The sequence below is a fragment of the Bacillus sp. LBG-1-113 genome (assembly GCF_020708615.1).
GTDB lineage: Bacteria > Bacillota > Bacilli > Bacillales > Bacillaceae > Bacillus > Bacillus mojavensis.
The window spans coordinates 455,455-570,797 of the sequence record NZ_JAJFDG010000002.1 but is presented as its reverse complement, the minus strand read 5'-3'; the positions used below and the strand labels follow the sequence as shown (position 1 = coordinate 570,797).

Here is a 115,343-nt window from a genome sequence, read left to right as displayed (position 1 = left end):
CCAAGACAATTTTGTGTTGGGTTTTTCTCTTTGCACTCCTTTCTTTTCTTTATTGGAGATTATTTGATATGATGAGAAAAAAGCACGAGGAGGAAAGATTGATGGATACATTTTCAGAGAAATTAAATACATATGCCCAGCTGGCGGTTGAGGTCGGCGTTAATGTCCAAAAAGGCCAGTATGTGGTTGTAAATGCTTCGACGGAGGTACGTGACTTCGTCCGTCTGATTGTGAAACATGCATATGAAAAAGGCGCAAAAAATGTAACAGTGAATTGGCAGGATGATGAAGTAGCCAGATTAAAATATGAACTGGCGCCATTTGAAGCCTTTGAAGAGTATCCTGAATGGGAAGCAAAAGGCAGAGAAGAGCTAGCCAAAAAAGGAGCTGCTTTTATTTCAGTCGTATCCTCAAACCCAGACTTACTGCAAGGTGTAGATTCCAAACGGATTGCCGCCTTCCAAAAAGCAGCAGGAAAAGCGTTACATACATACAGACAATACATTCAATCAGATAAAGTGAGCTGGACTGTCGTCGGTGCTGCATCAGCAGGTTGGGCTCAGAAAGTGTTCCCTGACAAATCAGAAGAGGAAGCGACACAGCTTCTGTGGGAAGAAATTTTTAAAGCAACACGCGTAAACGAAGAAAATCCGGTCCAAGCGTGGATCAATCATGATCAAAACCTTCATGAAAAAGTTGATCATTTGAACCAAAAACATTACGCCGCTTTACATTATCAAGCAGAAGGAACTGATTTAACAATCAAGCTTCCGAAAAAACACGTTTGGGCAGGAGCCGGAAGCGTAAATGAAAGCGGACATGAATTTATGGCTAATATGCCGACAGAAGAAGTATTCACGCTGCCGCAAAAAGACGGGGTTGACGGGTTTGTATCGAGCACAAAACCGCTCAGCTACGGCGGGAATATTATCGAAAACTTCACGCTCACATTCAAAAACGGCCGTATTGTTGATATCAAAGCTGAAAAAGGAGAAGACATATTAAAAGAATTGGTCGAAACAGATGAAGGCTCTCACTACCTTGGTGAGGTAGCTCTTGTTCCTTACGATTCAGCTATCTCACAATCAAATATTCTTTTTTATAACACTTTATTTGATGAAAATGCATCAAATCACCTGGCAATCGGCAGTGCCTATGCTTTTAACATTGAGGGCGGAAAACAGATGTCTCGTGAAGAGCTTGTCAAAGAAGGCTTAAACGAAAGCATTACCCACGTAGATTTTATGGTTGGTTCTAAGGATATGAACATTGATGGAATTACTGAAGACGGAAAAAGAGAACCGATCTTTAGAAATGGAAATTGGGCTTTTTAAAATAAGAAGGAGGCTTTCGCCTCCTTCTTATTTTTCTGCTTCATACATTTGCAGATTGGCATAAACTGTTTCTAATACTGGTGTTGAAAGAGATAAACGCTTTGCTTTATCAAGCAAAAAACCATGCAGATGATCACCTTCAGTCGTTTGACCATTTTCCATATCACGGAGCATGGAGGATTTCATATAATAAGACATTTTTGTCATCGTGCGGAAGCTATCTTCTTCAAGCTCTGGATCAGCGGGCACCCCCTCCTTGCGCAAGATCAGGCCGATTTCCCCAATGAGTGTTTGCGCAGTGTGCCGTCCGCTTTCTGTTTCAAGAATTGGTCCAAGCGGTCTTTGAAATAAGGTTGTCATTCCTGCTTGCGCTGCAATAAACAGATATTTTTTCCAGATGTCTTTCTCGATATGCTCGCTAATGATGACCTCCGCCTTCACTCCTGCGAATGCTTTCTCAAGCTCTTTTATCCGTTTCGTACGCTCACCGTTCCATTCACCAAACACAAAACGATGCGACGCACTTGTATGGTTGATTTCTCCCTGCTTGTTTAAAGCACTTTCTATGAAACACAGTCCGCCCAGCACCTGATCTTTCGAAAATGCCGTAAACAGCTGCTCATAGTGGCGATAACCGTTTAAGAAAGGAATAATGACTGATGCGCTGTGGACAAAAGGTTTGACATCGTCAATCACCTGACCGAGTGAATATGCTTTAGAAGCGATGATGATCACATCAAACTGTCCTCTTTCTTCTGCAGTGATTACTGCTGGGTCGAAGGACACGTCACCCTTTTCACTATGAATAACGAGTCCCGTTTGTTTTAACTGTTCAGCTCTTTTTTGGCGGACAAGAAACGTCACCGCATTCCCTTTCTCTGCAAGCCGTCCGCCAATATAACCGCCTACTCCACCTGCTCCGACTATTAAAAATTTCAAGTGAATGTCCCCTTTCTTTTCTATGTACAAAAAAAAGCAGAGAATTCTCTGCTTTTTTTATTACGCGTATAGTTCAGCCAGTTTTTTCTGCACATCTGCATTTTCAAGGAACTCGTCATAGCTCATTTGCTTGTCAACGATGCCATTAGGCGTAATTTCTATGATTCTGTTGGCAATCGTCTGTACAAACTGGTGGTCATGTGATGTAAACAGCATAGCGCCTTTAAAGCTGATTAAGCCGTTATTGAGCGCTGTAATGGATTCTAGGTCTAAATGGTTGGTCGGTTCATCCAAAATTAAAATATTGGCGCCAGAAAGCATTGCTTTCGAAAGCATGCAGCGAACCTTTTCTCCCCCAGATAATACATTTGCTTTTTTGTGTACTTCTTCACCGGAAAACAGCATGCGACCTAAGAAGCCACGTAAAAAGCTCTCACTTTGATCATGAGGAGAATATTGGCGAAGCCAGTCTACAAGGTTTAAATCACTGCCTTCAAAATATTCGCTGTTGTCTTTAGGGAAGTACGCTTGAGATGTCGTCACGCCCCATTTAAACGTTCCGCTGTCAGCTTCCATTTCCCCGGAAATGATTTTGAACAGAGTAGTAACAGCCAATTCGTTACGTCCTGTAAAAGCAATTTTATCTTCTCTATTCATAATAAAGCTGACATTGTCGAGAACTTTTACACCATCAATTGTTTTCGTTAATCCTTCTACCCGGAGAACGTCATTACCGATTTCTCGTTCCGGTGTGAAGTTGACGTAAGGATAACGGCGTGAAGACGGTTTAATGTCATCAAGAGAAATTTTATCAAGAAGTTTCTTTCTTGAAGTCGCCTGTTTTGATTTAGACGCATTCGCGCTGAATCTGGCCACAAACTCTTGCAGCTGTTTAATTTGCTCTTCTTTTTTCTTGTTCGCTTCTTGTGAAAGCTTCAAAGCAAGCTGGCTTGATTCATACCAGAAATCATAGTTTCCAACGTAGATTTGGATTTTGTTAAAATCAAGGTCAGCAATATGTGTACACACTTTGTTTAAAAAGTGACGGTCATGGGATACAACAATCACAGTATTGTCAAAGTTAATCAGAAACTCTTCCAGCCACTGAATTGCCTGAAGATCCAAGTGGTTCGTCGGCTCATCAAGAAGCAGGACATCGGGTTTGCCGAATAATGCCTGGGCCAGGAGAACCTTTACTTTTTCGGAACCTCCAATATCTTCCATCTTTTTCGTGTGAAGATCTTCTGAGATGCCGAGACCTTTTAAGAGGATCGCAGCTTCACTTTCTGCTTCCCATCCGTTCAGCTCTGCAAATTCACCTTCGAGCTCTGCCGCACGAATTCCGTCTTCATCCGAGAAATCAGGCTTCATGTAAATTGCGTCCTTCTCCTGCATGACCTCGTATAAACGCTTATGTCCCATAATTACAACTTTTAGCACTTCATACTCTTCATATTCAAAGTGGTTCTGTTTCAGGATGGCAAGACGCTCGCCAGGGCTCATATGAACATCGCCTGTCTGAGGCTCAATTTCTCCTGATAACACTTTCAGAAACGTTGATTTACCAGCACCATTGGCACCAATTAACCCGTAACAGTTGCCTGGGGTAAATTTAATATTTACATCTTCAAATAACTTGCGATCAGCAAACCGCAAGCTCACATTATTTACAGCAATCATTTAATATCCTCCATCATGTCTATCATCATTAAAAGTATACCATGAATGGAAGACAAGAGAAATGCTTCCCTGATAAAAGCAGGCAGAAACACTTCTACACTAAAAGGGAGAAGCTGTGGTACAATTGAAGGCAAAGAGGATGCATCCAGATGGAAAATCATACATTCTTACTCGGAGGAACACATTGAGGCTTTTAACACTGACTGAATATTGCTTATTGATCTTTTTTACAGGCTTTTATCTTGCCGTAACTGGCTTTACCGCCAAAGATATCGGCTTATATATCGGGATCGCCCTGATTTATATCTTCTCACATATCTTCTCTAAACGGTTATTAGAAAAACGCGGCAAAGAGAACAAGCAAGTGCACCTTTTCTTCAGTGTGCTGGCTATTATCGGTTCAGTATTTGTCACTGTATTATGCATTGCATTGGTCGCTTCTTTTTCCAATTAAAAAACGCCTGCTGTCCAAAGGCCAGCAAGGCGTTTTTATTTGGTTTGGCGCATTTCATTAAACGGGAAAAATACAAACTTCGACGTACCCACAATCCGATCTTCCGCAATCAGTCCGAGGCCATTTCTGCTGTCCATGGAGTTTAGCCGGTTATCCCCCATGACGAAATATTTGCCTTTCGGTACTTTCACCGGGCCAAAGTCGCCTGTAAGACTGACACCAAGCTTTTCTGCCTCTTTTTTGTTTTTAGACAAATAAGGCTCGTCAACTTTTTTTCCGTTTATATAAAGCGTGTCATCCTTCATTTCCACGGTTTCTCCAGGCTTACCGACCAATCGTTTGACGTAATGGATTTTTGAAGTCTCACCATTGATAATGACGATATCTCCCCGCTTCAGCTCACCGATATAGTGTACCGTTTTATTGACAAACAGCCTTTCGCCGTCATGTAAAGTGGGATACATAGATGAACCTTCGACTAAATACGGTTCAAATAGGAAGTGGCGGATAATGAGTGCCAGCAGGACAGCAATGACAATCGCTTTTCCCCATTCCCAATACGTATTGGTTTTTTTCTTCCCCGCTTTTTCAGTTTTTATTTGATTTTCTTCGGTCAAAGTGTTTCCTCCTAGACGATTGCTATATCAGTTGTTTCCCTTCTTTTACTTTATCATAATTTATTATAAAATACATAACTTAACCGCGCTGCTGCAAGAAGATAGAGAAAAAGCGTCCTTTAGTAACAGGACGCTTTTTTCCTTATTTTTCAGTTACAGGTTTTTTCACGATACCTAGGATAATCGCCATAACCACAGCACCAATTACAATACTTAATAAGTAAAGGAGCGGATGGTTTGTAATAAAGGCTACGAATATGCCTCCGTGAGGTGCAGGAAGGGTTACACGGAAGAATTCAGTTAATCCGCCGGCAACCGCTGCACCGACCACAGCAGCTGGAATGACACGAAGCGGATCAGCCGCAGCAAACGGGATTGCGCCTTCTGTTACGAAAGCCGCACCCATGAAGTAGCACGTAATACCTGCTTCACGGTCACGCTGAGAGAACTTGTTTCTGAAAATTGTTGTTGCAAGTGCGATACCTAATGGAGGAACCATACCGCCGGCCATGATCGCTGCATGAGGCGCATAGTTGCCTGCATCAATCATCGCGATACCGAACGTGAAGGCTGCTTTATTAAGCGGACCGCCCATGTCGATCGCCATCATACCGCCTAAAATAATACCCATTAACACCAGGTTTCCTGTACCAAGGCTTTGAAGCCAGTCTGTTAAGAAATTCATAAATGCTGCCACAGGTGTATTGATTACAAATTGCATTAATACGCCAGTGATAAAAATACCAAACAGCGGATAAATCAATACAGGCTTCAATCCATCAAGTGACTGAGGGATAAACACAAATACTTTTTTCAATAAAATTACGACATAACCAGCAAGGAATCCGGCAATCAGGCCGCCTAAGAATCCCGCATTCGCTTGAGTGGCCATAAACCCGCCGACCATACCAGGAGCAAATCCCGGACGATCTGCAATACTCATCGCGATAAAACCGGCCAGAACTGCAACAATCAGTTTTAATGCGTTGTCGCCGCCGATAAAGTTCAATGCTGCAGCAAACGTATTGTAGCTAGGATCATTTGGATCTGAAGAATGGATCCCCCAGAAGAATGAAATTGCAACGAGTATACCGCCGCCCACTACGAATGGAAGCATGTTGCTGACACCGCTCATAAGGTGCTTATAAAACGCGTTTCCAATACCGCCGGAGCTGCCTTTTGCTTCATTCTCATCACTCTGAGCAGAAGAACCGCCGCCGCTGCCTTGATAAATCGGTGCGTCTTGGTTCACCGCTTTTTCGATAAGCTCTTGCGGGCGTCTGATGCCTGCCGTTACCGGAACTTGAAGCACGCGTTTGCCTTTGAAGCGCTCCATTTCAACCTGCTTGTCCGCTGCGACAATGATTGCAGGTGCATCTTCAATTTCTTGGGCAGTTAGCTTGTGCTTAATACCGCTTGATCCATTTGTTTCAACCTTAATCTCAACACCAAGCTCTTTTGCTTTTTCTTTAAGGGCATCCGCTGCCATGAAAGTATGGGCGATACCTGTCGGACAAGCTGTGACCGCTAGAATTTTGCCTTTTCCGGCTGGTGCTGGTGCCGTTTCTTCTTCTTCTTCTTCTTCCTCTTCATCATCATCTTTATCATGCTGATTGATAATGTCAATAATTGCGTCTTCTGATTCAGCTTCAAGCAACTGTTTGCGAATTTCTTCACGCATTAACAGTGTAGACAGTCTTGACAGTGCTTCAAGGTGGGTGTTGTTTGCGCCTTCAGTCGCTGCAATCATGAAGACCAAGTGAGCTGGCTGGCCGTCTAGTGATTCATAATCGACACCGTCTTTTGAACGCCCAAAGGCAATCGCCGGGTTGATAACGCTTGCCGTTTTCGCATGCGGAATAGCGATTCCTTCACCGATACCCGTTGAGCTCTGGCTTTCACGATTTAAAATGGCTTCTTTGTAGGCTTGTCTGTCATTTAATTTACCAGCCTTATCAAGAACTGTGACCATCTCGTCAATAACGTTTTCTTTTTCTTTGCTTTCAATATTAAGCTTTATCGTATGCTTCGTTAAAAGCTCAGTTATTTTCACTTTTGTTTCCTCCTCTATAGACGTGTGACCTTAACTTCAGGAAGAAGCTGCTGGACAAATTCTTCTGTACCAAGTTCCTCAGAAAACGCGGTAGCGCTGCCTGATGTAACTCCTAAGCGGAATGCCTCTTCAAGCGGCAGCTGCTTGGAAACACCGGCAAGAAAACCTGCAACGACAGAATCTCCTGCTCCGACAGAGTTTACTAATTTCCCCTTTGGTACGTTTGCAAAGTAGACGGCATCCTTTGTAAACAGAAGCGCTCCGTCACCGGCCATGGATACGATTACATGCTCAGCGCCTTGTTCTACAAGCTTTTTCCCATAAGGAACAGCTTCTTGAACAGATGAAATTGTTGTTCCGAACATTTCACCAAGCTCGTGATGGTTCGGCTTCATCAAAAACGGTTTCATTTCTGTTGCTTTCATAAGCGCTTCGCCAGAGATATCTAATACAACACGCGCGTTCTGCCGTTTGCAAGCTTCTGCGATTTTTTCATAGGTATCTTGAGGCAGTGAAGAAGGAATGCTGCCAGCAAGAACGACAATATCCCCCTCTTGCAAAGAAGTAAACTGTTCTAAAAAGGCATTGAAATCTTCGTCTGAAATCGTTGGTCCCTGACCGTTAATTTCCGTTTCATCACCAGTTTTCAGTTTTACATTGATGCGGGTATCTTCTTTTACTTCAGAAAAAGCTGTTTCCAGATTTTCTTCCCGCAAAAATGTTTTGATATATTCTCCGGTAAATCCGCCGACAAATCCGAGCGCTTTTGACTGAACATGATGTCTTTTCAGCAGTCTCGATACGTTGATGCCTTTTCCCCCTGGATACTTTGTATCATATGCGGAACGGTTCAGGCCTCCTACAGTAAAATCTTCAACGTGAACAATATAATCGACAGATGGATTAAGTGTTACAGTATAAATCATGGTTTCACTACCTTTACGACAGTTTTTTCTTGGTAATTATCGAATGTAAGCTCTTCAGCGTCAGTCGTAATGATTGTTGCGTCGCCTATGCCGGCAAATGCCGAAAATGAAATTTCTCCAAATTTCGAAGGGTCCGCTAAGACGTAAGCGTGTTTTGCCTGTTTGACAGCCTTCGTTTTCAAAAGGGCTTCATCAGGGTCAGGCGTTGTGAAGCCAGCCTCTGTATGCACACCGTTTGCCCCCAGAAAACTCTTATCGAATCTGTACTGATCCATGGCAATCAGTGAAGTGCCTCCGATAACCGCGCCTGTTCTGTGCTTTACATATCCTCCAAGCAGATAAAAAGATATTTCTTTCCTTATCAATGCGTCGATGTGCATAACCCCATTCGTGACCACAACGATATCTTTGCTTTTATCCATAAAATCAATCATGTGCAAAGTCGTCGTGCCCGCATCGAGATAAATGCAATCCCCTTCTTCCAAAAGTGAAGCGGCTTTTTCAGCAATCTTCAATTTGTCTTGAAGGTTTTTGGATGATTTTTCAAGCATATCCGGTTCAAGTCTGATATCGGAAAGCTTGGCAGCTCCCCCGTGAACACGCTTTAAAAAACCGCGTTCTTCAAGCGTCGATAAATCTCTTCTGATTGTTGATTCAGAAGCATTTGTTAGATTTATGAGCTCTTGAATCTTTACCACATCATGCTTTTCTATTTGATCAATAATCAATTGATATCTTTCAGGAGTTAGCATGCTTCACCTCCTAATGAAAACGTATTCATTTTGAATACAATTTCATTGTAAACGCTTTTTTTACAATAGGCAACTGAAATCATTCAAATTCATTCAATAACTATCAAAATCTTTCACGTTTCTCCATATTAACGTATGTATATAGGGTTTGTAAACTGTAAATTCGACAAAAACAAGGACAATTGTATGACTTTTTCTCCTTATCTTAATGTAAAAAGTCTTTTATATTCATAGTAAAAAACTCCAAGCATTAAAAAACCTCATGCATATGCATGAGGTTACTCGTAACGCAGCGCTTCAATCGGATCGAGCTTAGCAGCTTTATTTGCAGGAAGCATTCCAAACACTACGCCAATAAGCATACTGAACAGCACGCCTACGCATACGACCTGCCAGGATACTAATGACGGCCAGCCGGCGATGGCAGAAACCAGCGCGGCCCCTCCATATCCGATCCCGATCCCAATTAGTCCGCCGATGAGCGTTAATACCACAGATTCAATTAAAAACTGGGTCAAAATTTGTCCTCTAGTCGCTCCGAGAGACTTCCGAATTCCGATTTCCCGCGTTCGTTCTGTCACTGACACAAGCATAATATTCATGACTCCGATTCCGCCGACTACAAGCGATATGCCTGCAATTGAGCCGATAATTGTGGTCATGATTGTTGTGATCTTTCCAATTCCTGCTGCAATCTCTTCCATGTTCATTACTTGATATGAATCCTCAGTGCCGTGATTGTCATTCATCAGCTGTGCCGCTTCTTTTCCGATAGATTTTATATCATCAGCCGATTCGACCTGCAATGACACATTACTGAAGTCACTTGTACCAAAAGACGATTTCATCATATTAAACGGCACATACATTTCACTTAGTCCGAAAGACAGCAAACCTGTTTCCTTCTTCAGTACACCGATAATTTCAACAGGCTGTCCGTTTACCCAGACAACTTCACCGAGAGGAGAGGATTTATCAAACAGCTCTTCGGCCATTTTTTGTGATATAATGCCCGCCCTTTTTCCCGCAAGAAAGTCATTATCAGTAAAGGTTCTCCCGCTTTCTATTTCTAAGGAATTCACTTTCATATATCCGTCGTTAATTCCGTTAGTGGTTACATCGGTTTCTTCCTCGTGATAACGCGCCTTCATGCTTTCAGAAGTGGATGCAACTACTTGTCTTATCCCATCTATCTCTTTTAATCCGCTAATATCGTTTTCTGTGAAAGTTGACTCCGTTACGGCGTTCGGATTGCTTGCAAGCTCTTCGTCACTCGGCATGTAGTATAGTTCAACCGTATTCCCCGGACCGCTGATGGACTGCTTAAGCATCTGCTCGCCGCCCTGCCCTACAGCAACGACAACAATAACAGAGCCAACACCAATGATGATCCCGAGCATCGTTAAAATGGAACGCATTTTATGTGCAAGGACAGAGCTCAAAGCCATTCTGATGTTTTCTAACAGACTCATTCTCCCACGCTCCTTTGTCCGGAGCCCGGAGGAACAATTTCTCCATCTCGCACCATGATGACCCGGTTCGTGCAATCTGCAACTTCAGGCTCGTGGGTAACAAGTACAATTGTTGTTCCCTCGTCGTTTAACGCTGTAAATTGGTCCATAATCGATGCACTTGTTTTTGTATCCAACGCGCCCGTCGGTTCATCCGCCAAAATTAATTTTGGTTCATTGACGATTGCCCTTGCAATGGCCACACGCTGCTTCTGGCCGCCGGATAACTCATTCGGCATATGAATCATTCGATCGGCTAATCCGACCTTTTCTAAGGCTCTTTCAGCTCTCTCTTGGCGTTCTTTTTTTCCAATGCCGGAATAAATCATTGGCAGCTCGACATTTTTTTTAGCGTTTAGCCGCGGGAGAAGCTGGAATTGCTGAAAGACAAAACCGATGGATTTGTTGCGGACCGCGGCCAATTCTTTGTCTTTATAAGAAGAGATGTCTTCGCCGTCCAGCTTATATATACCGGAAGTCGGACGATCCAGACAGCCGATAATATTCATAATCGTTGATTTTCCCGATCCTGACGGCCCCATGATCGAAACGTATTCCCCTTGATTGATGTTCAAATCAATCGAATGAAGAACATCAAACGTTTCTCTGCCGATCTGGTAGCTTTTTCGCACTTTAGAAAGCTGAATCATTTATGCTTTCACATCCGTTCCGTCAGCCAAATCATCAGCAGGATTTAAAATGACTTGGTCATCCTTAGAAATTCCTTCTTTGATTTCCGTTACGTCGTCTGTTACTTCACCGATTTTGACATCGACTCGCTTGGCTTTACCATCCTTTACTGTATACACGTAATATTGATCATCTTCTTTTTTAACTGCCTTAGAAGGAAGCGTATTGGTTTTCCGCTTATCCGTCTCAATATTCATAATGAATTTAAAACCCGGCTTTCCTTCTGGAAGATCGCCTTTTATTTTAACTTGAAGCGGGTATTGAACCGCCTGATCTGTGCCAGCTGCTGCCGCGGCGTTTTCCTGCTGATCCGGCACCAGCCCGACAGCGGAAACTGTCCCTCTCCATGTTTTATCCTGAATGACATCTGAAGTGAGTGTGACCTTATGGCCTTTTTTGACTTTAAGTGTATCGTATTCAGATAATTTCCCTGAAACAACAAGGTTTTTAGGATTACCAATATGTATGACAGGTTCTTGAATATCTGATTTTTTTGAAGCCGCTTCTTTGTTGACTGAAATTACAGTGCCATCGATCTCACTTTTCACTTGAAGATCTGACATTTTATTAGCAAGCGACTGCCGCTGAAGCTCAGTTTGCTTTAATTCAATTTGAGCCGTTTTTTCCTGCATTTCAAGCTCTGTGCGCTCAGATTCAATTTGTTTTTCTGCTTCTTTCTTTCCGAGCTGTTTTGTCAGTTCTTTTTCTTTATTGTCCAACGCTTGTAACTTTTCTAGAATCTGATCGATTTGCAGCCGGTTCGATTCAGCGGTTAATTCATTTTGTTCTTTTTCCAGACTGAGCTGCTCATTCGAATAAGTGACTAACGGCGTACCCTTTTTGACTTTGTCGCCTTCCTTCACTTTAATGTCATGCAGAGTACCTTTATCCGCTTCATAAAACACATATTGTTCATCTAAAAATTCAAGTGTGCCTGGAACCATAACTGTTGACGATATCTTTTTTTCTTCGAGGCTTCCCGTCTCCACCTTCTGGCCGGCGCTGCCGCTTGCAGGAGCGGCAGACCGGTAAATATTAATTCCAATAAAAAGAGCGACTAAAGCTGCAATCCCAATTCCGATCCAGACTTTTTTCATCTAATTATGCACCTGCCACAGAGCTTATTGATCCTGAAATAAACGAAAATGCGACCAAAAGGACGAAAAGAATAATAACGGATATCCACCCTGCTTTTTTTGAGATGCCTCCCGTTTTATGAAGACCGATCGCTAATAATACATAGCTCCAAATGCTGAAGATTTCAAATGTATTTAATACGCTTGCTAAAGGCATGTCTGAATGAATAATTCCAGCAAGTGATGTCATGCTGTAAAGTGAACTTGCATCAGTTGTAAAAGCTACAATTCCATTAACCAATAATCCTAAGCTGCTGATTAAGGAGACAAACAGACCGAGAGAAAGCATTTTCTTATACGTCGTTACGCCTCCTGATATTTTCACGCAGAGCCAATAAATGAGAGGCGCAATAAATAAAGCTGCAATTCCGCCAAGAATAGAACCTGCCATTGCTCCAAATTTGGTAATGGTTGCGACAGTTGAAATTTGCTCAGGCGATAAGCCTTCAGTATCGGTCGCTTTAAGAAGCTCGCTATAATCCGTTCCGAGACCCTGCAATACAGCACCAACTATGATGATTGCCGCAACAATTAAGAGCGGGCCCCATACAACCGGCCTTTCTCTTATTCTCTCAAATTGAATTCCAGGACTTGTGATCACGCCAAAAAGGGATGGCTTTTCAGTTGTTACTCCACCGTTTTTTTCTACATTTGCTTCCATATATAAATCCTCCTTTAACATATCTAGCTGATAATACGTAAGGACCTAAAAAAAGTTTCATATTTTTTAAAAAATATCCAAATCATTCAAAAGAACTTCCTGATGTTAAAACTGAAGGCTTTTATTCTGCAGCGATGCTGTACTGCGATTTCACCAGTCCTGCGTAAATACCTCTTTTCCCAAGCAGCTGTTCGTGATTCCCCTCTTCTATTTTCCTGCCGTGATCTAGAACGATGATATGGTCGGCGTCGCGGATCGTCGACAGTCTATGGGCAATCATGACGGCTGTACGATCTTTCAGCAATGTTTTTAAAGCCTGCTGGATTTTGACCTCTGTCTCTGTATCAATGCTTGCCGTGGCTTCGTCAAGAATGATAATAGCAGGATCTGCGAGCAGCGCTCTTGCGAAGGAAATGAGCTGGCGCTGGCCGGCGGATAATACGCTTCCCCTTTCTTCCACCTCTGTTTCGTATCCTTCTGCTAAACCAGAAATAAACTCATTCGCTCCGACTGCTTGAGCAGCTTTTATTACTTCTTCGTCTGAGGCATCCGGCCTTCCGAAGCGAATATTTTCCATAATCGTTCCGGAGAAAATAAACGTGTCTTGAAGCACAATGCTGATTTGAGAGCGCAAACTGGCAAGGGATAGGTCTGTTATCGGAATGCCGTCTATTTTAATGGTTCCTCCTGTTGCATCATAAAAACGGCTGATTAAATTGGCAATCGTTGTTTTCCCGCTCCCTGTGTGTCCGACAAGTGCAAGTGTAGAGCCTGCAGGAATGGAAAAGGAGACAGAATGAAGAGCCTTTCGTTTTTCATCATAAGAAAATTTAACCTCTTCGAAGCTGATATGGCCTTTTATATTTTTCTTATGAATGGCTTCCGGTTTTTCCTTGACGTTCGGCTGTTCATCTAAAAATTCAAAAATCCGCTCTGACGAGGCCATCCCCATTAACAATTGGTTATAAACCTGGCCTAATCTTGAAATAGGCTCCCAAAACATGCCTAAATAGAAGGCAAAAGATACGAAGACACCTATCGTAATGGTTTCGTTCATGATGAGTGTGGCGCCATACCATATTAATACGGCTGTCCCTATCGCATTTGTCATTTCTACCAGCGGACGGAACACAGCATTTTTTCTTGTTGCTTCCTGCCATGATTGGTAGTTTTCTTGATTGACTCCGTCAAAATACGTCATGTTTTCTTGTTCCTGCGTGAAAGCCTGCGTTACGCGGATACCTTGGATGCTTTCGTTTAAGTGGGAGTTCAGCTTTGATTGCTTCAGGCGAACCGTTTGCCATGAACGGCGGATTTTTTTTCTGAGACTTGTTGAAATAAAAAACATAATCGGCAGAGTCACCATGATGGCTATGGTCAGTTCAGGACTTAGCGTGAATAAAATGATGACGACTCCCGCCAAAAGCAATAAATCTGTTAATAAGTTAATTACGCCGCTTGTGAAAAGCTCCTGAAGGGAGTTAATGTCATTCATAATTCTGACGAGAATAGACCCTGCCGATCTCTGATCGAAAAATCGATGGGACAAGCGCTGCACATGGGTAAATAAATGCTGGCGCAAATCGTAAATGACATGCTGGCCAAGCTGGTTCATCCATCTGATCCTTAGCATATTGGCTGCATAATTAACTGCGTATAAAACACTGATCAAAATCATCAGCTGCATCAGCAATTCCGAATTCTTTGCTGTAATGGCTTGATCGAGAACATAAACACCGATCAGAATGGGAATGACAAGCTTCACAGCAGTCCCAATCAAAACGGTGAGAAAAGAAAGCGGCAGAATTGTTTTTCGATACGGTTTGACATAGCTTAACAGCCGCCACATTTGAGCCCAGTTAAACGGTTTTTCAATGATTTCATCTGAAGAATAATAGAAACGTTCCAAAATCCCCTGTTTTTTTGCTTGTTTCATATGTTCCTCCCTATCCGACCTGATGCGGCTCATTTATCATATTGGCATCCCGGTATTGCAAATCGTATATCTTTTTGTAATAGCCGTTTTTGGCAAGAAGCTCGTGATGAGTGCCTCTTTCACGAATGCTGCCTTTATCGAAGACGAGAATTTCATCTGCGTGTTTCAGTGATGAAATTCGGTGAGCGATGATAAACGTTGTGCGGTTTTTCATGACATCTTTTAACGCAAGCTGTATGCTGTGCTCCGTTTGCATATCTACTGCACTTGTAGCGTCATCTAATATTAAAATGCTTGGGTTTAAGCAGATGGCTCTGGCAATAGCAATGCGCTGCTTCTGGCCGCCTGAAAGCCCCAGTCCCCTTTCTCCAAGCATGGTGTCATATCCGTCAGGCAGTTCCATAATAAACTCGTGAGCCTGAGCCCTTTTTGCCGCAGCTATAACATCCTCGATCGAAGCATCCGGCTTCCCGTATGAAATATTTGATCGAATAGTAGATGAAAATAGGAATGATTCTTGAGGTACGACTCCAATATTTGAGCGAAGGGTTTTTAATGAATAATCTGTGATAGGTTTATGATCAATCGTGATGATTCCGCCTGCCGGACTGTAAAATCTAGTGAGGAGCTGTGTGACTGAGCTTTTTCCAGATCCCGTAGGGCCCAAAAGTCCGATCATCTTTCCGCTGTTGGCTTCAAAGCTTACATTGGAAAGCGCGTTCGTTTGCTCATTTTTGTATGCGAGAGTCACATCTTTGAATGAGACATCTCCGGTTAACTTTGGCTGGTGTAAAGCATGAGCATGGTCTTTAATGTCTTCCTCTTCATCAAGAATATCTAACAGACGCTCTCCTGAGGCTTTTGCCTGAGAAAACATATTAATCACAAAACCTAAGTTCATGATCGGCCACATCATATAACTGACAAGACTGAAGAAAGCGACAAGCTCACCCGGATTCAGCTGATTTTGCATGACCAAATAGCCGCCGTATGAAAGAAGAGCCACAATACAAATATTGCCAATAAATTCCATCAGCGGAAAATACGCAGACCAGATGAATGACGTTTGTAAATATGTTGTTCTGTAGGCCGCATTTGCCTTATTAAAGGCGCTAATTTGAAAATCTTCTCTTGATAGTGACTTAACTGTGTTGATGCCGCTGATATTTTCCTGCACCTTTGTATTGAGCTTCGCAAACGATTTTCTGATACCTCGGAAGGCAGGGTGTACTCTTTTGTCAAATTGATATACTGTGATCGCCAGAAAAGGCAAAGCAGCGATTGTTACCAGCGTAAGAGGGACCGAATAGTAAAACATGACTGATAAGCTGATCGCAACCAGCAAGCCGAATCGAATAAACTCAGCAAGCCCATAGGATAAAAAAAACCTAAGCCCCTCAACATCGGCTGTCAGCCTGGACATCAAATCACCTGTTTTGGCATTGTCATAGTAAGAAAAAGAAAGCCTCTGCAGTTTTCCATACAGGCCATTTCTCAGCCGATAAACAGATTTGATTCCAAACATATCACCTAAATACTGATGAAAAAAAGTGGCGGTTCCTTTTACAGCCATTACCGCAATAAATCCCAGACTGACCCATACTGCAAGCTGATACTGTCTCCCCAGTACGATCTCATCAATCGTAATTTGAAGAATGATCGGATAAACGACCGTTATCGCTGTCATCATAAACATCGCCAGAAGCGACCACATAAACACCTTTCTGTACGGCCAATAAAATGATTTTAATCTTTTAAATGTCTCCATATCCAGCACCCTTCCAGTTTTTTCACCCTTACTATATCGATTCCCGAAATAAATTTCTATTAATTTTTCAAAATTCAATCTAATGATGGAGATGGTCTCTTACTTTATATGGTGGGACTATGTAAAATAAATGCTTACAGAAAATCATTGTATGCAGGATGAGGAGCAGGATATGCAAAAAACGAGAGATATGGCTTCTAACGCAAAAACCGGACGGCTTTATCGCCGTCCGGTTTTCATCCCCCGCTGACAGGAGGAATAACAGCCACCGTGTCACCGGAAGATATAGAAGTATTTTCTTTGACGTAGCTTTCATTTACGGCAATCATAGCCGTATCAATTGATTCGAGTCCGTATTGTTCCTTTAATACTGCTTTTACATCATCGGTTGTTGCTTGTTCCATATCAATTTCAAGCGTTGACGTGCCGGCCTTTTCAGCAAGTCCCGCAAACAAAAGAATTTTAATCATGCTGCTCTCCCTCACTTAGATCTGGTTTTCCATTCGGATAAGCTGTTGTCTCAAGCTGGTCACCAATCCATTGCTCTCCGTCTTCCCAAATTTCTTTTTTCCAAATAGGCACTATTTGTTTAATGCGTTCGATTGCATACTCATTGGCTTCATAAGCAGCTTTTCGATGGGGAGAAGATACAGCGATGACAACTGCCGCTTCGCCGATATCCAGTACACCGATCCGGTGTGTGATAGCAGCTGAGGTACCTTTCCATTTCTCTTCTATTTCAGCCCCGATTTGGGCCAGCATCTGCACAGCCATCGGTTCATAAGCCTCATATTCCAGCCTGATTGTTTTTTTTCCGTTTGTCCACTCCCGAACCGTCCCGATAAACGTGGTAATAGCTCCGGCTTCCCGTTTCTCTACCTTTTTTATGATATCTTCAGTAACGATGGGTGTTTTCGTGATCTCAAATCGACCCATTACACAGATTCCCCCTTCAGCTGTGAAAGCACATAATCAACTCCTGCTGGATCATCCGCGTGAAAAACGGGTAATCCTTGGTGCGAAGCCATTTGTTCTTTTTCTCTGTACATGATTGCGATTATATTTACTGCCTGCAGTTCGGCCAGATCATCCTTATCTCGTACTATAACGACTTTAGGGTAAGGAGCTTTTTTAAAGCCTTCTATGAGCAGGCAATCCATATCGAGAAAGCGATATAACTCGATCAGCTGCGGGAGATCCCATTTACGGCGGGCCGTAAGCTGTAAAACACCCGCTCCTTCTACTGCTGTTATATCAGCTCCTGCGGCTTGGTAACGGTCAGTGTCTTTTCCTTCAGTGAATGCTTCCGGTTCGCCTCCATGACCATGATGCTTCAAGCAGCCTGCATGCAGCCCCTGTTGTGCGGCTTTTTTAAGTATACGCTCTATCAACGTTGTTTTTCCGCTGTTTTGGAACCCTACAATTTGGACGATTGGGAAAGGACGGACCAAGGCCACTCACTTCCATTCTCTTCTCTGATCAGCAGCACGTGAACCGTTCTGCCCGATTCGTAACCTCTCGTACCGCCCGGCAGGATGATAAACGCATTCGCCTCTGCAAGTGAAGTGACAGAGCTTGACTTATCCAATCCAACGGGAGCCGCTAACAGCTTTCCTTCCTGATGGTGTACATAAGCACGTACAAATCGGGTAAAAGGATTTGGCTTAGGAAAGTCCTTAGTCAAAACAGCTTCTGCGCAAATGGGATGCGGTTTATCATGAAGCAGCCATGTCCGGATCATCGGTTTTACAAACAGTTCAAAACCGACATAGCATGCCGATGGATTACCTGACAGCCCAAACAGCAGCATATCATTTGCATGAGCCACAGTCGTTACACTTCCTGGACGCATAGCAACTTTATTAAAGAGCACTTCCGCCCCGAGTCTTTCATAGATTGCAGGCAAAAAGTCAAAGTCACCAACTGACACGCCGCCTGTTGTGATTAGAAAATCAACCTTTTCCATTGCTTCTTTGACCGCAGCAAAGCTTTGATCAAGATCATCGGAAATTTTCCCTAAGTAAAGAGGTGAAGCGCCAGCTTCAATGACTTGTGCATATACCATACTTGCGTTGCTGTTACGGATTTTCCCCGGCTCCAGTGGGTCACTGACATTCAGCAATTCTGTGCCGGTTGCGATGATCCCAACAACAGGCTTTCGCACGACAGGCACAGAAGCGTATCCAAAGGTTGCCAGAAGAGCTGTTACTCCCGGGGTAATTCGAGTGCCCTTTCTGACTAAAACGCTCCCTTTTCGAGCATCTTCGCCTGTTTTTGAAATATTGTCCCCTGGGTGGAAGCGGCGTTTTAAGGACATAAACGGCTGACCATTCTCTTCAAAGGTTTGAGTCAGCTCAATCATGACCACGGCATCCGCGCCTTTTGGAATTTGCGCACCTGTCATGATTCGCACTGCCTGAAACGCAGCAAGTTCTTTCTCAGATACAGCCCCTGCTCCGATATGGTCAATGACCTCAAAGCGGACAGGGTGCTCGCGTGAAGCTTCAGCCGTATCGCATGCTCTGACAGCAAAACCGTCATATGGCGAACGGTCAAATGCAGGCACATGGTGATCTGCCGTTACATCTTCAGCTAAAAATCGATGAAGGCTGTTTTCAAGCGCCACCCATTCTGTTTCCCCTCGTTTTTGAAATCGGCCAACACGCCGAACAGCTTCATCTACCGGTATCGGTGTTCTTTTCTCCAGCATTCTGAACCCTCCTGTTGTTACAATCCGATTACTCTTGCCAACACAGAATTGGCTTCTTTCACATCACTTGTTCCGTGAATCAGAGCCCGTCCGTCATTAAAAATAACGATTCTAAAATGTTCATAATAGATATGAAGCAAAAATGCATTGGCCTCTACCTTGCCGATTGTTTTCAGCCGACTGACGAGCTCCTGCTTCGGTATTCTTTTTAATGACTCTGATCTGACTTGAACCGTATCACGGCCGCACAGTACAGCGGCTTTTGGCGTGTTCCAGTCTTGAAGATAAGGATAAACTGCGTGTGCGCCGCATGACGGACAATCTTCGACTCGTACATCGCTAACGTTTATTTTCATATGTGAATTGTTCCAGACATCAAACGTGACAAAGCCGCGCTGTATCGCTTCTATGTTTCCCGTTAACAGTTTCAGCGCTTCTGCCTGCTGATAGGCTGAAACCATATGGACCGCAGGGGGAATAATTCCCGCTGTATCGCACGTCGCTCCGCCGACAGGAATTTGTTCAAACAAACAAGACAAACAAGGTGTCTCCCCCGGTATGATCGTCATGAACATCCCTTGACTGCTTACACATGCGCCATAAATCCACGGTGTCTTTGTTTTCTGAGCTAGATCGTTGATAAGCATACGTGTTTCAAAATTATCTGTCGCATCGATAACAATATCCGCTTTTTCAATCAGCGGTTCAAGTGTTTCAGCCGTCCCCTCTGTAACATATGCCTCAATATGTATGCCGCTGTTTATAGCGGATAAATGTTCTTTGGCAGCCATAGCTTTCGGCATGCGGAGTTCTGCATCGCTTTCTGTATAGAGCTGCTGCCTTTGCAGATTGCTCCATTCTACATAATCACGGTCAATGATGGTGATGGTTCCCACTCCCGCTCTCGAAAGCCCTTCAGCTCCGGCTGTTCCGAGCGCTCCTGCTCCTACGATCAGCACGCGGCTGTCTGCCAGTCTTTGCTGGCCCTCTTCTCCAATTTGCTTAAATCTGATTTGCCGTGAATAACGCTCCTCCATCAAACCTGATCTCCTTATCTTTTATGTCAATCATACCATGTTTTTCTCCCGTCAGTCCCAGCAGGAGAATGTCTTGAATTCTTCCAAACGCCTATAGTCATCGCGTGTATTAATATTCATAAACTCTTCCGGCACTGCCGCGATTTCCTCTGCCTGTACGTAACGAACTGAAATACGGTCTAACAAATCTGATATTCTTAATTTTTTCTCGGATAGCTGTTCATATAGAATAGGCATGATCCTTTTATGATACAGTGCTATCAATGGCTGCTCTCGTCCGCCTGATATCGGGATGACAGCGTCCGTATCGGCAGTCACCATGCGCCTGAGTTCCGCCATCGTCCTTCTACGTATTAACGGTGTGTCACAGGATAGAATCGTATAAAGGTCACCGTCTGTCTTTTCAAAAGCAGTATAGATACCAGCCAATGGGCCCATTCCCTGGAACGGCTCCGCGTCTTGATATACTTCGGTTTCGCCATTTTCTTGAAATCTATCGATAAACTCGGGACGGCTGATGATGACCGCTTGCTCACCAAGCGCCTTTTTAGCCCACTCGTAAAACATGTGGCCTTTCCATTTTACAAAAGCCTTTGGCTCCCCAAATCGGCGTGAGGCTCCTCCTGCTAAAAGTACATTTATATGCTTCATGCTCTCACCTCTAGTTACCAAAAGCATAGCAAAAGCAAGGCTCCAACGCCAATGCTTGTCTGTTTATTAAAGAGGAATAGCTGTTCAGTATTTGCATATTGTAATGTTAACATCATGAGGGAGATGGTTCGCTTGAAAAGATCAGGTCCTTTTTTCCATGACGTGTCACAGGAGAACCTTTATTTAAAATCAGAGCTGTCAAGGTGCCATAAACTTATTTCCGAGCTTGAGGCAAGCTACTTCCATCAGAAAAATAACAAACTGCTCAAAGAAAATACCAATATGAAAGAAAAACTTCAGCAGCTGTCTGCTGAGTTAAAGCAAATGTCAATGAAAGAAAAACACGCCTCCCATACGAGCCATACACTGCATCAAATGAGAGCCGAACTGCTCGATAAAATCGTCACCTTGCAGGAGCTTCTTTCCGCGGAAACCTACAAACGCAAAACTGAAATTGAAGAAAAACATAAGCTTCATATCGAAAAAATCAAAATTGAGGAAGAAAATAAAAATTTGCATAAACAAATCATTCATCTTAATACCTCTATCCAGCGAGAACAGCACGAATTGTTTCAAGCAAAGCAGCAAGCCGAAACGATAAAAGCCGAAAACGGACGCTTAAAAGAGCAAATGATAGAAAAAGAATACCAGCTAAAACATATCAAAATAGAAATAGATCATATGAAAGATCGAATCATAGAAACGAAAGAAAGGCTGCTTGAAATAGAAAAAACGAAAGAAAAACTATTTCAAGAAACTATTATTTCGTACAAACGGCAGCTTGATGAAAGTGATGCCTGGATTGCTTCTCATTTTGCCGATATTGATGGCGGCGCAAAACAGAAAGAAAAAACGGCAGAAGAAGCTCAAACCGTTTACGCACCGTCAAGTCATGTAGAGACCATCCTTGAAGATGTCACAAAACAAGTAAATGAGCTTCAAAAACAGCTGACCAGAGCCCAATCATCTGACCAGCTTATCAATCATAAAATTGAAGAGCTGAAGAGCCGCGCCGCCGAAGAAAAACCTTATCAAAAATGGGTGTATAAGCTTAATCTTGAAAAAGAAAATAAACCTTCCTCGAAAAAAACCCAATAATAAAAAAACTGCTTGAGCTCGCCAAGCAGTTTTTCTGTTTGCTTATTCTGTTGCTGATTCAGTTGATTCAACGGATTCGATTTCGCCCTCTAAAATGTACTGGCCGCGATACGGTTTTTTCACTTCAGGATACATTTTAATTAAGCTTTGCATAAACGTTGTCATATTAGGAATTTCCAGACCGCTTTCCTTTTCAATCTCTTTTTGAAGTTCGGAACTTTTAATTGCCGCGTTGTGGCGTTTTAATGTTTTAATAGCCGCTTCACGCAGTTTAGCTGCTTTTGACCCCGGTCTTGCCGTCCCTCTTCTTCTTCTTGTCGCTCCATCTGGTATACCGGCAGGAAGAGAGGAAATAGTTTGAAGCTGAGGCTGGGCGGACTGCTGCTGTGATGGCGGCTGATAGCTTCTGATTTCCTGAGCTGCAAGCTCGGCGAGAACTGGCAGAGAGTCGGTTTTTCTTTCAGAACGGAACTCCTTTTTCGTTTCGGAAGGGCTTCCATTTCTGTCCAGCTCTCTTAATTTTGCATATATTTTATCGCGTTCAATTTGATATTCACGAATGACTTTCACTTCAGCTTCATTTAATTGTTCTAATCGCAAGCGCAAAGCTTCTCTTTCATTAAACATTCCTCAATGTACCCCCTATCAGAATTAACATCTTTAATTAAGATATTAGATTACAAAAGTAATTTTATCAACTATTATTTTAGCATTTTACTATTATATTTACTCTATGAAAAATTCCTTATTTTCTGAAAATGTTTTATTTTTCAACAGACCTCTTTATCCACAAGGGTTTAAAGCTTATGCCAATCATTTGGAATAATGTTGAAATTCTATCTTTTAATTACTTCTTTAATGAAATTTAGTGTAATATCTACAATTTTCGCGTTCTGAGATATGAAAAATATCTAAATTTGCAGAAAAACATAAGAAATTAGGTCTCTTTTTTAGAAGATAAGTCATTAAAAAAGGTTTTTCTTATACCCAAATATGGAAAAATAAGCTTCTTACTCTTTTCCTTTTTTTGCACAAATAAAAAAACCTGAGGTTATCAGGTTTTTTTATTTGTGCAACATTATTCAGCAGCTTGTTCTGTTTCAGCCAGAACGCGGTTCACACGTTTTTCAAGCATTTTCATGCCGCTGCCGCCCGCTTGAAAATGACGAAGCTGGCCGGTTTTATCAAACACATAGTACGCAGGCACATACTCGTTTTCAAATGCGTCGGTTAAAGCGTGGTCGCTATCAACAAAAATAGGCTGAGTCATGTCATGTTCAGCAGCTACTTCCTTGATTTTGTCGAGATCCAGGTCGTCTTCGGAACGAGGCATATGAACAGCTACAACGTTCAGCTTGTCTTGATATTTGTCACGGAATTCATTCACCTGCGGCATTGCTTCTTTGCACAGGTGACAGCTGATAGACCAGAAATGAATCAGTGTCGGTTTTTCTCCAATCAGTTGTTGTTTTGTTACTTCACCGTTGAACCAAGCTTTTTCTCCTGTCAATTCAGGCATTGGCTGACGTAATTTCATCGCTTTTTCCTCCTAGTGAGCAGTAAGAGTCAAAAAGGCCTAACGAATGTTAGACCTTTTTCTTTCGTTCTAAAAAGAATTAAAGTGTTTTTTGACCTGGTTTCCAGTTAGCCGGGCATAGTCCGCCTGTTTGAAGTGCTTGCAGCACTCGAAGCGTTTCATCAACGTCACGGCCGATGTTGTTATGGAAAACCGTTTGATATTGTAGCTCGCCTTCAGGATTGATAATAAACAATCCGCGAAGTGCAACGCCTTCTTCTTCAATTAAAACGCCATATTCTCGGGATACTTCATGGTTAGTATCAGCAGCAAGCGGATATTTCAGCTGACCTAGACCATTTTCTTTGCGGTCTGTGTTGATCCACGCCAAGTGGGTATGGATTGTATCAGTTGAAACGCCGATCACTTCAGCATCAAGATCTTCGAATTCGTCATAACGGTCAGACATCGCTGTAATTTCTGTCGGACAGACAAAAGTAAAGTCCATTGGATAGAAGAAAAGAACCGTCCATTTGTCGTTTTTCATGTTTTCTTCAAGACTAACTTTGCCAAATTCCTTATTTGCAAGGACTGCTTCCATTTCAAAACGAGGAGCTTGTTTACCTACCATACGTTCTGCCATATGTATCCCTCCAATTGATAGTTTGGCTATAAAAGCCAGACGGATAAGAAATTAAAGGAAAATATCCCTTATTTCGTTAATAACATCACAATGACCATTATATCGAAGCGCATTTTCACAGTCAATTTTTAACAAAGAATACATGTCTTTGCCTTCGACATTTTACGTTAAAAAGTTTAACATGTTCATGTATAGGGAAACAAATTTTAACATGCTGCAACACATTCAGAAAGGAAGCTCCAACATGGATTTTATTACACACTATGATTGGGCAGGTCTTGTCACCAATGCGGGTGTTTTACTCATTAAGCTCGTCATTATGATTTGCCTCTATTTTATCGTTCGATCTGTAGGCATGAGAATTATTAAACATCTATTTGCAAAATTTGAAGCGCAAAACAACCTGACTATTGGACGGGCTCACACGCTCCGAAGCCTGACACTTAATGTATTTGCTTACATATTGATTTTTATTTTTTTCGTTATGGTTCTGGATTTGTTTCATTACGATCCGAGCGCTCTTTTAGCAGGTGCGGGAATTGTAGGTTTGGCGGTCGGTTTTGGCGCCCAAGGCCTTGTCAGCGACATCGTGACAGGTTTTTTTATTCTGCTTGAAAAACAATTGGATGTCGGAGATTATATAACCGTTGCAACCTTTAATGGAATTGTGGAGCAGGTCGGTTTAAGAACGACCCAAATCCGCAGCTTTGACGGCACACTGCATTATATCCCGAATCGGAACATCACAAATGTAAGCAACCATTCCCGCGGAACGATGCAGGCGCTGGTTGATATTAAAGTCCCTGCTGAAAGAAACCTCGATGAAACCATTCACATCTTACAACATGTATGTGACGAAACGGCAGCTGCTCTTCCGCAAATTAAAGAGGGCCCTAATGTTATCGGCATTCAAGAGCTGGGAACCTCTGAAATTGTGATCAGAGTCATTGCCAAAACAGAAAATATGGAACAGTGGCGGGTCGAACGCGTGCTGAGAAAAGAAATAAAAACAGCACTCGACCGCGCTTTTCCTAAAGAAACAGAATAACAAAAGAACCGAAGCTTTTGCTTCGGTTTTTACTTTATTGAATTCTGCTTTCAACTTCGCTGCAAATTTCTTCAGCAGTCATCCCGGAAGCTGTAATGACTGGTGCTTGTGTTACTGTATCGGCAATACCTTGCACATTGTTGTCTAGCCCTGTTACGACACAGCAGTCACAGCCTTTTGCATCTGCAGGACTTTTCATCATGACAACGTCATATCCTTTTTCTCTTAATGCAGCTTCTACATCTGATAACGACTGTTCAATTCCAATTTTTTTTGTCATAAAGAACACCTCCGTTAAATAGGGTGCTCATCATATGGCATTTTATTCTTTCCATTGTACTTAATTGGCATAAACAGAAAAATAACCTGTCATCACGTTAACCGCTGTTTCGATCGCATTTTCATCAGGATTCAGCTTCGCGTGATGGAGTCCGTGCGATGAATCAGCGCCGAGCCAGAACATGAAACCCGGATATTTTTTCAGCATGTAGCCAAAATCCTCTCCGGTCATCGCTTCTTTTGCTTCAATTACTTGTGCCAATTTGTGCTCAGCAACAAAAGACATAAATTCCTCTGTGAGCCCGCTTGTATTGTAAACTTGGTGATACACAGACGGATACGTCACTTTTCCTTTACAGCGAAAGCCGATTTCGATTCCTTTCACTAAATCTTCGATCCGTTCCTTTACCTGCTTCATGGATTCTTCAGAAAGCGTGCGGATTGTGCCTTCCAGGTGAGCTGTTTGCGCAATGATATTTTGCGCGGAGCCGCCCGTAATCGTACCGATAGTAATCACAGCGCTGTCCAGCGGGTCCGTATTTCTGGAGATGATTGTTTGCAGTTGAGTAACGAGTGTGCTTGCCGCTACAACCATATCCTCAGCTAAGTGCGGATAAGCTGCATGCCCCCCTTTGCCTTCCAGGTCAATGACAAGCTCTGATGTATTCGCAAAAAGCAAACCGCTTTTTGTCGCGATGGTTCCGACCGGCAGCTCTGGAGCAATATGAAGCGCAGTGATGAGATCAGGCTGCCACTTTTTCAAAACGTCGCTCTCTAGCATCGGTTCCGCTCCGCCTGGACCTTCCTCTGCCGGCTGGAATAAAAAGAGCAGATCCTGCTTAACAGGTTGATGAACAAAGTGGTCGATGATGCCCAGCGCAATCGTCATATGCAAATCGTGTCCGCAGGCGTGCATTTTGCCGTGATGCTCTGATGCGAATGGCAGCCCTGTCTGCTCTTCGATTGATAGCGCATCAATGTCCGCTCGGTATCCGAGCATTTTGTCCGGCGCTGTTCCGTTCACTTTCACAAAAAGCCCTGTTCTCCATTTCTCAATTTCAATTCTGTCTTTCGGATATTGCTCCAAGACGTTTAATAAATATTGCTGTGTTTTGAATTCCTGAAATCCAAGCTCGGGAATACGGTGCAGATCTCTGCGGATTGCAATGAGCTCCTCTTTCTTCATTTTCATGTCCTCCTGCCTATACGAATAAGGCGTGGATATATCATCCACGCCTTTTTGATCAAATCATTCCTTACAGCTGGCGTAATTCCTGCTTGATTTCAGTTTTGCCTTTTGTTTTCTCATCGATATCTTTAATTTTCTTAGCAGGTGTTCCTGCAACAACTGTGTATGGCTCAACATCGTTCACTACGATCGCACCCGCAGCTACAACAGCTCCTTTACCAACTGTTACACCTTCGAGCACGACAGCATTTGCGCCGATCACAACGTCGTCTTCAATGACAACCGGCTTAGCGGATGGCGGCTCAATAACGCCCGCAAGCACAGAACCCGCACCGATGTGACAGTTTTTACCGACAGTAGCTCGTCCGCCAAGGACAACGTTCATATCGATCATTGTACCTTCTCCGATAACTGATCCGATATTGATAGAAGCCCCCATCATGATGACTGCGTTATCGCCGATTTCAACTTGGTCGCGGATGATCGCACCCGGCTCGATGCGCGCTTTTACATCTTTAAGATCAAGCATAGGAATCGCAGAGTTGCGGCGGTCATTTTCAACCACGTAATCCTCGATTTTGCTTTGGTTTTCTTCAATTGCTGTTTTGATTTCGTTCCATTCACCGAAAACAACACCAGTGTTTCCGTTTAGAAAAGCTTTCGCAGATTCACCGAAATTGATTCCTTCCAGCTCACCTTTTACATAAACCTTTACAGGTGTAGATTTTGTACTATTTTGAATAAATGAAATAATTTCATTTGCGTCCATCATTTTCATATGTATAGTCCTCCTCCTGATTTTCTACCTCATTACTGTATCAAAGGAAAGATACAAAGACAAGAAAAAAAGGAAACAGGCGCTCGGCATTTCTTCTTGCATCTATCAGACAGCACAGCCGCTTTTTCTAGCAAATTGTCTGCCGAATTCCTTTAATGCTTCCTCTTCTTCCCCTTCAGGATTCATTTCAACTTTTACGGAAGGAAGCACGATTTCGCCGCCTCGATCTTTTATTTTCTCTTCAAGTGTATCTACAGCACCGCAGAAAAATTCATATGCTGTATCACCGGAACCGAAAACGGCGCATGTTTTACCGGTAAAGTCAAGTGCATCCATTTCTTCGGCAAGGTCGAGAAATTCGTCAGGCAAATCTCCGTCTCCCCATGTATAGGTTCCTAAGATGATATGTTCATAATCATTAAACAGCTCAGCATCATCAATGTCCATCGCTTCAAAACGGTCTACTTCCGCTTCCGCCTCCTGAAGTCCCTTTTCAATCAAATCAGCCATGGCTTCTGTGTTGCCTGACATCGTTGCGTAAACCAGCAAAATCTTCCCCAATTCCGTATTCCTCCTCTAATGAATCATTGCTGAAACTTCGTACGGCTGGACAAATTTACATTCATACAAACCTGCACAAAAGAAATTTTCTCTTTGATTGGCGACTCTCCAGCCATGACCTTTAATGGTATCAAACCATCTTAGCTCTCGGGCCTCAAGATCAGCCTGATAAATCCTCGAATAGCCATTTTCATCTTGAGCCGTAGTGACATAAATAATGCCATCATCCTCTGAAATATCAAGAAACGATTCTTCCTTTTTCATCATGCTGGAATGTATCGTGACTTCTTCAGCCGTTAAAATATGCTGTGCAATGACGGCTCCGCGCTTCCCTTTTACAGAGCCCATTGCAGCAACCAGCCATTTTTCATTGAACACAAGCATGGATGCCGTCATACGGTTGTCTTCTTTTTTTACCATTCGGACAGCGTCTTGTGTGAAATCGTAAGCCCAAATCCCTCCGAAGCATTCGTGTATTTGTGTACCAATATAAAGATTACCGCTGTGCAGACACAGTGAACGGATAACAGGCGGATGTTCAAATTCCGCAAAGGGTTTGGCAACCCGCCACGAAATACCGAAGTCTTCTGATACATAAACGCAATGCTTGCCATGGGCGCAAACAAATCCATCATTCCTGCCCGTAATCGCCCACACTGTCGCATTTGTCGGGAAGCTCGATATCGACCATGTTTTCCCCTCGTCAGATGAACGAATGATCGTTCCCTTTTCACCGACACCGAATAAATAAGGACCGATGTAACTGATGCAGTGTATTTTCGCTTTTAAACGAAAAAGCTTCTTCCAGCCTTGTTCCAAAGAATAATGAAAAATGCCCTCTCTTTTTACTGCCACAAAATAGCCAGAAAACGATGATGCCGCAACAGCTGTCGCACCTTTATGAAACATGGCTTTTTCCCTTGTTCACAAAATCTGCCCATGCAAGAAAACCTCTTGCAAATTCTCTGCAGCTTTCCACGTCATCATCCGTTTCAGGGGCAAGCTCAATTTTAAGTGTTTCTTGATAGACAGCAGCTCCCGCCTCTTGCAGCATGTCACTGAACAGATTGACAGCTTCACAAAATTTTGGATAAGAATAATCCCCCGAGCCGAAGCAAGCTGTTTTCAAGCCGTTCAGCTCGAGCTGCTGAACCTCTTCGAAAAAGTCCTCTGCTTCGTAAGGCAAATCGCCATCCCCCCATGTATAGGTGCCAATGAGCACATAATCATAAGAAGTCAGAGCCGATGCTTCTGCGTCATCCATATCGATGCAATCAATGTCTAAACCATATTCCTGCAGCGTATCTTTTATAATTCCAGCAATGTCTTCGGTATTTCCTGACATGCTTGCATATGTAATCAAGGCTTTTGCCATGTTATCACCTCATAATTGATAATGATTTTCAATATCATATGTACCACTTTAAATGATAATGATTTTCATTGTCAATATGTAAATAAAAAAAGACAGCCTTGTGCTGTCTTTTCTCTTAAAATGGGTGCTCTTGATCAAGCATCTCCTTTACAACTGAAACAAAAGCTTGAACTTGCTTCAGTTCAAAAGCAGGTTCATAGCCTAATAACCACGTATCCCGCCCGATAGGGTTTCCTTTACCGTCTAACAGAGGCATTTTATTGACTTTGTCTTCGTTCTGAAGGGTAACAGACGGCAAAATCGCATATCCGATCCCGTGCAGCGCCATCTGTTTGCACGTTTCAATCTGATCAACCAATATAGTTTGTTTTGGCGATGTTTTAAATTTTTGATGCCACCAATGCTGAATCTCCTGAAAATAAGTGCTGTCGCTTTTAAATTGGATAAACGGCCGTTCTGTATGAGCAATATCTTCTATACAGGATATTTCAGTATCGACTAAATACAGATGGTCTGTCATTAAATAGTCTTTGCGGCCTTTCCACTCGGGGTTTCCTCTAATAATGCCAATATGAACCTGATCCTCATAAAGGCTTTTCAGCATTTCGCTGCTCCAGCCGGTAATAAGCGAAACCTTTGCATTCGGATACTTTTCCACATACGTTTTCAGAACTTTAGGAAGCCAATGCTGGCCGATGATAGAGGCGACAGCGAGCTTCAGTGTGCCGTGAATTTCTCCTTCGAGCTCATCGATATTTTCTCTAATTCTGTCCTGCTCTGACGTAACGTCATTCGCAAACTGAATGATTTTCTCTCCGGCCGGCGTTACCGTCAATCCTTTTTGAGATCTTAAAAATATCTTTGTCCCCCACGCCTTTTCAATGGTTTGTAAACGCTGAGATAAAGCCGGCTGGGATACAAAAAGCCGTTCAGCCGCCTTTCTCATATTTAACTCCTCAGCTAAAACTACGAGCATATGAAGCTCTTGAAGCTGCATGTCGTCCTCCTTTTTATTATCAATAAGTTTTTCTTATCTCCCATTCTAATAAAAACTTAGTTTATGATTCAAGTCCTTTTCACCCCAATTTATGTATGCGCTTTCTTTATTGCTCTGCAAATATAATAAAAAATAGGCCGAGCAGCCTACTTGTTCAATGAGCGAATATGTTTATTCAATTCCTTCAAAACCACTCTTCTCGTGAAGATCCCCTCAAAGACCTGATCATCATTTTCAACGCAAACAAACCCGTTATCAATGACCATGCTGAATCCTTTGATAATCGGATCATTTATATGAAGACGCGGAATATCACTCAGCATGACTTCCTCTACGGTAATCTGGTCAAGCTTTTCGAATTCAATTCTTTCAAGACCAAAAATGCTGTTCATGATCATATTTGTCCCGATTAAGCCGTGTAAACGATAAGACGCATCCAGCACCGGGATGGCCGTGTATCCTGTTTTTGTCAGCACTAATAAAGCGTGCTCCAGGTTGTTCCCAACTTGAACGTGCGCTACTTTGTCCGCCTCAATCATAAATTGTCCGACTGTTGCCTCAAGAAGCTGATCTGATTGCAAGCTTATCATGTTTTCGACCCCTTTTCATTTTCATCAACACATACATTCCCTATACTACAATAATATAAACTTTATCAGTATTTGTCGAAAAGTTTCCTCAATAAAAAAGATACTCTTTTGAGGAGTATCAATTATAAAGTGTTCCATTAATTTTCAAATCGAAATCGGTCGTATAGCGTTACAAGTTTTTTGTAGGTGGTTCCGTCAACGTTTTTGGTTCCTGTCTCTATATCGTTGATCTCACTGCTTAAAAGCTCGATAGCATACTCATGATTGATCAGGATATTCAGCAGAAGTTTTTGTTCTTCTTCTGTAAATCGTTCACCGATAAGACTCATTCGTAATCAGGCCCCCTGTTTTATACTGAATACCTCTGAAAGCAAGAAATCTTACTTTCAGCTCTACCGCTAGAATAAGTAATCAGAAAACAATCGTCAACCGCATAATTCGACATTTCCCTCGGCTTGCGAGCCGGAATTATTTTGTGAAACGATTTGCATAGCTGAAGGCTGTGTATGAATCCGGTTTGATTTTAGCCTCAATCCCCATTGAAGTAATACGCCCTGTCATTTCTTGAATCAGTTCTTTTGTAAGCCCTTTTTTCCCAATATCCAAGTGAACCTCAAATGTAAGATCCGCCCCTTCACCTGTAAAAGGCAGGAGCAGATCGGTAATATCCATCAAGTGTCCATCCAGAATATAGGCGGCTGTTTCTTGACTGTACGCCGTTTCTAACGAAATCTTTTCACGAAGGCTATGTATGGGTCTGTCGACTGCGTGGTTTTTCAAGCAGCCCCAAGCTCCCTTGCCTGTACGATGCAAATGTAATGCAGTAATAAACTTTGTGTAATCACGATAAACCTGAGAATCGGTTCCGATCGATAACACATATGAAGAACGGGGGTCCTTTCGGATAAAGGCTTTAAGCCGCTCCATCACATCTTGAAAGGTCATCTGTGCTTCTGAAAGATTATAAAACAGAAAAGAATCGGCCATGACGACACTCCTTTTCAAGGATTTACAACCATGAAACAAGTATGCTCCTTACCGTTTATTTCGATTACATGCTGCAAAGCGAAAGCTTGTTTCCCCTATATCAAGAGTCTTACTGCAGAAGTTCAAAGATTTCGATTGAAACCATGTCGATATTATCAAACGGATATGTGTTCGGCTTTTCACCTTTTTGGAAAACCGTCAGTTCGAACGTTTGATTTTTTTCGAAATATTTAACACTGCATATTTTTTCACCATTTACTTCGAAGTAGCGCTGCATTGGCTCGCTAGCCGCTTCCGCCGTTTCTTGCAGACTTTGCAGCCGTGTGATGATACCCATTAATTGTGACATTCTAAAAAAAGACTCCTTTCAAAAAACAACTTCAAATCAACAAGTATTTATTATAATACAAGTTCTATTGAGCATCATACCATAAAGTCGGACAGGATGGCATTTTCCCTGCTGAATTTAAGAAAAGAAAAAAAGTGAAAAAACTATTTTTACGTAGTTTGAGGCTTTTTTTGGAATGTCATACACACAATTATAGTTTTTTTGATATTCCGGCAGAATCCAACAGCCTTTTTGCAATTTTGTCAAAATCTTCTTTTGAATAACGGGATTCGGGATTGGATGCATTTTGCCGATACTTCCGCCAGTCGCAACCTCAAGCGCTTTGGCATAAGCCCCGATGTGAACGCCGCCGCACATGAGCAAATCCAGCAGCATCAGGTTTCCGCTGTTAAACCCATTTTCACCAGTCCAGACTTCCCCATCGAATCAAACGGATACGTTTGAGCCGTTTCAATAAGATGCTGGGAATTGCGTCTATTTTTTGCATCTCTCATCGATGTAAAACATCGGGATCACCTTTAAATGACGAACCTGTCAGCATTAAAGACATAATCCTTCAGCCGTAATGCTTGATACGAGATCGTCGTAAAACGGTTTTAATTTTTTCTTGCAGCGAAAGTTACAGGATTGGAACATGTAATGATTGAGAGTGGACAACCAAATTTGCCGCCTAACAGCTTTTGAACCGCGGCTAGAGCATTTGGGTCAGGATGTTCTGGGGTTGGAAGGTCAATGCGCAGGCTGTTGCTCCTTTTGAACAAGTTTTATCCTCCTAGTGGCGTTGTTTACCACTAATAAGGTTTATTGTTTTATGGTTTGTCTTATTCGTTGACAAATAAAAAACTTGGCGGGGGTAGCGCCAAGCTTTTCGGATCTTGATCTGATAGAGGGGTTGGGGAACAGAGAGTAGCTTCTCTCTATAATTAAATGATAATGATTCTCAGTATCAATGTCAATCGTTTTTTTGATTTTTTTTTCAATTCATAAAAAAAACGGCTCTTCAGCCGTTTAAATCAAACCATCCTGCTCATATAAATAAGAATATGGCAGGTCTATAAATAAATACATATGATCATCCATCGGATACGAAAACGTTCTAATCATTTCACCTGTTTCCAAATCGCTGTACAAATCACTGAAAAATCCTTTTCTGAGGTTTCTCATTCTCATAATATTCTCTAAAAAATAAGGACGCCAGCTCCAGTTCTTCTCCGTATACTCCGGCTGGTAAATCCATTCTCCGTCTTGTTTGAAAACATTTCCAGTCAGCTGATCGCCTTCTTCATCACAAATATAAATTCTAAAACTGCAATCCGTCAGCTCTTCCGCCAGCTTTTTAATAAAGTCGTCATCATCCGGAGACTGGTTGTATTTTCGCAATGATGTAACAGCCTGATGCACCCGTTTGTAAAACTGTTCAGAGTGCTCATAGACGGTTTCTAGTTTCTTTTTCTCATGTGTGATAAATTGGTGAAATTCAGTCTTAAGTCTTCGCTTCAATACATCTCTCTCTAAAAACGTTTCTGACGGGGACACCAAATAAAAGCCCTGAAAATAGCGGCCTCCGTTTCTCCATGCATATTGAAGCTGAAAATTCGCCTCAATATCTTCGTAAAGCAGCGCCGCACCGATTTTTCTTGCTAATAATGAAATGCTGTACAGCACATGCTCATAAGACGGAGATGGCTGCGATATTTTCAGCGCCTGTAGATCAATTTTCAACAAATCTGGTGAAAGCAGCGCAATTCGGTCCAGATTGCTGCTTTCTTTTCCGATATTATCAACTGCAATTTTGATTCCGTATGTACGATAGTAGGCAAGCATATGGTAAAGCTGCTCAATATCCCCTTCAAAATTGTGCTCCGTAATTTCAAGCACGAAACGATGAAGTTCGATCCCTCTCGCTTCGTATTCTTTCAGAAGCTCAAGAAAGCTTTCGCCGTGATCAAGCATTAAAAGATTGGCATCCTGATTCATAAAAATCAGCAGATCAGAATCCGCTTCTAAAAAGCGGTCAAGAGCCTGGCGGATAATTCTGTTATCAACCTCTAATTTATATTCTTCGGGTATCCCCGCATCTAAAAAAAAGGGTCCGAGACTTTGAATTTCTGAATCTGCCAATATACGTCCCAGCACCTCATACCCGACGATTTTCTGCTCCTCGGCACTGAAAATCGCCTGGTAATATGGGTGGACATCATCAATGTTCGTTAAAATATCAAGTGGATCCAACATGTTATCACCTGCTTCTCTATCTTTGTCTGATTATACACACAATTATATCTACACCACAAATTTTTAAAAAAACATAGCGGAAAAGTGGGTTGTATGGGAGTGTCTTAAAAGAAGAGGATAAAATTTTTTTGGGATTATAAATCTACAGACTTAATTAAGGATTTTATTCATTTGTTTCCCAATAACGAAGACAAATACATAAATAAGAGCATTAATACTAGCAGCTGTCCAAAAGTAATGATTCCAATCAGTGCCTTTAAACATCCAATCATTATCATGTTTCAAATTAAAGAAAGTTCCTTTTTTATCGTATGTGCCAAATGTAAGAGTTGTTGAACCACCAACACTCTTTGAAACATCAACTCCATACATTGAACCGACATTGTCAGTATAGTTTATTTTCATATACGTGTAATCGGATAAAATTTTTTCTACCCGTTTGGTTGGCAGAGACACATATAATACAGCAGACGTATCGCCTCCGGGCCCAGCCAAATACTCTCTAGCTTTAATAAATTTCGTTTCATCAGGAAAATCTATATGGTAAAGTTTTTCAAATCTTATTTTTTCATCAGATGTAAGATTTGTATTTTGATAATACTCTGGAGTAAAAGCACATATAATAAAGTACCAAATATTAAAGATGATAACTAAACTGCTTAAAAATAATACAGCTAACATTTTTAACAATTTCTTCAATCGACCACCCCTTAATCTTTAAAAATTATATCATAAATTTGAATAGAAAATAAAACAAGCGAACGACCAGCATTAACGTTCGCTTGTTTTGCAGTTTATTCAGATCTCATTTTTTTCTTAATAACATCTCTAAATGCTTGTGCTGTTATTTTTCCAATCTCTTCACTATAATCCTCAACATCAAAAGCTTTTTTAAAGGCTAACCTAATCGGAACAACAACTGGATCAAGATTTGTATTTAAATAATACTCTGCCTCAGAGAAAATTTTGTCTAATGAACCATCAAATCTATTATTTACAAATTGAGTGAACCTATTCATAAACTCATTATTACTATAGTAATCTCTGATTACGATATTCAGAGGTTGAGCATTAGCACCAACTGATGTCTTATTCGCCAGATTAATTGCATCTACATCACTAAATAAATCATCTAAGCTAAATTGATACATATTACCTATTATCTTTGTAGCCGCATCATAAGGCGAATTAAATTCTTGAGCATGTAATTTCATGTCCTGTATTGTTGTTAATAGATCTCCAGTCCAACCAGCAAAATCTCGTAAAGTTTGAGAGTAACCACCACTATAAATAATGGCATTATAAGTTGCCATAAGATGCTGTGTTCCTATGACAGTTTTCGATTTAGGATCAACAATTCCATTTACTAAATCTTCCCCTAGCGCTTTATCAGCCCATTCGCGATAAATAGGATCAATCTGGCCTGCAGTAGGCACCCACTTCCACCCTTTATAGTTATCCTTTCTTAAATACTGGGCAACCAACTCATTAGCTAATTGTGTTTTTTCTACTCCGTTATTTAAATCACTTTGCATTTGGGCATATTTTTCAGCTGTTTCGTATAAAACATCAATTTGGTCAAAAAACTTTTTATTCTCTGAAGAGACTTCATTTATAGTATTAACTCCAATATCCAAACCTGAACAAATATCATTATCAATTTGTATCATTCCAGAACCACTTCCAACAGTAATTGTTGAAATTTGGTCAAACGCCCAATTGTAAGGCAGGGGATATCCTAAGTTTCCACTAAAACCGGTAGACATACCACTTACAAAACTTGCAAATGCTAAACCTTTTTTAGAAACTGAAGTACATACATTTCTAGGTGCATAAATGCCAATTTTGTAAGTCGAACCTAAAAAACCATTCATTATTTCATTAATACCTTCGAAGTGTGGAATAATATTGTTGTTTAAATCGTTACCATAAGCATCATAATCTACTGCAAAATATATTACAGTGTTATTTTTAAACCCATATTCTTTTGCTGCCTTATAAGCTGCAAGCGCATCTTTTTTTCCTTGTTCTTTATTAAAATAAATTGCTTCTCCCCCATAGGTTTGATAAATCGGAAAAACATTTAAACCTGATTTTAAGATTGTTTCTAATTCACCTGGTTGTATTTTTTTATTTAGAGTACTCCCCGGCGCATTTGTGAGATATCGCCCTACAATCTTATAACCTGCTCTCTTAAGGGACTCCGCTCTGTCCGATGTAATTTGAGTAATTGAGTCACAAGCAACTCCTTTTCGATTGGGGTCGCCAGTACTTACTAGAAGCGAAGACCATGTTTGAAAGTCAGCGATACCACTCTGTTGCAATTTTACAAAAGATTGAAAATCCATTACTTTTGATTTTACGGATTCAGAGTATACTCCATCAAAAGGAACATTGTACCCATTAAAAATTAGAGCAGCTTGAAATAAATGAACAAAACTATTTCTTTCATCCGTGGATCCAATTCCCAATACAGGAATCAATCTTTGTGTAGTTGGTCCAAAATTCCCATTAGCTATACTATCATCTAATCCTTCCTCGTACTGTATTGCATATACAAGAGACTTTTGAGTATCCCTTGAATACTGACCATCACAGGGCATTAAATAGAAATTCTCTCTATGGTTAAATTTATTATTTAGCCATTGCTGTATTGAACGAACTTTCTCTGATGCTCCACTTAAAAGGATATAAGAGTCCATGTTCAATAAAGCCTTAAACACTTTAGGCGTTACTACACCATCTGCTTTAGAAAGACCCATATTCATTTGCATTTCTGCTATCGCGCCTTTCGTTCCCTGTCCAAATGTACCCGTTAATCCACCTGGACCATAACCTTTACAATAAAGGGCACCTTGAATAATTTTCACAATATTTTTTTTTGAATTAGATGACATAGAAATTGGGCCTAATTCTTCAAGCTTTCTCAAAGTTGTAGGACCAAAACTGTCGGATGTCTGTATAATTCCCAATTCTAGTTGTAACGCTCTAGTTAATGCATACATTGTTTCCCAGCCAGTTTTCCCATTTTCCTCAATGGGATTATAGCCACTTTTCCCCTTGTACGTTTCATTGAGCCATTCCTGAGTTAACAATACCATTTCGTCCATTATTTAACCTTCTTTCCATAATAATATAACCCTGATCAATTCATTCCTATATTTCCTCTTTTTAGTTAACGAAGTAATTATATGAATGTTTTAATCTAAGTTCTTCATACTTCGCCTCCCCTTTTGAAATATAACTTTCATATATTAGGTGGCTTACGTATGACACCAAATCCTCTTAAACACTTAGAGTTTTTTATGTGTTATCTTAATAGGTTTAATGGGATAGGAAGAAGGTTAATTTTGGAAGTTAAACTTTTAAACATAAAAATTTCACTTAATAATTTCAATATTTACTGATAAATATTATTGTAAAATTAAAACGGATAGGGATTCAGCCATTGCCCCCCATCCAGAGTGATACATTCTCCATTCATATAGAAAGCTTCATCAGAAAGCATAAACGCTGCCAAAGCGGCGATTTCCTCGGGTGTGCCAAGCCGGCCGAGCGGCACACTGTTTATCGTTCGGGACATCGCTTTTTCTGATTCAAAAAGCTTCTCTGCACCGCCTGTTCGTTCAATTGGACCGGGTGCAATCGCATTGGAACGGATTCCGTATTGACTGCCCCACTCTACGGCAAGAGTTCTAGTGAGCGATAATACGCCAGCTTTTGCCGCAGCGGAATGAGCAACCCCCGCACCCGCTCCCCACGCATAAGTGGCGGCCATATTTAAAATAACACCCTTCTGCTGATGCTCAATCCAGTGCCTGGCTGCGGCCTGACTGCAAAAAAATGTACCATTTAATACAATTTCAATTACCGCTTTCCATCCATTGGGCGTGAGCTTTTCCGCCGGACAAATAAAATTGCCGGCTGCATTATTAATAAGTGCATCAAGACGCCCAAACCCATTTAGCGCTTCTGCAACCATTTGTGCTGCAGAAGAATCAGAACGGACATCCATTTGAAAGCAGACAACTTGGCCCTCAAAGGTTTCAATTTCTTTTTTTGTTTCTTCAAGCGCTTCCTGGTTCCGCCCTGTTATCATGACGTTCCAGCCCAATTCGGCCTGTTTCTTTGCCATTGCTTTTCCCATGCCGCTTGACCCGCCAGTAATAATAACAACCTTTTTATCCATTGTATGATCCCTCCTATTATGAATGATCATTCATTCAATATTATTCTATCATCATACACCATCTTCTGTCAGCACATGCTGAGATGAGATTTTTTAAAGGTACAGGTGATATAATAGAAAAACTCTATTAAAGGTTGGTTTGAAATGAAAAAGATGTCCAGAAGACAATTTTTAAAAGGAACGTTCGGCGTTTTTGCGGCCGGGGTTTTAACGGCTGGCGGCGGATATGGCTATGCCCGCTATCTGGAACCGCATATGATTGAGACTACTAAACACACGATTAAAAGCTCTCTCATTCCCCATGGATTTGACGGTTTTAAAATTGTGCAGTTCAGTGATACACATTTAAGCGATTATTTTACGCTGGATGACTTTAAAACTGTCATTCTGACAATCAATGAATCTAAACCTGATTTAATTGTTTTTACCGGTGATATTATCGATAACCCTGATACGTATCACAATTATCAGGCAGTGATTCCTTTCTTGAGAAAGCTGCAGGCACCCTTTGGCAAGTTTTGTGTTTACGGCAATCATGATCACGGCGGCTATGGAACCGATGCTTATAAAAGCCTGATGACTTCAGGAGGTTTTACGGTGTTCCGCAACGCCTATCAAAAATTGACGCTCACAGACGGCAGCGAAATTGAGATTGCTGCGCTCGATGATTTAATGCTCGGGAAACCCGATTATGAAGGCACCCTATCAAAACTAAGCGAGAAGCTTTTTTCCATTCTGCTCGTCCATGAGCCTGATGCCGCCTTGAATACAAAAACATATCCTGTCAATCTGCAGCTATCCGGACACACACACGGCGGGCAGATTCAGCTGCCCTTCTACGGACCGCTTATTACGCCTCCGTACGGAAAAGTCTATACCGAAGGAATGTATCAAACAGATGACACTCATATTTATGTGAACCGGGGCCTTGGGATGACGAGACTGCCTTTGCGATTTCTGGCTAAACCTGAGATCACAGTCTTTACATTAAAAAGCACAAATTAATGTAGCAGAATGGGTTCCTCATCAATACTTATAAGTAAAAAAGGGAGGATGAGGAAACTGCTCACGTACCAGATTAAACAAGGCGATACACTCACCAGCATCGCGGCCGATTTCAGAATCAGCACCGCTGCTTTAACTCAGGCCAACCCTTCGCTGCAATCAGGAGTTATCGCCGGACAGCGCATTGTCATCCCCGGTCTCCCGGACCCGAATACGATCCCCTATCATATTGCAGTCTCAATTGGGGCTAAAACCCTTACTTTGTACCAAAATAATCGGGTAATAAAAACATATCCGATCGCCGTCGGTAAAATCCTGACACAAACTCCGACTGGCGAGTTCTATATTATTAACCGCCAACGCAATCCCGGCGGCCCATTTGGCGCTTATTGGCTGAGCCTTTCAAGGCAGCACTATGGAATACACGGCACGAATAATCCCGCTTCGATTGGCAAGGCTGTGTCTAAAGGCTGTATCCGCATGCATAACAAAGATGTTCTAGAACTCGCTTCCATTGTGCCAAACGGAACAAGAGTCATGATTAACCGGTAATGTTTTCTTATTTGTTTCAAAAACAGGCGGTTTATAATATGATAAAGTGGGACCTTTAGGGTAAGGAGCGTTTTTATGGATATATTTAAAAATCGTAATTTTGTTCGTCTTTTTTTCGCAGCACTCGCTTCTCAAATGGGCACGACAGTAGGCAACATGGCATTTGCTTTTTTCTTGCTGGACCGCTTCAGCAGCCAGCCTTCGTACACAACCTTGGCTGAACTGATGTATTCGCTTCCTACAGTATTTGTGTTTTTACTTGTGGGAGTTGTGGCGGACCGGTTTGACAGAAAAAAAGTCGCGGAAAACTGTGATTGGATCAGAGCCGCCCTGACTGTCGTTCTTTTTTTCACTTTATTTACCGGCAATATTCCTCTTGTTTTCTGTATTTTGTTTATCAGAAGCGCTGTAACCAAGTTTTTCTTTCCTGCAGAAAACAGTTTAGTACAAGCCATCCTGCCGAAAGAGCATTATGCCAAAGCGGCCGGACTTAATCAGATGCTTTTTAGTATATTTATGGTATTTGGGGTTGGAATCGGTGCTTTTATGTATAACACAATCGGAATTCATGGAGCGATTATTCTTGATTTTATCAGCTTTATTATTTCCGGCCTGCTGATCCGTACCTGCCGGATTCCGAAAGAAGCCAGACAGCCGAACGGTTCATTTAACTGGAGACAAGCTTCCTTAAAGGATTCGATAAACGATTTTAAGGAAGGCATTGTCTACATTTTAAAAAACAAGCTGCTGGCCTCTCTGATTTTTGGTTTCTTTGTTTTTGGTTTTGTGAACGGAGGATTTGCTGTATTGCCGATGTTTACAATGAAGTATGGACTGGCCCCCGACCGTTATGAGTGGCATACATCCGTATTTACGATCGCGATCGGGTTTGGGCTTTTGGCAGGAAGTGTGATCGGCACGTTAATCTCTAAAAAAGTGAAGCCTCACTTTTTAATGTCGGTGCCGATTTTAATTGCAGGCTTGCTGATTTTTGTCCTTGGCTACACCAAAGTTTTATGGGTGTACTACGCGACTACTTTTGTACTGGGGATGTGCATCGGTCCGGTAAACATCGCCATCGGGGGGTGGATGCCTAAGATTGTCCATCCGAAGCTGATGGGACGTGTAAGCGGCTGGCAAGATCCTTTTATGATGTTTGCGCAGTCTTTGACACTTGGCTTAGTGGCGCTGTTATTCCCTAAGTTCGTATCAAACATTGATTATCTGTATTACGGCATGGGCGTTTTCATCCTGGCTGTTTTCATTTTCTATTTTGTGGCACTGCCAAAATACAGTGCGCAGGCTGTGGAAGTGAATGTACAGGAAACATTTCAGGCTCAGCCGAAAAAGAAAGCAAAATCTGTATAATATAAGTTGAAAATGCGCTTTTTTCCTCAGAAAAAGCGCATTTTTGCATTCAATATTTGCATTTCAACCTTAAAAAAGTATAATCTAATCATAAAGAATTTGATTAGAGCAAAGGAGAGAAATAATGGACGACCATGCATACTCGAAAGATCTGCAGCCAACCGTAGATAATCTTTCAAAAGCAGTTTACACTGTGAACCGCCATGCAAAAACCGCCCCCAACCCTAAATACCTATATCTGCTGAAAAAACGGGCTTTGCAAAAGCTTGTCAAAGAAGGTAAAGGAAAGAAAATAGGGCTTCATTTTTCAAAAAATCCAAGGTTCAGCCAGCAGCAATCGGACGTGCTTATCTCAATCGGAGACTACTATTTTCACATGCCTCCAACTAAAGAAGACTTCGAACATCTTCCGCATTTAGGTACACTTAATCAGTCGTACCGAAATCCTAAAGCTCAAATGTCTTTAACAAAAGCAAAACACCTATTGCAACAATACGTCGGCATGAAAGAAAAGCCGCTTGTGGCGAATCGCCAGCAGCCTGCATATCATAAGCCTGTCTTTAAGAAACTCGGCGAGAGTTATTTTTAATAAAAAAGCCGCTGCCACTGGGGGACTGACCCCCGTTTTTGAGACAGGGATCAAAACACATTTTATCCAGCCAATTGCCGATAGCTTATCGGTGATTGGCTGTTTAGTTTCGTTTGAATACGGCTTGTTCCCATACAAAAAACACCTCCAGTCTTATTTCGGACAACAACGATCCGTTTTCAAACTTGAAGGTGTTTTTTATTTGTCTCATCTTATGGAGTCAGTCCTACTTATGGCATCCGTCTTTTTATTAATCGATCACATACGTATCTACTTTTTTAATCAGATCGCCGATTTCCGGCTTGCTGATTTGCTCATCGGCACCGACCACTTCTCCCCGGTGACGCAAATCATCTGTAATTAATGATGAGAAAATCATAATCGGCACATCAGAACTCTTCGGATTGTCTTTAAGCAGCTTTGTCAGCCTGTGCCCGTCCATTTTCGGCATTTCAATGTCACTGATGATCATATCGATCTGTTCTGTTAAATCATTGCCGCTTTCAGCAAGGTTCATGATATAGTCATATGCGTCTTTTCCATTCTCAAACGCTGTAATATTGTTGTATCCGGCTTCTGTTAATTCATCCTTTAAGAGGCGCATCAGAAGCGGTGAATCCTCCACAATGATAAGTTTTTTATCAGCTCTTCTTTCATCGAAGCCCTCGGTATGCATATTATACGTATCAACACCTGAGTCTGATTCGATATCATAGATGATTTTTTCATAATCAGGCAAAAAGATCATCATGTCTTCCAGTTTAATAATCCCTGTGAGGTGGCGCTCCATTCCTTGATTTAAGGAAGTTGGCTTTTCAATCGCTTCCCAGGAAACCCTGTGAATTTGAGAAACAGATCCGACATGGAAAACAATTTTTCGCTGGTTAAATTCAGTTACGATATACTTCTCGTCTTTTGATCCCTCAGGCTCAACCCCAAAAAAGGAAAACAAGCTGATGACTGGGAGAATTTCTCCTCTTAGTTTAATCATTCCTTCTACATGCTGGTGGGAGTGAGGCACTGATGTGACCTCGACAGGCTGAATAATCTCTCTCACTTTCATGACGTTAATGCCGAAAGCATTGCCACCAACGCCAAACTTCACAATTTCTAATTCATTTGTACCAGAATCCAATAAAATTTCGTATTGTTGTAACGACAATTCAATCCCTCGCTATTCGCATTCAGTATTGTACTGTATATATCGGCGCAAATTATAAAAAATGAATGGTGAGGCTCTTCAAAATCCTATTCTGGCCGTAGTTATGCTGACAATCTCAAAAAAAGAAACTTTTTTCCTAATGTCCATTGACATTCCGACTGACAGTGATAAAATAGTCAAGGATTTTTCCAAAGAAGGGTGTAAATAATGGGTACTTTAGTAATATTTAAAGAAGATGAAATGACTGTTTTAGAGGATATCAGTGAAGAGACTTATCTTCATATGAAGAAAGAATCTGCTGATCTTCAACAAGAGCATCCCCCGTACATGATTTGGCACGAAGACCTTCATTTTGACTATGGTTATTGATGAAATTGGCACATATAAACAATAATAGAACATGATACAATAAAGACAATCAAATCGCTGGTTGTCTTCTTTTTTTCTGAGAAGGAAGGTATGTTTAGAAAATAGGCGCATACAATCGAAATGTATCGGTTAAAAAGGTGACAAATGGCCAGCTAGTGGTAAAATAGGATAAACTCATTATATATATTAAGGTGATGAATTATGGAACATTTGCTGAATCCGAAAGCCAGAGAGATTGAAATTTCAGGAATACGCAAATTCGCAAATCTTGTATCTCAACACGAAAATGTCATTTCACTTACGATCGGCCAGCCTGATTTTTTCACGCCGCATCACGTAAAAGCTGCCGCAAAAAAAGCCATTGATGACAACGTTACATCATACACTCCGAATGCCGGTTACCTGGAATTGAGACAAGCTGTTCAACTTTATATGAAGAAAAAAGCGGATTTCAACTATGAAGCTGAAAGTGAAATAATGATCACAACAGGAGCAAGCCAAGCCATTGATGCAGCATTCCGCACCATTTTGTCTCCCGGCGATGAAGTCATTATGCCCGGTCCGATATACCCGGGTTATGAACCTATTATCAATTTGTGCGGTGCTAAACCTGTCATTGTTGACACGACGTCCCACGGTTTTAAGCTCACAGCCCGGCTGATTGAAGAAGCTCTGACTCCCAATACCAAGTGTGTCGTGCTTCCTTATCCGTCAAACCCTACCGGTGTCACGTTATCTGAAGAAGAGCTGAAAAGCATTGCGGCTCTATTAAAAGGCAGAAATGTCTTCGTATTGTCAGACGAAATATACAGCGAATTAACATATGACAGACCGCACCATTCGATCGCAACACATTTGCGGGATCAAACCATTGTTATTAACGGCTTGTCAAAATCCCACAGCATGACGGGATGGAGAATCGGATTTTTATTCGCTCCTAAAGAAATAGCAAAACACATTTTAAAGGTTCATCAATACAATGTGTCATGTGCGTCCTCTATTTCTCAAAAGGCAGCGCTTGAAGCTGTGACTAACGGATTTGACGACGCCCTGATCATGAGAGAGCAGTACAAAAAACGGCTCGATTATGTGTATGACCGCCTCGTGTCTATGGGGCTTGATGTCGTAAAACCGTCTGGCGCATTTTATATTTTTCCTTCTATTAAATCCTTTGGAATGTCTTCGTTTGATTTTAGTATGGCTCTTTTGGAGGATGCTGGTGTGGCGCTTGTGCCCGGCAGCTCGTTCTCAGCGTTTGGTGAAGGATATGTACGGCTGTCTTTTGCATACTCGCTGGACACATTAAGAGAAGGATTAGATCGTTTAGAATTATTTGTACTAAAGAAAAGGGAATCGATGCAGACGATATAAACAACGGCGTTTAAGCCGTTGTTTTATTTTTTTGGAAATGAGATCTTAAACGCTGTGCCTTTATCCGGCTGACTGTCTACATGGATAACGCCTTGATGATTCTCAATGATATTGAATGTTACCATCAGCCCAAGTCCAGTTCCCTTTTCTTTTGTCGTTAAAAATGGTTCTCCAATACGGTTGAGCACCTTTTCAGGTATGCCCTCCCCTTCGTCCTTGACGGTAACATGAACAGAATGCTCATCCTCTGTTACGATAATGTCTACAGTGCCTCCGTCAGGCATGGATTCTACGGCATTTTTTATTAAATTAATGAATACCTGCTTTAGCTGATTTTGGTCCCCGTTTATATAAATGCTGTCTTTCTCATAACGGGTTCTGATGAAAATCCCGTTCAAATTCGCCTGAGTTTCCAGCAGCGCCGAGACTTCACCAATTAGTTTTTTCAAGTTCAAATGCTTTTTAACCGCATTCTGCTGGGGCTTCGCCAGCATCAGCAGTTCACTGAGTATTAATTCAATTCGGCTGAGCTCAGAGAATACAATGTCAAAATAATGTTCATTTCCTTCCATCGTCGGTTTCATCAGCTGTAAAAATCCTTTGATCGCTGTCAGCGGATTGCGGATCTCATGCGCGATTCCCGCTGCGAGCTGTCCTGCGATAGATAACTTTTCTGATTTAAGCATGAGTTCCTCTGTTTGTTTTCTCTCAGAAATATCACGCAGAATGACTTGGACAGCTGCTTCACCGAAAAAGGTCGTCGGAATGCAGACCATCTCCGTGTAGATGACCCTATTCTGAAAGGTAAACCATGATTGCTTAACAATTTCTGATTCTGTTTTTTGCTCGGCAATGTTTTGGATTCTCTCTTTCACATCCTCATGATCGCAAGGGTGAAGCTGATCGTATATATTTTTGCCGATTAAATCCTCATAGGTAGCCGCTTCAAACAGCGAAATTCCCGACTCATTCATAAACACCCATTTCCCATTATGAATCACAGCAATAGTATCGATTGAATTTTGAATCAGCAGCTGATATCGTTCACGGCTTTTTTGCAGGATGGTTTGGAATTTTTTCCTTGAAGAGATATCGATTAGCAGAAGCAGTTCAGCCTGCTGGTTTTTGTAGACGGTCGGGGACGCTTTCACTTCTAAATGAACAGGTGTGCCATCAAGCCTTTTCCACGTCTGTTCAATCATTCCGACTTCCATTCCTTTTTGCATTCGTATAATTCTGTTTTTGACGATATCATGATACTCTTCCTCAATAAATTCATAGGACCATTTACCAATAACAGCATCCTTGCTCTTTGCTCCCAGCATAGAAAGCATCGCGCTGTTCACATAGACGATTTTGCCGCTGACACTGATGCATAGCGGGCTTGGAAGATTTTCAACTAGCCGCTCATAATCATCCGTTATATATGTAGTTGATTCCGGGTTCGCAGGCTCAATTTCATGTTTTTCGCAGGTAAGAGGCTGATGCCCGGACTCTTCTTCGAGAATCTTCATTTTCAAAATGATTTCCCGTTCCGTCCGCTCAGCTCTCGTCGTCACAATTTCTACTGCAGCCTCCACCCATACAATCGTATGATCTTTTTTAATGAAACGAAAGGTACACGGCATCAGATGATGTTCATTATAAAAATAGCTTTCAACTAAAAATTGGTCTTCCTCATGCAGAAATGTCTTGAGGAATGATCCGATCATTTCTCCCTGGAGATAACCCAGATACAGTTTGGAGTTGGCTGATATATAAATGATGCGTCCATTAGAAGCCAAGACTGCATGAATATCGGTTTTCGTTTGAAATGGCTTAACATACTGCGTATCCTGTTCCACAGAATCCCTCCTTTGCATGATCATCATGTTCGACATTTACAGATTGACTTTTACCTAGTATGATTCGCTAGAAAATGAGTATTCTCCTTCTATTCTTATAGTGATCTCTAATTTTTGAGGAAAAGAAAGGGCACACAATCTTTTAGTTGTGCACCCTGTTTTTTATTTTTTACTGTGTTTTTTTTCGAGCTCTGCGTAGGCGTGTATGGCTCTTTTGGCGATTAACTTATTGATCGGATCGTGATCGTTTGCTACTGAAGGTACAACCACACTAAATGCAACTTTTGGATTTTTCGATGGGTAATAGCCGACAAATGTTAGATTGTATGTCCTTTTTCCCCACCAATTTTGATTTGTGCCGTAGTAAAATGTTTCAGCTGTTCCCGTTTTTCCAGACACGTCTTCTGTAAAAGTATTTTTAGCGGTCCCCGAAGTTGTAACTAATTTCATTCCAGTTTTTACTTGCTGAATATCACTTTCCGTATTATTGATTTTATTCAGGATGTTAGGCTTTCTTTGCTCAATTGTTTTTCCAAGCTCCTCTTTACTGCTGGGTTTATGGATACTTGTGACGATTCTAGGCTGTATGCGGTATCCGCCATTTGCGATTGCCGAAATGTACTGTGCCATCTGAAGCGGTGTATATGTATCATATTGACCGATAGCCAAGTCTAAAATTAGTCCCCCTACGGCATCAGGTGTCGTTTGCATTCCTGCAGATTCCTGCGGCAGGTCAACACCAGTCTTGACTCCAAGGCCAAACTGGCTGTAGTAATTTCTCATTTTGAGCAGATCCTTCTGATCAGCAGGAAGCGGTCCATGCGGCTTATACGTTACCCCAGCTATATGCATAGCAACATTAAACATATATACGTTTGAACTTTTTTGCAAAGCCGTTAATTCATTGATAGTTCCCATGTTCATATAGGATTTCTTAGGCCTATTATTTCCTGCAAAATACAGAGGTGTATCAAAGAAATATTTATAATGCGGGATACCATCTTGATAGCCGGCGAGAACGGTTGCACCCTTTACTGCTGATCCCATTTCATATTGGGTTGTAAAAGCACCGATCGCATAATCTTGAGTCTTATTTGTTTCTAAATCTATCTTTTTTCCTGCCATCGACAAAATATCGCCGTTATTCGGATCCATCATCACAACAAAGGCCCGGTCAAGCATATAGTTTCCGCGTGCGCGGCTATTTCTCACTTCTTCTTCCACAATCTTTTCTACCTTTGCCTGCAGCTCCATGTCAAATGAAAGACGAAGATCATAGCCCCGGCTGCCTTTGTCGATTGTTTTCTGGCTGACGACATTTCCTTTATTGTCTTCCACGTATTCCACTTTTTCTTTATGAGAATTTAAATAGTCCTCATATTGATACTCCAAATAACTTTTGCCGACTCTGTCATTGCTCGCATAGCCTCTCGTAACATAAAAGTCTTTCCGGTCGCTGAGCAGCCCTTGATCAGGTGTTGTGACACCTCCAAAAACGGAATAAAGTGTTTTGTCATAAGGGTATTTTCGTGTCCAATCGTTTACGACATCTATCCCCGGCAGCTCTTCTAAATGCTCAGACACAATAGAAATTTCATCATATGTTAAATCATTTTTCGGTCTTTGCGAGGAGTTTTTCTTTTCATCAAGCAATGATCCATTCTTGCCGTTGCCATTGCTGTTATTCGGGTCCATCGCTTTTACAATCTGAGGTTCATACGCATTCCCGCTTGAAAATCTTGTGTATATGGCCGCGGTTTGCATTTCTCCGTCATCCCGCTGGATGGCCTTCAATTCTTCAGCCGGGAGGCGTTCCACTTGAAGCTTGTAAGCCTGTGTCCCCTTCAGATTGCTTTCAGATTCCTTTAACAGGCGGGCGGCTTTTTTCGGATGAGAAGCGAGCCAGTAATCACGTAAATCTCTATCCTTTAAAAATTCGGTATCAATATCGATCAAAGCGGCAAGCCGTTTAGCTGTTTTGATTTTGTCCTTTGTTTTTGTGCTTGATGTTGAGACATACACAATTTCCGGAACGCTCTGGTTATCAACAGCCACTTTCTCGTTTCTGTCATACATCTTTCCCCGAGGCGCTGGATAATACGCTGTTTTCGCATTAGCTTTCTCAGCGTTTTCTTCATGCTGTTCGCCTTCGACAATTTGAACAACGCCAAGCTTAAAGATTAATGCAGTAAATAGAACAAAGACCGCTAAGAAATACAGATTCATTCTGATTGCTCTGCTTCCTTTTCGCTTTTTCTTTGGTTCACGTCCTATTTCAGTCACTTCTGGTTACCCCTCTCAAATCATTCAATATATTTACATATACTGTTTTTAATTGTAACACCTTTGTAATAGTTGTTACAGCGAAAAGGGATAAAAAAAGTTGTCAATAATGAAATACATTAAAATATAACTAACGATTCAAAAAATAGGAAGCTATGTAACTGTGAGATAAAGTCACTACATACACATGACTCGCTTGTCATCAGCAGTTCAGCGCGTTTTGATTACAAAAATGACAATCATCATTTGTCAAAGGAAAGTGATGGATTCTTTATGACAAAAAAGCTATGTTATGATTTTTTTGTAGAAAACAAACAACTCTAGGAGGTTACGAACTAATGAAAAAAGCATTTATTTTATCTGCTGCCGCTGCGGTTGGATTATTCACATTCGGAGGCGTACAGCAAGCATCAGCGAAAGAACTCTCCTGCCAGCCTGTGGTAACGGTCAAAACGGGGAACACAGTGCAAAACCTTACACTTAAGGATGTAGTGAAAAAGCTACATATTAAAACAAATATAAAAACACTAAACGCGGCGAATGAAAAAGAGCTTGAGCAGCTTCTTCAAAAGCATGCGAAACAATCCAACATGAAGATTCAGGATGTTCAAAAACCGGAAGCTGTAAAGCCAGCTCAAAAGGCTCCTGAAAAAGCCGCTGATCAAAGCACTGCTGCTAAAGCACCGGCTACTGCTGAAAAAACCAGCAATAATACAACAACAGCTGCACCTTCATCTGTAAGTGCATATGAGAAAAAAGTTGTTGAGCTGACAAATGCAGAAAGACAAAAACAAGGTTTAAAACCGCTCCAAATTGATGAAACATTAAGCAAATCTGCACGTGCAAAATCACAGGATATGAAAGACAAAAACTATTTTGATCACCAAAGCCCAACTTACGGCTCACCGTTTGATATGATGAAATCTTTCGGAATCAGCTACAAAACAGCTGGTGAAAACATTGCTAAAGGACAAAAAACACCTGAAGAAGTAGTAAAAGCTTGGATGAACAGTGAGGGCCACAGAAAAAACATTCTTAACCCTAACTTTACACACATCGGTGTGGGTTATGTTGAATCAGGCAGCTACTGGACACAGCAATTCATCGGAAAATAATAAAAAAGAGATTGCCTGTTTTGACAGGCAATCTCTTTTTATTTCACCCAAAGCTTATATATACTTTGAGTTCCGCTGTTTTCTTCTCCTTGTGCGGCAAGTTGGTCATATAATGATTTCGCTAGCGACAAGCCTGGCATTTCTTCCCCCATTAATTCCGCTTCCTCTAAAGCAATTCCCATATCTTTAATAAAATGCTTTACGTAAAAACCTGGTTCGAAATCACCTTTCAGCATACGCGGGGCGAGGTTTGACAATGACCAGCTTCCTGCCGCTCCAGTTGTAATGCTCTTCAGGACGTTTTCCGGCTGAAGACCTGATTTTTGGGCATAAGCCATCGCTTCGGCTACACCGATCATACCTGCTGCAATCGCGATTTGATTACACATTTTTGTGTGCTGCCCGCTTCCTGCCGGCCCTTGATATTGAATATTCTCTCCCATTAAAGAGAAGATGGGCAGGCAAGCTTCAAACGCTTCTTTTTCTCCTCCGACCATAATCGCCAGTGTTCCGTTTTGCGCGCCGATGTCACCTCCTGAAACAGGTGCGTCTAAGGCACATAATGATTTTTCTTTGGCTGCCTCCGCAATTTTTTTGGCTAACGACGGTTTAGAAGTCGTCATATCAATGAGATACGCGCCTTTTTTAGCATTTTCAATAATTCCGCTGCTGCCGAAATACACTTCTTCTACATCACTGGGATAGCCTACCATTGTAATAATGACATCAGCTTCTTTTGAAAGATCCTTTACGGTGCCTTTCCATGCCGCACCTTTTTCCAGTATGCTGTCCGCTTTTTCTTTTGTGCGGGTGTACACCAATACAGGATGTCCATCATTAAGGATATGTGAAGCCATACTGTTTCCCATTACTCCAAGACCGATAAAACCGACTGTTTTTTTCAAGGCGATTCCTCCCAGACGTATTGTTTTCATTTAGTTAAAATTTATCATTTTCTAGACTACCATATCTAGTAAACATATAGTAGAGTCTAGAAAATGAAAAAACCCAAAACTTGAAAAAGTTCTGGGTATCCAATATCTATAATGTGAATTTCTCAATAGCGTTCATAAGCTCTTGGCTTGCATGTTTTAATGTATTAGTTGAGTGTTTGACTTTCTCAAGCGTGATCAGCTGTTCATCGGTTGAGGCGTTGACTTCCTCCGCTGCAGCAGCCGATTCCTGTGATATAGCTGAGATGCTTTGAATCGCTTCAGATATGGCAAGCTGTTCTTCACTCATTCTTTGTATGTCTTCGTAAATTTGATCAATCCCTTGTACAAGTGACTGCATTTCCGACGTGATTGTGTTTAATACTTCGCCAGTCTCATGGATTGCGCTGTTTTGTTCATCATTCATTTTACTTGCTTCAACCATTGCATGGGAAGCCTCTTTTGTTTCAAGCTGTATCAACTTCACTGTCTCACTGATATGCTTGGTGGAAAGCGCTGATTGCTCGGCAAGCTTCCTCACCTCTTCAGCCACGACTGCAAATCCGCGTCCGCTTTCACCAGCTCTGGCTGCCTCAATACTGGCATTTAAAGCAAGTAAATTGGTTTGATCCGAGATATTTGAAATCGCAGTAACCACTTCTTCAATATTCTTGGTTTGATTTTCTAAATCCAGCAGCATCGTTTCGACTTTCTTTGTTTCCGTATTGGCTTCGTTTGATTTCATCAGCAGCTGGCCGAGAGCGTCAAGCCCTTTATAGCTAGCATCCTCTGAGGATTTTGAACGTGCTTTCATGCCGCCTGCCTGATCTGCAATTCGTCTGATTTTAGCAGACAGGTTTTCCGATTTTTCGTTAATGGTTTCAACCTCTGAAGCCTGTTCCGTTGCCCCTGCTGCCACTTCTTCGATCGCTTTTGCAATTTGTCCGCTCGTTTCATTGGTTTCAGCGGAGACAGCTGTTAGTTGTTCAGAGGTGTCAGACACTTTTCCTGAGGAATATCTGACTTGTTCCACCATTTCCTTCATGTTTTCAACCATCTGATTAAAGTCTCTTGTTAACATGCCGACTTCATCCTTAGTCTTTGACTTTGCGTGGACTGTCAAATCGCCTGCAGAGACAGCCTTTGTTTTCGCAATAAGCTGCTGGATCGGCCCGGTTATTGTTTTGGCGAGGAAGTAGCTGAGAATAATCGTCACCGCCAGCGCGATGAGTGAGATGAAAAGATTCGCCCGATTCATTTTATCTGAAATCCACATTAATTGATTTGTGTCAAATTGTGTTCCGACTTTCCATCCCGTTTCTCCAACCGTCTGATACACAATCATTTTTCCCTTTGCATTTTGTATCCCGTTTTTGTCAGATGCAATGGTATTTAATGTTTGGTCCTTGGAGATATTTTTTCCTTGGTTTGACGGATGTGCTAAAAGATTGCCGCTTGCATCAGCTAAAAAAGCAAAGCCATTGTATGGCACCTTTTGCTTATTTACCATAGCTTGGATGGAAGAAAGTTTCAGATCATAACTGGCAACCCCTATCACCTTCTGCCCGTCAAGAATTGCTTTTGAGGCTGTGACGACCATTTCTCCCGTCACGACATCTTGATAGGGTTCCGTCCAGACGACTTTATCCGGTGTTTCAGCCGCGCGCTTATACCATGTTCTAGAAGCCGGGTCATAATCTTCTGCAAATTCGGCTTTCGGATATGTAAACATTTCTTTTTTTGCGGTGCCAATATAGGCCATCGCTACATAATCATCGTTTTCTTTAATTTGTTTGATGTCATCATTAAACAGCCTGGCAGCTTCTTTACTTGAGTTTGTCACAAACGCACGGGTTAACTCTCCATTTGCCAATCTTAACAGCGAAATGTCATAACTCTTTAATTGCAGTTCAATATTTTGTTCAAGCGAGTTTGTTACGTTTTGTGTCGTGTTTTTCCCATCCTCTGTAATCATCGGTTTTAACGTCAGGTAAGAAGAAAGCATTAAAAGAACAACTGTAACGATTAACATGATAGAAACAAAAACAGCAATTTTCATGTGAAGTTTTTTAAACAAACCAATCCCCTCCTAATTTCTATATCGGCCTTTTCACCCAAAAAATGAATAATCATAAAATAAATGATATTGAAAACACAGAATATTCATTGAAAATTGTGTTTCAGCAGTTTGATTACGATATAATAAACAGCATGAGAGGGAGTGATTGTCATTTTTAAACAGATGTATGTCCATAATGGCATTAAATTTGAGCGGCTGACGATCAGAAATTATTCAAAAACAGACATTAAGGGATTGCTTTCTCTTCAGAAAGAGTGTTTTCCCCCTCCATTTCCGCAGGAATTGCTGTGGTCAGAAGAACAGCTTGACAGCCATATCAACACCTTTCCGGAAGGGGCTTTATGCGCGCTGGTTAATGGTGAAATCGTCGGTTCGATGACTGCCCTTATCGTGCATTTTGATCCCGATGCTCCCGAGCATACATGGGCGGAGACAACAGATAACGGCTATATTACATGTCATGATCCGCAGGCAAATACATTATATGTAGTTGATATTTCGGTTTCACCGCATTACCGGAAGCTTGGAATAGGAAAATGGCTGATGAATACGATGTATGAATTAGCCGTTGAAAAGCGAATGGAACGGTTACTCGGCGGCGGACGTATTCCTTTTTATCATAAGTACGCCCACGAAATCAGCGCTTCACAATATGTAGAGGATGTAATAGAAGGAAAAAAGAAAGATCCTGTACTGTCATTTCTCCTGCATTGCGGCCGTTCACCACTCTGTATCGTCAGCAATTATTTAGACGATGAAGAATCGCTGAATTACGGGGTTTTGATGGAGTGGAAAAATCCCTTTTATGAAAAAACGAGCTGTAAAACTGACAGCCCGTTTACGTGAAATATTCAATTTTCGCATTAGGAAAATACGTATCGATATAAGATTCGAGTGTTTCCCGAAGCACATGTTCTTCATCTTTCTGATAAATATATTTTCCGATTCCGTAACGTCCCCATTTATAGCGACGTTTTTCTTCATCTAATTCTAGCTTCGTCTTCGGATAATTCTTCTCTATCACTCGTTTGGCCGGTTTTGTAAAACGATGCTGAATTAATTCAAAGGTAACATCATGTCTGACGTCCTGCGGCAAAGCAGCATCCAGCTTTTCAAACAGATGTCTGTATCCTTCCTCCCAGCCTTCGTGAATGTATATCGGCGCAACAATAAAGCCTAGCGGGTAGCCTGCTTTCGCTACTTTTACAGCCGCTTCAATCCGTTTATCGAGAGGAGAGGTTCCCGGCTCAAAATTCTTAATCACATAGTCAGCATTTATGCTGAATCTGAATCTTGTTTTTCCGTTATGTTTAGCATCCAAAAGGTGGTCAACATGGTGAAACTTTGTGACAAACCTGAGCTTGCCAAGCTCACTCTGTCCGAAATGTTCAATGGCGTGCTTGAGCGTGTGTGTCAAATGGTCGATGCCCACAATATCAGAGGTACATGAAGCCTCAAACCTTGTAAACTCCGGTGCACGTTCTTTCATATACTGATCCGCCTGATCCAATATTTCTTCGACGTTTACATAGGTTCTGATATAGGGTTTTGTTCCCATTGTGGTTTGTAAATAGCAGTAATGGCAATGCCCCATACAGCCTGTCGCAAACGGAATCGCATATTCAGCTGACGGTTTTGAAGAATCAAACTTCAATGTTTTTCGGACACCAACTACTAACGTTGATTTTGCATTACGGTATTGCTGAAGATGGTTTTTACCAGGAATATTGCGCACTTGGTTATGGGACGTCGTTTCTCTGATTTCGATGCCCATTTTTTCAAATTTATCATGTAATTCCTGTGCCAATGGATATTCCATTGCTCTCGGTTCAATATAAACGAGCTGCGGAACAAATGGGTTCTGCATGGTGCCACATCCTTTTCCTTTTCCTTTTCTACCGTTACTTTTCTCATAAGACGGAAAGGATATGAATTGTAATGTTTTCCTTGTTACTCGTACGGATCGATATCAAATAATTCTTTGTAAAGTGTTTTTGCTTCTTCATAGCTTGCAAAAACAGCATCATCCTCGGCAAACGGATGGTAGGTTTCAAATATAAACAGGGAAAGCTCACCCTCATGGTATGGATGATGCACAATTTCAGCTTCCTTTATATGAGCAACATTGGCGGCGTGCGGATTTCTGTAGATCACGTAGACTGTATCTCCTGCGTTAAATTCGTTTGACATTCTATCCCTCCTAGCCATGTTATTGTGCCCCGCTGCAACCCTGATTATGAAAAAAAACCAGACAGGCCGGAGGCCGTCTGGTTTTTGCGCATTACTTGAATGTTTCTTTTACGAACGCGACAACTTCTTCTGTCGTGCTCATAGATAAGATTTTCTCTTTGAATGACTCAGCTTCTTGTTTAGACAATTTGCTGATTTGAGTTCTTGCCGGAAGAATAGAAGTTGCGCTCATTGAGAACTCATCTAAGCCTAAGCCAAGAAGAATCGGAATCGCAATTTCGTCTCCTGCCATTTCTCCGCACATGCCGACCCATTTTCCTTCTTTATGTGCTGCTTCAATTACGAGTGTAATTAAGCGAAGGATTGCAGGGTTGTATGGCTGATACAGGTAAGCTACACGTTCATTCATACGGTCAGCTGCCATTGTGTATTGGATCAAATCATTTGTTCCGATACTGAAGAAGTCAACTTCTTTAGCAAACTGATCAGCGATGACTGCAGTCGACGGAATCTCAACCATCATACCGACTTCAATATCGTCAGATACAGGTTGTCCCGCTTTGACAAGCTTTTCTTTCTCTTCAAGAAGGATCGCTTTCGCTTCTTTGAATTCGTTAACTGTCGCAATCATAGGGAACATGATTTTCAAGTTTCCGTATGTACTTGCACGAAGCAGCGCGCGAAGCTGTGTTCTGAAGATTTCTTGCTCTTCAAGGCAAAGACGAATTGCTCTGTATCCCAAGAACGGGTTCATTTCTTTAGGAAGCTGCAGGTAAGGAAGCTCTTTGTCTCCGCCGATATCAAGTGTCCGCACGACAACTGATTTTCCTTCCATACGCTCAAGAACCGTTTTATAAGCATCAAACTGTTCATCTTCTGTAGGCAGCTGATCTCTTCCCATGTAAAGGAATTCTGTACGGTAAAGACCAACTGCTTCTCCGCCGTTTTCAAGAACACCCTTCACATCATCTGGAGTACCGATATTCGCTGCAAGCTCTACATGATGACCGTCTTTTGATACAGTCGGTTCATTGACAAGCTTCGCCCACTCTGCTTTTTGAGCTAAATAAGCGTTATGTTTTTCTTCATACTCTTTTACAGTTTCCGCAGAAGGATCGATAATGACATCGCCATTAATACCGTCAACGATAACAGTCACGCCGTTTTGGATCGTGCCTGTAGCCGCTTTCGTTCCAACAACTGCAGGAATCTCAAGAGAACGCGCCATGATGGCAGAGTGAGATGTGCGTCCGCCGATATCAGTTGTGAATCCTTTAACGAACTCACGGTTTAATTGAGCTGTGTCAGACGGTGTTAAGTCTTCAGCTACAATAATAACCTCTTCTGAAATCATGCTTGGGTTTGGAATTTCAACGCCAAGCAGGTGGCCGGTTACGCGTTTTGTTACGTCGCGGATATCTGCCGCACGCTCTTTCATATATTCGTTGTCCATTGATTCAAACATGGTAACGAACATAGAAGACGTTTCTTTTAAAGCGAATTCAGCGTTCACAGAATCAGAGCTGATTTTTTCTTTCACAGGATTCAGAAGCTCAGGGTCACTGAGGACTAAAAGGTGAGCAGAAAAAATATCAGCTTTATCCTGACCCAGTTCTTTCAAAGCATGCTCTTTGATTTTTTCGAGCTCTTCTTTAGAACGTGCAATCGCTTCTTCAAAACGGCTTACTTCCGCTTCAGAATCAGAGATGTTTTTCTTTTCAACCGTTAAATCTGGCTCTTCAAGCCGGTACGCTTTTGCAATCGCGATGCCGGCTGAAGCACCAATCCCTTTTAATTCTTGCATTACTCGCCGAGTCCTTCGCTTTTCATTGTTTCTTCTAAAGCGTTAAGAGCATCGTTTTCGTCAGCGCCAGCTGCAGAAATTGTGATTTCAGCGCCTTTAGCGATTCCAAGAGACATAACACCCATGATTGATTTAAGGTTTACAGTTTTGCCGTTATATTCCAAATTAACGTCAGCGTCGTATTTGCTTGCAGTTTGTACAAGAACTGTCGCAGGACGAGCGTGAATTCCAGAATCTGCAGTTACTTTGAATGTTTTTTGTGCCATTTTTATCATTCTCCTTTTAACTTAAAGCTTTATTACTTCACAATATTATATCATACAGCCGTACTTGTCATCTGACAAGCACAGCGTACTATATACCCTTATTTTTCAATCTTCACAATGTCTTCTTGCTCTCTGTTAACTGATCCGCTTGCCTTAATGCTGACTGTTTCTCCTTCAGCAAGGTTCGTAAATACGATCGGTGTCATCAGAGACGGTACATTCGGTTTTACTGCGTCCAAATCAACTTCAAGAAGCTTTTGTCCAGGCTCAACGCGGTCCCCTTCTGATACGAAAGACGTAAACCCTTCGCCCTTGAGGCTGACCGTATCAATGCCGAAGTGGATCAAAATTTCTTTTCCTCCGTCGGATTGCAGGCCAATTGCATGTTTTGTCGGGAAAACATTTAGTATTTTTCCTCGTACCGGAGAAACGACGATGCCTTCAGAAGGAAGGATCGCAAAGCCGTCACCCATCATTTTTCCTGAGAAGACTTGGTCAGGAACATCAGTAATCGGGTGAATTTCACCAGCAATCGGAGAAACAAAGACTTCCTCGCCAATTTCATTTTGCAGCGGTTCTGCAATGACTTCCTCAACCTGCTGCCCTACTTCTTCCTCAGCGGATGTTTTCGGTTCAGGTCTTGGTTTGCGTCCCGCGATGATGTCCTGCATTTGTGTTTTTAAACCGTCGGAACGCGGTCCGAAAATCGCCTGAATGTTGTTGCCCACTTCCAGCACCCCGGAAGCGCCAAGCTGTTTCAGACGGTCTTTATCAACCTTTTTCTGATCGTTTACAGTTACGCGCAGACGAGTGATACAAGCATCAAGGTGTTTGATGTTTTCTTGGTCACCCATTGCCTGCAGGATCTCGTAAGGAAGGTCGCCTGCTTCTCCTGTCTTCCCAGATGCTGCTGTTTCAGCTGAAGCATCTTCACGGCCTGGTGTTTTCAGATTAAATTTGCGGATCGCAAATCGGAATCCGAAGTAGTAAATAACCGCAATCCCTAAACCAACAGGGATGACAAGCCACCATGCTGTCCGGTTCGGTAAAATACCGAAAAGGAAGTAGTCAATTAAACCGCCGGAGAATGTCATACCAATCTTAACATTCAACAGCTGCATGACCATGAATGAAAGCCCTGCAAACACACAGTGGATCGCAAACAGGACAGGGGCAACGAATAGGAATGAGAATTCCAATGGCTCTGTGATCCCTGTCAGGAAGGATGTCAGTGCTGCTGAACCCATAATACCTGCAACAAGTTTTTTGTTTTGCGGTTTTGCTTCATGATAAATCGCAAGTGCCGCAGCAGGAAGACCAAACATCATAAATGGATATTTACCTGTCATGAACGTACCTGCTGTTAACTGTACGCCATCTTTAATCTGCGCCATAAAGATGCGCTGATCCCCGCGGATGATCTCTCCGGCTGCACTTTTGTAGCTGAAGAACTCATACCAGAACGGCGAGTAGAAAATGTGATGCAGACCAAATGGAATAAGTGAACGTTCAATGACCCCGAAGATAAATGCAGCAAGGGTTGGATTCGCTTCCACTAATCCAGTTGAAAAGGCATTCAATCCATGCTGGATCGGAGGCCAGATCACTAACATAATAAGACCCAGAATCAGTGCGGAAATTGACGTAATAATCGGTACGAAACGTTTACCCGCAAAGAAACCAAGATATTGCGGCAATTCAATTGTATAAAATTTGTTAAACAGCAATGCCGCCAGCACACCGACGATAATACCACCGAATACCCCTGTCGCCAAGGTAGGTATGCCGAGCATGTTTACATATGCCGGGTGGTTTTCCGTGAAGAACTTGGCTCTTTCGATTGAATCGGAAGGAATGGTTCCGTTTGCAAGAAGAACCGCACTCATGGATACGTTCATCACCAGATAACCGATAATTGCTGCTATCCCGGCAACTCCATCTCCGTTGGCAAGCCCGATGGCTACACCTACTGCGAAAAGAAGCGGAAGGTTATCGAAAACAATCTGTCCAGCGCTTTCCATCACACCCGCTACGAGCTGAACATTGTCATTGCTCAGGAAATGCAGGACTTGGATCATGTCCTTGTTTTGCATTGCATTCCCGATCGCAAGCAAAATACCCGCAGCCGGAAGGATCGCAACTGGAAGCATAAGCGCACGCCCAATTTTTTGAAGAACGCCGAATAATGCTTTAAACATAAGAATTGACCTCCTCTTTTTACTAGTCTGACCTTACAGCTAAAAATCATGACAACGAATTCACAGGCGTAAGTCTTCCAGTTTAACCGTTTACATTTGCCCTTTTACACAACAAAAAAGGCATGAGCAAAATAAGGTGCGCAAAAGAACGAGAATAGACTTCCCGTTTTTTCCCCTCAATCACTCATGCCTGATCGGATCAGTAACACGTTTTTAAAGGATAAACTGAATTTATGAAATTTTATTGGTTAATCGGTACAGATGAAGCGTGAGATAAACCGCTTCCGCCTCATGAACTGGTTTCTTCAATGTTTGCTGCAAGATTTTAATCAATTTCCAAGCTGTATTGTAGCATAGCGGATATTCATTTTTCAATAACAACATTAATTTTTCTGGTTCTTTAGTCGGTTCCTCTTTTTTAATTCTTTCTATCGTAAATCTGATGTGCCGGATAAGCCGTAAATAGTTGACGCTTTCTTTATTTACTTTCATTTGAAACGAGTCTTCAATCACCTCTACAAGCTGCGCCATCAGCTGTGAGTGCTTGTTGACTTCTGACAGCGGGCGATTCGTCAGAGCTGAATGAATGTGCAGGGCGATAAAACCGATCTCCCCTTCTGGAAGGCAGATTCCCGCTTTTTCATTGATAATGTCAATGACTTCTTGGGCTATCTGATATTCATCCGGATAAAGTGACTGCGTCTCCATTAAGAAAGGATTTTTCATGTCAAAGCCCTGCTGCTGCCTTTTGATTGCAAATGCAATATGGTCAGTCAGTGCAATATGAATATGTTCATTTAGTGAGCGGTTTGTCCGATTGCTGATGTGATATATGACGTCGTTTGAAATATCAACGAGCTTTTCATCAACATAGTCGAGGAGCTTTTTAAACTGCTTCTGTTCCTTTTCATCCTTTAAAATGAACATTTTATCGTACCCTTTATCTTCAATCACATCATCTTGTTTTTTTCCGAAACCAATTCCTTTTCCGATCAAAACTACTTCACTGTATTTATGATGAGAAGCAATTAATACATTATTATTCAGTACCTTTTTCACTGTAAAGGACCCATTCACGATCCTCAGCTCCTTTGTCATTCAATACCTCATATCGTACATAACGAACGGAATGCGCGTCAAACCTTTTTTCATGCTTTCACTAAACAGTTAATCTTTCAATGAGACGGTAATCAAGAACCCTGCTTTCAATCGGCTGGCCCTGAATCCTTTTTTCCAGCATGGCAAACGCCTGCTTGCCCATTTCCTTCGCTTGAATATCAATGGTCGATATCCCAAGCAATTGGCTGATTTCATGGTTATCAAAGCTTAAGATCGCAAGTTCATCCGGAACAGACACTTGCTGAGCTCTCGCTTCCAATATAAGCCCTGCCGATACCTGGTCATTGGCGACAAAAATAGCCGTCGGCCTTTCCCTCCAGCTGTTCCATTTATGAAAAAGCGCTTTTCCGTCGTTCATTGTTATCGCTTTCTCAATCACCCATTCTTCCTTGAATGTTTCTCCGATCTCTTCCAATGCATCTTTATATGCTTTGATGCGAATATGACTGTTCATTCCTTTTTTTCTTGCTAAGCAAATCGCTATTTTTTTGTGCCCTTTGGCGATTAAGTAGTCGAGTCCGTCCCGGAATGCGGCTTGATGGGGAATGCTGATTGTGGAAAATCCCCCCTTGTTTGAATTCTGACAAAGCAGTATCGGGCCTTCCCACTCCTTGAGCTTGTCATCAGACAGTGCCTTCGAACAAAAAATCAAACCGTCAACCTGGCGCTGTTTTAACTGGGACAGTGCAAAGATTTCTTTCTTCACGTCATAATTTGTCTGGAACAAAGAGAGGTGAATGCCCGACTCTGCGGCAGCGTCTGCGATTCCCGCCATCATCTCCGCAAAATAAGGAAGGCTGATCGTCGGCATCACGACACCGATCATGTTTGAAAACCCCTTCGACAGATGCACAGCGTGGACATTTCTTGTGTACTCCAAAACTTCCATTGCTTCAAGCACTCTTTTTCTTTTCTCTTCACTGACATAAGGATGATTGTTTATGACTCTGGAAACCGTCGTAACGGAGACACCGGCTTTTTCTGCAATGTCTTTAATATTAGCCATAAATTCCCTTCTTTCTGATTTCCCTTGATCTGGAATGCGTTTCATACAATACGATAAGAACGTACCGACAGATTAGATGGTTTTTTGCTGAAAGGAGAAGATATACATGGGTTTCTTCATTTTAATTGGATTATGTCTGGCCGTTCTGGGCGGAAGCTGCCTGGCTGTAAGACCGCTCAATCAAAAACATGAAGTGAAACCATTTCGGACGTTTGATGATTTTTTTATTTAAAGCAGATAAAAAAGGACGATGTCGAGAACAAAGTCCTTTTTTATCTCTGCCTTGTTACGGCAATATCGTTAATTCCTTCGGATATTGAGTCAGCGTAACTGCCCCCTCTTTTGTTACGTGAACGTCATCTTCAATACGTACGCCGCCAACATCCGGCACATAAATGCCCGGTTCGATTGTGTAAACCATTCCTTCTTGCAGCAGCGTGTCATTGGCTTTGCTCATCGACGGGTACTCATGCACTGAAATGCCGAGACCATGGCCCAGCCGGTGAGGGAAATATTCTCCATATCCGGCTTTTTCAATGATTCCTCGGGCAGTTAAATCGAGATCTCCGATTCTCACGCCTGGGTTGCTAGCTTCTATCGCGGCTTTTTCCGCTTGAAGCACCGTCTCGTAAATTTCTTCCTGCTTCGGATTGATTGTTTTGTAAGCAAAGGTTCGCGTGATATCAGAGCAGTAGCCATCCATAATAACACCCAGGTCAAACAAGACAAAATCGCCTTTCTTTAATGTGGCTGTTCCCGGATTTCCGTGAGGCTGACCTGATTTTTTGCCGAATAGCACCATTGTCGAGAAAGACATGCCCTGAATTCCTTTTTTCTTCAACTCATACTCAATCTGAGCGAGAACTTCCACCTCACTAATGCCTTCACGCAAAGCAGCTGTCCCGACTTCAACACCAAAATCGGCAAGCTTTGCCGCCTCTTTCAGCAATTTAATTTCATGCTCGTCTTTAATCAGACGAAACTGGTTAAGGGTTTCTTCTGCTGATACAAATTGTGCCCCTCCAGCTGAATGCTTCAGTTGTTCGGCACGCGAAAGCGAGATTGAATCCTTTTCCACGGCAAGCGTATGTATGCTGACATTTCGTTTTTTGAGAGCTTTTTCAATGAGCTCCCATGGATTTTCGTGATCGGCATAGCCAATAATTTCGTGATTCCATCCGGCATTTCGGGCCTGATCTGCCTCCATTCCCGGACAAACGAAAAATGGCTCCTCCTCTTGAAAGATAAACAAACCCATTACACGTTCATGCGGCTCTGTATAAAAACCGGTTAAGTAAAATACATTTTCTTTCGTATGAATAAATGCGGCAGTATGCCCCGCTTCCTTCAGCCATGAAGATATGCGTTGTATTCTGTTCATTTCTTGTTCCTCCCTGCCTTTTGCCATGCGTTGTTCTTTATATATTGTAACAGGTTTTACGGGTGTTTGCCTTTCACGGCGACTTTCCTTTATCCATCATTTTATTTCCTGCCGGTCATCTTGTATACTGAGAGGAGAGTGAAACGCAAGGAGTTGTTCCGTTTGCTGATGAAATTTTTCAGACGTAAGGCAGTTGTGCTGTTAACAGTTGTGGGAATTTCCGCTCCTTTTATCGGTATGAAGCTGGTGGATTTTTATTATTACAGCTCTATCATAGGCTGTGCAGCCGGCTTCCTTTGCTGCATCCTTGCTCTCATCATCGTGATGAAAAGGCCAGATCAAGAAAAAAAGCAAAGGAAAGTAAAACTTGATCCATAAAAAAACAGCTGTCCATTTGGACCGCTGTTTTTTATTTTAAAAGCCTTAAGCCGTTTAAAATCACCAAGATTGTACTTCCTTCGTGGCCAATAACGCCAAACGGCAATTCCATCAACTGTAAAAAGTTTGCACAAATAAGCAGGCAAATGACTGCAAGAGAAAATACGATATTCTGCTTTACAATCCTATTCATTTTCCGTGATAAACGGCACATTTTTACGAGTTTTTTCAAATCGTTTTGCATGAGCACCATATCAGCAGTTTCAAGCGCCACATCTGTTCCGCCGCCCATTGCAATACCGACATCCGCCGCTTTTAGTGCCGGCGCGTCGTTGATTCCGTCTCCGACCATTGCAATCGTCCCGAACTCTTCTTTTAATCGTTTCACTTCATTTACTTTTTGGTCAGGCAGACATTCTGCTGCAACAGTTGTCATTCCCGCTTCCTTCGCTATCGCTTGAGCCGTGTCTTCGTGATCTCCCGTCAGCATAGCCGTTTTAATCCCCAGACGGCTTAGTTCATCCATGACTTCTTTTGCTTCAGGTCTGATTTGGTCTTTCAGAGCGATACAGCCGGCAATGTGGTCGTCCTTTTTCACAAACACAATGGTGTGTTGGCCATTTTGAATGATATCTGATGCAGATTGGTTCAAAAATTGAGCTGCCAATTCTTCCCCAATAAAGCCTGCTTTTCCGACTTTCCATTTGGCACCCGCCACTACAGCCATTACACCAAAGCCTGATGTTTCTTCGATTGATATGTAGCCTGACTTGTTGATGCCGCGGCTTTCAGCGTAGCCGGCAATGGCTTGCGCGAGCGGGTGGCTGGACTGCTTCTCAATCGCATAGACAGCTTCAAGCACTTCCGTTTCTTCGTATCCTTCCGCAATTTTGACCGTCTCAACCGCAGGCTGGCCTTTTGTTACAGTACCGGTCTTGTCAAAAGCGATCATTTGCACAGATCCCAGCTGTTCAAGAAATACACTTCCTTTCACCAGCATGCCGTTGCGGGCGCCATTTGATATCAAGGACAGCGCTGCCGGCATGATGGACGCAACAAGTGCGCAAGGTGACGCAACCACCATAAATACCATCGCGCGATAAAAGGTTTCACTCCAGCTCCAGCCAAGTGCAAAATGTGGGACAAATAACAGCAACCCCACCACGATCAGAACGCCTTTTACATATGCATTTTCAAACCGTTCGATAAAGGCTTGCGCAGGTGATACACTGTTTTGCGCAGATTCCACCAATTTGATAATCTTTCGGAATAAAGAATCTTCGTTTGCTTTTGTAACACGGACGGTCAGGGAGCCGTTGCGGTTAACAGTTCCCGTATATACAGCATCGCCGGCGTTTTTTTCTACAGGCATCGATTCGCCCGTTAACGCTGATTCATCAAGGCTTGTAGAACCAGCTTCAATAACCCCGTCAGCTGCCACACGTTCCCCAGGTTTGATAATGATTTTATCACCGGCCTTTATATCTGCAACCGGTACCCTTTTGGTTTCGCCGTTTACAATCAGCGTTGCTTCTTCAGGTTCAAGCTTCATTAAAGAAGTTAAATCTCTGCTGCTTTTATTCATCGTGTATGTTTCTAAAGCTCCGCTTAAGGAAAAGATAAAGATTAAAACGGCACCCTCTGCCCAGTACCCAATCAATGCGGAACCCACGGCTGCAAAAATCATTAAAAGCTCAACATTCAGCGTTTTGGATTCAAGCGTTTCTTCGATTCCTTCTTTCGCTTTAGCAAATCCACCGATGACAAAGGCCAGCAAATATAGCGTTACCGATAACACTTGATATACGGAAAGGAGCCAGCCTGCTAAAATAAGAGCACCTGACACCAGGGCTGCGATAAGTTCCGCATGCTGAGTCCAACTTTTTTCTGGCTGTTCTTTCTTTGTAGGCTGATGCTGATCATGTTGGAGCATCACTTGTTCATCCATATCGAATTCTCCTCCCTAATTGAGAACGTAAATCATCTTCATTTCTCTTATAAAAACAAAAATCGCCGCCCAAAAGGCAGCTTCATCGTTTGGTTATTTCATGATGTCTTTCTTAATTATAGCATGCAGAAAGAGAATTTCAATTATAATTATTTTAATTTCTTTTTGATAATAATTATCATTAATAACTGTTCACCTTTCATTATATGACAAAAAAGCTGAAAGGCTACGCTCTCAGCTTATTCTTTCGTCCATTCTTTCAATTGTTCTGCCGTCATCGGCCCCACTTTTGTTTCCTCAATTTCACCCTTTTCATTCAGCAAAAACGAGGTAGGAATCGTTATAATATGATATTCCTTCATCAAATCCCCTTTTGTGTCGAGAACAATCGGAAAGGTCAGGTGGTTTGCTTTGATAAAGTCTTCAACGACTTGCTGATTTTGTTCTGAATTGACTAAATTGACCGTTACCAGCTTCACACTGTCAGATCGATGAGCCTCATAAAATGATTGGAACTGAGGAAGTTCCTTTTTGCAGGGCGGACACCATGAAGTCCAAAAATGAAGGATCGTTTTCTGCCCTTTATTGGGGATGGAGATATCCTCCCCTTCTATCGTTTTCATGAGAAAAACCGCAGGAACAGCAGGCTGTTTATTGGCAGCCTGTGCCGAAAGAGGCAGCCATGAAATCATAGCAAATAAGATTAGGCAAGTAGTGAGGGTCAAGCGTTTCGCCAACATGGAATCTTCCTTTCATGCTTTTCAAATAGCTTGCCCCGCTAGAGATTTATCATCCTTCAATCCGCGGCGTCCGGTTTCCTCCCGTCAGAAAAACAGATACACGCAGCGCTTTGCAGATCGTTGTATAATGTAGGCTCGTCAGCAAAATCATACCTGTATTCATCCCAAGGATAATACCGAGCATTTGAAGGTTTTCCATTGAACCCAGCACATACATCATACTCAACGCAACGAGATGGCTCCACACGTTATGATAAAAAGCTTCTTTGACAAAGCCCATCCCGATTAAACATGCCTGAAGGGGCATCACAAATAAATGAAAGAGAAAGTACGGCCACAAAAGCTGCAAATAATATTGTGCTTCTGGAGAGTGAAAAAACAGATGGGTCAAGGGCTCCGCAAACTGGAACATGATCCAGACAGCTGGTATACCGTATCCAAACGTGATAAAGATCGACTGCTTCAACCTTTTTAATACGATGTCATATTGAGAGAGAGAATAAGCTTCAGAAATACTCGGAATCATGACGACCATTAACGAGTGGGCGATAAAAGCAGGAAACGCCCCTATCGTCACAGCCACTCCGGCAAGCATGCCGTATTGATCGATTGCAGTTGTCCCGGCAACGCCCGCGGCCAAAAGCGCTCCTTTTACTAAAAAGGGCTCAATGGCATTGACCACAGCGTGAAAAATGCGCAGCCCGGTTGTCGGAATCGATACGGCCAGCAGTCTTTTTCTAACATCTTTCCCGCGTAAATGGATATGCTGCTGGCCCGATACCGCACGTCTGGCCAGAATAAACTGCGAATACAAGTACACAAGCACGATCACATCGCTCACGACAAGGACAAACAGCGAAATCAGCACAGCCATGTCCAGCTCAAACGAGTACCATTGAAAAAAGATGAACAAGCACAACAGCTGAATGATTTTTTTGAGTACATTAGCGATTGCGATCTTCCCCATTTTTTGCACACCCATGAAGTAGCCTCTGGCAATTGACGTAAAGGCGACAATAGGAATCAAGCCGATGACAATTCCTTTGATAAACGGGTGATATGTATCAAACACCGGAATAAAAGGAAGCGCAATACTGGCGGCGGCAGTGGAAAAGGCTGTGAAAACAGCTGTCATTCGAAAGGCGTGCCTCAGCATGCTTTCATGGAGCTTTGGATTAGATTCAGCAATAAATTTAGAAATTGATATAGGCAGCTCCAGGCTTGCGATGACAATAATTAAAAAGATGGTAGGCAAAATACTCATGTAAAGCCCCATCCCGTGCTCGCCAAGCTCGCGCGCCAAAATCATATTCACGACAAATTCAAGGCATTCGGCGAAAAAGGCGGCAATGGATAAAAGAATAATCCCTTTTACAAATCGATTCATGATGTCTCTCCTTGTCTCTTGTACTATCAACATCATATGAGACAAGTTCAAAAATTATTTTATTTTTATCTTTCTATAAAAAAAGCACAGCTGAGACGAATGTCTCTTCTATGCTTATATGGCAAAGACATGCCTGCCGATTTTTTCAATGATTTTCCTTGAGCGAATCCAGTCATCTGACGCCGTTTTCGGGTTATAAAAGAAAAGAGCTTCTGTTTCTCTGTCCTTAGATGACATCGCTTCTTCAACAGCCTCAATTGATTCTTTGTCAGGCTCTTGATTAATGCTTCCGTTTGCGACAGGTTCAAAGGCATTTTTCTGATAAATAACCCCTCTGATTGTATCGGGAAAGCCCTTCTTATCCGTCCTATTCAGCACGACGCTTGCAACAGCGACCTTGCCTTCATAGGATTCGCCCTTCGCTTCTGCGTGAACGAGTCGGGAAAGCAATTCTTTTTCAGACTGAGAATAAGTTTCTTTCTTCTCATTCGTTTTCTCTGATTGTTCTTCTTTCTTTTCAGTGTTCGCTGAAAGCTTGATCGGCTTTATTTTTTTCTTGTCCTCATCAGCAGACAGTGAAGAGAAAGATATGTCTGTGTCATGATTTATATGGGTAAGCAGCTTAGCTTCTTCATGGTTTGTCTTCTTTGTGTTCAGTAGTGAAGCTTGTGTATGTTCAATTTTCGAAGCAGGCATGAAACAAAGAAGAAAAACAGCTAGAGCAGTAAATTTTGTCGTCATACAGTTTCCTCCTTAAAGTGCTCAAAAAACACTTCATAACCTTAACAAGAGATCAAATCAATTTCACGGAAAAAGATTTTCCAACTCTCCCAAACAGGTATCAGGATGGAATATACCGGGTGACGCACTGATTAATGGCAAAAAAACAGCCTCATTTTCTATAAATCTTGTCAATTCAAAGCATATTTTTCCACTTTTGCCATTTTACATTTAATTTACGTATGTTACAACGTTTGTAATAAATAACTACTGTTCTGTCATATATGATAAAAAGGCTTCTCACTTATGAGAAACCTTTTAGCTTCTTGGCTGTTCTAAATATTGAAACACCACATCTCCGCCTTGCTTGGCAATGCCTCGGAAATGCTTAAAATCGTCCTGTTTCGATAAAACGGCTCTAAAATCAAGAAAGTGTTCCTTTTGGACTCTCAGTTCTTTTATTTCACCGGTACGCAGCTGCTCAATCTGTTCTGTTATATCTTCGGGACGCAATCAAAACTCCCCCTTTTCAATCTTTGAACGAAAATCAATATATCATTTTTCCTGCGCCAGGACAATTCCTTAGGACGATAAAACTCCTTATCGCTTTACTTCTCAATGAAAATACTGTTTAATACTTTCAAAAGGAATTATTATGTTTAAAGGAGAGGAAGCTTGTGAAAATCGCTAAGGTCGGAAACGTCATTGAATTTAAAAACGGGTTAACCGGTGTTGTTGAAAAAGTTAATGAGAATTCTGTTATCGTAGATGTTACCATTATGGATAACTATCGGGATCTTGAGCTAGATTCACTGACCGTTGTAAATCATAAAAATTACAAGATCATCAGAGACTCCTATTAAATCCTCCTTCATCCACACGCTTTTGCAAAAACTGCTAGACAAACAATTAAACACCTTACATATCAAATTAGCTTTCTCAAAAGCTGCCGGCCGGCAGCTTTTTTCATCAAAAAAAAACCAATTATAAATCGGCGTTCGCGTCTGTTTCCGTTATTTCGATATAAAATTCACTCACGGCTCCCGCTTCGTACAGGTTGGTCAATGACGTTGAATAATTTGTGATTTCACCGCGGAAGGCAAGATCTCTTTCCGGAACTTCGACGTTAAATGTCTTTTCATATAACAGCACAGCGATATCATGATAAGCCTCACTGGTAACGTGTAAGGTAAAGGCAATTTTCCGCTTGGGCTCGCTCTCTTCTTGAAATGCAGACATTTCTAACGTGACATCGTTTAAACGCAATGTTTTCACTTTGTATCACTCCTTATCAATTCATGCATCTTAACATAACGCAGCTAACGTTTACAATGAATCTGTTCTGAGCATTATTTTTACCATTTCTTTAAAAAAGACGACTTTACAAACATACGTTCGATATTTTATAATAAAACAGACGAGCTGCCATCCAGCATCCCGTCTTTCATTAGAAGGTGACGAGTGGCATTCCCCCCGGATTCACTCGTCTTTTTTTGTATTACTCAATTCTAGAACACGGAGGATTAAGAAGTTTATTGAAGATATAATACAAAAATAAAGACGTCAGCGTGGCGTCTTATTAATAATCGCAGTCTTTATCTCTACATTCTTTCTCACAGCATCTATAGTGTGCCCGATAATCTTGTCCTTTGCCTTATCAAAAATACCGTCAAATTTATTCGCTGTATCATCGTTGTAACAGCCAAATACCTCTATTCCACCCATTGGATCTATTTCGCTTTGATATCCATGCGTTCTTGAGCAATCTTTACCTCTTCTGCCTGTTCATTTTTATCATTAATATTCTTCATTATAACCTCCAACTGCTATAATAATTATTATTATGAGGATAAAAATGTATTTTTTACAGAATCACCCTTTCGATAATTCATTTTACATTACACGTGAGAGTAAGACTATCCGAAGCATCCGGCGTAACACAAGATTCAATATCGTGATTCAATAAGAACAGTCGCCACGAAAACTGGTACGTATACTCGATTGCGAAGGCGCTGGAAGTAGAAATCGAGGAGCTATTCGAAATAGATGAAGCAGAAGAAGAGGACGCTGAATAAATCGGCGTCTTTTTTACGAAAATTTCATTGATATAACTAAATAAAAATTTCTTTTTATATCTAAAAAACGAACATAAAACAGTGAACGAAATTATTCACTAACAACACGACGAACTAACGCACGAAGACGCTACCGAGGCGCTATCGAATCAAATTGTTCGGTAAATATCGATTCTGACCTACACAATAATTAAAAATCACCTCATATAATTATGTTGATAACTAAATCGAATCAAATAAAAAATCCCCGCCAAAAAGCGAGGATCGTGGTCACACATTTATATATTTTCGGTCACGGTATGGTCACAAGAGGGCCGCCAAATTGTGACTTGGTCACATTTCCGCCTAAAACTGACGCTAAATGTTCGTATTTTACTGTGACCTCACTTCGTTGAACACTGCGCATCACACAACGGAAAAATTAACGATTATCAATCGTCTCCGGATACAAGTCATGATTCATCATGCGGTACTCGGCCATTTCCTCGTACTTCGTGCCAGGTTTTCCGTAGTTTGTGTACGGATCAATGGAAATTCCGCCTCTTGGCGTGAATTTGCCCCATACTTCAATGTAGCGCGGGTCCATTAATTCAATCAAGTCATTCATGATGATGTTCATGCAATCTTCATGGAAGTCTCCATGGTTTCTGAAGCTGAACAGGTACAGCTTTAGTGATTTGCTCTCCACCATTTTTTCATCAGGAATATAGCTGATGTAAATTGTTGCGAAGTCAGGCTGTCCTGTTTTCGGGCATAAAGATGTGAATTCAGGGCAGTTGAATTTTACAAAATAATCACGGTTTACATGTTTATTTGGAAAGGATTCCAGCACGTCCGGCGCATATTCAAACAAATAATTTGTTCCTTGGTTGCCAAGCAGTGTTACCCCTTCTAATTCGGATTCTTTTCTTGTCGTCATATTTATCTTCCTTCCTATTAAACTCCTCTTTTGTTGCCCCATAACAGGGTATGCAGCTGCGGAAGCACTCTGACGAGATTCAGCTCCGCATCGGCAGCGACCTGATCAACAAGCGCTTCATATTTTCCAAGTAAATGTGCAATGAGTGATTTGTCATCTGCCGTATGCACATCATCGTTCCCGACTTGCAGATAAAACGGTATTCCCGGGTAGCGTTTGTGTACAGTTTTGGCAAACTCGAGATCTTCATCATTAAAAATGACAACCTTCAAGCTGACAGCATGCTGTCTGTTATTCTCTTTCAATGATGTCAAAATATGATCCAGCTTACTAAAGTTCGTCACCATTTTCGAACTTGGCGGTTTAGGTGAAATCGTCAGATCGTCGATCAGTGTAAACCAATCCTGATAGACTGTCCCCTGTGTTTCGAGAGCTGCACGGATATTGTTTTCCTTCAGCAGCTCTATCAAAGCATCCAGCTGTTTTAACAGCGCCGGGTTTCCGCCGGAGATGGTTACGTGAGAAAACGCGTCTCCTCCAATCTCCTTAAGCTCTGAAAAAATCTCCTCGGCTGTCATCCAGCGAATATCTTTTTTAGCAGATCCGTCCCAAGTGAAGGCGGAGTCACACCAGCTGCAGGAATAATCACAGCCTGCTGTACGGACAAACATTGTCTTCTGTCCGATCACCATGCCTTCCCCTTGAATCGTCGGGCCGAAAATTTCTAATACAGGAATTCCTTTAGCCATTCAAACCACCCTTTTTCGGACGGTAAACACAATAACTGGTCGGTGTTTCACGGACAAACACCTGCACACAGCTTGGTTTATTCTCCAGTGTGTTTAAATAAGCCTGCACTTTGTCATAGATCGTTTTTGCCACGACTTCAGTTGTCGGCAGCGAATACCGGTCGTCCTTAGAAAATTCTTCATGATCATTTAAAAGCGTATGATCATAGGAGCCGTGAACCAGTTTTTTGAGCACACTGAAATTCACGAGAAAGCCGGAATCATCAAGCTCATCACCGGCAACGGTTATATTTACGGTATACGTATGCCCGTGCACCCTGCTGCACGCTCCCGCACTTTCACGCGGAATAAAATGAGCGGCAGAAATTTGCATGTCCTTATTCAATTCAAATGAATATGGATGCTGGACCTGTGGATATATTTGAGATAACAATTTATGCCCTCTCTCCTTTCATCGCCATATATTCATCATAGCCTCTGGAGCGAAGGTGACATGCCGGACATTCGCCGCATCCGTCTGCGATCACGCCGTTATAGCATGTGAGCGTGTTGTTCTTCACAAAATCAAGCGCGCCCAGTTCGTCAGCAAGTTTCCACGTTTCCGCCTTATTCAGCCACATGAGCGGTGTATGAATCACAAATGGCTTCTCCATGGCCAGGTTCACCGTCACATTGCAAGATTTAACGAATTCATCACGGCAGTCTGGATAGCCGCTGAAATCCGTTTCGCAAACGCCCGTGATAATATGACGGGCGCCAATTTGATACGCCAGGATAGACGCAAAAGATAAGAATACTAAGTTACGGCCTGGAACAAATGTTGATGGCAGCTCGCCGTCTTTTGCTTCAATTTCTATATCATTTCTCGTCAGAGCATTAGGCGCAAGCTGATTCAAAAGTGACATATCGAGCAAATGATTTTTCACGCCAAGCTTATCCGCAATCCCCTTCGCCACTTCAACTTCCTGCGAGTGACGCTGATTATAATGAAAAGTTACAGTTTCAACTTCTTCAAATTCCTTTAACGCCCACAGTAAACATGTAGTACTGTCTTGGCCGCCGCTAAATACGACAATTGCTTTTTCCTTTTTCATGATTCCTCTCCTTCTCCGCTATAAAAAACCTCGGCGAGAGACATCGCTACAACTGTTAAAATATAAAAAAACACCTTTCCGGAAAGGTGCTCTAGAAAAACATAAAAAAGGCCGTATCCAAGGATACAGCACGTCCTTAGTTTTTTATAGAGGGTGTAGCTAGAACCTCTCCCGCATATCCACGGATTTTCTTCAATTTTTTCACTTCTGCTATCTTACCATAATGTTGTTTTTCTTGACAATAAAAAGATAGCCAAAAGCCTGTCTCATTTCTTTCGCTTGATTCTTCTACACAGCAAAAACACATCAATTCCTGGCTAGCGCAGAGTTCAGCATAAACGTTTGCTTCATTATTATATACGTATAAACATTTTGACTACAAACTGTGCCGTGGAACCTTTTTACAGACCAAAGCGCCTATAAAGGCCAAGCTCACATAGCCAAACAATGGATAAATGGTTGAAATGAGCTTACCGTAACCAATTTGACTCGTGATATAAGCCGTAATCATAATTGCTGCAAAAATATACTTACTTTTTATAGGAAGAAAACTCTTCACTTGTTTTTCCAGTCCATAAAGATTTCCGATCACCGACGTGAATACTTCGCCGAATATAATCAACAAGTAAATCAAATGTACAGATCGCGCAAAGAGGTAAACCACTTGAGCCATAGGAATATCATACAAAAATACATCCGGCAGCATCGACAAAGACAAAAAACTAGCAGAAAGCACAATTGTCAGCATTGTCCCTCCGATGAAAGCGCCTTTTCTTATCACTTGTTCTGAAGACATTTCATTCGCCAGCGGCACCAAAACAGCCTGGGCAAGCGATAAATTCAAAGCGCCGTACGAGACCGCTGATAATAGCCAGTCCCATCGATGCGGCCACACCCACTGAGTTGTATTCCGCGTCTCACTGAAAATAAAAGAATCGGCCACCACAACCATAGAAAAGATAATCAAAAGCGGTACAACAAACACATTTACGCCGAAAATGCCTTTTACTCCTCTAGTCATCACAATCAAACTTAATCCAATTGTGATCAGCATTCCAACTTGAGCTGACATGCCAAGCTGTTCCTCAAAAAGCGCCCCTGCGCCAGACAGCATGACAGATGTGACACCGAGGAGAACAAACAGCATAAAGACATTGATAATCCTTCCGGCAGCCTCCCCGAACAAGTATATATTCATTTCCTGATATGACTTGGCATTGATTCGCTTTGAAATGATCATCAGCTTTGCGCCTAAAAACGTGAACATTCCTCCGCTTATAATAATACCAAGCAATCCGAACCAACCGAACTTCAGAAAAAACTCAACAATTTCCCTGCCAGTTGCAAATCCCGCTCCGACGACTGTGCCTACATACACAAAAGCGAGCTGATGTGCAGACCCTTTTGATTGTTCCATTTCTCCCCTCCGAACCAACAGCAGTATTGTCCTTTTAGCCTTTTTATAGCCTATGAGACAAGTTCCTTGAAAAGACGAACAAAACAAGTTTTACTGTGGAAACAACTCAAAAATATTTTTGAGCAAAAGACTTGAAAGTCAAAAAAGGTCAGAGTATACTATTAATCAAAGAAGGTCAAACCAGCCGTCTTTTTTATTATTCTATTGGTCAAAGTTGGTCAGGAAAGACCACTTAGAGCAAATGGTTTTGAAAGCCAGTGAATCTGGCGTATACTATTAGTCAAAGAAGGTCAATTAAATCGACCTTTTTTTCCAAGTCAATTGGTCAAAGATAATCAAATTTTATAAGGAGGTTTTGGCAAATGCGTTGTCAACACTGTCATCAAAACGAGGCGACGATTCGCCTTAACATGCAAATAAATTCCATTCATAAACAAATGGTTTTATGTGAAACTTGCTATCACGAACTGACTCGTAAACCTTCAATGAGCATGGGTCCTCAATCTTTCGGTTTTCCCTTTGAACAAGCATTCCAGCCGAAAGAACAAAGCGCAGCTAAAGCAAGCGAGAAAAAAGGTTTGCTTGATGAGCTGGCGCAAAATATTACAAACGGCGCTAAAGCCGGTCTGATTGACCCTGTCATCGGCCGTGATGAAGAAGTTGCGCGTGTGATCGAGATTCTAAACCGCCGCAACAAAAACAATCCGGTGCTGATTGGAGAGCCAGGTGTAGGGAAAACAGCTATTGCAGAAGGACTCGCTTTAAAAATCGCTGAAGGCGATGTACCACATAAATTAAAAAACAAAGAGCTTTACTTGCTAGATGTCGCATCCCTTGTTGCAAACACTGGCATCAGAGGCCAATTTGAAGAAAGAATGAAACAGCTGATCACTGAGCTGAAAGAGCGCAAAAATGTCATTCTTTTCATTGATGAAATTCACCTTCTCGTTGGCGCAGGCTCTGCAGAAGGCTCAATGGATGCAGGAAACATTCTCAAACCCGCTCTTGCCAGAGGTGAGCTCCAAGTCATCGGAGCGACAACACTGAAAGAATACCGTCAAATTGAAAAAGATGCGGCGCTGGAAAGACGTTTTCAGCCTGTCATGGTACAGGAGCCTACAATTGAACAAGCGATCAGCATTCTGCAAGGAATTAAAGACAAATACGAAGCATATCATGGCGTGACATTCAGCGATGAAGCATTGAAAGCATGTGTCACTTTATCAGCACGCTACATTCAGGACAGACATCTGCCGGACAAAGCGATTGATTTATTAGACGAAGCTGGATCTAAAGCCAATCTGTTAATTGATGATTTAAATGATGAAGATGCAGCTGAACGGCTGACTGCAATTGAAGCAGAAAAAACAAAAGCCCTGGAAGAAGAGAATTACGAATTGGCAGCAAAACTCCGTGATGAAGAAATCGCACTGGAGAAAAAACTGAACAGCTCTTCCGCACATTCCGCCGTCACAGTGGAAGCTGAGCACATTCAGGATATCGTCGAACAAAAAACCGGCATTCCTGTGGGAAAACTGCAGGCAGACGAGCAAACAAAAATGAAAGAGCTTGAAGCAAAGCTACATGAACGCGTCATCGGACAAGAAGCGGCTGTTCAAAAAGTGGCAAAAGCGGTCAGACGCAGCCGCGCCGGCTTAAAATCAAAAAACAGACCAGTCGGCTCCTTCCTCTTTGTCGGACCAACCGGCGTAGGGAAAACAGAGCTTTCTAAAACACTGGCGGATGAATTATTCGGCACGAAAGATGCCATTATCCGTCTCGATATGAGTGAATACATGGAGAAACACGCCGTGTCTAAAATCATTGGTTCACCACCTGGATACGTCGGCCATGAGGAAGCTGGACAATTAACGGAAAAAGTGCGCCGCAATCCATACAGCATCGTGCTGCTTGACGAGATTGAAAAAGCGCACCCAGATGTTCAGCATATGTTCCTGCAAATTATGGAAGACGGCCGCTTAACGGACAGCCAAGGCAGAACCGTAAGCTTTAAAGACACCGTCATCATTATGACAAGCAATGCAGGTACCGGTGAAAAACAAACGAAAGTCGGTTTCCAATCAGAGGACAGCGTGATTGAAGAACAAACATTAATTGATTCGCTCAGCATGTTCTTTAAACCTGAGTTTCTCAACCGCTTTGACAGCATCATCGAATTCCGTTCCCTTGAAAAAGAGCATCTGGTCAAAATCGTCAGCCTTCTTCTTGGAGAATTGGAAGAAACATTGGCAGAACGCGGTATCAGCTTGAGTGTTTCAGATGAAGCAAAAGAAAAAATAGCTGAACTGGGTTACCATCCTTCATTTGGTGCGCGCCCGCTCAGAAGAACGATCCAGGAATGGATTGAGGATGAAATGACTGATCTGCTGCTTGACAATAACGAGATTGCAAGTTTTCACGTCACAGTAGAAGATGATAACATCAAAGTTCATGCAAAATAAAAATCAGCGGCTTCCTTTTCAGGGAAGCCGCTATTTATGTAAAATCCTTCTCTTGTACGAGAACATGTCATTCCTTCCCTTTCTTAAGGAGGGATGGAACATGTTTATCTATTTCTATTGACAAAAGCCGTTTAGAGAATCAGATACCCACCAATCTATCCCGGTACCGTTAAAACCCGCGGGCTTTTCCATGCTGAAAAGCCCGCGTTTGTTTATTTCTCCCTTCTATGTATCTTCCTTGAATATTTCATGAACAATTTCACAATGTCCCTAAAGTTCCAGACACTGATACCGATATTAACCATAGACAAGCTAGTAAAAAAGGATTTGGTGAAAATTATGGATAAAACTTCGATTATCGGTATTATTCTTGCTTTTGTTGCATTGAGTGTGGGAATGGTTCTGAAGGGCGTCAGTTTCGCTGCTCTTGCAAATCCCGCTGCCATTTTAATTATCATCGCCGGAACGATATCAGCGGTAGTCATTGCGTTCCCAACGAAAGAAATTAAAAAAGTGCCTGTGCTGTTCCGTGTGCTATTTAAAGAAAACAAACAGCTGACAATAGAAGAACTCATTCCTATGTTCTCTGAATGGGCTCAGCTTGCACGCCGTGAAGGTCTGCTGGCTTTGGAAGCAAGTATTGAAAATGTAGATGACGCGTTTCTGAAAAACGGCCTCAGCATGGCTGTTGACGGGCAAAGCGCAGAATTTATCAGAGATATCATGACTGAAGAAGTTGAAGCGATGGAGGACAGACACCAGGCCGGAGCCGCTATTTTTACACAGGCGGGAACTTACGCGCCGACACTTGGGGTGCTCGGTGCTGTTATCGGACTGATTGCCGCGCTTTCTCATATGGACAATACAGATGAACTTGGTCACGCCATCAGTGCAGCCTTTGTAGCCACCCTTCTCGGTATCTTTACGGGATATGTATTATGGCATCCTTTTGCAAACAAATTAAAACGCAAGTCAAAACAGGAAGTCAAGCTCCGTGAAATTATGATTGAAGGCGTCCTGTCCGTTTTAGAAGGACAGGCACCGAAAGTGATCGAGCAAAAACTTTTAATGTACCTTCCTGCGAAGGACCGTTTGAAATTTGCAGAACGAGAAGGAGAGGCGCAAAATGGCGAGAAAAAAGAAGAAGAAGCATGAGGACGAGCATGTTGATGAATCATGGCTGGTTCCTTACGCCGACATCCTTACCCTTCTCCTAGCACTGTTTATTGTGCTGTACGCGAGCAGCTCGATTGACGCAGCTAAGTTTCAAATGCTTTCTAAATCATTTAATGAAGTCTTTACAGGCGGAACCGGCGTATTGGATTATTCCAGCGTCACCCCTCCTAAAAATGAGTCAGACGGAATCGATGAAGTAGAAAAGGAAAAAGAAGAGAAAAAGGAAAACAAGAAACTAAAGGAAAAAGCAGCTGATCAAGAAGAACTTAAAAATGTGCAGAGCCAGGTGGAAAAGTTCATTAAAGATAAAAAGATGGAGCATCAACTGGAAACAAAGATGACTAAGGAAGGTCTTCTGATCACGATTAAAGACAGTATCTTCTTTGATTCAGGAAAAGCGACCATCCGCAAGGAAGACATTCCGCTTGCAAAAGAGATTTCAAACCTTCTCGTGATTAATCCGCCGAGAAACATTATTATCAGCGGACATACAGACAATATGCCGATTAGAAATTCAGAATTTCAGTCGAACTGGCATTTAAGTGTAATGAGAGCCGTAAACTTCATGGGGCTTCTGATTGAGAACCCTAAGCTTGATGCCAAAGTTTTCAGTGCCAAAGGCTATGGGGAGTATAAACCAGTGGCCTCCAACAAAACTGCGGAAGGCCGAAGCAAAAACAGACGGGTTGAAGTTCTCATCTTGCCAAGAGGCGCAGCGGAAACAAATGAAAAATAGTAAAAAAGGAAGCCTTATCTATCACAAGGCTTCCTTTTTTTACTTATTATGAAACTGTTTTGCGTTTAATCCTACCCTTTTTAACATTTCAGTGCACAGTTCAACTTCTTCTTCGCTTAATACACTGATCATTTCATCAATCTCAGCTGCATGATCAGGGAAAATATCATCCAAAAGACTGATGCCTTTTTCGGTAATTTGTGCAAATGTTACTCGTCTGTCTGTAGGTGATGCTTTCCGAATAAGGAGCTCTTTTTGCTCAAGCTTATCTACGACGTAGGTGATGCTCCCGCTGGCCAAGAGAATTTTATCCCCTATCTGCTGCAGCGGCTGATCACCTTTATGATATAACAGCTCCAGCACAGCAAATTCAGTAGGATTCAGTCCATGCTTATGAATATGCTTATTCATATGATCATTAATAGACCGATACGCGCGCGACAGCACGATAAATAACTTCAGTGATTTTTCTGTCATGTCTCAATCATCCTTTTAGAAACCGTTACAGAGAAACATTAATAAACAAATACCGAAATGTCAATAAAAATCTTTCCAATATTTCTCTTCTTTTTTATTATTCATGTGAACAACTTGTTTTTCTTAATTATTTTGGTTATTTTTTCTTATTAAACAAGAAGAAACAATGATATAATACCTCTAATCAGGTGTATGTTGGAGCGATGCAAATTGAAAATACTAAAAGGCGCCTGCGGGAGAATTAAGCTTTATATTGCACTAGTAGTGATTCCGGCACTCGTCATAAGCTTTTTTGTCTATGAAAAGGAAAAAGAAACAATAGCTGCCGAACATAAGCAAGAAGCCAGTGTTATGCTGAATCTTCACCGCAACAAAATAAATTATTTAATCGGCGAAACAAAAGCGAGAATGACTTCCTTGTCTATTGCTATCGACAGACCGATAGATATTAAAAAAATGAAAACTGTTTTAGAAAAAACGTTTGATTCCGAACCAAGGTTTTCCGGTCTTTATTTGCTCAATGCCAAAGGAGATGTCACTGCCAGCGCAACAGAATTAAAAACTAAAGTCAATCTGGCCGACAGATCCTTTTTTACAAAAGCAAAACAGACAAAAAAGACTATCATTACAGACAGCTATTCAAGCAGAATTACAGGCCAGCCGATTTTTACAATTTGTGTTCCCGCGCTGGACGAAAAGAAAAATGTCACAGATTATCTTGTGGCAGCTATACAAATTGACTATCTGCAAAACCTGATTAACTTGCTGAGCCCTGATGTCTATATTGAAGTTGTGAACGAAAATGACAAAATGATTTTCTCAAGCGGACAGGCTTCTCACGCAAAGGATCAAAAACCTGTCAGCGGTTATCTCGATGATATCAGCTGGAATATGAAAGTATACCCGAATCCTGTCTCAATAGAGGAGCTGAGTAAAAGCCTTGTGCTTCCTCTTTCCTGTATTATCGTTTTGCTGAATATTCTTTTTATTCTTGTGCTTTATTATTTGCTGAAGCGGCGGACCCAACTGGAGCGCTCGGAAAATGAGCAGCAAAAATTAGAGCTGATCGGAACGCTTGCTGCCAGCACGGCTCACGAAATCCGCAATCCGCTCACCGGCATAAGCGGTTTTATTCAGCTGCTGCAAAAGAAATATAAAGGTGAAGAGGATCAGCTTTACTTTTCAATTATCGACCAAGAGATTAAACGTATCAACCAAATTGTGAGTGAGTTTTTAGTTCTCGGAAAACCGACAGCTGAGAAATGGGAGCTTAACTCGCTTCAGGATATTATCGAAGAAATTATGCCGATCATTTATTCTGAAGGAAATTTATATAATGTGGAGGTAGAGTTAACATTTTTAACTGATAAACCTCTAAAAGTAAAATGTACAAAAGACCATATTAAACAAGTCATTTTGAATGTTGCGAAAAATGGCCTTGAGTCTATGCCGGAAGGCGGCAAGCTCACAATTTCCTTAGGAGCAATTGATAAAAAGGCCATTATAAAAGTGATGGATAACGGCGAAGGGATATCACAGGAAATGCTGGAACATATCTTTCTTCCATTTGTCACTTCTAAAGAAAAAGGAACCGGCCTCGGGCTTGTCGTATGTAAACGGATCGTTCTGATGTACGGAGGTTCCATTCATATAGAAAGTGAAGTACGAAGAGGAACCGAGGTTACCATTACCCTCCCCGTCTCCTCTTCCTAGCCCCCTGACAGTCTCAGGAGGGCTTATTTTATTTTCGGGAACGGGTATTTCCATTCCCCTTGCTTACAGCTCCTCCTGAAAAGAAGTATCGGATCAAACGCAGAAGCATTTTTAAAAGCAAAAAGATGACAAAGAACACCAAAAAGCCTTTTAACCCTTCTGTTGCATCTAAAAACTCCATATTTCCCCGTCCGGTCACTTTTTGCTGAATCTCAATTGCAAATACGATCACAATGATGATCGTTACGGTATAGATAAAGGACAAAGCCGTCAAGCTCCATTTAGAAAGCCATGTAAATACAGCGTGAGTGACAGCGAAAAAGAAGATGCCAAATATCCCAATTACCCAAAAATGCATTTCTTTGTCGGTTAATTGAATGCCAAGCAGCCCGCATATCGAAATAAAAGCATCATGAAATTGGTTTATCATTTCAGTAATGACTACCGCCAGTTCTTTCATCAGTTCCCTCTTTCGTATGAAATTTTCCCAGAAAAAAAGAGCGCTTCTGAAAAGCTCTCTCTTTATATATGCATCAGATAGCGCCGCTATTTATGTGCATCATATGCAGGCATGACGTCTCTTCGGGGCCACAAGCCTAATTTCTTCACAAGGCCTTGAATTCCTTGGGAATGTTCGCTTTCTTGCATGAGCTGGTGGTATTCGTTCATTAAAGAATCCAGCTCCTGACTGTGTCTGATTGTGTCATGCCCTGTAAATCCCTGCTTACTAGCGGCGTCTATCATTAACTTTCTTTTTTCATCAATAGACACCAGCAATCTTTCTTGTTCAGAAGAACAGCCCATTCAATTCACCCCTCGCCGCTAAGAAATAGGAAACAAGTTTGATTGGGTTATTGTGCATTATTACAGATTATACTTTATTTGTAAACATATTTTTATTAAATAACTTAATTTTTCATTTATAATAGATATATTGATAGGATTAGAAGAACAATACCCAGACGAAGACCATCTTAAACACACCGGCAGGCAGGAGGAATGCTAAATGAAGAAAAAAAAAGCGATAATGCTCGGTGCAGCAGGCGGAAAAGCTATTCTGAAAAGAAAAACCCGCAAAAAATTAATCAATCATATTACAATCTTTTGCCAAATGCTCCGTGATTGGCGAAACGGTGACTATCCCCGTTCACAGATGAAAACACTTTTGCTTCTGACAGCTGCTGTCTTTTACATCATCATGCCGATTGATATGATTCCGGACTTCGTGCTCGGTTTAGGAATTCTTGACGATGCTGCCGTTCTCGGTTTGATTTGGACGCTGATCAAAAAAGAAATGTCCCAATACGAGGAATGGCGTTTACGATAAATTAAAAAGCCCCGCTTTTATAAACGGGGCTTTTTCTTCTTATTGGTTTACGCTGTCTTTTTCATAAATCGGAACCCAGCCTTCAGATGTAACAAAAATCCGCACCGCCACAACTTTGCGATCTTCTTGAAGCGTGAAGTAATGGCGGATATTTTCAGGTACTGAGATTAAATCTCCAGGATTTAAACGGACATCAAAAAATGTGCCGTCCTTGCCTTGAATGACGAAAATTCCGTGGCCGCTTACGATAAAACGGACTTCATCGTCTGTATGGTGATGTTCTCTTTTAAAGTTTTCAAGCAGTTCATCCAGTTTCGGATTAGTGTCAGACAAAGAGATGACATCTTGGGCTTTGTAGCCGCGGCGGGCTGAGATATCTTTAATTTCGGCGTCGAAGGTGTCAAGAATTTGTTGTTTTTCTTTTTCAGACAGGTCATATTTTTCTGAAAGCTGTTCAGGGAGCTTAGCGATATTCCATTGCTCATAGATTACCTCTTGACTGTCCAGAAAGCTTGCCACTTCTTCTTGATTTTCAATTGTTGTATTTGCCTCATCATGAATTCGAATTGTTGCCATTTGCGGTTCCCCCTTTTATTTAACCAGCTGATGCTGGAGTGTTTTCAGTTTCAAATGATAGCTGAATAAAAATTCATATGCTTCAAGCACTCTTTTCGCTTCAAATGCTGTTCTTCCCCAAGCCGTAATGCCATGGTTCCGGATCAGGACAGCTCCTGAATCTCCAGTAACCTGATCCGCGAAAAGCGTTGCGAGAGTCGGAATATGAGCCGGATTTTCTATAATTGGAATGGACACTTCTGCATTCTCTTCCCACAGGCCAAGCGCTTTTATAATTTCCTGTCCTTTAAAAGTGATTTGTTTTTGATCTCCATACAGCTCTGAGATGACGTTATTGTTTACCGTATGAATATGAAGGCAGCATCCGGCATTTGTTTTATTGTACAGGTGCGTATGCAAAAGCGTTTCCGCTGACGGTTTTAGATGATGTCCGCTTTCGGCAGGCTCTCCGTTCTGATCCACCAACAGGAAGTCTTCATCCGTTTCTTTTCGTTTATCTTTTCCGCTCGCCGTTACGAGAAATTGCAATGGCTCATCGGAAACCTTGATGGACAGGTTGCCGCTGGTCGCCGGAAACCAATCTCTTTCTGCCAACTCCCGTTTTACTTCGGCAAGCTCTCCCCAGCGCTCTTGTTTTGCAGCCATTTCTTTACCTCCGTTACGTCTTCAATTGCTTTCTTTATTTCATGAAAATCATGATATGGCATATGATTCAGATGATGCTCCTTGCATTCATTTAATAAATAATCCCTTGCAAAGCAAAGTTCAGACAGCTTTGCCGCCTCCACGTCGGTAACGGAGTCACCGATCATGATGATGTATTGATCCGGCTCACAAAGCTCGTTAATAACAGTCGGCTTGCAGCACCCGCATTGATTTGTGCATGTGCCTTTGCAAGAATGAGGCCAATCAATATGAATGAATTCATTCTCAAATGACGCACGGTTGCAATAAATATGATCTTTCTCAACAATTCCTTCAAGCAGCGGATAGACAAAAAAGTCCATCCCCCCGCTTACAACATAAAACGGGAGTTCATGCTCATTAACAAATGCGACAAATTCCTGAAAGCCGTCCCTGATTTTTGCGTCTTCTATTACAAATCTCGTAATCTCCTCTTTTAAACTGCTCGGCAGAAGGCCGAACATCCGCCCGACGCCTTCTTGGATCGACATTGTTTTGGAGAGTACGCCGTCTTTTAACGCAGTCCACTCTGGCGGAGCGAATGTTCTCATAATGTTTATAATGTTGTCGTTCATCGTGATGGTTCCATCAAAATCACATATAATCAACGGTTTTTGAGACGTCATACGGCTTCAGCCTTTCCCCATTTATCAAGCGCAAGCTTCAAATCTTCGCATTGACCGGCTTTTTCTTCAATCGGCTGCGCCTCCAAAACCGCATCAATCATAGTTCTGAACGCTTTGCCCCCGCCTTGGGCGCCGTTTGGATGTCCGTGTATGCCTCCTCCGGCGTTAATAATATGATCAATGCCGAAATCACGCATTAAAAGCGGAACCATACCAGGGTGAATGCCAGCAGACGGAACGGCAAATGTCTGATTAAAGGCATCTTCTCTTACGCATTCTTCATGAATTGCCAGCGCGTCTTCTCTCGGAAGCGCAACTGAACCGTATGGAGAAGGGAACAGACTGAAGTCAGCGCCGCAATATCGGTTTAATTTTCCGAGCAAAAGGGCATGGGAAAACCCATAAAACGGTGAGGACGTAAATGCCCCGCTGACTGCAGGGTGCGCCATAATGGGGATTGATATGTCCGGATCTTCCGCAAGGCTTTGCATGACGTCCAAACCGTAAGCGAAGACATTAAATAAAAGCGTATCCGCTCCCAATTCAGCGGCGCGTCTTGCTTTATCTTTAAGCTCAGCCGTTCTTCCAGTCAAATTCACTGCATACAGCGTTTTATGGCCGGTCTGCTCGTATGTTTCTTTCAAAATTTGTTTTCCCTCTGTAATTCTTGTTTCAAAAGGTGCTAAACCCGTCTCAAAGAAAATTTCATCGTCTTTGATTAAGTCAACCCCGCCGAGCGCCTGCTGCCTGAGCTGTTCTTTAATATCACTCAGGTCCCTTCCGATGACCCCTTTAAAAATGCTCATTAACAGCGGTCTTTCAAACTCTCCAAGCATCTTCCGGATGCCGTATACGCCAAACTTCGGTCCTGGAAGTGTACGCTTAAACGCTTCTGAAAATTCGAGATCTATTAATTTGATTTTTCCGTCCAGCGACAGCTTGCCAAACACAGTTGTCAGCAATGCCGGAATATCCTGTGAAAAATTCACCTCGGGATAAGCAATTGTGATGACCGCTTGTTTTCCTGATGCAAGATGTCCCTCTCTCTCCTCAACCTTCACAACCCGTCCCTTATGCTTTTGCATCTGCTCCTGCTTCACCAGAGGCAGATCAGTCCAAGAGCCCACCGTCAACCCTGTTGCGATTTGTTCTGCTTTTTTCACCGTGTCGGCTCCCGGATCGGTCAGGAGATATGTTGCTAATAATTCACTCATGCCAGAGCTCCTTTCATTTTTTAACCCATATAAAAAACCTCTTCAAACAGCAATGCGTCTAAAGAGGTTTCGTTTCTCGTCCGAATCTTATCTCTCAGCCGCCAGCTGCAAGAATTAGCACCGTGCTTTACAAGTCGGTTGCCGGGCTTCATCGGGCTCGTCCCTCTGCCTGCTCTTGATAAGAAAATATAGATTTTATAAATTATTTTGAATTATCCCACCGTTAAAGAATCTTGTCAATGCTTTTTTGGGTAAACAGGTTCAGTTTGCCAATTCGGTAAGCTGCTTCTTTGAGCCTCGCTTCACTCGTTAAGAGCCCCACTCTGACATACCCTTCTCCATATTCACCAAAGCCGTTTCCAGCTGCCACCGCCACATTCGCTTTTTCAAGCAAGAGATCTGAGAATTGCTCAGAGCTATAGCCTTCAGGCACCGGCAGCCACGCAAAAAATGAACCCGACGGTGCTGTTACATCCCAGCCGATTTCCCGGCATGCTGCTATCCAAGTGTTGCGCCTGCTTTCATATCGGGCATTTTGCTCCGCTACGCAAGTCTGCTCAGATAAAAGTGCCGTCTCAGCAGCCTGCTGGGTTGCTCTGAAAAGACTGACAAACATATGGTCTTGATAAAGATTGATCGCTTCTATGACCGAGGCGTTTCCAACTGCAAAACCGACCCGCCAGCCCGCCATATTATATGTTTTGGACAGTGTGTAAATTTCAATTCCGATATCTTTAGCGCCTTCAGTCTGCAAAAAACTTAAAGGCCTGTGTCCGTCAAAGCCCACTGCCCCGTAAGCAAAATCATGGATCACACAGATTTCGTTTTCTTTCGCAAAACTCACCGTTTCTTCAAAAAAATCTGCGGTAGCGACGGCTCCAGTCGGATTATTCGGATAATTCAAGTACATCAATTTCGCTTGTTCTCTTATGTCAGCGGGAATGCTTGCGTATTCAGGAAGAAACGCTTTCTCCTTAGTGAGCGGCATCATTTCCATTTTCGCTTTCGCAAGCGTGACACCGGACCAATAATCCGGATAACCGGGATCAGGAACCAAAATCGTATCCCCAGGATTTAGCAGGCATTGCGGCAGCTCGACAAGACCGGCTTTCCCGCCGAATAATACGGCTACTTCAGTTTCCGGATCAAGCTGAACGCCGTATTCTCTGTTATAAAATGCCGCCGCTGCTGATTTTAGACTGTGCGAACCTCGGAATGACGAGTATTTATGATTTTCGGGCTGAGCAACTGCTCGCTTCATTTCCTCCACGATATGCTCGGGCGTTGGCTGATCGGGATTCCCCTGCCCCAAATTAATGACATCATGTCCTTCTTTCAGCTTTCGATTCACTTTCTGCACTAGAGAAGCAAAGAATTGTTTAGGCAGTTCCTGCAGCACTTGAGAATGTTCAAATTTCATCTGTTTTCACCTTCTAAAAAAATCTTGAAATGATAGTCCAGTATCATATATGGTTAAATGAAAAAAGTAAAGAAAAATATGGGGTGTTAAAAAATGAAATGGACCATAGCTTGTCTTCAATTTGATATTTCATACGGAAAACCTTCTGAAAATATAAAAAAGGCTGAATATTTAATCGAAAAAGAGAGTAAACATGCTGATGTTCTTGTTCTCCCTGAATTATGGACGACCGGTTACGACCTTGCCAATCTTGATCAGCTTGCTGATGAAGACGGGCACACTGCTCAAAGCTGGCTGCAAAGAACCGCAAAAAAACACGGGGTTCATATTATCGCAGGATCTGTTGCTGTCAGAAAGGGTTCTGATGTTTATAATACAATGTTCATCGCAGATAAGGAAGGACGAATCATTAAAGAGTACAGCAAAGCCCATCTTTTTCAGCTGATGGATGAGCATGTATATTTATCAGCCGGTTCCGAGGACGGATACTTCGAGCTTGATGGCGTCAAAAGTTCAGGGTTGATCTGTTATGATATCCGTTTTCCGGAATGGATCAGAAAACATACGACAAAAGGCGCTAACGTGCTGTTCATTTCTGCGGAATGGCCTCTGCCCCGCCTTGATCATTGGAAAAGCCTGCTTATTGCGCGGGCCATTGAAAATCAATGCTTTGTCGCTGCCTGCAATTGCACAGGAGCTAATCCCGATAATGAATTCGCCGGGCACAGCCTGATTATTGACCCTTGGGGACGTATTTTGGCAGAGGGCGGCCGAGAAGAAGGCATTGTCAGAGCGGAAATTGACCTCCAAGAAAGCGTTGAGGCACGGGGGAAAATCCCTGTTTTCGATGATATCAGAAAAGATTTATATTAAAAAATATATTGACAATTAAAACACTCACCTGTTACTATGTTCATCAACTGATAAATTAGAATTGTTTAACAAGTGAATATATTCTCTTATCGAGAGTTGGGCGAGGGATTGGCCTTTTGACCCCAACAGCAACCGACCGTAATTCCATTGTGAAATGGGGCGCATCTTCATGGCGCCAGAGACTGTGGTCTCGTAAGGCACGGTGCTAATTCCATCAGATCTGATCTGAGAGATAAGAGAGGCGGGACATGATTGTTAAGCCTCCTTCTCTCTGAGAAGGAGGCTTTTTTACGGCCATTCTGCGGCACACATATCAAGATGTTACATAATTGGAGGGAATGACGATGGCAGTCACAAAAACACCTTTATACGAAACGTTAAATGAAAGCTCAGCTGTCGCCCTGGCGGTAAAACTCGGCTTGTTTCAAAGCAAAAGCACGCTGACATGCCAGGAAATCGGCGATGGAAATTTAAACTACGTCTTTCATATTTATGACCAAGAAAATGACAGGGCTTTGATCATTAAACAGGCGGTTCCTTATGCAAAAGTTGTCGGGGAAAGCTGGCCTCTGACAATCGATCGGGCAAGAATTGAAAGCAGCGCACTGATTCGTCAGGGTGAGCACGTCCCTCACCTCGTACCGAGAGTTTACTATTCAGATACCGCATTGGCGGTCACGGTCATGGAGGACCTTTCACATCTGAAGATCGCTAGAAAAGGACTTCTCGAAGGCGAAAATTATCCAAACCTGTCACGCGACGTTGGAGAATTTTTAGGAAAAACGCTTTTTTACTCCTCTGATTACGCACTTGAGCCTAAGGTGAAAAAACAGCTTGTTAAACAGTTTACAAATCCTGAGCTCTGCGATATTACCGAAAGACTTGTATTTACAGATCCTTTCTTTGATCATGATACAAATGAATTTGAGGAAGAGCTTCGTCCATATGTTGAAAAGCTTTGGAAAAATGACAAGGTCAAAGTTGAAGCCGCTAAGCTGAAAAAGTCATTTTTAACATCTGCCGAAACCCTGATTCATGGCGATCTGCATACAGGAAGCATTTTTGCCAGCGAGCTTGAGACAAAGGTGATTGATCCTGAATTCGCTTTTTACGGACCAATCGGTTTTGATGTAGGCCAATTTATCGCCAACTTATTGTTAAATGCACTCAGCCGTGACGGTGATGATCGAGATCCGTTATATGAACATGTAAAACAAGTTTGGAACACGTTTCAAACAACATTCAGTGAAGCCTGGGAGAAACACAGCCTCGATGTGTATGCCAAAATCGAAGGTTATCTCGCTGATACACTCAGCCATATTTTTGAAGAGGCAATTGGGTTTGCCGGCTGCGAACTGATACGCCGCACCATCGGCCTTGCCCATGTCGCAGATCTGGATACGATTGTACCGTTTGATAAACGAATCGAAAGAAAACGGCTGGCGTTGGAAACCGGTGCTGGCTTTATTGAAAAACGTTCACAATTAAAAACCATTACAGATGTTATTGAATGTTTTAAGTTACTTGTAAAGGAATGATTCAACCATGACCAATTCATTTGCTGTTCCGCGTTCTGTTGAATGGAAAGAAACAGCCATTAAGATTTTAAATCAGCAAAAGCTTCCTGATGTCACGGAATATTTGGAGCTGACAACGAAAGAAGAAGTATTTGACGCGATTGTCTCACTAAAAGTGAGAGGAGCCCCGGCGATCGGCATTACGGCAGCATTTGGGCTCGCGCTGGCGGCAAAAGACATCGAAACTGATAATGTGGCGGATTTCCGCCGCGAATTGGATAATATCAAAAATGATTTGAACAGTTCAAGGCCGACCGCGATCAATTTATCATGGGCGCTCGAAAGACTGAGCCATTCAATTCAAAACGCCATTTCTGTAAATGAAGCAAAAACCAACCTTGTCCATGAAGCGATTCAGATTCAAGTCGAGGATGAAGAAACGTGCCGGATGATTGGCCAAAACGCGCTTCAGCTTTTCAAAAGAGGCGACCGGATTATGACAATCTGCAATGCCGGTTCTATCGCGACAAGCCGCTATGGAACCGCACTTGCCCCGTTTTATTTGGCCAAACAAAAGGATTTGGGGCTTCATATTTATGCTTGTGAAACCAGACCGGTTCTTCAAGGTTCACGGCTTACTGCTTGGGAGCTGATGCAGGGCGGTATTGACGTCACTCTGATTACGGACAGTATGGCAGCCCATACGATGAAAGAAAAACAAATTTCTGCCGTCATCGTCGGCGCTGACCGAATTGCAAGGAACGGAGATACTGCGAATAAAATTGGCACTTACGGTCTTGCTATTTTAGCAAACGCCTTCGATATTCCGTTTTTTGTAGCAGCACCTTTATCTACTTTTGACACAAAAGTAAAAAGCGGGGCTGATATCCCGATAGAGGAACGGGATCCTGATGAAGTCAGGAACATTTCCGGCGTCCGGACCGCTCCGGCTGAAGTGCCTGTCTTTAATCCTGCTTTTGATATTACACCTCACCATCTTATTTCTGGGATCATTACTGAAAAAGGGATTATGACTGGTTCCTATGAAGAAGAAATTGACAAGCTGTTCACAGGCGAAAAGGTTCATTAAAAAACCGCTGAAGACTTTGCTCATAAAGGGGCGAGTCAGCGGTTTTTTTGTTTACTCATATTCATATTGATCATTTCATCTTTTTGAGCGCTGGATAAGATATGCAGTTTCACAAGCAGTTCGGCAAAAACGGCAATTTTCTCAGAGCGGCTCGGCTTCAATTGCTTTGTCCTCCTCTTTCATCAGACCAACTTTTTTAACTTAGTAAAATCATATGTCGGCAGCGAAAAAAGGGAACGTGCCATATGTTTTATTTTTCTTTGTAGGAGATTTGCTCGATGCTAAGCAAATAAGCTTTGATGTCAGTTTTGCTTCCGGCATACCCTGTTAACGTGCTGTTTTTGCCGATCACTCTGTGGCATGGGACAAATATCGGCAGATCATTTCGTTTATTTGCCTGTCCGACAGCACGTACCGCTTTCGGACTGCCTACCGCAACGGCGATATCAGCATAGCTTCGTGATTCTCCATATGGAATCATGGCAAGCGCCTCCCATACTTTTTGCTGAAAAGGCGTGCCCTTTTGGCTCAATGGCAGTGAGAATGTCCTTCTTCCCCCTGCAAAATATTCGTGAAGCTGCTTTTTCGCTTCTGCCAGAAAAGCAGTCTCTAACTGCTCCGCACCCTCAACAGATTCTTTCCACTCCATCAAATCTTCCTTACTGAGAAAGAGACGGGTGATGCGGCCTTCTTCCTCGACAATCGCGAGTTCCCCGAGCGGCGTTTCCGCTGTCGTATAGTAATTCATTCGTCTAGCCTTCTTTCTTCAAAATTCTGCCGGACGGGCAGTGTAAGATGGAAAACAGTTCCCTTTCCTTCTTCACTTTCCACCATTATTTTGCCTTGATGTTCTTCAATAATTTTATAGCTTACCATAAGCCCGAGTCCAGTTCCCCGTTCCTTTGTTGTATAAAACGGTTCTCCGAGACGCTTTAATTTATCCTCTGTGATTCCGACTCCTTCGTCTTTTAAAGATATTAAAATATGATGTTGATCAGCTTTTTTGATTGTCACATAAATATTGCCGCCGTCAGGCATGACTTCGATGGCATTCTTTAATATGTTGATAAAAACCTGTTTCAGCTGATTCGGTTCACAGTATATCGGCGGAATGTCGCCGACTAAATCCAGATGCATTTGTACGTTGCTGAGATTGGCTTGCGCGTTAAGAAGGTCTAATGTGTCTTTCATAATTTGTGTCACATGTTTCTCCTCATACATGATAGCCTGGGGCTTGGCTAAAATTAAAAACTCTGTGATGATGGATTCGATGCGCTTTAATTCTGAGGTGATGACGTTGAAGTAAAGAGAATAGTCTCCCTCCACACTTCCTTTCAGGAGCTGAATGAAGCCTTTAAGGGCTGTCATTGGATTTCTGATTTCGTGAGCGATGCCGGCAGCGAGTTCTCCAACCACATGGAGGGTATCAGATTTGCGAAGGCGCTCTTCCAGTTCTTTTCGCTCTGTGACATCTTTAAAGATAGCCAGGTTCATATTTTGAATAATATTTCGTTTAAATGAAAATTCTAGTTTTCTATTATCATTGCTGCTTAGCAAGAATGGGATTTCATTATCCATTTCATCGAAATTAATCTGCCTTGCCGGCGATGCCAAATTTTCTATTTCATAGGAAGATATAATATCAAGCAGGCTGTGTCTTTTTAGTTCTTCATGCGGCAGGCCCAAAATCTCGCTTGCTAACGGGTTGGCGTCGATGATTCGGTACTGATTGTCGAATAATACGTTGCCGTCCATTGAACCGTTGAACACTTTTCTGAATTTGAGCTCGCTTTCCCGAAGCTCCTTTTCCATCCGCTTTCGGTCACTGACATTTCTTAGAATTGTTAAGTGCTGGTTTTCAAGGATTGTCCGCTTTGAAGTAAATTCAAGCTCTTTGAACTGCCCGTTTCCCATTTGAAACAGCATCTCTTCTCTGATCTCACCGTATTTTGCATATTTTCTCTTCGTCATGCTGTATTTCTTCGAGTCCACGAGAAAATCACACAGCTTTCTTTTTAACAGCAAATTCATCGGCAGCTCAAAAATTTTACAGGCTGACTGATTGGCCTTAACGATTCTTCCGTCATTCGACCAGATGATAATGGCATCCATGGCGTTTTCAAAAATTTCTCTGAAGCGCTCCTCACTTTTAAATAGCTGGAGCTCCATGGATCTCTTCTCTGTGATATCCCGCATAATCGACATATAAAAACCGCTGATGATGTTAGACGTAATCGTAAATTCAAACAGCTTCTGATCTCCTGAACGAAGCCTGACAGGCAGCTCGCCCTTTGCTTTTCCCTTTCGATAGAGCGTGTGCCAAATGTTATCGAAATCTTTTCTTGAGCCGCTGTCTATAAATTGATACAGCGACAAATGTGACAACTCATTCTGATCGATTTCAAAGCTTTTGCAAAAGGACAGATTGGCATCAATAAAGCCGCCGTCTTTATCAAATAGAACGATTCCGTCAACGGCTCTGTCAAACAAGTCCTTAAAAAGCTGTTCATTCATAGAAAATTCCCGCTCCAAAATTTTCTTTGAAGAAATATCTCTCATAACGACAAAAAAGAAATCTTCACCAATCCCTCTTTTGGCAAGAAACTCAATATATTTTGTCGCTCCGCTGTCCAGCCGGATTGGAACCTCCTTCCACAGAAAACCTTTCTTAAAAAACTTCTTTACGGAAAGGTCCAGCTCATCCTTTGGAATAGAAAACAAAAAATCAATAACGGAACGCTCTTTCAAACCTTCCGCATCCACTTGAAGCATCCTTGCTGTTGCTTCATTTGCCTGCACGATTTTCATTTCATTATCACATATAAAAATAGCATCGAGCGTATTGTTCACAATCACTTGATGCTGATGCAATTCCTTTTTCAGCCGATCATTTTCTTGTTTGAGGCGCTTCAGTTCCTCTTTCAGACCTGAATTTGTCTCAACATCGAGAGTTTCCATGCGTAAACACTCCTTCTTCAAAACCTATCCCTCAATATTTCTACAAATTGCATGAACTTCCTTCATTCGCCCTATACATTTCAGAAAATTTCAGCGTCATTACATAAAGAAGACATTTTCAACGATCCTTACCGTCACTTTACATCGTCCTAACAATCAGCCATTTTTTCAAATCCTTTTTGATCTTTTATTTTAAAATAAATACCAACAGGGAATAATCTTTTAGTGACTGATTTAAAGAGAAGGTGATGCTATGAATAAATCGCGAGACAGTTATTTTGACAATGCAAAATTTTTATTGATATTCCTTGTTGTATTCGGTCATATTCTTCGATCTTTTATTCATGATAACAATTTTATGCTCTACCTCTACAAGTTCATTTACACATTCCACATGCCTGCCTTTATTCTTGTATCCGGTTATTTCGCCAAAGGTTTTAAACGTGCCGGATATGTGAAAAAGCTGGCGGTTAAGCTGATTATTCCATATTTGATTTTCCAAAGCATCTATTCCGTCTTTTATTACATTATTCAAGACGAAAGCATGACAAATATGAATCCGATTGATCCGCAATGGTCATTATGGTTTCTGGTAAGCTTATTTTTCTGGAATATCCTGCTCTATCCTTTTTCAAAGCTTTCTAAGCAGTGGGCGCTGTTTGTCAGCTGCGGAATCGCGGTGTTGATCGGCTATCTCGACTTTGTCAGCAGCACACTGAGCCTCTCCCGGACATTTGTATTCTTGCCGATGTTCCTTGTAGGGTTTTATTTGAATAAACATCACTTTGATTTACTGAGATCAAAACGAGGCAAACAGATTGCGCTCGGTGTGCTCGCTGCTGTATTTGTCATCTGTTGGGGGGTCGACTTTGACTATTCATGGCTGTTCGGCTCTAAGCCGTACTCATCATTTGGCGATGTCACCTTGGCAAGCGGTCTTTCCCGGATCAGCTGGTATGTCCTTGCATTTGCGGCAACCTTCAGCTTTTTAGCGCTTGTTCCGCAAAAACGCTATTTCTTTACAAAGTGGGGAACAAGGACATTTTACGTATACCTGCTCCACGGGTTTATCATTAAAACACTTCGGCAGGTCGGGCTTGAGGATGGACTCACGGACTATCAAAACTTAGTCATCCTGCTGCTCTTAACTGCTGCCCTTACCTCCATTCTCTCAAGCAATTTCGTCAAAACGGTTGCTCAGCCATTCATTGAACTGAGAATGACAGGTTTGCTTCAGCTAGTCAGAGGAAACAGCAAAAATGCCTATTTAAAATAGACAAACACCTCTTAAGCGGCATTCCGCCTAAGAGGTGTTTTTTATTTTTGTTTTTTCTCTTTTTTCTTTTTCGGCTTTGTTATTTCAAGAGTTTCAATTATTTTCCCAGCGTTGTAATCCCCGAGCTCACTTGAGAATTCTTCCTCAAGCACCTTCTTATTCATCGGCTTTTTATGATTTTGCATATCTTTGCTATGCTGGTTCTTTTTCATGATCACGCGCCTCCTTGCTGACCTTGTTTGGAATTGCGATTGGCCCCACGGAAATTCGGGTCGTCGTGATATTGAGTCTTATATGCATTTCTGTCCATACTCTCAGTCGGTGTATTGTTGTTTTTTATGGCTTCATTGACCTCAGCTTTACGTTTCACAGAAATCCTCCTCGCCAGTTTTTCAAATTTTTATTTCGCTTGAAAACGCAAGACCAGCTAATCAACTGCAGCTGGTTTATGTTAGGATCTCCAACTGGTGCCGGGTCACACATCTTTTTTTTGGCAATAAAAAACACCGCCAGATGCGGTGTTTAATTATCCAATAATGACTCTTTCCTTCGGATAATGATAATTTGCTTCAATTTCTTTTCTTCCGATCAGATAAAGGAAGGTCAATATTCCGATTCGTCCGATAAACATGACGATCATAATGACACATTTTCCTACGTTGCTCAAATCAGCTGTAATGCCGAGGGACAGACCGGTCGTTCCAAAGGCCGAACATACCTCAAACAAGAGCTCCAGCAGAGAATGCTTCTCTGTTATCGTAAGGATCAGTGTCGCTCCAAAAACGAGCAAAATCGCCATCATTGTGACAACAAGAGACTTCATCAGATCTGCTGGGTGCAGCTCCCGTTTGAATACTTTTACCGCTTTATTGCCGCGGGCAAAATGAAACAGCGCAAGCAGGTTCAAAGCAAACGTTGTTGTCCTTATGCCTCCTCCGACTGAGCTTGGTGAGGCACCGATAAACATCAGCGCACACATAAAAAACAGCGTGGGATCCGACAGCTGGCTGATATCAATTGTTGCAAGCCCTCCGCTTCGGGTAGCTGTTGATTGAAACAAAGAGAGAAACAAAATATCGTGCCAAGCCTTTCCCGCAAACGAGTGGCTTGCTTCCAGCGCATAGATGCCGATGGCGCCAAACACTACGAGTGAGCCAAACATAATCGTCGTGATTTTTGTAAAAAGCGTAAACGGATATCTCCGATGCTTTGAAAACAAGAAGTCCTTTACTTCGACAAGCACCGGAAAGCCAATCGCTCCGAATATGATCAAAAGCATCGTAATAAACTGCACAAAATAATCATGGCGGAACGGAACCATAGAATTTCCTGTTATATCAAACCCGCCATTTGTGGTTGCACTGACACTTGCAAAAAACCCGTGTAAATAAGCTTCTTGAAAGGAATCATAGTAGGTTAGAAAATAAGTGCCAAGTATGATTCCTCCAAAAAATTCAATCCACAATATAAGGAAAAGAACCTGTTTCATTAAATTGACAATTCCTGAAAACTGGGATTGATTTTGGTCTACCATAATCAATTTCCGTTCTTTAAGGCCTATTCTTTTTCCCATGATCAGCCAAATAAATGTGCCGAGCGTCATAATACCGATTCCGCCAAATTGCAGAACAAATGCCAAAATAAAAATGCCTGTAGTGCTGAATGTATCAGCTGTATCAACAACCGTCAGCCCCGTGACGCTGACTGAACTGACAGCCGTAAAAAGTGCGTCAATAAAGGTCCAATCCGCTCCCTGCTTATGGGCAGCAGGCAGACTCAGCAATATCAGGGCCACAGTTACTGCGAGAAAATAATATAATGCAATCAGCTGGGCCGGAGATAATGCCTGTATCAATTTTCCAAGCTTTAATCTCATGTGAAATCCTTCTGCCTCTCCATTTAAAGTACGGTAATTATTCTAAAGATATTAGTTCCATTTTTAAAGGCTTTTGCGAAACATTTTCTTAACTTGCATATTTTTTTATTATTTTAGTCAAAGTGAAACAGAAAAAAAACCTCTGAGGGTTCTCAGAGGAAGGATGTTTTGGTTTTATTTAGCTTCTAACCGTCTGATTCTTTCATCTAAATCAGGGTGAGTAGAGAAAAGCGATGAACGTTTCTTGCCATTAATCTTTAGCGTTTGGACAGCTGTCTGATCTTCTTCCATGATGCGGGAAGAATAGCTCTTAAGCGTTCGAAGAGCATGAATCATCTTATCCTTGCCGGCAAGATCAGCTCCTCCCCGGTCAGCATGGAATTCACGGTGGCGTGAATACGCAAAAACAACGAGGCTTCCGAGAATGGAAAAGACAATCTGAAACACAATCATTGCGATAAAATGAACAATCGGCGCAAGATCTTCCTTAACAAAGCGGCTCGCGATCCATGCAGCGATACGTGATAAAAAGACGACAAAGGTATTCACAATTCCTTGTAAAAGTGTCATTGTCACCATATCACCATTTGCAATATGCGCAACCTCATGGGCAAGCACGCCTTCAACCGCAGCGTCATCCATTTGGTCAAGCAGACCTGACGACACAGCGACAAGAGAGCGGCGTTTTGAAGGGCCAGTCGCAAACGCGTTCACTTCAGATGAGCGGTAAATTCCGACCTCCGGCATCTTCGTTAAGCCGGCAGAGCGGCTTAATTTATAAACACGGTCAACCAATTGCTGCTCTTCATAGCTAAGTGTATGTTTTTCCGGATTCAGCACTCTGACACCCATCATTGTTTTTGCCATCCATCTGGACATCGCAAGAGACATAAAGGAACCGACAAAACCGACGACTAAACTGAATACAAGAAGCGCAATAAGATTTATACCGCCATCAGCTGTAATGTACGTCCCAACTCCAGTAACAGAGCTTATGACAGATAAAACAATTCCGATTGTTGTAAGCACCAAAATATTCGTTAAAATAAACAGAAAAATTCTTTTCGCCATAATAACCTCCGTTATTTTTAAGATCAAAAGAACTTGTATATTTAAATTATAAAACATCTGTTTGAAAATGCAAGGATTTAGACGTATGATGTTAATGTATTGCTGACGCTTTAATAGTGCATTTATACATAAAGATTATATCCGCGTCAAATTGTCTTGAAGAGGTGAACAATGAATATTTTTAAACTCACTCGAATTGAGATGGTACGGCTGCTCTATTCCCTTAAAGGCCTGGGAGACATTAGCCCGCTCGACATCCTCGTCAAATCAGCGAATATGCCAGCGGAAGAAGCTGCAAGCCATCTTCAGATTCCGGAATTTCTTACAAGATATGAACGAAAAAAACAGAAAAAAGAATACGGTCTGTCTACCAACGAAATCGTTGAGCTTGGCAATTTATGCGAGCTAACGTCGTTAAAGTCAACCGCGATTCAAAATTGGGTGAAACGCGATATCAAAGATCTCATTGGCCATCCTGAGCTGGGTAAAAAGTATTCAGTTGAACAGGCAGTGATTCTTTTAATTGTACGTGACCTAAAATCCATTTATGACTTTGAACACATACGAGCTATCTTAAAAGTTGCTTTTAACACCATCTCAGACAGATCTGATGATGTCATCAGCCCGTTAGCATACTACGAAAGCTGCGCGCATGTGCTGCATGCCATTCATCACCAAGACACTCCTTCCATGAAGGATTCAAATCTTCAGCAGATCGTCGAACAGGAAACGGACCTTATCCGTCACCATTTTGAAGAGCTGAGTGACGCTCAATGGGTCAAAATCAGGCAGATTATTGCCATTACAGTTCTCTCCATTTTGACGTTCCATATTCAGGCGACCGCGAACAAAATGACCGCAGATATCCTATAATCAGGATGTACCCCGGCAGATTGCCGGGGGTTTTTTATTCCCCCACAACAATTGCCAGCATAAATAAACCCCGTACATTTCAAACTAAATACGCGTTAAGAATTTCTTACGAGAAAAAGGAGATGAAAAAAGATGGCGAGCAGAAATAAACTCGTTGTTCCAGGGGTGGAGCAGGCACTAGACCAATTTAAACTTGAAGTAGCTCAAGAATTCGGTGTGAACCTTGGTTCTGATACAGTTTCACGTGCAAACGGCTCTGTAGGCGGGGAAATGACAAAGCGTCTGGTTCAGCAAGCACAATCACAGCTAAATGGCACAAATAAATAAACTCAGGACTCTATTCGCCGGGGGCACTCGGCGAATCTTCAGTTTGAGCTGATTTATTATTGCTGCTGTAGCTATTTGGGTTACGGTGGTAAGAAGCATTATCACGATTAGATGAGGAATGACCCTTTCCTTTTTCACCGTTATTCCAATTTTTTTGATTCTTGCTATTCTGTTCACCATTGTCTTCTTCTTCATTTCCGTTATCTTGAGGATCTTGTGTAGGGGGTTGCTCAGTATCCCCATCTTTTTCAGTTTTCGTGTTTTCATCTGATTCCTTTACGTCTTTATTCAGTTCACTATCGTCATTCTGCGTGTCTGTTGTATCTTCTTTCTCTGAGTCCATATCATCCAGCTGTTCATTTTCTCCTTGTTTGCTGTCTTGATCATCTGTTAGATCCGTGTTTTCATCCTCGCTGCCGGTATTTTTTTGATCCTCTTCCCCGGATTTTTGAGAATCTTCGTTTGGATCTTTCACATTATTCTTTTCATTTGATTTTATGTAGCTTCCTGTTGATACGCCTTCCTTTTTTGCTTTTTCTCTCGTTTTCATATCGGTTTCGAGGGATTCCATGCGGTATGTCGTTTTATATTTTTCTGTTACATCATTCAGCTGTTTTTTTACTCCTGATTTATATGTATTGTCATCCGTATTTTCATAAACAGTGGAAATCAATATTTCTTTCGATTCCTTTACATATCCATGCTCGCTGCAATCCGTAATAATATCGTCTATCACCTTTTTAAAATCAGTCTCCTCCCAATCATCGATGTCACTGATAACCTTCTTGCCATCATCATTGAGGGGCGTCAGTTCAATCACTTCGTAATCGCTGTTTAACGCCATTTCGAAGCTTGGATTAATATCTATTGTCATATACGCATAGGCCTTGTCATTAGAGAAAACGGGGAGAATAATAAAAATAAAAAGCATAATAGCAGTCATCGTAAAAATCCCCATTTTGAAAGGGCGCAGTCTTAAAAAATCAAAAAAGCTGGCCCTTCTGCCCATGCGTGTCTCAGTCGGAAGCATGATTTCTTCTCCGATTTCATATGTTTGGCGATCATTTTTGGCTTTTAAAAATTGTCCGTCAGGGGTCAGCAACGTGACGAATTTTTTATTTTTCTCGACTATGATCCCTCTTCTCATGAGTGCAGCACCCCTTTAAGATAATCTTTTAAATAAATATAATCACCGGTAATGATAATGCACATGGCAATGATATATTTTCTGTTTCGCTCAATCGTTTTTCTGCTTACTGAAACGAGCTGTTCGAGCTGTTTAACAGGAAGCTGTTTCTTCGTATAAAGAATCGCAGCTAATTCTTCATGCTCTACAAGGGTGAGCGCCACCTTTATGGCGTTTTGCCTTGCGTCTGCATGCTTTGGAGAATGTTCAAGCAGCTCTTGAAATGAAAGACCGTAGTCTTTGAGCTGCTTTTGAAAATACAGGATTTCCTCACGCCTCTGTTCCTGTTCTATTTGGCGGCGGTATTCATCAATAGAAAGCTCGGCTTCAATCAAGCTTTGTGAGGATTCCTGATCGTCACCCTCCTGTAAATCCATATTAATATTTTGAGCGGTTCTTGCTTCTTTTCTAATGTAATCAATAACTTTTCTTTTTATAATAAGCTCTGCGAATGCGAGCAGCGAATTTCCTTTTTCAGGTGAGTATTTTTCAATAGCTTCGTTAAATGCAATCAGTCCGATGCTAAACTCATCGTCTTTTTCATCTATATATCGTTTACAAACGGATGAAACCGTCTTTGCGATAAATGGCTTATACTGCTGTATCAACTCGTTTTGCAGATCTTTATTGCCTTTTTGTATAATTTCAACAGCTTTTTCAAGCGTTTGCTTCTTTTTTCCCAATTTAAACAAAAGGCTAAGCACTGGTTTCACCTCAGTTCCTCCCTATAACTACTCATTAATGATAGCTAATTTGATAGGGAATCGCAAAGGAGAAAAAGAAATATTGATTTCCAATGTCTCAATTGTGACAATACAATCTCACGTACTATACAGGATTTCGTGCCCTTAAAGAGAATTTTGGGGGTTTTATAAGAGGTTTTTGTAACAAAGCTGTTATAAAAATGTTATTTTATTTCGTCAGTGAAAACGCTTCAAACATGAAAAGACTCTGCTTTTCAGCAGAGTCTTTATGATTAAGCCCTTTCTTGGCTTCTGTTATTTTGTTCGTTTTGTGCGTCTTCCGTCTGTTTTTTTGAGCCTGACATAAACCAGCCGCTAACTGCGATCGCCGCTAAGACAACCCAGAAAATCAGCTTCCATGTCCCTGAATGAATAAAGTGCGAGGAAACAATGGCTATGTCATCATGTGCGAGTGTATATAAAGCAAGCTTTACCCCGACCCATCCGACAATTACAAAAGCTGCTGTTTCTAGGCTTGGACGTTCCTTTAAAAGCTTAACAAACATCGAAGCCGCAAAACGCATAATCACCAGCCCGATAATGCCTCCGGCCAAAATAACGAGGAATTGTCCTCCATCAAGTCCGCCGATCTTCGGAAGTGAAGTTCCAGGCAGCGTAACCGCCAGAGCGACTGCTGCTAAGATGGAGTCTACAGCAAAAGCAATATCTGCCAGCTCAACCTTTAATACAGTCGGCCAAAATCCGCTTTGCTTCGTCACCTTATGATTGTCTTCTTTCTTAAATACATATCTTTTGAGCAAGTGGCTTGCTGCAATATACAGCAAATAGATCGCGCCAATGGCTTGAACCTGCCATACATTGACCAAAAAAGAAATAGCGAATAAAGAACCAAATCTCAAAACAAAGGCGCCTGCCAGCCCGTAAAACAATGCCTTCTTTCTTTGCTCCTCCGGCAGATGTTTTACCATAACCGCCATCACTAAAGCGTTATCGGCGGCTAAAATACCTTCCAGCCCGATCAAGACGAGAAGAACCCAACCATACTCCAATAATAATGCTGCATCCATAAATGATACCCTCCCAAAAAAGTTGTTTTCTTTCTCTTCATCCGATCTTATGCCGGCCGGACATGCAAAAAAGACCTTTGCCGACATAAGGCAAAGGTCTTGCTAGACATGAATTCAGGCATGCCAACAAAGCCGATGGATATCACTATCCATGAAATGACGACTTTGTTTCCGGAAACATTCCGGACGCTACTCCCCTTTGGGATTTCAAGAAATATCATATTATAAGTCAATGATATGCGGAGCGAGCTTATTTGTCAACGCTTATTTTTTAAAAAGACTGAAAAATGTTCAGACTGCATTCGTTTTTTCCTCTTCTTTATCACTAAATAGAGAACAAAAAAGATCAAAATGGCGATTCCGATCGGAAGCATATATTGGTCTAGAATAGAGCCAACGTCTTTCCAATTTTCTCCGAGCTTCACGCCGAGATATACATAAACAAATGTGATCGGCAGCATGGCGATAAATGTATAAAAAGAAAACACCCAGACATTCATTTTTGCGATGCCGCACGGTATGGAAATCAGGGTGCGGACCCCCGGCAGGAAGCGGCCGCTGAAAGCGACAAAACCGCCATGTTTTTTAAAAAATTCATCCGATTTGTCAAGAGCCTCAGGCTTTATAAAGAGATACTTTCCGAAACGTTCAAGAAACGGCCTGCCTCCATAACGTCCGATCCAATACAGGGTGAGCGGACCGGCGACTCCTCCTAATGATCCTGCCAGAACAGCGCCGGCAAGCGTCATGTCACCTTTCGATACCCAATAACCCGCAAGCGGAAGGACAATTTCAGCCGGTATAAATTCAATACAGAGCGCCAGAAAAATTCCGAAATAAGATAAGCTTTTAAATGCTTCTATCCAGGACATAACCAATTCTTCGATCATCTTCACTTCCCTTTTCCCTGATCTATGTATACACATTTTTGTTTTTAACTCAAAACATCAAAATGATTTTAACATATTTTTGACGGTCAGCAGAACTAAAAACAGAGATTCTTCATTCCAAACGTTTTTCTGACAATTTCTCTAGGCATATAGACTGAAATTCTTTAGCTGGCAGCCGATATTAAGGAGAGTCAACCAGACTGGAACACACGGGGGAATCTCCATATGGAATTACACGTAACATATAATACAGCACTCATATGTTTATCTATTCTTATTGCTTGTGCAGCATCTTTCACCTCCCTTGAACTATCAAGAAAAGTCACCATTCATACAGGATTAAAAAGCAAGGTGTGGCTGATTGCAGGCTCTTTCATCATGGGCTTTGGGATTTGGTCTATGCATTTTATCGGAATGATGGCTGTTCATACGGAGGTACCGATGCATTATGAACTGGTGCCTTTAGTTGCCTCGATTGCAGCTGCTGTTTCTGGATCATTTGTTTCTTTATATATTGTCAGCCGGTATATGCTTACCTTTTACAGGCTGCTTACAGGATCGGTGATGCTGGGTGCATCGATTTCATCTATGCATTATATCGGAATGTCTTCCATTTCCCGGGTAATGATGATATATGAACCGCTGCTGTTTACATTATCCATTGTCATTGCCATTGCAGCATCATTCGTCTCACTAAAGATTTTCTTTGACTTGTCCATGAAAAAACCTGCAGACCATTTGCTGATTTATAAAATAATCAGTGCCTTAATAATGGGAATTGGCATTTCGGGAATGCATTATACAGGAATGATGGCCGCTACATTTTATAAAGATAGTGCACCTCCCGACCATCATATGGAAGTCCATACATTCGATTGGTCTATTTTGATTGCCTTAATCATCTTCTGTATTCAAACGTTATTATTATTCAGTTCCCATGCCGATCGAAAATTCATGAAACAAAATGAACGCATGAAGGATAACGAACAGCGGTTTCAATCTTTAATTATTCACAATATTGATGCGATCTTTATCCTGTCATTAAAAGGAGATATTATTTCTTCTAATCATGCTGGTGAGGATATGATGAATAACTTCGGCTTAAACCATCAAAATTGGAATCACTATATGCCGACAAAAATCAATGCGCTTTTTAAGCAGGTCAAAAGCGAAAAACAAGCCATTAACAGCGATGCCACTCTTATGACGGAAAAAGGCCAGTTTCATTTGAATATTACGTTTATACCTGTTGAAGTTAATCAAGAACTGGACAGCATATATGTCATCTGTAAAGATGTGACAAAACAGTACAGAGCCGAAAAAAAAATCCATAGAATGGCTCATTACGACTCACTTACAGATTTACCCAACAGAAGACATGCGATCTCCCACCTAACAAAGGCCTTGAACCGCGAGCATGCCCTGGATTATAACACCGTGGTATTTTTCTTAGATTTGAATCGATTTAAAGTGATAAATGATGCATTAGGCCACAATGTCGGCGATCAGCTGCTCCAGCTCGCGGCTAAACGGCTTTCATCTGTTATCCCAGATAATGGGTTTATCGCGCGGCTTGGGGGTGATGAATTCATTATTATTTTGACTGACGCCAATACCGGAACGGGTGAAGCAGACATTTTGGCTAAAAAAATCATTCAGCAATTCAAAAAGCCATTTAAAATTCAGGACCACACACTGATTACATCCGTCAGCATCGGTATTGCGATTTCTCCTAAAGACGGAACAGACGGCCCTGAATTGATGAAAAAGGCAGATATGGCAATGTATGCGGCCAAAGAGCGAAACAAAAGCAAATACAGATACTACTCTTTCTCAATCGGCAATAAAGAAACCGTCAAGCTTAATCAAGAAATGGAGCTGAGGGAAGCGATTGATAACAAAAGATTTGTCTTGCATTATCAGCCGCAATTCAGTTCAAAAGATCAGAAGATGACAGGTGCTGAAGCGCTCATACGCCTTGTCACTCCAGACGGCAATCTGCGTCCGCCTGGAGAATTCATCGGTGTTGCCGAAGAAACCGGCCTTATTATTGATATCGGAAAGTGGATTATTGATGAGGCGTGCCGGCAGGCAAAAGTGTGGCACGACAAAGGATTTGATCTTTCTGTCGCCATTAATATTTCCGCCAGACAGTTTCAATCAGAGGAACTGATTCCGCTCATCAAGAATACCCTTTTTAAATACAGGCTTCCCCCTCGCCTTCTTGAAGTTGAAGTAACAGAAAGCATGACCATGGATAATCTAGACCACTCCAAAAAGGTTCTATCTTCTTTAACCAAATTAGGCATCAGGATCAGCATTGACGATTTTGGCACGGGGCACAGTTCTCTAAGCTATCTAAAGGATTTTCCGATTCACAGACTGAAAATCGATAAATCATTCATCGATGATATTCAGACTCATCCGAAATCAGAACAAATTACCGGTGCCATTATTGCCATGGGCCATCAGCTGTCTTTACAAGTCATTGCCGAAGGCGTAGAAAACTCCGGCCAAAAACAGCTGCTTGACGAAAAAGGCTGTGACCATTTACAGGGCTTCTTTTTCAGCAGACCGATACCGCCGGAACAGCTTGAACACTTGATATTAAACCAGCCGCCGCGTTAACAGCGCCGGCTGTTTTTTATACCCATAAGTTACTACACATGAATCCCCCCTCATATCTCCACAATAATGAAAAAAAGGTGGTTCATCGATATGCACACAATGTGGAAGGGATCCATCAGCTTCGGTTTGGTGAATATCCCCATCAAGCTTTATGCCGCCACAGAAGATAAAGACATTAAGCTGCGAAGTCTTCATAAAGAAGATCATGCGCCAATTAAATATGAAAAAATATGCACGAACTGTGAAAAAACGCTCAGCCCTGATGAAATTGTGAAGGGATATGAATACGTAAAAGGAAAATATGTCGTGCTGACTGATGAAGATTTAAAAAGCTTAAAGCAGGAGCATGAAGAGAAAGCGGTTGAAATTGTCGATTTTGTTCAACTGCAGGAAATAGACCCGATATATTTTAACCGTTCCTACTATGTCGGGCCCGGTGATAACGGCACAAAAGCCTATACTCTTCTTCGCGAGGCGCTTCGATCCACCGGAAAAATCGGGATCGCCAATATGACGATCAGGTCGAAACAGCAGCTTGCCATTCTCCGCGTATATGAAAATTGCATCGTAATGGAATCCATTCATTATCCCGATGAGGTAAGAAGCGCTGCCCACGTACCCGGAGTGCCTGATCAATCAAATGTAAATGATAAAGAACTGCAGACCGCCATTACGTTAATAGATGAGCTGACAACTGAATTTCAGCCAGAACAATACGAGGACACGTATCGAAAAGCCTTGCTGCAAAGAGTCAATGATAAGCTTGAAAATAAAGAAACAGCCGTTACTCCTGACAAAGCGCCTCCTCGTGAGGATGTGATTGACCTGGTCAGCGCACTTCAAGCCAGCATCGATCGAACCAAAAGGCCGAATCGGGAAAAACCAGCGGCAACACCAGCCGAAGGCGGAGAACCGAAAGGAGCCGGAGAAAAAAAGCAGAAAACCACTAGAAAAAAAGTCTCCGGCACATCATAGCCAATGGCGTTTACCATGCAGCCCGTCCTTACTTCTTCACCTCCAAAAGGAGCGGAATGGCGTTACGAAGTAAAATATGACGGGTTTCGCTGTATTCTCCGCATTAATTCGTCAGGTGTGACATTAACGAGCAGAAATGGTTTAGAGCTTAACAGTACCTTCCCTGAAATTTCTATATTCGCCGAAACTGCTTTTCAGCATATAAAAAAGGAACTTCCGTTAACACTTGATGGAGAAATCGTTTTTTTGGCAAATCCATTCCGTTCAGATTTTGAACATATTCAAGTGCGGGGACGCTTGAAAAGGCCGGATAAGATACAGGAATCCGCAAACTCTCGGCCTTGCTGCTTTCTCGCATTTGACCTTTTGGAACGAAGCGGACAAGATGTATCCACTCATTCCTATATTGACCGAAAAACATCGCTGCATGAGCTGATGTCTGCTGCAAAGCTCCCGGCTGAACCAAATCCTTACGCAAAGGAAACCATTCAGTATATCCCCTCCCACCAGCACTTCGATCCAATTTGGGAGAAGGTTATAAAGTATGACGGAGAGGGAATTGTAGTGAAAAAAATCAACAGCAAATGGATCGAAAAAAAACGGTCATCTGATTGGCTGAAATACAAAAACTTTAAACATGCCGATGTTTGTATCACAGGATTTAATCCTCACAATGGATTTCTGACGGTTTCTGTGTTAAAAAACGGTGTAATGACGCCTGTCGCCTCTGTATCACACGGAATGAGCGAGGAAGAAAAAAATGCCATACGCGCAATTATGGAACAGCACGGACAAAAAACATCATCAGGTGAATACACACTCGAACCATCGATCTGCGCTACTGTTCAGTACTTAACGATTTTACAAGGCACGCTAAGAGAGGTTTCGTTTGTCAAATTTCAATTTCATATGGACTGGACCGACTGCACCTTTGCACAGCTCGTGCGCCGCTCAAAGCCGGTTCATCCAAAACTGCAGTTTACAAGCCTGGATAAAATCATATTTGAAAAGCATAAAAAAACAAAAGAAGATTTCATCCAGTATATGATTGAAATCAGCGACTATCTGTTCCCGTTTCTCAAAGATCGTGCTGTCACGGTTATTCGGTATCCGCACGGATCAAGGGGTGAATCCTTTTTCCAAAAAAATAAGCCTGATTATACGCCGGACTTTGTCCAATCCTTTTTTGACGGGAACCATGAACATGTGGTCTGTAAGGACCTGTCTACCTTATTGTGGCTTGCCAATCAGCTCGCTTTGGAGTTACATGTTCCTTTTCAAACGATTGCAAGCAGAAGGCCGGCAGAGATTGTCATTGATTTAGATCCCCCGTCCCGGGATGACTTTCTAATGGCTGTTCAGGCAGCAAATGAACTTAAACAGCTCTTCGAATCCTTCGGCATCACATCGTATCCTAAGCTTTCCGGCAACAAGGGGATTCAGCTTTACATTCCCTTGTCACCAGAAGCATTTACGTACGAGGACACACGCCAATTTACACAGCTGATTGCCGAATATTGTACCAATGCATTTCCGGAGCTATTTACAACCGAACGCTTGATCAAAAACAGGCATGGAAAATTGTATCTTGATTATTTGCAGCATGCTGAAGGAAAAACGATTATCTGTCCCTATTCCACCAGGGGAAACGAGCTTGGCACCGTAGCGGCGCCGCTCTATTGGCACGAGGTGCAGCCATCTTTGACACCGGCGATGTATACGATCGATACCGTCGTTGACCGGGTCAAGAAACACGGATGCCCGTTTTATGAATTTTACCGCAATCCGCAGGATGAACCTCTTGCCGCTATTTTGAATCAGCTGAAGAAAAAGAGCTGACTTATTCGGTCAGCTCTTTGTGTTATTTCAGCTGTATTTTTTCTCCAAACGTTCACTTTCCTGCCGCTGGAGCGGGCTTAAGGGCTCATTATACAAATCGATATCAACCGCATATTTCGGCCGTCTTTTCACCTCAGAAAAAATCGTTCCGATATATTCGCCGATAATTCCGATTCCCATGAGCTGCAACCCGCCCAGAAACCAAATGGAGATGATGAGAGACGCCCAGCCTGCATTTGTGTGTCCGAGCATTTTTTGAATGACTGCGCCAACCCCCGCCATGGCGCTTACCAAAAATAATAGAAAACCCAAAAGCGTAAAAAAGCGAATCGGGGCCACGCTGAAGGATGTGATTCCGTTAAAAGCGAATGAAAGCATCTTTTTCAGCGGATATTTCGTTTTACCGGCAAAGCGTTCTTTGCGGTCATACAAGACTTCGGCTGATCTGAACCCGATCAAAGGAACGATGCCCCTTAAAAACAAATTGGCTTCCGGATAGCGCGCGAGTTCTTCAAGCGCCCTTTTATTCATTAAACGAAAATCGGCATGATTGTAAATTAACTTAATCCCAAGCTTATTCATGAGCCGGTAAAACCCTGTAGCCGTCGTGCGCTTGAAAAAGGTGTCGGTTTTCCGGCATCGGCGCACGCCGTAAACAATTTCAAAACCATCGTGATATTTCAGCATAAATTCCCTGATAACAGAGATATCATCCTGCAGATCGGCATCAATCGAAATCACGCAGTCTGATTTTTGCTTTGCTTTATGCAGCCCTGCTAAAAGCGCTTTTTGATGTCCGACATTGCAGGCTAATTTTAATCCGGTTACCTTCTTGTTTTTCACGCTTTCCATGGCAATCAAAGACCAGGTGCGGTCTTTGCTGCCGTCATCAACAAATAAAATTTTACTGTCTTCTGATATCATTTTTTCTTCCATTAAGCTGTTTACAACCTCCGTCAGCTGACGGCTTGTCTCTTTAAATACTTCCTCTTCATTGAAACACGGAACGACGATGGTTAACACTGGCTGTGGCTGTTTCAATCGATATCCTCCTTATTTTGTTTCATATAAATAAATGCGCCAGGCGGAGTCTTTATGGTCAAATGTTTTCACGAGCGCCAGGTGGTTTTGATCAGCGTTCATGATGGGAACCGAAGAAAAAATATATCGTCCGCCCATTTGTTTAAACACATCTGTATTTAATTCAAGATGATTGATTGTTTTCTTTGAATTCTTTTTAAAGTCATATCGTTTGCCAAGCTCATCGACGAACAGATAGCAGCGGCTCCCCCATTCATCAAAGTACCGTTTCAATTGGGCGTTTTTTTCGAGCTCTTTTTCAATGATTTTTCTAAATTCATATTTATATGAGAGCGGGTACAGGTTGTTATATGTATCTAAGGTGTAAAAGCCGTTGTACTGGGCAATAGACGGATGCAGACCGATACTCGCCACCCTGTACGAATCTTGCGGGCGCCCGATATACTCCTTAATCTCTTGGAATTGGTCTGACGCGTAAAATTCGCGAAATGTCGGCGCGTTGTAGTGAATGCCATACGTATACTCCTCATTAAAAGGCGCCAGCACCATCAGCTGCGCAGTAACTGCAGCATATACGAGCCATTGCCACTTCTTCCCCATTCGCCAAATGAGGTACAAAGCGAGCGCAAAACTCATATAGATCACCAGCGGGCGCAAAAAATGAAAACGGGCAAAATTGAATTCGGCTAAAAATGCAAATTTCTGTTTTGGAACAGCCCATATTTTGTTGAACCAAAACGCATACCACAGTGAAAGCGCATAATTCAGCACGCAGAGAAAAAGATAAACGTTTTCTTCCCTTGTCCGATTTCGTTTGAACAGCACAGCAAAAAATACGAGTAATAAGATCGGAAGAATCACAACGGTATGAACTGTCATGACATGGTTATGGCCGTAGACAAAGTTTTTGACGGATAAACGCAGAGAGTGCCATACATCATGCCTTGATGAAATAAATTCAATCCGGTGCATCGGCGCGTGTGAGATCACCATTGAATAGACAAGCCGGTACTCGACAAAAAGATAAATACTTGTCATAAAAGCGATGCTGCCTAAAAAAATGAAATTCCATTTTCTTTTTGTGATGACATCATACAGCCAGAAGCATGCCATCCCAGCCAAGAAAAAGAAGAAGCCTAATACAAAGCTTGAATACAGCGGCAGCAAACCGAGCGTCAGCCATTCTCTCCATGAGATATCCCCTTTTCGGATATTCAAAAAAGCCCACAGCGCCAAAGGGTATCCAAGCGTGCTCAGCATTCCAGAAGGCCAAAAAGGCGTTAAGGCAAATGCGAGCGATACGCCAATTCGGATCAATGCCGCTTTCTGCTCCGGAATCACATGTTTCTTCAGCAGCACATACATTCCGAAAAAAGCGACAACTCTCGTAATGGTCTGGCTTACCGCATAGGCGGTCATAGAAGAAAACAACGCGTGCAGCCAAACAATTCCACTCCACTCGGTGCCGAACGCATCCCGGGGCAGTCCGTTAATGATTTGCGGAATGGCCGCATCCACTTTGCCGATGATTTCTCCGCTGTCGGCCAGCACCTTATACCACGCGATATTAGAATCCAAATTATCGTGTACGCGAATATGGGCATCTTCCTTTAAAATAAAAAGCGGGGACACATACAGCAAAAGGAGAAATAAAGCCATCAAAAGATAATAGGTTTCTTTTTTGTGTCGTCTTAATCGTAACATCCCTAACACATCCATCTGTTATTCTGACTTCTATCGGGCATGATCTGCCTCACGTGTCAAAATTTATTATCCCTTTTCCCTTCTAAAACATTCATCAAATGTCAATCCTTTCTGCATTTTTCAAACTGGTCTTCAACCCATTAATTCCCGCTTTCCATAAGGCTGGACCACTTACTATACTGGTAGAAGGGAGGGGATACATGTGTCCATCTTACTTTCATTGGTCATACTGGCTGTTATGCCATTTATATATAAAGCAAACCGCAACACAAAAGATGTGAAGGTCAACACGATTTCAATTGATCAGCAAGACGGCCTTCCAGCAAGAAAAAAACTGAATATCCTTCATTTATCGGATCTTCATTTAGAAAATATTTCTGTATCGCCTGATGAGCTGTATCGTTTAACAAATAATCAACCTGTAGACATCATTGCTCTTACCGGAGATTTTCTGGACCGGAAACGAAATATCCCAAAGCTGGCCGGCTACTTGCAGGCATTGCAAAAACTGAAGCCTGCCTATGGCATGTACGCGGTGTTTGGCAACCATGATTATGTATTAAAAGAAAAGGACTTTCTAAGATTAAAGCGAGTGCTCGAGGAAAATGGATGCATGACGCTTCAAAATGAACATGTTCACATCAATACTGATGCAGGACCTGTTAATATTATCGGCATTGACGATTACAGTACGAATCGCAGTAGAATCACAAACTCTTATAAAGGTCTGGAGAATGGCTATCACCTTGTACTGACACATGATCCGAACATTATATTAGAGATGGAAGATATTCATTTTGACTACCTGTTATCAGGCCATTTTCATGGAGGGCAAATCCACTGGCCAAAGCCGTATCATTTGGTGAAAATGGGCAAGCTTGTACGCATGAATATGATTAAAGGCCTTCATTATCACCACGATAAACCGTTTTATATCAGTGAAGGTTTAGGACAAACTGGCGTTAATATCCGTGTAGGAAGCCGCCCGGAAGTGACTTTCCATCAAATTTAAAAAGACTGAGCTGACCATGGCATCAGTCTTTTGTTTGATAGGTGTGCTGAAGCTTTTCTTTCGAGATAAACAAATAGGATGAATTCGGTAAATTCCGCAAGCTCACTGGCTTTGCCGTTAAATATAAGATTGGCATATGGGTAATTTTTTTAAAAGATCTGTAAAAAGGATTGACCGGGGTTACCACGTCAAAGCCGAGCCTTTCTACCCCTTTATCAAGCATTGTAATGCCAATGATTCCTTTGATTTTTTCGCTTTTTTTATGATTGTTGATATACTCCAGCAGCATCGGCATTGATTGATATACTTTTTGATAAATGATGATTCCTTTTCTGACCGCGCTTTCAATGCTTTGCAGCTCTCTGACCAGCTTGATGTTGTGCAGATGGATTTTAACGAGCACATCGTTTTTTCTTATATGGGTTCCGTCACTCAGCACGACATGATGTCCTTTGTATTTTGTCAGTCTGACTCGAAAGACGCATTTTTGCTCATCATCAATCAAGGTCAGCCTCGAAAAAAAGAAATAAATTGGGTCAATCACTCTCCAAATGGAAAGGAAACAGGTTTTCATCTCTTCACCTTCCTTATCAGCAAAAAAACACCCTTATATTTTGTGATGATTCTCCCCAAAATATAGTTGGCATATTTTTAAGGGGGACAGACATGACAAACATTCTCATTTTTCCTTTTTTAAGTATTTCCACCGGGCATCATCATGTCGCTGATACCTTGAAGACTGATCTGGAATCTAAAGGGCTGCATTCAGAAAAAATCGATATCTTCTCTCATACGTATAAACGCTTAGAAAAACTGTCCTCCTCAGCTTATTTAAAATGGATTCAATATGTTCCGAAAACGTACAGCGGAATATACAAGCTTCTCGCTTGCAGAGATTGTAAGAAGGTCAGACGCTATGCCATGTATGAATGGCTGTTTATGCAAAGCATGAGACAGATTCTCAAAGAAAAACAGCCTGATATCGCCTTCTGTACGCATGCCCTGCCTTCTTACCTGCTGAACCGGCTAAAACCGGAATATCCAAACATGGCCATCGTAAATGTATACACGGATTTTTTTGTGAATCAAGTATGGGGGCGGGAGAACATTGACTACCACTTTGTCCCGATTATGGATATTAAGAAGCAGCTCATGTCCGAAGGAATCAACCAGGAAAAAATATTTATGACCGGCATTCCCGTTCACCGGGCTTTTGAAACAGGAACCGCAGACACCTGTCAGCATCGTCCGCCTTATACTGTCATGATCACAGGCGGCAGTATGGGAGTCGGAGGTATTTTTAAGCTGGTTCAGGAGCTGTCGCCAGGCGGAAATATCTTATACAAAATATTATGCGGCAGAAACGAAAAGCTCTACCGCTATGTTAAAAGTTTACAACATCCTTTTATTGAGGCGATCCCTTACCTTCACAGCAAAGCAGAAATGAACCGGCTGTACGCAGAGGCCTCAGGCGTCATGACAAAGCCAGGAGGCGTAACCATCAGTGAATGCTTAAAGAAAAGGCTTCCGGTATTTATCTATCATGCGCTGCCGGGCCAGGAGGAAATGAATGTGAACCTGTTAAAAGAACGGCAGCTTGTTACAGATATAAGAAACTGGGATATGAAGCGGGCAGAAGAGCGCATTTCCGCATTTTTTCAATCAAATGAGCGGGCAGCAGCAGAAAAGCGTATCAGCAGGTATCTTGGCCAAATGTGCGACCTGAAGATTGAGGAGGTTTTAAACAGGATATTAGATGAATGTGAATATAAAAAAACACTCTCCTGAAAGAGAGTGTGAAATGGCTAACGAAACAGTAAATGCTGGCTGTGGATGCCAGCTTTCTTCAGCAGGAGGATCAGCTGGTCCTGCTCATCAGACGAAAGGCCTGAAAACGCTCTCGCTATACGGAGCGCATGAATTGGATAGATCTTATCCAAATACTCATCCCCTTTATCGGTGAGATGCGCGTAAACAGAGCGTTTATCTTTCGGGTCCTGCTCCCTGACTAAAAACCCGTTTCTTTCTAGCTTGTCAATGACATATGTGACGTTTCCGCTTACAAGCAGAAGTCTCGACCCAATTTGCTGTAATTTTTGCGGGCCTCTCGTATACAAAAGTTCCAGTACGGCAAATTCTGTGGGATTGAAGCCGTGCTCTTTGCTGTCACGGATGCTGTGTTCAGACACACTTTTGAAAGCCCTTGCAAAAACCCTGTACAAATTCATCGCACGCTCAACTTCTTCTTCGTTAAACGATAATCTCATCATATCTACCCCGTATATAGAATTTTTATAAAAAAATAATGAAAACCCTTACATATAATAAGAGTTTAATGCCCTTATTATTTTTATTCGCTATAATTCGAGAAATTCCTTTTCAGGAAACAAAAAAATCCTTATACGTTATTTTGTATAAGGATTTTTTTGGTGATATGGAATGCTGCGAAAGAAATATGCGTATTCCTTTCGCAATTCAGAAAGTGTCATTTTGTTCATTACTTCTTTATTATAAACTCCGATTTGAAAGAGTTTTTCTGAATAATGGCTTCGTTCTTTTTCTAATGCTGATTTCAATAAATTACTCATAGCGTCCTCCTTCATTTTGAGGTATCCTTTTCATAAGATACTCTTTTTAAATGAACGTGGTATGAATCTAGTGTAAAGAATTTATGTTTACAAAGATTTTCGGTAAAGTCCGTTTTGAACTGATCTTAAAAGCTGAAAAGCATGTTCTCCGGCAAGCTGCATAAACGTTTCAAGCATTTCATCCCGTTTCATATCCAACTCGATTATTTCCTTTGCCAATGAGACCGCTTTTTCTTCCTCCATGCTTATCCTTCCTCCTCTCTAATCTTTACATATAGGATAAAGCGCGTTTATCGGTTACGCATCATTCTTGTTAATTTTTCTGCCGTATTTTTTCAAAAATCTGTTATTTCATGTTAGAAAATATAACAAGCGTCAGGTTTTTTCTCTATGTTTTTTATATACTATTATCAAAAGACATCCAGGGGTGGAAAAATGACCACAGAAGATCATTCTTATAAAGACAAAAAAGTGATTTCAATTGGGATTGTCAGTGAATTGACAGGATTGTCCGTAAGACAGATCAGGTATTATGAGGAGCGTAAGCTGATTTATCCGCAGCGTTCTTCAAGGGGCACGAGAAAATATTCTTTTGCAGATGTCGAGCGGCTGATGGATATCGCCAACAAACGCGAAGACGGCGTGCAGACGGCTGAAATTTTAAAAGATATGCGCAAAAAAGAACAA

The 115,343-nt window shown here is 42.0% G+C and carries 115 protein-coding genes, 4 pseudogenes and 3 riboswitches (1 of these 122 running past the window's edge); of the genes and pseudogenes, 32 read left to right on the top strand and 87 right to left on the bottom strand.

The features are described 5' to 3' along the window. Nucleotides 1–101: 101 nt before the first annotated feature. Nucleotides 102–1,334, top strand: coding sequence for an aminopeptidase (locus tag LJF29_RS09115; protein WP_010334090.1), 1,233 nt, complete (start codon nt 102–104; stop codon nt 1,332–1,334). Between the two features lie 27 nt (nt 1,335–1,361). Here LJF29_RS09115 and LJF29_RS09110 read toward each other — a convergent pair whose 3' ends face one another. Together LJF29_RS09110 and LJF29_RS09105 are read right to left on the bottom strand one after the other, a co-directional pair. Continuing rightward, complete coding sequence (locus tag LJF29_RS09110; protein ID WP_229148123.1) at nt 1,362–2,273, bottom strand: ketopantoate reductase family protein; 912 nt, start codon at nt 2,271–2,273, stop codon at nt 1,362–1,364. A gap of 60 nt (nt 2,274–2,333) precedes the next feature. Beyond that, nucleotides 2,334–3,953: an ABC-F family ATP-binding cassette domain-containing protein gene (locus tag LJF29_RS09105; RefSeq protein WP_168747675.1), complete on the bottom strand. Its 1,620-nt coding sequence runs from the start codon at nt 3,951–3,953 to the stop codon at nt 2,334–2,336. A gap of 184 nt (nt 3,954–4,137) precedes the next feature. Between LJF29_RS09105 and LJF29_RS09100 the strand changes: the two genes are divergently transcribed. Continuing rightward, nucleotides 4,138–4,407, top strand: coding sequence for a hypothetical protein (locus tag LJF29_RS09100; protein WP_010334087.1), 270 nt, complete (start codon nt 4,138–4,140; stop codon nt 4,405–4,407). Nucleotides 4,408–4,442: 35 nt separating this feature from the next. Here LJF29_RS09100 and sipT read toward each other — a convergent pair whose 3' ends face one another. From sipT to LJF29_RS09020, 16 genes are all read right to left on the bottom strand, one after another. Next, nucleotides 4,443–5,024 carry a signal peptidase I sipT gene (sipT, locus tag LJF29_RS09095; protein WP_229148122.1) on the bottom strand — a complete coding sequence of 194 codons (582 nt, stop codon included), beginning with the start codon at nt 5,022–5,024 and terminating at the stop codon, nt 4,443–4,445. A 142-nt stretch (nt 5,025–5,166) separates the two neighbouring features. After that, the gene (locus tag LJF29_RS09090; RefSeq protein WP_229148121.1) at nt 5,167–7,077 is read right to left on the bottom strand and encodes a PTS fructose transporter subunit IIABC; all 1,911 of its coding nucleotides are present in this window, start codon (nt 7,075–7,077) and stop codon (nt 5,167–5,169) included. 14 nt (nt 7,078–7,091) lie between these two features. Next, nucleotides 7,092–8,003 (bottom strand): 1-phosphofructokinase, encoded by a 912-nt coding sequence (gene pfkB / locus LJF29_RS09085; protein ID WP_229148120.1) that lies wholly within the window; start codon nt 8,001–8,003, stop codon nt 7,092–7,094. Then, nucleotides 8,000–8,755, bottom strand: a complete 756-nt coding sequence (locus LJF29_RS09080) for a DeoR/GlpR family DNA-binding transcription regulator (RefSeq protein WP_229148119.1) — start codon at nt 8,753–8,755, stop codon at nt 8,000–8,002. The genes pfkB and LJF29_RS09080 overlap by 4 nt, the downstream gene beginning before the upstream one ends. 278 nt (nt 8,756–9,033) lie before the next feature. After that, a complete protein-coding gene (locus tag LJF29_RS09075; RefSeq protein WP_229148118.1) occupies nt 9,034–10,227 on the bottom strand; it encodes an ABC transporter permease in 1,194 nt (397 codons plus the stop codon). Then, nucleotides 10,224–10,916 carry an ABC transporter ATP-binding protein gene (locus LJF29_RS09070; protein ID WP_229148117.1) on the bottom strand — a complete coding sequence of 231 codons (693 nt, stop codon included), beginning with the start codon at nt 10,914–10,916 and terminating at the stop codon, nt 10,224–10,226. Before LJF29_RS09070 ends, LJF29_RS09075 begins: the two co-directional genes overlap by 4 nt. After that, nucleotides 10,917–12,053, bottom strand: coding sequence for an efflux RND transporter periplasmic adaptor subunit (locus LJF29_RS09065; protein ID WP_229148116.1), 1,137 nt, complete (start codon nt 12,051–12,053; stop codon nt 10,917–10,919). 4 nt (nt 12,054–12,057) lie between these two features. Further along, the gene (yknW, locus tag LJF29_RS09060; RefSeq protein WP_229148115.1) at nt 12,058–12,753 is read right to left on the bottom strand and encodes a toxin SDP protection protein YknW; all 696 of its coding nucleotides are present in this window, start codon (nt 12,751–12,753) and stop codon (nt 12,058–12,060) included. 121 nt (nt 12,754–12,874) lie between these two features. Then, on the bottom strand, nt 12,875–14,689 hold the full coding sequence (locus LJF29_RS09055; RefSeq protein WP_229148114.1) for an ABC transporter ATP-binding protein: 1,815 nt from the start codon (nt 14,687–14,689) through the stop codon (nt 12,875–12,877). A 10-nt stretch (nt 14,690–14,699) separates the two neighbouring features. Next, on the bottom strand, nt 14,700–16,457 hold the full coding sequence (locus LJF29_RS09050; protein ID WP_229148113.1) for an ABC transporter ATP-binding protein: 1,758 nt from the start codon (nt 16,455–16,457) through the stop codon (nt 14,700–14,702). A 236-nt stretch (nt 16,458–16,693) separates the two neighbouring features. Beyond that, nucleotides 16,694–16,927: a molybdopterin converting factor subunit 1 gene (gene moaD / locus LJF29_RS09045; protein WP_229148112.1), complete on the bottom strand. Its 234-nt coding sequence runs from the start codon at nt 16,925–16,927 to the stop codon at nt 16,694–16,696. Further along, nucleotides 16,920–17,393, bottom strand: a complete 474-nt coding sequence (locus LJF29_RS09040) for a molybdenum cofactor biosynthesis protein MoaE (RefSeq protein ID WP_229148111.1) — start codon at nt 17,391–17,393, stop codon at nt 16,920–16,922. The genes moaD and LJF29_RS09040 overlap by 8 nt, the downstream gene beginning before the upstream one ends. Then, nucleotides 17,393–17,914 carry a molybdopterin-guanine dinucleotide biosynthesis protein B gene (gene mobB / locus LJF29_RS09035; protein WP_026014702.1) on the bottom strand — a complete coding sequence of 174 codons (522 nt, stop codon included), beginning with the start codon at nt 17,912–17,914 and terminating at the stop codon, nt 17,393–17,395. Before mobB ends, LJF29_RS09040 begins: the two co-directional genes overlap by 1 nt. Next, nucleotides 17,875–19,167, bottom strand: coding sequence for a gephyrin-like molybdotransferase Glp (gene glp, locus LJF29_RS09030; RefSeq protein WP_229148110.1), 1,293 nt, complete (start codon nt 19,165–19,167; stop codon nt 17,875–17,877). The genes mobB and glp overlap by 40 nt, the downstream gene beginning before the upstream one ends. Before the next feature lie 17 nt (nt 19,168–19,184). Then, nucleotides 19,185–20,204 carry a MoeB/ThiF family adenylyltransferase gene (locus tag LJF29_RS09025; RefSeq protein ID WP_229148109.1) on the bottom strand — a complete coding sequence of 340 codons (1,020 nt, stop codon included), beginning with the start codon at nt 20,202–20,204 and terminating at the stop codon, nt 19,185–19,187. Nucleotides 20,205–20,255: 51 nt separating this feature from the next. After that, complete coding sequence (locus LJF29_RS09020; RefSeq protein WP_168747654.1) at nt 20,256–20,855, bottom strand: molybdenum cofactor guanylyltransferase; 600 nt, start codon at nt 20,853–20,855, stop codon at nt 20,256–20,258. Between the two features lie 132 nt (nt 20,856–20,987). Here LJF29_RS09020 and LJF29_RS09015 point away from each other — a divergent pair, with 132 nt between their 5' ends. Then, a complete protein-coding gene (locus LJF29_RS09015) occupies nt 20,988–21,953 on the top strand; it encodes a hypothetical protein (RefSeq protein WP_010334069.1) in 966 nt (321 codons plus the stop codon). 42 nt (nt 21,954–21,995) lie between these two features. Here LJF29_RS09015 and rok read toward each other — a convergent pair whose 3' ends face one another. The 3 genes from rok to ahpA all read right to left on the bottom strand — a co-directional run bounded on the left by rok (nt 21,996) and on the right by ahpA (nt 24,112). After that, nucleotides 21,996–22,580, bottom strand: coding sequence for a transcriptional regulator Rok (rok, locus tag LJF29_RS09010; RefSeq protein WP_010334068.1), 585 nt, complete (start codon nt 22,578–22,580; stop codon nt 21,996–21,998). 451 nt (nt 22,581–23,031) lie between these two features. After that, nucleotides 23,032–23,490: a thiol-disulfide oxidoreductase YkuV gene (gene ykuV, locus LJF29_RS09005; RefSeq protein ID WP_229148108.1), complete on the bottom strand. Its 459-nt coding sequence runs from the start codon at nt 23,488–23,490 to the stop codon at nt 23,032–23,034. Between the two features lie 79 nt (nt 23,491–23,569). Continuing rightward, nucleotides 23,570–24,112 (bottom strand): biofilm-specific peroxidase AhpA, encoded by a 543-nt coding sequence (ahpA, locus tag LJF29_RS09000; RefSeq protein ID WP_010334066.1) that lies wholly within the window; start codon nt 24,110–24,112, stop codon nt 23,570–23,572. Nucleotides 24,113–24,356: 244 nt separating this feature from the next. On the opposite strand from ahpA, the gene LJF29_RS08995 reads away from it, so the two are divergent. Further along, nucleotides 24,357–25,160, top strand: a complete 804-nt coding sequence (locus LJF29_RS08995; RefSeq protein WP_010334065.1) for a mechanosensitive ion channel family protein — start codon at nt 24,357–24,359, stop codon at nt 25,158–25,160. A gap of 34 nt (nt 25,161–25,194) precedes the next feature. On the opposite strand, the gene LJF29_RS08990 is transcribed toward LJF29_RS08995, so the two are convergent. From LJF29_RS08990 to fadH, 17 genes and pseudogenes are all read right to left on the bottom strand, one after another. Then, nucleotides 25,195–25,440, bottom strand: a complete 246-nt coding sequence (locus tag LJF29_RS08990) for a YkuS family protein (RefSeq protein WP_010334064.1) — start codon at nt 25,438–25,440, stop codon at nt 25,195–25,197. Nucleotides 25,441–25,500: 60 nt separating this feature from the next. Beyond that, a complete protein-coding gene (locus tag LJF29_RS08985) occupies nt 25,501–26,625 on the bottom strand; it encodes an N-acetyldiaminopimelate deacetylase (protein WP_229148107.1) in 1,125 nt (374 codons plus the stop codon). Nucleotides 26,626–26,695: 70 nt separating this feature from the next. Next, complete coding sequence (gene dapD / locus LJF29_RS08980) at nt 26,696–27,406, bottom strand: 2,3,4,5-tetrahydropyridine-2,6-dicarboxylate N-acetyltransferase (protein WP_010334062.1); 711 nt, start codon at nt 27,404–27,406, stop codon at nt 26,696–26,698. A 105-nt stretch (nt 27,407–27,511) separates the two neighbouring features. Continuing rightward, on the bottom strand, nt 27,512–27,967 hold the full coding sequence (locus LJF29_RS08975; protein WP_229148106.1) for a flavodoxin: 456 nt from the start codon (nt 27,965–27,967) through the stop codon (nt 27,512–27,514). 15 nt (nt 27,968–27,982) lie between these two features. Beyond that, entirely contained in the window at nt 27,983–28,876 is an 894-nt protein-coding gene (locus LJF29_RS08970) for a WD40/YVTN/BNR-like repeat-containing protein (RefSeq protein ID WP_229148105.1), read from the bottom strand. Continuing rightward, entirely contained in the window at nt 28,866–29,342 is a 477-nt protein-coding gene (locus LJF29_RS08965) for a flavodoxin (RefSeq protein WP_229148104.1), read from the bottom strand. Before LJF29_RS08965 ends, LJF29_RS08970 begins: the two co-directional genes overlap by 11 nt. A gap of 115 nt (nt 29,343–29,457) precedes the next feature. Next, on the bottom strand, nt 29,458–30,339 hold the full coding sequence (ccpC, locus tag LJF29_RS08960; RefSeq protein WP_010334058.1) for a transcriptional regulator CcpC: 882 nt from the start codon (nt 30,337–30,339) through the stop codon (nt 29,458–29,460). Nucleotides 30,340–30,485: 146 nt separating this feature from the next. After that, a complete protein-coding gene (cbpB, locus tag LJF29_RS08955) occupies nt 30,486–30,929 on the bottom strand; it encodes a cyclic-di-AMP-binding protein CbpB (RefSeq protein ID WP_010334057.1) in 444 nt (147 codons plus the stop codon). Nucleotides 30,930–31,066: 137 nt separating this feature from the next. After that, the gene (abbA, locus tag LJF29_RS08950; protein WP_003218673.1) at nt 31,067–31,258 is read right to left on the bottom strand and encodes an AbrB antirepressor AbbA; all 192 of its coding nucleotides are present in this window, start codon (nt 31,256–31,258) and stop codon (nt 31,067–31,069) included. Between the two features lie 139 nt (nt 31,259–31,397). After that, complete coding sequence (locus LJF29_RS08945) at nt 31,398–31,916, bottom strand: ribonuclease H-like YkuK family protein (protein WP_010334056.1); 519 nt, start codon at nt 31,914–31,916, stop codon at nt 31,398–31,400. A gap of 109 nt (nt 31,917–32,025) precedes the next feature. After that, a complete protein-coding gene (locus LJF29_RS08940; RefSeq protein ID WP_010334055.1) occupies nt 32,026–32,265 on the bottom strand; it encodes a YkuJ family protein in 240 nt (79 codons plus the stop codon). A 267-nt stretch (nt 32,266–32,532) separates the two neighbouring features. Further along, a pseudogene (locus LJF29_RS08935) lies at nt 32,533–33,026 on the bottom strand (manganese catalase family protein); the annotation flags it as partial. 247 nt (nt 33,027–33,273) lie between these two features. Further along, the gene (locus LJF29_RS08930) at nt 33,274–34,500 is read right to left on the bottom strand and encodes an EAL-associated domain-containing protein (protein WP_229148103.1); all 1,227 of its coding nucleotides are present in this window, start codon (nt 34,498–34,500) and stop codon (nt 33,274–33,276) included. Between the two features lie 150 nt (nt 34,501–34,650). Beyond that, a complete protein-coding gene (locus LJF29_RS08925; protein ID WP_229148102.1) occupies nt 34,651–35,199 on the bottom strand; it encodes a hypothetical protein in 549 nt (182 codons plus the stop codon). A 95-nt stretch (nt 35,200–35,294) separates the two neighbouring features. Next, nucleotides 35,295–35,813, bottom strand: coding sequence for a hypothetical protein (locus LJF29_RS08920; RefSeq protein ID WP_227492946.1), 519 nt, complete (start codon nt 35,811–35,813; stop codon nt 35,295–35,297). Between the two features lie 72 nt (nt 35,814–35,885). Continuing rightward, nucleotides 35,886–37,610 (bottom strand): annotated as a pseudogene (locus LJF29_RS08915) (glycoside hydrolase domain-containing protein); the annotation flags it as partial. Nucleotides 37,611–37,924: 314 nt separating this feature from the next. After that, nucleotides 37,925–38,689 carry a 2,4-dienoyl-CoA reductase gene (gene fadH / locus LJF29_RS08910; protein WP_229148101.1) on the bottom strand — a complete coding sequence of 255 codons (765 nt, stop codon included), beginning with the start codon at nt 38,687–38,689 and terminating at the stop codon, nt 37,925–37,927. Nucleotides 38,690–38,833: 144 nt separating this feature from the next. Here fadH and LJF29_RS08905 point away from each other — a divergent pair, with 144 nt between their 5' ends. The 4 genes from LJF29_RS08905 (at nt 38,834) to LJF29_RS08890 (ending at nt 42,203) form a co-directional block, all read left to right on the top strand. Continuing rightward, the gene (locus LJF29_RS08905; RefSeq protein WP_229148098.1) at nt 38,834–39,694 is read left to right on the top strand and encodes a metallophosphoesterase; all 861 of its coding nucleotides are present in this window, start codon (nt 38,834–38,836) and stop codon (nt 39,692–39,694) included. A 57-nt stretch (nt 39,695–39,751) separates the two neighbouring features. Continuing rightward, nucleotides 39,752–40,246 carry a L,D-transpeptidase family protein gene (locus LJF29_RS08900; protein WP_229148179.1) on the top strand — a complete coding sequence of 165 codons (495 nt, stop codon included), beginning with the start codon at nt 39,752–39,754 and terminating at the stop codon, nt 40,244–40,246. Between the two features lie 75 nt (nt 40,247–40,321). Beyond that, a complete protein-coding gene (locus tag LJF29_RS08895; RefSeq protein ID WP_229148097.1) occupies nt 40,322–41,614 on the top strand; it encodes an MFS transporter in 1,293 nt (430 codons plus the stop codon). Between the two features lie 124 nt (nt 41,615–41,738). Continuing rightward, entirely contained in the window at nt 41,739–42,203 is a 465-nt protein-coding gene (locus tag LJF29_RS08890) for a YkyB family protein (RefSeq protein WP_168747640.1), read from the top strand. A gap of 250 nt (nt 42,204–42,453) precedes the next feature. Here LJF29_RS08890 and cheV read toward each other — a convergent pair whose 3' ends face one another. Continuing rightward, the gene (gene cheV, locus LJF29_RS08885; protein WP_168747638.1) at nt 42,454–43,365 is read right to left on the bottom strand and encodes a chemotaxis protein CheV; all 912 of its coding nucleotides are present in this window, start codon (nt 43,363–43,365) and stop codon (nt 42,454–42,456) included. Between the two features lie 207 nt (nt 43,366–43,572). On the opposite strand from cheV, the gene LJF29_RS08880 reads away from it, so the two are divergent. Beyond that, nucleotides 43,573–43,734 (top strand): hypothetical protein, encoded by a 162-nt coding sequence (locus LJF29_RS08880; RefSeq protein WP_229148095.1) that lies wholly within the window; start codon nt 43,573–43,575, stop codon nt 43,732–43,734. 201 nt (nt 43,735–43,935) lie between these two features. Then, a pseudogene (locus LJF29_RS08875) lies at nt 43,936–45,119 on the top strand (aminotransferase A). A 9-nt stretch (nt 45,120–45,128) separates the two neighbouring features. On the opposite strand, the gene kinA reads toward LJF29_RS08875, so the two are convergent. Both kinA and LJF29_RS08865 read right to left on the bottom strand, forming a co-directional pair. Further along, on the bottom strand, nt 45,129–46,949 hold the full coding sequence (kinA, locus tag LJF29_RS08870; RefSeq protein WP_168747635.1) for a sporulation histidine kinase KinA: 1,821 nt from the start codon (nt 46,947–46,949) through the stop codon (nt 45,129–45,131). A 162-nt stretch (nt 46,950–47,111) separates the two neighbouring features. Continuing rightward, nucleotides 47,112–49,232 carry a peptidoglycan D,D-transpeptidase FtsI family protein gene (locus tag LJF29_RS08865; protein ID WP_229148093.1) on the bottom strand — a complete coding sequence of 707 codons (2,121 nt, stop codon included), beginning with the start codon at nt 49,230–49,232 and terminating at the stop codon, nt 47,112–47,114. 338 nt (nt 49,233–49,570) lie between these two features. Between LJF29_RS08865 and LJF29_RS08860 the strand changes: the two genes are divergently transcribed. Continuing rightward, entirely contained in the window at nt 49,571–50,347 is a 777-nt protein-coding gene (locus LJF29_RS08860; protein ID WP_029441230.1) for a CAP domain-containing protein, read from the top strand. Nucleotides 50,348–50,385: 38 nt separating this feature from the next. On the opposite strand, the gene LJF29_RS08855 is transcribed toward LJF29_RS08860, so the two are convergent. Both LJF29_RS08855 and LJF29_RS08850 read right to left on the bottom strand, forming a co-directional pair. After that, the gene (locus tag LJF29_RS08855) at nt 50,386–51,252 is read right to left on the bottom strand and encodes an NAD(P)-dependent oxidoreductase (RefSeq protein WP_229148092.1); all 867 of its coding nucleotides are present in this window, start codon (nt 51,250–51,252) and stop codon (nt 50,386–50,388) included. 136 nt (nt 51,253–51,388) lie between these two features. Continuing rightward, a complete protein-coding gene (locus LJF29_RS08850) occupies nt 51,389–53,356 on the bottom strand; it encodes a methyl-accepting chemotaxis protein (RefSeq protein WP_229148090.1) in 1,968 nt (655 codons plus the stop codon). 147 nt (nt 53,357–53,503) lie between these two features. On the opposite strand from LJF29_RS08850, the gene LJF29_RS08845 reads away from it, so the two are divergent. Then, nucleotides 53,504–54,205, top strand: coding sequence for a GNAT family N-acetyltransferase (locus LJF29_RS08845; RefSeq protein WP_229148178.1), 702 nt, complete (start codon nt 53,504–53,506; stop codon nt 54,203–54,205). Here the strand turns inward: LJF29_RS08845 and splB are convergent. The 7 genes from splB to LJF29_RS08810 all read right to left on the bottom strand — a co-directional run bounded on the left by splB (nt 54,198) and on the right by LJF29_RS08810 (nt 61,942). Beyond that, nucleotides 54,198–55,226: a spore photoproduct lyase gene (gene splB, locus LJF29_RS08840; protein ID WP_168747627.1), complete on the bottom strand. Its 1,029-nt coding sequence runs from the start codon at nt 55,224–55,226 to the stop codon at nt 54,198–54,200. The genes LJF29_RS08845 and splB overlap by 8 nt on opposite strands. Before the next feature lie 83 nt (nt 55,227–55,309). Continuing rightward, nucleotides 55,310–55,549: a splAB operon transcriptional regulator SplA gene (gene splA / locus LJF29_RS08835; protein ID WP_044156104.1), complete on the bottom strand. Its 240-nt coding sequence runs from the start codon at nt 55,547–55,549 to the stop codon at nt 55,310–55,312. Nucleotides 55,550–55,640: 91 nt separating this feature from the next. After that, nucleotides 55,641–57,353, bottom strand: coding sequence for a phosphoenolpyruvate--protein phosphotransferase (gene ptsP / locus LJF29_RS08830; protein ID WP_029441228.1), 1,713 nt, complete (start codon nt 57,351–57,353; stop codon nt 55,641–55,643). Next, a complete protein-coding gene (locus LJF29_RS08825; protein WP_010334034.1) occupies nt 57,353–57,619 on the bottom strand; it encodes a phosphocarrier protein HPr in 267 nt (88 codons plus the stop codon). The genes ptsP and LJF29_RS08825 overlap by 1 nt, the downstream gene beginning before the upstream one ends. A gap of 98 nt (nt 57,620–57,717) precedes the next feature. After that, the gene (ptsG, locus tag LJF29_RS08820; protein WP_029441227.1) at nt 57,718–59,817 is read right to left on the bottom strand and encodes a PTS glucose transporter subunit IIABC; all 2,100 of its coding nucleotides are present in this window, start codon (nt 59,815–59,817) and stop codon (nt 57,718–57,720) included. A 231-nt stretch (nt 59,818–60,048) separates the two neighbouring features. Then, nucleotides 60,049–60,915: a glucose PTS transporter transcription antiterminator GlcT gene (gene glcT / locus LJF29_RS08815; protein WP_026014700.1), complete on the bottom strand. Its 867-nt coding sequence runs from the start codon at nt 60,913–60,915 to the stop codon at nt 60,049–60,051. 61 nt (nt 60,916–60,976) lie between these two features. Beyond that, the gene (locus LJF29_RS08810) at nt 60,977–61,942 is read right to left on the bottom strand and encodes a LacI family DNA-binding transcriptional regulator (protein ID WP_229148089.1); all 966 of its coding nucleotides are present in this window, start codon (nt 61,940–61,942) and stop codon (nt 60,977–60,979) included. 106 nt (nt 61,943–62,048) lie between these two features. Between LJF29_RS08810 and LJF29_RS21175 the strand changes: the two genes are divergently transcribed. Continuing rightward, nucleotides 62,049–62,174 (top strand): hypothetical protein, encoded by a 126-nt coding sequence (locus LJF29_RS21175; RefSeq protein WP_010334030.1) that lies wholly within the window; start codon nt 62,049–62,051, stop codon nt 62,172–62,174. 54 nt (nt 62,175–62,228) lie between these two features. Here LJF29_RS21175 and LJF29_RS08805 read toward each other — a convergent pair whose 3' ends face one another. Next, on the bottom strand, nt 62,229–63,323 hold the full coding sequence (locus tag LJF29_RS08805; protein WP_010334029.1) for a M24 family metallopeptidase: 1,095 nt from the start codon (nt 63,321–63,323) through the stop codon (nt 62,229–62,231). 162 nt (nt 63,324–63,485) lie between these two features. Here LJF29_RS08805 and LJF29_RS08800 point away from each other — a divergent pair, with 162 nt between their 5' ends. Beyond that, a complete protein-coding gene (locus LJF29_RS08800) occupies nt 63,486–63,701 on the top strand; it encodes a hypothetical protein (RefSeq protein WP_229148087.1) in 216 nt (71 codons plus the stop codon). Nucleotides 63,702–63,732: 31 nt separating this feature from the next. Here LJF29_RS08800 and LJF29_RS08795 read toward each other — a convergent pair whose 3' ends face one another. The 5 genes from LJF29_RS08795 to LJF29_RS08775 form a co-directional block, all read right to left on the bottom strand. Next, nucleotides 63,733–65,649 (bottom strand): heavy metal translocating P-type ATPase, encoded by a 1,917-nt coding sequence (locus LJF29_RS08795; protein ID WP_229148085.1) that lies wholly within the window; start codon nt 65,647–65,649, stop codon nt 63,733–63,735. Between the two features lie 239 nt (nt 65,650–65,888). Next, a complete protein-coding gene (gene stoA / locus LJF29_RS08790) occupies nt 65,889–66,389 on the bottom strand; it encodes an endospore biogenesis thiol-disulfide oxidoreductase StoA (RefSeq protein WP_229148080.1) in 501 nt (166 codons plus the stop codon). A 49-nt stretch (nt 66,390–66,438) separates the two neighbouring features. Further along, nucleotides 66,439–67,776 (bottom strand): sporulation protein YkvU, encoded by a 1,338-nt coding sequence (gene ykvU / locus LJF29_RS08785; RefSeq protein WP_010334025.1) that lies wholly within the window; start codon nt 67,774–67,776, stop codon nt 66,439–66,441. A 114-nt stretch (nt 67,777–67,890) separates the two neighbouring features. Next, nucleotides 67,891–68,517: a cell wall hydrolase gene (locus LJF29_RS08780; protein ID WP_168747618.1), complete on the bottom strand. Its 627-nt coding sequence runs from the start codon at nt 68,515–68,517 to the stop codon at nt 67,891–67,893. Between the two features lie 297 nt (nt 68,518–68,814). After that, nucleotides 68,815–69,009 carry a hypothetical protein gene (locus LJF29_RS08775; protein ID WP_229148079.1) on the bottom strand — a complete coding sequence of 65 codons (195 nt, stop codon included), beginning with the start codon at nt 69,007–69,009 and terminating at the stop codon, nt 68,815–68,817. Between the two features lie 164 nt (nt 69,010–69,173). Here LJF29_RS08775 and LJF29_RS08770 point away from each other — a divergent pair, with 164 nt between their 5' ends. After that, a complete protein-coding gene (locus LJF29_RS08770; protein WP_003232446.1) occupies nt 69,174–69,359 on the top strand; it encodes a YkvS family protein in 186 nt (61 codons plus the stop codon). Nucleotides 69,360–69,480: 121 nt separating this feature from the next. Here LJF29_RS08770 and LJF29_RS08765 read toward each other — a convergent pair whose 3' ends face one another. The 6 genes from LJF29_RS08765 to LJF29_RS08740 form a co-directional block, all read right to left on the bottom strand. Next, entirely contained in the window at nt 69,481–69,771 is a 291-nt protein-coding gene (locus tag LJF29_RS08765) for a DUF3219 family protein (RefSeq protein WP_229148078.1), read from the bottom strand. Between the two features lie 1,221 nt (nt 69,772–70,992). Then, nucleotides 70,993–71,490 carry a preQ(1) synthase gene (queF, locus tag LJF29_RS08760; protein ID WP_024121183.1) on the bottom strand — a complete coding sequence of 166 codons (498 nt, stop codon included), beginning with the start codon at nt 71,488–71,490 and terminating at the stop codon, nt 70,993–70,995. A gap of 17 nt (nt 71,491–71,507) precedes the next feature. Continuing rightward, nucleotides 71,508–72,239, bottom strand: coding sequence for a 7-carboxy-7-deazaguanine synthase QueE (queE, locus tag LJF29_RS08755; protein WP_229148076.1), 732 nt, complete (start codon nt 72,237–72,239; stop codon nt 71,508–71,510). Then, nucleotides 72,232–72,672, bottom strand: a complete 441-nt coding sequence (gene queD, locus LJF29_RS08750; protein ID WP_229148067.1) for a 6-carboxytetrahydropterin synthase QueD — start codon at nt 72,670–72,672, stop codon at nt 72,232–72,234. The genes queE and queD overlap by 8 nt, the downstream gene beginning before the upstream one ends. Before the next feature lies 1 nt (nt 72,673). Beyond that, nucleotides 72,674–73,333 carry a 7-cyano-7-deazaguanine synthase QueC gene (gene queC, locus LJF29_RS08745; protein WP_010334014.1) on the bottom strand — a complete coding sequence of 220 codons (660 nt, stop codon included), beginning with the start codon at nt 73,331–73,333 and terminating at the stop codon, nt 72,674–72,676. Nucleotides 73,334–73,463: 130 nt separating this feature from the next. Continuing rightward, a riboswitch (PreQ1 riboswitch) is annotated at nt 73,464–73,508 on the bottom strand. A gap of 201 nt (nt 73,509–73,709) precedes the next feature. Further along, on the bottom strand, nt 73,710–74,750 hold the full coding sequence (locus LJF29_RS08740; protein ID WP_010334013.1) for a membrane protein: 1,041 nt from the start codon (nt 74,748–74,750) through the stop codon (nt 73,710–73,712). A gap of 362 nt (nt 74,751–75,112) precedes the next feature. Here LJF29_RS08740 and clpE point away from each other — a divergent pair, with 362 nt between their 5' ends. The 3 genes from clpE (at nt 75,113) to motB (ending at nt 79,124) form a co-directional block, all read left to right on the top strand. Continuing rightward, nucleotides 75,113–77,212 carry an ATP-dependent protease ATP-binding subunit ClpE gene (gene clpE, locus LJF29_RS08735; protein WP_229148066.1) on the top strand — a complete coding sequence of 700 codons (2,100 nt, stop codon included), beginning with the start codon at nt 75,113–75,115 and terminating at the stop codon, nt 77,210–77,212. 339 nt (nt 77,213–77,551) lie between these two features. Further along, the gene (gene motA / locus LJF29_RS08730; protein WP_029441223.1) at nt 77,552–78,367 is read left to right on the top strand and encodes a flagellar motor stator protein MotA; all 816 of its coding nucleotides are present in this window, start codon (nt 77,552–77,554) and stop codon (nt 78,365–78,367) included. Then, complete coding sequence (gene motB, locus LJF29_RS08725; protein WP_029441222.1) at nt 78,339–79,124, top strand: flagellar motor protein MotB; 786 nt, start codon at nt 78,339–78,341, stop codon at nt 79,122–79,124. Before motA ends, motB begins: the two co-directional genes overlap by 29 nt. Nucleotides 79,125–79,163: 39 nt before the next feature. Here motB and mhqR read toward each other — a convergent pair whose 3' ends face one another. After that, a complete protein-coding gene (gene mhqR / locus LJF29_RS08720) occupies nt 79,164–79,601 on the bottom strand; it encodes a MarR family transcriptional regulator MhqR (protein WP_010334010.1) in 438 nt (145 codons plus the stop codon). Between the two features lie 192 nt (nt 79,602–79,793). Here mhqR and LJF29_RS08715 point away from each other — a divergent pair, with 192 nt between their 5' ends. Next, nucleotides 79,794–81,314, top strand: coding sequence for a PAS domain-containing sensor histidine kinase (locus LJF29_RS08715; RefSeq protein ID WP_168747611.1), 1,521 nt, complete (start codon nt 79,794–79,796; stop codon nt 81,312–81,314). 28 nt (nt 81,315–81,342) lie between these two features. On the opposite strand, the gene LJF29_RS08710 is transcribed toward LJF29_RS08715, so the two are convergent. Both LJF29_RS08710 and LJF29_RS08705 read right to left on the bottom strand, forming a co-directional pair. After that, a complete protein-coding gene (locus LJF29_RS08710) occupies nt 81,343–81,774 on the bottom strand; it encodes a hypothetical protein (RefSeq protein WP_168747610.1) in 432 nt (143 codons plus the stop codon). Between the two features lie 86 nt (nt 81,775–81,860). Further along, nucleotides 81,861–82,118 (bottom strand): aspartyl-phosphate phosphatase Spo0E family protein, encoded by a 258-nt coding sequence (locus LJF29_RS08705; protein WP_010334007.1) that lies wholly within the window; start codon nt 82,116–82,118, stop codon nt 81,861–81,863. A gap of 202 nt (nt 82,119–82,320) precedes the next feature. On the opposite strand from LJF29_RS08705, the gene LJF29_RS08700 reads away from it, so the two are divergent. After that, nucleotides 82,321–82,641 (top strand): YkvA family protein, encoded by a 321-nt coding sequence (locus LJF29_RS08700; protein WP_168747609.1) that lies wholly within the window; start codon nt 82,321–82,323, stop codon nt 82,639–82,641. Nucleotides 82,642–82,680: 39 nt separating this feature from the next. Here LJF29_RS08700 and LJF29_RS08695 read toward each other — a convergent pair whose 3' ends face one another. The 5 genes from LJF29_RS08695 to LJF29_RS08675 all read right to left on the bottom strand — a co-directional run bounded on the left by LJF29_RS08695 (nt 82,681) and on the right by LJF29_RS08675 (nt 87,161). Beyond that, nucleotides 82,681–83,217, bottom strand: coding sequence for a 1,2-dihydroxy-3-keto-5-methylthiopentene dioxygenase (locus LJF29_RS08695; RefSeq protein ID WP_229148061.1), 537 nt, complete (start codon nt 83,215–83,217; stop codon nt 82,681–82,683). Nucleotides 83,218–83,232: 15 nt separating this feature from the next. After that, a complete protein-coding gene (locus tag LJF29_RS08690) occupies nt 83,233–83,862 on the bottom strand; it encodes a methylthioribulose 1-phosphate dehydratase (protein WP_010334004.1) in 630 nt (209 codons plus the stop codon). Further along, entirely contained in the window at nt 83,820–84,527 is a 708-nt protein-coding gene (gene mtnX, locus LJF29_RS08685) for a 2-hydroxy-3-keto-5-methylthiopentenyl-1-phosphate phosphatase (RefSeq protein ID WP_229148059.1), read from the bottom strand. The genes LJF29_RS08690 and mtnX overlap by 43 nt, the downstream gene beginning before the upstream one ends. Further along, nucleotides 84,524–85,741: a 2,3-diketo-5-methylthiopentyl-1-phosphate enolase gene (mtnW, locus tag LJF29_RS08680; protein WP_229148058.1), complete on the bottom strand. Its 1,218-nt coding sequence runs from the start codon at nt 85,739–85,741 to the stop codon at nt 84,524–84,526. Before mtnW ends, mtnX begins: the two co-directional genes overlap by 4 nt. Nucleotides 85,742–85,825: 84 nt before the next feature. Then, nucleotides 85,826–85,926: riboswitch (SAM riboswitch) on the bottom strand. Between the two features lie 38 nt (nt 85,927–85,964). Continuing rightward, nucleotides 85,965–87,161 (bottom strand): pyridoxal phosphate-dependent aminotransferase, encoded by a 1,197-nt coding sequence (locus LJF29_RS08675; RefSeq protein WP_229148054.1) that lies wholly within the window; start codon nt 87,159–87,161, stop codon nt 85,965–85,967. Between the two features lie 93 nt (nt 87,162–87,254). Between LJF29_RS08675 and LJF29_RS08670 the strand changes: the two genes are divergently transcribed. The 3 genes from LJF29_RS08670 (at nt 87,255) to mtnA (ending at nt 90,641) form a co-directional block, all read left to right on the top strand. Then, nucleotides 87,255–88,034: a carbon-nitrogen family hydrolase gene (locus LJF29_RS08670; protein ID WP_229148053.1), complete on the top strand. Its 780-nt coding sequence runs from the start codon at nt 87,255–87,257 to the stop codon at nt 88,032–88,034. Between the two features lie 83 nt (nt 88,035–88,117). Beyond that, a riboswitch (SAM riboswitch) is annotated at nt 88,118–88,273 on the top strand. A gap of 105 nt (nt 88,274–88,378) precedes the next feature. Then, entirely contained in the window at nt 88,379–89,572 is a 1,194-nt protein-coding gene (gene mtnK, locus LJF29_RS08665; protein WP_229148050.1) for an S-methyl-5-thioribose kinase, read from the top strand. Between the two features lie 7 nt (nt 89,573–89,579). Continuing rightward, nucleotides 89,580–90,641: an S-methyl-5-thioribose-1-phosphate isomerase gene (mtnA, locus tag LJF29_RS08660; protein ID WP_229148049.1), complete on the top strand. Its 1,062-nt coding sequence runs from the start codon at nt 89,580–89,582 to the stop codon at nt 90,639–90,641. A gap of 35 nt (nt 90,642–90,676) precedes the next feature. On the opposite strand, the gene LJF29_RS08655 is transcribed toward mtnA, so the two are convergent. The 3 genes from LJF29_RS08655 to LJF29_RS08645 form a co-directional block, all read right to left on the bottom strand. Further along, a complete protein-coding gene (locus LJF29_RS08655; RefSeq protein WP_010333997.1) occupies nt 90,677–90,802 on the bottom strand; it encodes a hypothetical protein in 126 nt (41 codons plus the stop codon). A gap of 89 nt (nt 90,803–90,891) precedes the next feature. Next, the gene (locus LJF29_RS08650; RefSeq protein WP_229148047.1) at nt 90,892–91,389 is read right to left on the bottom strand and encodes a methylated-DNA--[protein]-cysteine S-methyltransferase; all 498 of its coding nucleotides are present in this window, start codon (nt 91,387–91,389) and stop codon (nt 90,892–90,894) included. After that, entirely contained in the window at nt 91,386–93,599 is a 2,214-nt protein-coding gene (locus LJF29_RS08645) for a PAS domain-containing sensor histidine kinase (protein WP_229148046.1), read from the bottom strand. Before LJF29_RS08645 ends, LJF29_RS08650 begins: the two co-directional genes overlap by 4 nt. Before the next feature lie 253 nt (nt 93,600–93,852). Between LJF29_RS08645 and LJF29_RS08640 the strand changes: the two genes are divergently transcribed. Beyond that, nucleotides 93,853–94,875 carry an acyltransferase family protein gene (locus LJF29_RS08640; RefSeq protein ID WP_010333994.1) on the top strand — a complete coding sequence of 341 codons (1,023 nt, stop codon included), beginning with the start codon at nt 93,853–93,855 and terminating at the stop codon, nt 94,873–94,875. A 41-nt stretch (nt 94,876–94,916) separates the two neighbouring features. On the opposite strand, the gene LJF29_RS08635 is transcribed toward LJF29_RS08640, so the two are convergent. The 4 genes from LJF29_RS08635 to htpX form a co-directional block, all read right to left on the bottom strand. Beyond that, entirely contained in the window at nt 94,917–95,087 is a 171-nt protein-coding gene (locus tag LJF29_RS08635; protein ID WP_010333993.1) for a hypothetical protein, read from the bottom strand. Nucleotides 95,088–95,089: 2 nt separating this feature from the next. After that, entirely contained in the window at nt 95,090–95,245 is a 156-nt protein-coding gene (locus LJF29_RS08630) for a hypothetical protein (protein WP_010333992.1), read from the bottom strand. Nucleotides 95,246–95,401: 156 nt separating this feature from the next. Continuing rightward, nucleotides 95,402–96,751, bottom strand: coding sequence for a Ktr system potassium transporter KtrD (gene ktrD / locus LJF29_RS08625; RefSeq protein ID WP_010333991.1), 1,350 nt, complete (start codon nt 96,749–96,751; stop codon nt 95,402–95,404). Nucleotides 96,752–96,925: 174 nt separating this feature from the next. Next, nucleotides 96,926–97,822: a protease HtpX gene (htpX, locus tag LJF29_RS08620; protein WP_010333990.1), complete on the bottom strand. Its 897-nt coding sequence runs from the start codon at nt 97,820–97,822 to the stop codon at nt 96,926–96,928. 171 nt (nt 97,823–97,993) lie between these two features. Between htpX and LJF29_RS08615 the strand changes: the two genes are divergently transcribed. Together LJF29_RS08615 and sspD are read left to right on the top strand one after the other, a co-directional pair. After that, nucleotides 97,994–98,695, top strand: coding sequence for a DUF1836 domain-containing protein (locus LJF29_RS08615; RefSeq protein ID WP_010333989.1), 702 nt, complete (start codon nt 97,994–97,996; stop codon nt 98,693–98,695). A 132-nt stretch (nt 98,696–98,827) separates the two neighbouring features. Further along, the gene (gene sspD / locus LJF29_RS08610) at nt 98,828–99,022 is read left to right on the top strand and encodes an acid-soluble spore protein SspD (RefSeq protein WP_010333988.1); all 195 of its coding nucleotides are present in this window, start codon (nt 98,828–98,830) and stop codon (nt 99,020–99,022) included. Between the two features lie 10 nt (nt 99,023–99,032). On the opposite strand, the gene LJF29_RS08605 is transcribed toward sspD, so the two are convergent. The 4 genes from LJF29_RS08605 to LJF29_RS08590 form a co-directional block, all read right to left on the bottom strand. Continuing rightward, complete coding sequence (locus LJF29_RS08605; protein ID WP_229148045.1) at nt 99,033–100,169, bottom strand: anti-sigma factor domain-containing protein; 1,137 nt, start codon at nt 100,167–100,169, stop codon at nt 99,033–99,035. Beyond that, nucleotides 100,166–100,921 (bottom strand): RNA polymerase sigma factor SigI, encoded by a 756-nt coding sequence (sigI, locus tag LJF29_RS08600; protein ID WP_229148044.1) that lies wholly within the window; start codon nt 100,919–100,921, stop codon nt 100,166–100,168. The genes LJF29_RS08605 and sigI overlap by 4 nt, the downstream gene beginning before the upstream one ends. 263 nt (nt 100,922–101,184) lie before the next feature. Next, nucleotides 101,185–101,979 carry a TerC family protein gene (locus LJF29_RS08595; RefSeq protein ID WP_420709691.1) on the bottom strand — a complete coding sequence of 265 codons (795 nt, stop codon included), beginning with the start codon at nt 101,977–101,979 and terminating at the stop codon, nt 101,185–101,187. Nucleotides 101,980–102,236: 257 nt separating this feature from the next. Further along, nucleotides 102,237–102,905: a DedA family protein gene (locus tag LJF29_RS08590; RefSeq protein WP_229148042.1), complete on the bottom strand. Its 669-nt coding sequence runs from the start codon at nt 102,903–102,905 to the stop codon at nt 102,237–102,239. 189 nt (nt 102,906–103,094) lie between these two features. On the opposite strand from LJF29_RS08590, the gene LJF29_RS08585 reads away from it, so the two are divergent. From LJF29_RS08585 to LJF29_RS08575, 3 genes and pseudogenes are all read left to right on the top strand, one after another. Further along, complete coding sequence (locus LJF29_RS08585) at nt 103,095–105,497, top strand: EAL domain-containing protein (protein ID WP_229148041.1); 2,403 nt, start codon at nt 103,095–103,097, stop codon at nt 105,495–105,497. A 38-nt stretch (nt 105,498–105,535) separates the two neighbouring features. Next, nucleotides 105,536–106,472 (top strand): annotated as a pseudogene (locus tag LJF29_RS08580) (Ku protein). Between the two features lie 3 nt (nt 106,473–106,475). Next, a complete protein-coding gene (locus LJF29_RS08575; protein ID WP_229148040.1) occupies nt 106,476–108,311 on the top strand; it encodes a DNA ligase D in 1,836 nt (611 codons plus the stop codon). Between the two features lie 27 nt (nt 108,312–108,338). Here LJF29_RS08575 and LJF29_RS08570 read toward each other — a convergent pair whose 3' ends face one another. Further along, nucleotides 108,339–109,352, bottom strand: a complete 1,014-nt coding sequence (locus tag LJF29_RS08570) for a glycosyltransferase family 2 protein (protein WP_229148038.1) — start codon at nt 109,350–109,352, stop codon at nt 108,339–108,341. Nucleotides 109,353–109,364: 12 nt separating this feature from the next. Next, a complete protein-coding gene (locus tag LJF29_RS08565) occupies nt 109,365–111,056 on the bottom strand; it encodes a DUF6044 family protein (protein WP_229148037.1) in 1,692 nt (563 codons plus the stop codon). Nucleotides 111,057–111,294: 238 nt separating this feature from the next. On the opposite strand from LJF29_RS08565, the gene LJF29_RS08560 reads away from it, so the two are divergent. After that, nucleotides 111,295–112,068 (top strand): metallophosphoesterase, encoded by a 774-nt coding sequence (locus tag LJF29_RS08560; protein WP_229148177.1) that lies wholly within the window; start codon nt 111,295–111,297, stop codon nt 112,066–112,068. Between the two features lie 22 nt (nt 112,069–112,090). Here the strand turns inward: LJF29_RS08560 and LJF29_RS08555 are convergent, their stop codons facing one another. Further along, nucleotides 112,091–112,642 (bottom strand): YkoP family protein, encoded by a 552-nt coding sequence (locus LJF29_RS08555; protein ID WP_168747586.1) that lies wholly within the window; start codon nt 112,640–112,642, stop codon nt 112,091–112,093. Between the two features lie 92 nt (nt 112,643–112,734). Between LJF29_RS08555 and LJF29_RS08550 the strand changes: the two genes are divergently transcribed. Further along, the gene (locus LJF29_RS08550; RefSeq protein WP_229148036.1) at nt 112,735–113,856 is read left to right on the top strand and encodes an MGDG synthase family glycosyltransferase; all 1,122 of its coding nucleotides are present in this window, start codon (nt 112,735–112,737) and stop codon (nt 113,854–113,856) included. 17 nt (nt 113,857–113,873) lie between these two features. Here LJF29_RS08550 and LJF29_RS08545 read toward each other — a convergent pair whose 3' ends face one another. The 3 genes from LJF29_RS08545 to LJF29_RS08535 all read right to left on the bottom strand — a co-directional run bounded on the left by LJF29_RS08545 (nt 113,874) and on the right by LJF29_RS08535 (nt 114,899). Then, nucleotides 113,874–114,338, bottom strand: a complete 465-nt coding sequence (locus LJF29_RS08545; RefSeq protein ID WP_229148035.1) for a MarR family winged helix-turn-helix transcriptional regulator — start codon at nt 114,336–114,338, stop codon at nt 113,874–113,876. Nucleotides 114,339–114,473: 135 nt separating this feature from the next. Then, nucleotides 114,474–114,656, bottom strand: coding sequence for a hypothetical protein (locus LJF29_RS08540; protein ID WP_010333975.1), 183 nt, complete (start codon nt 114,654–114,656; stop codon nt 114,474–114,476). A gap of 87 nt (nt 114,657–114,743) precedes the next feature. After that, nucleotides 114,744–114,899, bottom strand: a complete 156-nt coding sequence (locus LJF29_RS08535; RefSeq protein ID WP_229148034.1) for a hypothetical protein — start codon at nt 114,897–114,899, stop codon at nt 114,744–114,746. A 192-nt stretch (nt 114,900–115,091) separates the two neighbouring features. Between LJF29_RS08535 and tnrA the strand changes: the two genes are divergently transcribed. After that, on the top strand, nt 115,092–115,343 hold the 5' portion of the coding sequence (gene tnrA / locus LJF29_RS08530; protein WP_003239028.1) for a MerR family transcriptional regulator TnrA. It continues 81 nt past the right edge of the window; the window shows 252 of its 333 coding nt (coding positions 1–252); the start codon lies at nt 115,092–115,094; its stop codon lies beyond the right edge, outside the window.

Bases quoted from the DNA above. Each gene is read 5' to 3' on its own strand.
- ahpA (WP_010334066.1), bottom strand. From the start codon at position 24,112: ATGGCAGAACGTATGGTAGGTAAACAAGCTCCTCGTTTTGAAATGGAA.
- LJF29_RS08695 (WP_229148061.1), bottom strand. From the start codon at position 83,217: ATGGCAACAATTCGAATTCATGATGAGGCAAATACAACAATTGAAAAT.
- LJF29_RS08740 (WP_010334013.1), bottom strand. From the start codon at position 74,750: ATGGAACAATCAAAAGGGTCTGCACATCAGCTCGCTTTTGTGTATGTA.
- queE (WP_229148076.1), bottom strand. From the start codon at position 72,239: ATGGCTAAAGGAATTCCTGTATTAGAAATTTTCGGCCCGACGATTCAA.
- LJF29_RS09055 (WP_229148114.1), bottom strand. From the start codon at position 14,689: ATGAAACAAGCAAAAAAACAGGGGATTTTGGAACGTTTCTATTATTCT.
- LJF29_RS08650 (WP_229148047.1), bottom strand. From the start codon at position 91,389: ATGAATTACTATACGACAGCGGAAACGCCGCTCGGGGAACTCGCGATT.
- abbA (WP_003218673.1), bottom strand. From the start codon at position 31,258: ATGAGTCTTATCGGTGAACGATTTACAGAAGAAGAACAAAAACTTCTG.
- LJF29_RS08805 (WP_010334029.1), bottom strand. From the start codon at position 63,323: ATGAACAGAATACAACGCATATCTTCATGGCTGAAGGAAGCGGGGCAT.
- LJF29_RS08550 (WP_229148036.1), top strand. From the start codon at position 112,735: ATGACAAACATTCTCATTTTTCCTTTTTTAAGTATTTCCACCGGGCAT.
- LJF29_RS08825 (WP_010334034.1), bottom strand. From the start codon at position 57,619: ATGGCACAAAAAACATTCAAAGTAACTGCAGATTCTGGAATTCACGCT.
- LJF29_RS08710 (WP_168747610.1), bottom strand. From the start codon at position 81,774: ATGAAAGAACTGGCGGTAGTCATTACTGAAATGATAAACCAATTTCAT.
- LJF29_RS08945 (WP_010334056.1), bottom strand. From the start codon at position 31,916: ATGGCCGATTCTTTTCTGTTTTATAATCTTTCAGAAGCACAGATGACC.
- splB (WP_168747627.1), bottom strand. From the start codon at position 55,226: ATGCAGAACCCATTTGTTCCGCAGCTCGTTTATATTGAACCGAGAGCA.
- LJF29_RS08585 (WP_229148041.1), top strand. From the start codon at position 103,095: ATGGAATTACACGTAACATATAATACAGCACTCATATGTTTATCTATT.
- ptsG (WP_029441227.1), bottom strand. From the start codon at position 59,817: ATGTTTAAAGCATTATTCGGCGTTCTTCAAAAAATTGGGCGTGCGCTT.
- fadH (WP_229148101.1), bottom strand. From the start codon at position 38,689: ATGGATAAAAAGGTTGTTATTATTACTGGCGGGTCAAGCGGCATGGGA.
- LJF29_RS08880 (WP_229148095.1), top strand. From the start codon at position 43,573: ATGGGTACTTTAGTAATATTTAAAGAAGATGAAATGACTGTTTTAGAG.
- ykvU (WP_010334025.1), bottom strand. From the start codon at position 67,776: ATGAATCGATTTGTAAAAGGGATTATTCTTTTATCCATTGCCGCCTTT.
- mtnA (WP_229148049.1), top strand. From the start codon at position 89,580: ATGACCAATTCATTTGCTGTTCCGCGTTCTGTTGAATGGAAAGAAACA.
- mtnX (WP_229148059.1), bottom strand. From the start codon at position 84,527: ATGACGTCTCAAAAACCGTTGATTATATGTGATTTTGATGGAACCATC.
- LJF29_RS08560 (WP_229148177.1), top strand. From the start codon at position 111,295: ATGCCATTTATATATAAAGCAAACCGCAACACAAAAGATGTGAAGGTC.
- LJF29_RS08970 (WP_229148105.1), bottom strand. From the start codon at position 28,876: ATGTTTCATAAAGGTGCGACAGCTGTTGCGGCATCATCGTTTTCTGGC.
- LJF29_RS08545 (WP_229148035.1), bottom strand. From the start codon at position 114,338: ATGATGAGATTATCGTTTAACGAAGAAGAAGTTGAGCGTGCGATGAAT.
- LJF29_RS08595 (WP_420709691.1), bottom strand. From the start codon at position 101,979: ATGGATGCAGCATTATTATTGGAGTATGGTTGGGTTCTTCTCGTCTTG.
- LJF29_RS08895 (WP_229148097.1), top strand. From the start codon at position 40,322: ATGGATATATTTAAAAATCGTAATTTTGTTCGTCTTTTTTTCGCAGCA.
- moaD (WP_229148112.1), bottom strand. From the start codon at position 16,927: ATGATTAAAATTCTTTTGTTTGCGGGACTTGCTGAAAAGGCCGGCACG.
- LJF29_RS08640 (WP_010333994.1), top strand. From the start codon at position 93,853: ATGAATAAATCGCGAGACAGTTATTTTGACAATGCAAAATTTTTATTG.
- ktrD (WP_010333991.1), bottom strand. From the start codon at position 96,751: ATGAGATTAAAGCTTGGAAAATTGATACAGGCATTATCTCCGGCCCAG.
- LJF29_RS08905 (WP_229148098.1), top strand. From the start codon at position 38,834: ATGAAAAAGATGTCCAGAAGACAATTTTTAAAAGGAACGTTCGGCGTT.
- htpX (WP_010333990.1), bottom strand. From the start codon at position 97,822: ATGGCGAAAAGAATTTTTCTGTTTATTTTAACGAATATTTTGGTGCTT.
- splA (WP_044156104.1), bottom strand. From the start codon at position 55,549: ATGTCAAACGAATTTAACGCAGGAGATACAGTCTACGTGATCTACAGA.
- LJF29_RS08990 (WP_010334064.1), bottom strand. From the start codon at position 25,440: ATGACAAAAAAAATTGGAATTGAACAGTCGTTATCAGATGTAGAAGCT.
- ykuV (WP_229148108.1), bottom strand. From the start codon at position 23,490: ATGAAATTACGTCAGCCAATGCCTGAATTGACAGGAGAAAAAGCTTGG.
- rok (WP_010334068.1), bottom strand. From the start codon at position 22,580: ATGTTTAATGAAAGAGAAGCTTTGCGCTTGCGATTAGAACAATTAAAT.
- LJF29_RS08860 (WP_029441230.1), top strand. From the start codon at position 49,571: ATGAAAAAAGCATTTATTTTATCTGCTGCCGCTGCGGTTGGATTATTC.
- LJF29_RS08700 (WP_168747609.1), top strand. From the start codon at position 82,321: ATGAAGAAAAAAAAAGCGATAATGCTCGGTGCAGCAGGCGGAAAAGCT.
- yknW (WP_229148115.1), bottom strand. From the start codon at position 12,753: ATGGAAGCAAATGTAGAAAAAAACGGTGGAGTAACAACTGAAAAGCCA.
- LJF29_RS09115 (WP_010334090.1), top strand. From the start codon at position 102: ATGGATACATTTTCAGAGAAATTAAATACATATGCCCAGCTGGCGGTT.
- LJF29_RS09105 (WP_168747675.1), bottom strand. From the start codon at position 3,953: ATGATTGCTGTAAATAATGTGAGCTTGCGGTTTGCTGATCGCAAGTTA.
- LJF29_RS09075 (WP_229148118.1), bottom strand. From the start codon at position 10,227: ATGAGTCTGTTAGAAAACATCAGAATGGCTTTGAGCTCTGTCCTTGCA.
- LJF29_RS08540 (WP_010333975.1), bottom strand. From the start codon at position 114,656: ATGAGTAATTTATTGAAATCAGCATTAGAAAAAGAACGAAGCCATTAT.
- LJF29_RS08645 (WP_229148046.1), bottom strand. From the start codon at position 93,599: ATGGAAACTCTCGATGTTGAGACAAATTCAGGTCTGAAAGAGGAACTG.
- ptsP (WP_029441228.1), bottom strand. From the start codon at position 57,353: ATGCAAGAATTAAAAGGGATTGGTGCTTCAGCCGGCATCGCGATTGCA.
- LJF29_RS08995 (WP_010334065.1), top strand. From the start codon at position 24,357: ATGGATTTTATTACACACTATGATTGGGCAGGTCTTGTCACCAATGCG.
- LJF29_RS09050 (WP_229148113.1), bottom strand. From the start codon at position 16,457: ATGGAGACATTTAAAAGATTAAAATCATTTTATTGGCCGTACAGAAAG.
- LJF29_RS08590 (WP_229148042.1), bottom strand. From the start codon at position 102,905: ATGTGTATACATAGATCAGGGAAAAGGGAAGTGAAGATGATCGAAGAA.
- LJF29_RS08715 (WP_168747611.1), top strand. From the start codon at position 79,794: ATGTTGGAGCGATGCAAATTGAAAATACTAAAAGGCGCCTGCGGGAGA.
- mhqR (WP_010334010.1), bottom strand. From the start codon at position 79,601: ATGACAGAAAAATCACTGAAGTTATTTATCGTGCTGTCGCGCGCGTAT.
- LJF29_RS08810 (WP_229148089.1), bottom strand. From the start codon at position 61,942: ATGGCTAATATTAAAGACATTGCAGAAAAAGCCGGTGTCTCCGTTACG.
- LJF29_RS09080 (WP_229148119.1), bottom strand. From the start codon at position 8,755: ATGCTAACTCCTGAAAGATATCAATTGATTATTGATCAAATAGAAAAG.
- LJF29_RS21175 (WP_010334030.1), top strand. From the start codon at position 62,049: ATGGGTTTCTTCATTTTAATTGGATTATGTCTGGCCGTTCTGGGCGGA.
- LJF29_RS08690 (WP_010334004.1), bottom strand. From the start codon at position 83,862: ATGGCTGCAAAACAAGAGCGCTGGGGAGAGCTTGCCGAAGTAAAACGG.
- LJF29_RS09020 (WP_168747654.1), bottom strand. From the start codon at position 20,855: ATGAAGCATATAAATGTACTTTTAGCAGGAGGAGCCTCACGCCGATTT.
- LJF29_RS08930 (WP_229148103.1), bottom strand. From the start codon at position 34,500: ATGTTGGATCCACTTGATATTTTAACGAACATTGATGATGTCCACCCA.
- cbpB (WP_010334057.1), bottom strand. From the start codon at position 30,929: ATGATAAGCTTGCAATCAGATCAGCTTCTTGAGGCAACAGTCGGACAA.
- LJF29_RS08670 (WP_229148053.1), top strand. From the start codon at position 87,255: ATGAAATGGACCATAGCTTGTCTTCAATTTGATATTTCATACGGAAAA.
- LJF29_RS08555 (WP_168747586.1), bottom strand. From the start codon at position 112,642: ATGAAAACCTGTTTCCTTTCCATTTGGAGAGTGATTGACCCAATTTAT.
- clpE (WP_229148066.1), top strand. From the start codon at position 75,113: ATGCGTTGTCAACACTGTCATCAAAACGAGGCGACGATTCGCCTTAAC.
- motA (WP_029441223.1), top strand. From the start codon at position 77,552: ATGGATAAAACTTCGATTATCGGTATTATTCTTGCTTTTGTTGCATTG.
- pfkB (WP_229148120.1), bottom strand. From the start codon at position 8,003: ATGATTTATACTGTAACACTTAATCCATCTGTCGATTATATTGTTCAC.
- LJF29_RS09065 (WP_229148116.1), bottom strand. From the start codon at position 12,053: ATGAAAAAAGTCTGGATCGGAATTGGGATTGCAGCTTTAGTCGCTCTT.
- mtnW (WP_229148058.1), bottom strand. From the start codon at position 85,741: ATGAGTGAATTATTAGCAACATATCTCCTGACCGATCCGGGAGCCGAC.
- LJF29_RS09025 (WP_229148109.1), bottom strand. From the start codon at position 20,204: ATGGAGGAGCGTTATTCACGGCAAATCAGATTTAAGCAAATTGGAGAA.
- LJF29_RS08890 (WP_168747640.1), top strand. From the start codon at position 41,739: ATGGACGACCATGCATACTCGAAAGATCTGCAGCCAACCGTAGATAAT.
- LJF29_RS08575 (WP_229148040.1), top strand. From the start codon at position 106,476: ATGGCGTTTACCATGCAGCCCGTCCTTACTTCTTCACCTCCAAAAGGA.
- LJF29_RS08985 (WP_229148107.1), bottom strand. From the start codon at position 26,625: ATGAAGAAAGAGGAGCTCATTGCAATCCGCAGAGATCTGCACCGTATT.
- LJF29_RS08705 (WP_010334007.1), bottom strand. From the start codon at position 82,118: ATGGGCTGTTCTTCTGAACAAGAAAGATTGCTGGTGTCTATTGATGAA.
- mtnK (WP_229148050.1), top strand. From the start codon at position 88,379: ATGGCAGTCACAAAAACACCTTTATACGAAACGTTAAATGAAAGCTCA.
- LJF29_RS08635 (WP_010333993.1), bottom strand. From the start codon at position 95,087: ATGAAAAAGAACCAGCATAGCAAAGATATGCAAAATCATAAAAAGCCG.
- stoA (WP_229148080.1), bottom strand. From the start codon at position 66,389: ATGTTGGCGAAACGCTTGACCCTCACTACTTGCCTAATCTTATTTGCT.
- sspD (WP_010333988.1), top strand. From the start codon at position 98,828: ATGGCGAGCAGAAATAAACTCGTTGTTCCAGGGGTGGAGCAGGCACTA.
- LJF29_RS08605 (WP_229148045.1), bottom strand. From the start codon at position 100,169: ATGAGAAGAGGGATCATAGTCGAGAAAAATAAAAAATTCGTCACGTTG.
- LJF29_RS08535 (WP_229148034.1), bottom strand. From the start codon at position 114,899: ATGGAGGAAGAAAAAGCGGTCTCATTGGCAAAGGAAATAATCGAGTTG.
- LJF29_RS08675 (WP_229148054.1), bottom strand. From the start codon at position 87,161: ATGAAATTTGAACATTCTCAAGTGCTGCAGGAACTGCCTAAACAATTC.
- ccpC (WP_010334058.1), bottom strand. From the start codon at position 30,339: ATGCAGCTTCAAGAGCTTCATATGCTCGTAGTTTTAGCTGAGGAGTTA.
- glp (WP_229148110.1), bottom strand. From the start codon at position 19,167: ATGCTGGAGAAAAGAACACCGATACCGGTAGATGAAGCTGTTCGGCGT.
- dapD (WP_010334062.1), bottom strand. From the start codon at position 27,406: ATGAAAATGATGGACGCAAATGAAATTATTTCATTTATTCAAAATAGT.
- LJF29_RS09070 (WP_229148117.1), bottom strand. From the start codon at position 10,916: ATGATTCAGCTTTCTAAAGTGCGAAAAAGCTACCAGATCGGCAGAGAA.
- LJF29_RS09040 (WP_229148111.1), bottom strand. From the start codon at position 17,393: ATGGGTCGATTTGAGATCACGAAAACACCCATCGTTACTGAAGATATC.
- LJF29_RS08965 (WP_229148104.1), bottom strand. From the start codon at position 29,342: ATGGCAAAAGCCTTGATTACATATGCAAGCATGTCAGGAAATACCGAA.
- LJF29_RS08615 (WP_010333989.1), top strand. From the start codon at position 97,994: ATGAATATTTTTAAACTCACTCGAATTGAGATGGTACGGCTGCTCTAT.
- LJF29_RS08940 (WP_010334055.1), bottom strand. From the start codon at position 32,265: ATGTCACAATTAATGGGTATCATCACACGGCTGCAAAGTCTGCAAGAA.
- LJF29_RS08920 (WP_227492946.1), bottom strand. From the start codon at position 35,813: ATGGCAACTTATAATGCCATTATTTATAGTGGTGGTTACTCTCAAACT.
- LJF29_RS08565 (WP_229148037.1), bottom strand. From the start codon at position 111,056: ATGTTACGATTAAGACGACACAAAAAAGAAACCTATTATCTTTTGATG.
- queC (WP_010334014.1), bottom strand. From the start codon at position 73,333: ATGAAAAAGGAAAAAGCAATTGTCGTATTTAGCGGCGGCCAAGACAGT.
- LJF29_RS08780 (WP_168747618.1), bottom strand. From the start codon at position 68,517: ATGACGACAAAATTTACTGCTCTAGCTGTTTTTCTTCTTTGTTTCATG.
- queF (WP_024121183.1), bottom strand. From the start codon at position 71,490: ATGACGACAAGAAAAGAATCCGAATTAGAAGGGGTAACACTGCTTGGC.
- LJF29_RS08795 (WP_229148085.1), bottom strand. From the start codon at position 65,649: ATGGATGAACAAGTGATGCTCCAACATGATCAGCATCAGCCTACAAAG.
- motB (WP_029441222.1), top strand. From the start codon at position 78,339: ATGGCGAGAAAAAAGAAGAAGAAGCATGAGGACGAGCATGTTGATGAA.
- glcT (WP_026014700.1), bottom strand. From the start codon at position 60,915: ATGACAAAGGAGCTGAGGATCGTGAATGGGTCCTTTACAGTGAAAAAG.